This window comes from Brenneria nigrifluens DSM 30175 = ATCC 13028, assembly GCF_005484965.1.
Lineage (GTDB): Bacteria > Pseudomonadota > Gammaproteobacteria > Enterobacterales > Enterobacteriaceae > Brenneria > Brenneria nigrifluens.
In genome coordinates, this window is sequence record NZ_CP034036.1 from 1207162 (window position 1) to 1322504 (window position 115343).

Consider the following 115343-nt stretch of genomic DNA (forward strand, 5'->3'; position numbering starts at 1 on the left):
TTTCCGGCGTTGCTTCCGCAGCGACCGAGCTATTGAACGTATCTTACGATCCGACCCGCGAACTGTATCAACAATATAACGCCGCTTTTATCAAGCATTGGAAAGAGACCGCGGGTGAAGATATCACCATCAAAAATTCCCACGGCGGCTCCGGCAAGCAGGCGCGTTCGGTGATTGACGGCCTGCAGGCCGATGTTGTGACGCTGGCGCTGGCCGGGGATATCGATGCGCTTAATCTGAATCAGCAAATTATCGATCCGAAGTGGCAGGCGCGCTTGCCCGACAATAGTACGCCTTATACCTCCACCATCGTTTTTCTGGTGAGAAAAGGCAATCCGAAGCAGATTAAAGACTGGAACGACCTGGTTAAACCGGGCGTCGAAGTAATTACGCCAAATCCGAAAACCTCCGGCGGCGCCCGCTGGAACTTCCTGGCCGCCTGGGCGTATGCCAAGGCTCAGCCCGGCGGTAACGATGAAACGGCGCTGAAGTTTGTCACCGATCTGTATCGCAATGCCCCAGTGCTGGATACCGGCGCGCGCGGCTCAACGATCAGCTTTGTGCAGCGCCAACTGGGCGATGTGCTGCTGGCCTGGGAAAACGAAGCCTACCTCTCTTTGAAAGAGCAGGGCGGCGATCAGCTGGAAATCGTTACTCCGTCGCTGTCTATTCTGGCCGAACCTCCGGTGGCGGTGGTTGACAAGGTAGTGGAGCGTAAAGGAACGCGCAAGCAGGCGGAAGCCTATCTGCAATACCTCTACAGCGACGAGGCGCAACGGATTATCGGTAAAAACTTCTACCGTCCGCGCAATGAAAAGATTGCCGAAGAATTTAAAGATCAGTTCGCCTCGGTGAAGCTGGTAACGATTGACGGAGACTTCGGCGGCTGGAAAGCTGCGCAGGATACGTTCTTCAAAGATGGCGCGGTATTTGACAAAATATTCCAAGAGATCAATAAATAATCAACAGTCTTTCTGTTACTTTTTCAGGCCGCTGTCTATGCAGCGGCTTTATCTCGTCGGCAATTATTTGATTCGCCTGGATCTCTGAGCATGACTATTTAAAGGCACAGTATGTCACAACGTTCCTCCTCGGTAATTCCCGGTTTCGGATTAACTTTGGGCTTCAGCCTGAGTTATTTAGGGTTGATAGTACTCATCCCTTTGGCCGGTATGTTTCTTTACGCCAGCCAACTGACCCTGGCACAATTCTGGGAGCTCATTACCAGTCGGCAGGTACTTTTCTCGCTCCAGCTCTCTTTTGGCACGGCGCTGGCCGCTGCATTTATCAATGGTATTTTGGGAACGCTGCTGGCGTGGGTGTTGGTTCGTTACACTTTTCCCGGCCGCAAGGTCATTGACGCGATGATCGATATGCCGTTCGCGCTGCCGACGGCGGTCGCGGGGATTGCGTTGACGGCCCTATACGCGCCGAACGGCCTGATTGGCTCGCTGTTTCCGTTTAAAATCGCCTACACCGGCATCGGCATCACGCTGGCGTTGATTTTTGTCACCCTGCCTTTTGTCGTCAGGACATTGCAGCCCGTTCTTGCCGATATTCCGAAGGAAATCGAGGAAGCCGCGGCCTGTCTTGGCGCGCGTCCGCTGCAGGTATTCCGCCATGTGTTGATTCCCACCTTGCTTCCCGCCTGGCTGACCGGCTTTGCCCTGGCGTTTGCCCGCGGCGTGGGGGAGTACGGTTCAGTGGTGTTTATCGCGGGGAATATTCCTTTTAAAACCGAAATTCTGCCTCTGCTGATCGTCTCGAAGCTCGACCAGTATGACTACAAAGGCGCGACCGGGATTGGCGTGTTTATGCTGCTGGTTTCTTTCATTATGTTGCTGTTGATTAATTTATTGCAGCGCCGCATCCAACCGAAACTGTAAGGCATGTCGTGATGGATCAAGTTATTTCCGCTCAGCCCCGTGCAACGAAATCCAAAAAGCACCCGGCGACCTACTATATTTTGGTTTCGCTGGCGTGGATCGTCTTTTTCCTGATTCTGGTTTTGCCGCTGTTTATGGTGGTGACGCAGGGGTTGGATAGAGGCGTCGCCGCATTCTGGGATGCCATTACCGAACCCGATGCGGTCTCCGCGCTGAAGCTGACGCTGCTGGCCACGGTGATTTCCGTGCCGCTCAACGTCCTCTTCGGCCTTGCCACCGCCTGGAGCGTGACGAAATTCGAATTCCGCGGCAAAAGTTTTCTGCTGGCGTTAATCGATTTGCCTTTCTCCGTCTCGCCGGTGGTCGCCGGTTTGGTCTATGTCCTGCTGTTTGGGGCGCAAAGTAAGCTGTATCCGTTTCTGACCGCCCATAATCTGGAAGTCGTTTATGCGGTGCCGGGGATTGTGCTGGCGACGATTTTCGTCACGCTGCCGTACGTGGCCCGCGAACTGATCCCGTTGATGGAGCAGCAGGGGTCGCAGGAAGAAGAGGCCGCTAGGCTGCTGGGCGCCAACGGCTGGCAGATGTTCTGGCATATCACGCTGCCTAACGTGAAGTGGGCGCTGATTTATGGCGTAGTGCTGTGTACCGCCAGGGCGATGGGGGAATTCGGGGCCGTCTCGGTTATTTCCGGCCATATCCGCGGGCTGACCAACACGCTGCCGCTGCATATCGAAATTCTTTACAACGAATACAATATCGTCGCTGCTTTTAGCGTCGCCATACTGCTGTTGGTGATGTCGCTGGTCGTGCTTCTGCTGCGCCAGTGGAGTGAAAGCCGTTTGACGAAGCAACTAGAGAAACAACAGGAGTTGACCAAAAATGAGCATTGAGATCCGCAATATTAATAAACAATTTGGTCAGTTCCAGGCTCTGAATCAAATCAACCTGGCCATTCAGAGCGGCGAACTGGTGGCGCTGCTGGGGCCGTCCGGATGCGGTAAAACCACATTATTACGTATTATCGCCGGTCTGGAACAGCCGGATAGCGGCAACATTATTTTTCATGGCGAGGACGTGTCCGTTCACGACGTGCGCAAGCGCAACGTGGGGTTTGTGTTCCAGCATTACGCCTTGTTCCGCCACATGACGGTGTTCGACAACGTAGCGTTTGGGCTGCGGATGAAGCCGAAAAGCATCCGCCCGTCGAAACGCGATATTGAGAAAAAAGTCCATGAACTGCTCCGCCTGGTGCAACTGGAGTGGCTGGCGGACCGCTATCCCGAGCAATTGTCCGGCGGCCAGCGTCAGCGTATCGCCCTTGCCAGGGCGCTGATTGTCGAGCCCAGCATTCTGTTGCTGGACGAACCCTTCGGCGCGCTGGATGCCAAAGTGCGCAAGGAGCTGCGTCGCTGGCTATCCCGCCTGCATGAGGATATCAATCTGACGTCGGTGTTTGTTACGCACGATCAGGAAGAGGCGATGGAAGTCGCCGATCGTATCGTACTGATGAATAAAGGCGTCATTGAACAGATTGGTTCGCCTGATGAAGTTTATAATCACCCGGCCAGTGAATTTGTTTATCACTTCCTGGGGGACAGCAACCTGCTGAAGATTGAACAGACTGACGAAACCATCCTGTTCCGTCCCCATGAAGTGGCTTTGTCCGTTGAGGCGCAGGATGGCTATCAGCCGGTCATCGTACGTGATATCCGTCCACTGGGCGCGTTGACCCGTCTGTCATTGAAGATTGGCAATCAACAGGAGCTAATAGAAGCTGAAGTGGCGAAAGACGATCTCAGTTTGCATGGCTTGCAAAAAGGGGATGTTATCCAGTTCAAACCCAAGCGCTATAACCATGACTGGGAAATTTGAGCGTTATCGCGGATAAATCATTCGCCGTATAAAACCCATAAAAAACGCTCTTATCAGGGCGTTTTTTATTGAAACGGACAAAATCAATCATTAGGCGCGATGAGAGAATATCGGGTAACGACCGTATGCAGTATGGCCACGGGCGGCGGCGAGCTTGCTATGAATCAGCTGACGCCGTTCAGGTGTTGGTGAATATGGCATCAAAAGCCGAAAGAATTTCACCCTGGGATGAAATGGCACTACATACAAAATCTATTTTATGAATTTTTCTAGCTTCGAGAAATGTCATCGCGGGAGTAAATAGGTAATAGTCTCCACCATTAACATTCACGATAGGGGTTATTCTTTTTTGATTCAGGGTGAGGTTATGCTTTGAAACCAGGGGAACAATCAATCTTGTCGATAAATCATCGAAATAATTGTGCTGGATGACCAGATAATAGGGCCATAGCTGGTTTGATTTTGCCGATGGATTGCGGTAGATATCAAACTGTGACATTAAATGCCGCCGAAAAAGTCATCATCCGTGAGCATTCCGGCCTTTTCCATAAACATATTTATGGCCTGCATATCCTGCTTTTCTTTTTCCCGATCGTTTTTTCGGGCCTCTATTGCCTGTGCCAGAAGCTGATCCAGCGTTGCCGACAGGTTTATGTCCATGCTGCGGGCCGCTTCAACCAATGAAGCTGTCAGATATACATTGGTGCTTCTTTTGGTTCCATGGCGGGAGGCTATTGCGGTTTTCATCACGTGGTATCCTCTGCGCAAGGGTATGCGCAAAGTATGTGCCAGCGGCGTTGAAAAAGCAATCTCAGCACCTGCTGTGCAAGAGAAGAGAACGGCACGCCAGGCGCAATATACAAATCAAGATGAGGTTATTGCAGAAGATGAAGTATTGCATAAGGGGAAAACTTTGCGGATATTGGTGGGTCGTGCAGGATTCGAACCTGCGACCAATTGATTAAAAGTCAACTGCTCTACCAACTGAGCTAACGACCCGCAGAAGTGGTGGGTGATGACGGGATCGAACCGCCGACCCCCTCCTTGTAAGGGAGGTGCTCTCCCAGCTGAGCTAATCACCCACTTCCGTACTTCATTTTCAATAAGAAGATAGCTGGTATGAGATTGGTGGGTGATGACGGGATCGAACCGCCGACCCCCTCCTTGTAAGGGAGGTGCTCTCCCAGCTGAGCTAATCACCCAATCTCAATTCTTCTTACTTTACACGGCGCGTCACTCTAATAGAGTGGTGGGTGATGACGGGATCGAACCGCCGACCCCCTCCTTGTAAGGGAGGTGCTCTCCCAGCTGAGCTAATCACCCTCGCTGTGTGGAGTCGCATTATAGGGATAGTTGAAAGTGAGTCAACGCTTTTTAAAAGCAAAATGGTTGTTCGTTGTAAAATTAGTCAGGACGCCTTATTTCTGGCCGCCGATGATGTCCTGTTCTTGATTTTAACGGGGAATAAGCCCTGTAGTGATACGTTACGGCGTTGAGGAATCGGGGCAGAATGATAGAATGTTGTCCACTTTTGTTATCTGAACTCATGTCGGCATCTGCCGACTGCCGTCGCGTAAAAAGGCTGTAATCCCAAATGAAAATTAAAACCCGTTTCGCGCCCAGTCCAACTGGCTATCTTCATGTAGGCGGCGCCCGTACCGCACTCTATTCCTGGCTATTTGCCCGTCATCATGGCGGCGAGTTCGTTTTGCGTATTGAAGATACCGACCTGGAGCGTTCCACTCAGGACGCGATCGACGCCATTATGGATGGCATGAACTGGCTGAATCTTGACTGGGATGAAGGTCCGTATTACCAGACCAAGCGCTTTGACCGTTATAACGCGGTAATTGACCAGATGCTGGAAGACGGCACGGCCTATAGATGTTATTGCTCGAAAGAACGTCTGGAAGCGCTGCGCGAAAAGCAGATGGCGAACGGCGAGAAGCCGCGTTATGACGGCCACTGCCGTGATTCCCATCACCAGCACGCCGATGGCGAGCCTCACGTAGTTCGTTTTCTGAATCCGCAGCAAGGCTCGGTGATCTTTAACGACAGCATTCGCGGTCCGATTGAGTTCAGCAACCAGGAGCTTGACGATCTGATCATCCGCCGTACCGACGGTTCGCCGACCTATAACTTCTGCGTGGTGATCGACGACTGGGACATGGAAATTACCCATGTGATCCGTGGTGAAGACCATATCAACAATACGCCGCGCCAGATTAATATCTTGAAGGCGTTGGGCGCGCCGGTGCCGGAATATGCCCACGTATCGATGATTCTGGGTGATGACGGCAAGAAGCTTTCCAAACGGCATGGCGCCGTGGGGGTGATGCAGTATCGCGATGATGGCTATTTGCCGGAAGCGCTGCTGAACTATCTGGTGCGTTTAGGGTGGTCGTACGGCGATCAGGAAATTTTCTCGGTGGAAGAGATGAAAAATCTGTTTTCACTGGCCGCGGTCAGCAAATCGGCGAGCGCCTTCAATACCGAAAAATTGCAGTGGTTGAATCATCACTATATCAATCACCTGCCGCCGGAATACGTCGCCACCCATTTGTCATGGCATATCGAGCAGGCGGGCATCGACACCCGCACCGGCCCGCAGCTGAGCGAACTGGTTACCCTGCTGGGCGAGCGCTGCAAAACCCTGAAAGAGATCGCGGCTTCCTGCCGTTATTTCTATGAAGACTTTGAACAGTTTGATGCCGATGCGGCGAAGAAGCACCTGCGTCCGGTGGCCCGTCAGCCGCTGGAGCTGGTGCGCGCCAAGCTGGCGGCCATCACCGACTGGACGGCTGAAAACATTCATCAGGCGATTCAGGGAACCGCCGATGAATTGGGCCAGGGTATGGGTAAGGTCGGTATGCCGCTGCGTGTGGCCGTAACCGGCGCAGGGCAGTCTCCCGGCGTGGATGTGACGGTACAGGCTGTCGGTCAGCAGCGTTCGCTGGCGCGGATTGATAAGGCGCTGGCGTTTATCGCCGAACGTGAAGCGCAGCAGTAATCGCTGACGCTATTCGATTAATGCAAGCCCGGCAAATCTGCCGGGTTTTTTCATCCGGAAGTGGGCGTCGTTACTGACCGGCGATAATAACCGCCTGGGCTATGGCGTCCGGAATAACGTCGCCGTGGTTTTTGCCGGCAAACAGGATAAACCGCGCGTTGGCGCCCTGATGTTGTAACCGGGCGGCCAGCGTCCGCGCTTTGGTCACCATCTGCCGCCGGCCGTGACGCTCCTCCCGTCCGGCGTCGGCGGGCTGTTTTGCCGCCGCTTTTTCCGGCGCGTCCTCGCATTCGCCCACGCTCAGCGTAATGGACTGCGGCGGCGCGTCGAGCAGCGGCGTTTTTTCCGGAATAACCACGCCGTCGCCCCACCAGATAGAAGGGCTTGCCGCCACATAACGCTGAAAAGACGCGCTATGGTTAAACAGCGTGTAAAGAGTAAACAGACCGCCGAAAGAGTGGCCGGCGAGGGTCTGTTTTTGCGTGTTCACCCGATAACGCGCCTCCACCCAGGGTTTCACGCCGCTTTGCAGGAACTGGTAAAAGGCTTCGGCTTCCCCGCCTTTGTCAAAATGGGGATCGACGATGGTGGCCGGCGGGGTGTAGTCCCGCGTTCGGGCCGGCACATCGTACTCCCGATCGCTCTGGTAGCCGATGGCGACGATCAGCGGCGCCGCCCCGTTTTCCGTTTTATAGCTGTTCACCGCGAAAGGAAAATGCGCATTGCCGTCCAGCAGATAAAGTATCGGATAACCTTCTGCCGGCGCCGCCTGACGCGGAAGCGCAATAAAAAGTCGGTACCGGCGGCGTTTATTACTCTCCAAATCGAACTGGCGGATATCGAAATGATCTCTGGCCCGTTCGGTGATGGGAACGATGTCCGGCTGTGCTCTGGCAGGCAAAATACCGGCCATCATCAGGGTAAATGCAATCATCGGCAAATAGGGCATGGGACAGGTTGTCTGAATGGATGAACATAATATTATCAGATGATAATAAAACGCCTTATCGTTGGCAGCTTTTTTATGGCATTTACCTGACGCCCCGCGCTTGCGCCACTCTGAACCGCCGGTCGATGCCGATATGTTATCGATTATGAGCGCGCTTGGCGTCTTTTTCAGCGGTTGGCGCCATAAAAGGATTTAGCCGTTGACACTGCCAATCGGGTCTCATATTATGCGACCCGTTCGCACAGATACGGTCTGTAAGATACGGGGCTATAGCTCAGCTGGGAGAGCGCTTGCATGGCATGCAAGAGGTCAGCGGTTCGATCCCGCTTAGCTCCACCAAACAATCCCTCTGTTTGGTTTTATATCGCGAACTCGCCACTTAACGTGGGGCTATAGCTCAGCTGGGAGAGCGCTTGCATGGCATGCAAGAGGTCAGCGGTTCGATCCCGCTTAGCTCCACCAAATCACTCCCTTCTCCTTGTTATATCATTCCCTGGTTTATTATCGTTTTCGCCGTCATGATGTTGCTGCCTCCAGCGGCTGAAGGCAGTATTTCTTTACTGATTCTCCGGCAGGCGCGGCGTCCAGTCTATCGGGGCAAGACCTTGCTGTTCCAGGAGCCGGTTAGCCTGGGAAAAATGCTTACATCCCAGAAAGCCGCGATGGGCCGACAGAGGGGAAGGGTGCGGCGCTTTCAGAACGTGATGGCGCTGGCGGTCAATAATGCTGCCTTTTTTCTGGGCGTGCGATCCCCACAGCAAAAAGACAATGCCTTCGCGATTTTCATTCAATACCGCAATCACGCGGTCGGTAAAGGTTTCCCAGCCCAGATTGGCATGTGAGTGGGCCTGGCCGGCCTCTACGGTCAACACCGTATTCAGCAGCAGCACCCCTTGTTCGGCCCAGCTTTGCAGGAAGCCGTGCCGCGGGATTTCAAAGTCCGGTATATCATTAGCCAGTTCTTTATAAATATTCACCAGCGAAGGTGGCGCGGGCACGCCTGGGCGAACGGAAAAAGAGAGCCCATGGGCCTGGTTGGGGCCGTGGTAGGGATCCTGACCGAGGATAACCACCTTGACCTGATGAAGCTCGGTAAAGCGGAAAGCGTTAAAGACATCTTTCTGCGGCGGATAAATGATTTTTCCCGCCGCGCGTTCTTTACCGACGAATTGAAGCGTATTAATAAAGTAGGGCTGTAGCTTTTCTTGTGCCAGAACGTCATGCCAGGTTAGGGAAGTTGCCATCATGCACTCTCTGTCCGTAGGGTGAGTTTTGTTGCCGGTAGCTTACCGTTCAATTGCGCCGAGGTAAAATCGTAACAATGGTGAAAGCAGCGCGGCGTAGGGATGATTTTGAAAAAAAATTGAAAATTTACAAAATTATTTGCAGTGATGATGGCCGATAAATTTGATGTAAAACAATAAATTGCCCCAAATGGTTGATTTTGGTGGTCGTTAAAATTGATTTAAGTCAAAGAATTGCCGCTCTTGTGCTGGTATACAGGGACTCAGGTAGAATTAGTTTTATTCAAACGTTAAAAACTGACGGCAGTTTGTTACTGATACCAATTTTTAATTAAGACGATAAACACGCCGTTTTACGGAGGCAATAATGGTTACTGGTATTCAAATCACCAAAGCAAACGACAGCGCGCTGATCAATTCTTTCTGGTTGCTGGATGAAGAAAAATCTCAGGCACGCTGTGTTTGTGCAAAATCCGTTTATAGCGAAGATCAAATCGTTCCGGTAAGCGACCTGGGCCAGATTGAGTATCGTGAAGTTCCGCTGGAAATCAAACCGGAAGTGCGCGTGGAAGGCGGTCAGCATCTGAATGTCAACGTGCTGCGTCGTGAAACGCTGGAAGATGCCGTTCAGCATCCGGAAAAATACCCGCAGCTGACTATCCGCGTTTCCGGTTATGCGGTGCGTTTTAACTCGTTGACGCCGGAACAGCAGCGTGATGTGATCACCCGTACTTTTACCGAAAGTCTGTAACTCGTTTTATCCAGAGCGTGATGTAAATACAAAAGGGAGCCGAAGCTCCCTTTTTTGCATTCCGACGCTTTATTCGCCGGACTTACCCGCTTTGGGAACCGGCTGACGGCGTTTGCCGATGTTTTTGCTGTCCCGGTGACGTACCTTCACCTTGACCTTCTCTTTTTCTTTCTCTTTCTTTTCTTTCCGCTTGGTCAATACTTTTTTGGAGGGCTTGCCGGTGGTTTTGGCGCTGGGCGCTTTGGTGGCCGGGCGAAGCTCTTCGATAACCCGCGGTTTCAGCGGTTCATTCAGATAACGACTGATTTTCCCCAGCAGCAGGTGATCGTGCGCTTCGACGAAAGAGATCGCGCAGCCTTTGCGCCCTGCGCGACCGGTACGGCCGATGCGATGGAGATAGGTATCGGCGGTACGCGGAAGGTCGAAATTGAACACATGGCTGACATCATTGATGTCGATGCCGCGTGCGGCGACGTCGGTCGCCACCAACACGTTCACCCGCCCGTCGCTCAGGCGTTTTATCGCTTCGTTACGCTTGGCCTGCACCATTTCGCCTTCAAGATAACAGGCGGTAATGCCGGCTTCCCGTAACCAGGCCACCAGCTCATGCACGCGCTCGCGCTTGCGCACGAAAACGATTGAGCGGGTAACGTCCGCTTGTTTCAACTGGTGGCAGAGCAGGGCGGTTTTGTGTTTGATATCGTCGGCACGGTAGTACCATTGCAGAATTTTTTTACGCTCGCGGCGTGAGGGATCGGCTTCAACTTCGACCGGATCGTTCAGCAAACGCTCGGCAAAGTCTTTAATCGCTTCGCCTTCCAGCGTCGCGGAGAACAGCAATGTCTGTTTGCGCCAGCGGGTTTCACCGGCGATATGCTCGATATCCTGCGCGAAGCCCATATCCAGCATGCGGTCCGCTTCATCCAGAATCAGCGTTTCTACCGCTCGGCAGTCAAAATTCTCTTCTTTGATATATTGCAGCAGACGACCGGTGGTCGCCACCACCACATCCTGATTTTCACTGAACACTTCGGCGTGGTTCATGTAGGCCACGCCGCCGGTAATGGTGGCGATATCCAGGTGGGTGTGGGCGGCCATGATGCGCGCCTGATCGGCGACCTGCATGGCAAGTTCACGCGTCGGCGTTAAGATCAGAATACGAGGCGGTCCGGATTTTTTACGAGGAAAATCTAACAGATGCTGCAAGACCGGCAGCAGATAGGCGGCGGTTTTGCCGGTGCCGGTCGGCGCTGAGCCCAGCACATCGCGGCCGTCCATCGCCGGCGGAATGGCCGCCAACTGGATAGCCGTCGGGCGTTCATAACCCATATCGCGCAGGGCGTCTAACAGGCTGTCATCAAGATCTAGCTCGGAAAAAGTTGTTGCTGTCATGGTCTACCTCTATTTGGGGCGCTGATTATAGACGCATTGGCCGGGTTCTTCACCTGTTTAAAACAGACAACCGCGCTTTTACTGTATAGAGGTTTACCCTATGCTACGACGGTTTTCATCTGGAGCCCGGCATAATGAGTGAGCAACCTGACGATAAATCGACGCTGCGTCGCGATGGGTTTACCTTCAAGCGTTTTTTTGTGGCGCACGATCGCTGCGCCATGAAGGTGGGAACCGACGGCATATTGCTGGGGGCGTGGGCGCCGGTATCCGACGGCGTGCAGCGCGTATTGGACATCGGCTGCGGTTCGGGGTTGATCGCCCTGATGCTGGCGCAGCGCACTGATGATGATGTGCGCATCGATGCGGTGGAGCTGGATGCGGCGGCGGGCCGCCAGGCCGGGGAAAATATCGCCGCGTCTCCGTGGTCCGATCGTATGAGGGTTCAGGTTGCGGATATTGCCGGTTTCGCCGCCGCCAGCGCGGCACGTTATCCCTTGATTGTCAGCAACCCGCCCTATTTTGCGCCCGGTATCGCCTGCGGTACTGCGCAGCGAAGCCAGGCTCGTTACACCACCACGCTGACGCATAAGCTCCTGCTCGACTGCGTGCGGCGTCTGATAACGCCCGACGGCCTATTCTGCGTGGTGCTGCCTATATCGGTTGCCGAGATTTTTATTGCGCTGGCGGCGCAGCAGCACTGGTTTCTCCGTCAGCGCGTAGATGTCGCCGAATATCATGCGCGCCCGGCGCGCCGCGTTTTGCTGGCGTTGTCGCTGCAACCCGGAGAGTACCGAGCATGGCAGTTGGCGATACGTGATGCGGATCGGCGCTACTCCGCCGATTTCCGGGAGTTGACCAGGCATTTTTATCTATTTATGTAGCTTGGCGGGCAGGGATAAGTCCGCCATAAAAAATCGCCTGGAGCGATTTTCAACGTCGCTTGCGACGGCCTGGAAGGTGGCGGGCAGGGATAAGTCCGCCATAAAAAATCGCCTGGAGCGATTTTCAACGTCGCTTGCGACGGCCTGGAAGGTGGCGGGCAGGGATAGCCCGCCATAAAAAATCGCCGCTAAGGGGTAAGGATGGTGGGTTTAAGGGCGTCGAACTGGTCTGGATAATCAAGAGTGTAATGCAATCCGCGGCTCTCTTTTCTTTCCAGCGCGCTGCGAACAATCAACTCCGCCACCTGTACCAGATTGCGCAGCTCCAGTAGGTTATTGGAAATACGGAAATGGGCGTAATACTCATCAATTTCCTGCTGGAGCAGGGTAATGCGGTGCAACGCCCGTTCCAGCCGTTTAGTGGTGCGTACGATGCCGACATAGTCCCACATAAATAGCCTTAGCTCATGCCAGTTATGCTGGATAACTACTTGCTCGTCCGAATTGTCGACCTGACTCTCATCCCAGGCCGGCAGTTTCTTGATGGGTTTGATTTGCGGCAGGCGGCGCAGGATATCTTCCGACGCCGACCAGCCGTAGACCAGACACTCCAGCAAGGAGTTCGACGCCATGCGATTGGCGCCGTGCAGCCCGGTATAGCTCACCTCGCCGATGGCGTACAGGCCGTCGAGATCGGTGCGCCCATGCTGATCGACCATCACGCCGCCGCAGGTATAGTGTGCCGCGGGAACAATGGGAATAGCCTCTCGGGTAATATCGATGCCCAGCGCCAACAGCTTTTCATAGATGGTGGGAAAGTGCTGTTTAACAAACTCCGCGGGTTTATGGCTGATGTCCAGGTACATGCAGTCCGCGCCAAGCCGCTTCATTTCGTGGTCGATCGCTCTGGCGACGACGTCACGCGGGGCGAGTTCGCCTCGGGGATCGAAATCCGGCATAAAGCGGCTGCCGTCGGGGCGTTTCAGGTAAGCCCCTTCGCCGCGCAGGGCTTCGGTCAGCAGAAAATTACGCGCCTGCGGATGGAATAAGCAGGTGGGGTGAAACTGATTGAACTCCAGGTTGGCTACCCGGCAGCCCGCGCGCCATGCCATGGCAATGCCGTCGCCGGATGAAATATCCGGATTGGTGGTGTATTGATACACCTTGGATGCGCCGCCGGTGGCAAGAACGACGGTCTTTGCCCGGCAGGATTCGACCGTTTCCCGTTCACGATTCCAGATGTAAGCGCCGACAATCCGCCGGGTTCCCGGCAGACCCAGCTTGCTTGAGGTGAGCAAATCGACGGCGTTACAACGTTCCATAATATGGATACGGGGATGGAAGCGGGCTTTTTGTACCAGCGTATTTTCCACTTCTTTACCGGTGGCGTCGGCCGCATGCAGGATGCGGCGGTGGCTATGGCCCCCCTCACGGGTCAGATGATAACGGGCTTCGCCGCCGGCGCCGGTTTCCGTATCGAACAGTACGCCCTGATCGATCAGCCATTGCACGCAGCTTTTGGCATTGCCGGCGATGAACTCCACGGCTTCACGTTCGCACAGTCCGTCGCCCGCGACTAATGTATCTTCGATGTGTGAATCGATGCTGTCGGTTTCATCGAAAACCGCGGCAATGCCGCCCTGGGCATAGAAGGTCGAGCCCTCATTAAGCGGGCCTTTACTCAGAACGGTAACGTTTGCGTGGTCGGCCAGACGCAGCGCGAGAGACAGCCCGGCAGCACCGCTGCCAATGATTAACACATCACAGGAGTATTCAGTGGTCGGTTGCATGTTTGTATCGTCAACATAAGAAAGGGAAGGGAGAACCGATGTTAGCACTCAATGTTTTATCCATGTATTGATTTTGATCGCCCTGTAAAGATGTATAAATACCGCTCTCCTGGCAGGGCTGGTTCGTGCTAATGGCATGGATTTATCGTATGATCGACCCGGTGTGCCCGATGATAAATGAAAAAAACGACGAGTCGGCGCGACTCGTTATGGGCACGGTTAACCGCGGTAGGCGGAAGAAATTGGTTGCCCGGAACTTTATGCCATGCGTTGGCTCTAAGCTGGGGCTTGCTCTGGGTTATAACTATGTGATGGCTGGCAGTACTATTTTACGTGTGGAGAACGGTTTGAGGAGATATTACCTCGGATGAGCGAGCAGCTAGCAGATCAGGTCCTGGTAGAGCGGGTCCAGAAGGGCGATCAAAAATCGTTTAACCTACTGGTTATTCGCTATCAGCACAAGGTGGCGAGTCTGGTATCCCGTTACGTCCCTCAGGGGGACGTGCCAGATGTGGTACAGGAGTCGTTTATCAAGGCGTATCGCGCGCTGGAGTCATTTCGCGGCGATAGCGCTTTTTATACATGGTTGTATCGCATTGCGGTGAATACGGCGAAAAACTATCTGGTTGCCCAGGGTCGACGCCCGCCTTCCAGCGATATTGACGCCAATGATGCGGAGAACTATGAAAATGCCGGCGCATTGAAAGAAATATCGAACCCTGAGAATTTAATGTTGTCAGAGGAGTTAAGAAGCATCGTTTTCCGTACTATCGAGTCTTTGCCGGAGGATTTGCGCATGGCGATTACTTTGCGTGAGTTGGATGGATTAAGTTATGAAGAGATAGCCGTAATTATGGATTGTCCCGTCGGCACGGTTCGTTCCCGTATTTTCCGGGCGCGGGAAGCGATTGATAATAAAGTACAACCGCTTATTCAGCGTTAGCGAGTGGCAAACGCAGCGTATGATTAATGATGGATTTGACAGATAAGGGTGTGGGTATGCAGAAAGAGAAGCTTTCCGCTTTAATGGATGGTGAGGCAGTTGATTCCGAACTGCTGAGTGCCTTGTCGCGCGATGACAAGTTACAGCAAAGTTGGCAAAGTTATCATCTTATCCGCGACACATTGCGTGGAGATATTGGTGAAAATGTTATCCATCTGGATATCGCTTCACGGGTCGCTACCGCGATCGAGCAAGAGCCAGTGCGTCTGGTTCCCCAGGCGGTCCCCGAATCTCAGCCACATCCGCGGAGCTGGTCGCAACTGCCGTTCTGGCATAAAGTGCGACCGTGGGCCAGCCAACTGACTCAGATTGGCGTTGCGGCCTGCGTATCGCTGGCCGTGATTGTCGGGGTGCAGAATTACAGCCAAATCGGCGGCTCGGACGGCGTAACCGAGTCTGCGGCGTTCAGCACGCTACCGGCAATGGGAACGGCGTCTCCGGTCAGTCTGGGCGTGCCGTCGGAAAATGTGGCGGCTCAAGGTCAGCAGAAATCGGACGTGCAACGTAACCGCCTCAATGCTATTTTGCAGGATTATGAATTACAGCGCCGCCTGCACGCCGAACAACTCCAGCAGCATGACGATCAGCAAGCGGCGATTCAGGTTCCAGGAACTCAATCATTAGGAACTCAGCCTCGGTAATGAAGCCTGTCTGGTTTGCCGTCTGTTTACTGATTGGCAGTCTGTTTTATTCCACCATCGCCCCGGCGCAAACCGCGTCCGGGGCGTTGTTGCAACAAATGAACGGCGCCAGCCGTTCGTTAAACTATGAAATCTCTTTTATCAATATCACCCGTCAGGGGTTTGAGTCGGTGCGCTACCGTCACGCGGTGATTAACAACCGTTCATTGGCGCAGTTAATGTTTATGGACGGGCCGCGGCGCGAGATCGTGCAGCGGGGGAATGAAATCAGCTATTTCGATGCCGGTCTTGAGCCTTTTACCCTGTCGAGCGATCATATCGTCGATTCGTTGCCCTCGCTGGTCCACGCCGATTTTCAGAAAATCGCCCAATATTACGACTTTATTCCCGCCGACGGCCGCGTCCGCATCGCCGATCGCCTGGCCGTGGGGATCAGGATTATTTCACGGGATGCGACGCGCTACAGCTATGCGGTCTGGATGGATGCGGAGTCCAAATTGCCTTTGCGGGTCGATCTGCAGGATCGCAATGGCGAGCGTCTGGAACAATTCCTGGCGACCGCTTTAATCGTTGATGACGGCGTGGTAAACGCGCTGCGTCCGCTGGAAAATATTCGTCTTCCTCCCGCATTGTCGGCCCCCGCGACCGAAAACAAAGATTTTTCCTGGTCGGCGCAGTGGCTGCCGCTGGGAATGAAAGAGATTTCGCGCAGCCGCAGAGTATTGCCGGGAGCCACTCTCCCTATTGAAACGCGTTTGTACAATGACGGATTGTTCAGTTTTTCCATCAACGTCAGCCCCTCTTCCGAAGCGCGCGGTGAGCAGGCTGTCCGTACCGGAAGGCGTTCAATACATACCGAGGTTCGTGATAATAATGAGATCACCGTTGTCGGCGAGCTCCCGCCGGCCACGGCCAAGCGCGTGGCGGACAATGTTATCTTCAAGGCGCAATAATGATTAAAGAATGGGCGACGGTGGTTTCATGGCAGGACGGCATCGCGCTGCTGCGCTGTGAACAACGCTCCGGTTGCGGTAGCTGCCAGTCGCGATCCTCCTGTGGAACCTCGATATTGAACCAGTTAGGCGCGCCGGCCGAACATACGCTGTATGTGCCCTGCGCGCAGCCGCTGCAAAGCGGTCAGCGGGTTGAGCTGGGTATAGCCGAAGGGAGCCTGCTGCACTCCGCCGTCATGGTCTATTTTGTTCCTCTGCTGGGACTGTTCGCCGGTTCGGCGCTCTTCCAGGCTTTGTTCGCCAGTGAGCTTGCCGCCATTCTGGGCGCATTGATCGGCGGCGGGGCGGCTTTTTTCTCGGTGAAGCGCTGGGCGGGAAAGCTAGGGAAAAACAGCCGTTATCAGCCGGTTATTCTGCAAATTGCCCTTCCGGGCGAGTTATTGCAAATTAACACCGTAACCGAGTCATAGAATGAGGCGCGCGGGGAAAGAAAGATAACGCCGTCATTCCTCGCTTATTCCTCATTACTTTCGGCCGTTGTCATCGGTTTAACCTCTTCTTTCATCCTGTCGCGCCGTCATCCCGAATAAAACCGTCATAATCAAAGTTAATGCGCGGTACATGACTAGGTTTTCGGTCGTCCGGCATGTAGAATGCAGCGATTCAGGTGGAAGGTCATCGCTGCTGTTTTCACCCAATGCGCATGCCCATCGGCAAGAATTTCAGGAATATCAAGGTAGAAAAATTTTTATAATGAAGCATATACGAAATTTCTCCATTATTGCCCACATCGATCATGGTAAGTCGACATTATCCGACCGCATTATCCAGATTTGCGGTGGTTTAACCGAACGTGAAATGGCTGCGCAGGTTCTGGACTCAATGGATCTGGAGCGCGAGCGCGGTATAACCATTAAAGCGCAGAGTGTGACGCTGGATTACCAGGCGTCGGATGGGCAAACCTATCAGTTAAACTTCATTGATACTCCCGGACACGTCGACTTCTCTTATGAAGTTTCGCGCTCGCTGGCCGCTTGCGAAGGCGCTTTGCTGGTGGTTGATGCCGGCCAGGGAGTGGAAGCTCAGACGCTGGCGAACTGTTACACCGCGCTGGATATGGATTTGGAAGTGGTTCCGGTGCTCAACAAAATCGACCTGCCGGCCGCCGATCCGGATCGCGTCGCGCAGGAAATCGAAGATATTGTCGGCATTGATGCGACGGACGCCGTGCGCTGCTCGGCTAAAACCGGCGTCGGCGTGCCTGAAGTATTGGAGCGTCTGGTGCGGGACGTGCCGCCTCCTCAGGGGAGCGCGGAGGCGCCGTTGCAGGCGCTGATCATCGATTCCTGGTTTGATAACTATCTTGGCGTGGTTTCACTGGTGCGCATTAAAAATGGCTCGATGCGCAAAGGCGACAAGATCAAGGTCATGAGCACAGGGCAGGTTTATAACGCCGATCGGCTGGGTATTTTTACCCCGAAACGGGTCGACCGCGACGTGCTCAACTGTGGTGAGGTCGGCTGGCTGGTCTGCGCTATCAAAGATATTCTGGGCGCGCCGGTGGGCGATACGTTGACGCAGGCCCGTCAGCCGGCGGAAAAAGCGTTGCCGGGATTCAAAAAGGTCAAACCCCAGGTTTATGCCGGGCTATTCCCCATCAGCTCCGATGATTATGAAGCCTTCCGCGACGCATTGGGTAAGCTGAGCCTGAACGATGCTTCGCTGTTTTACGAACCTGAAAGCTCTACCGCGCTGGGTTTTGGTTTCCGCTGCGGCTTCCTTGGGTTGCTGCATATGGAGATCATTCAGGAGCGGCTGGAGCGCGAATACGATCTGGAACTGATTACCACCGCGCCTACGGTAGTCTATGAAGTTGAAACCACCTCCGGTGAAACGGTTTACGTCGACAGCCCGTCGAAGCTGCCGCCGTTGAATAATATTCAGGAGTTGCGTGAGCCCATCGCCGAATGCCAAATGCTGATGCCGCAGGAATATCTGGGCAACGTCATCACGCTGTGCATTGAGAAGCGTGGCGTACAGACCAATATGGTCTATCACGGTAATCAGGTGGCGCTGACGTATGACATTCCGATGGCGGAAGTGGTGCTCGACTTCTTTGACCGCCTGAAATCGACGTCGCGCGGCTACGCCTCGCTGGACTATAACTTCAAACGCTTTCAGGCGTCGGATATGGTACGGGTGGATGTACTTATCAACGCCGAGCGTGTCGATGCATTGGCGTTGATTACCCACCGCGATAACGCACAGTACCGCGGTCGCGATCTGGTGGAAAAAATGAAAGAACTGATCCCGCGTCAGCAGTTTGATATTGCGATTCAGGCGGCGATCGGCAACCACATTATCGCCCGTTCCACCGTAAAGCAGTTGCGCAAGAACGTGCTGGCGAAATGTTACGGCGGTGACGTCAGCCGTAAGAAAAAGCTGTTGCAGAAACAGAAAGACGGTAAGAAACGGATGAAGCAGGTGGGCAACGTTGAGTTACCGCAGGAAGCCTTCCTGGCTATTTTGCACGTTGGCAAAGACAACAAATAGATCCTGAGGAGTTGGCATGGCCAATATGTTTGCCGTAATTTTGGCGTTGGTAACGCTGGTCACGGGCATTGTCTGGTGCTTTGAACGCTTTATGTGGGCGCCGGCGCGCCGGAAAAAATTTGCGGCATCGAATGGGCTGGCGGATGACGATACGTTGTCAAAAGCCGCGACGCAACCCGGATGGATTGAAACGGTCGCTTCGGTATTTCCGGTGGTGGCGCTGGTATTAATTGTGCGCTCGTTTATTTATGAGCCGTTTCAGATCCCATCCGGTTCAATGATGCCCGCATTGCTGATCGGTGATTTCATACTGGTAGAGAAATATGCTTACGGTATTAAAGAACCCTTCACGCAGCAGACCTTAATCGAGACGGGCCATCCCAAGCGCGGCGACGTCGCGGTATTTAAATATCCGTCCGATCCGAAAGTGGATTTTATCAAACGGGTGGTTGGGGTGCCGGGCGATCGCGTCAGCTATAATCCCCTGAGCAAGCAGGTTACCATTCACCCAGCCTGCGATGGTCAGCAAATTTGTGATAAAGCGCTGGCGGTAACCTATAATGATATTCAGCCCAGCGACTTCGTTCAGACATTCAATCAGCCAGGATTGGAGTCCCGCAGCGGGTTTTATCAGATTCCGGCGCATGAAAATAACGCCGATGGCGTCCGCCTGGGCATACGTAAAGAGTCATTGGGCAATGTGACGCACAATATCCTGATTGTTCCCGGCGTGCAGGACCAGCTTGGCGGATATTATCAGCAGCCGCAACAACAGCTCGCCACCTGGGTTGTGCCCGCCGGGCATTATTTCATGATGGGGGATAACCGCGATAACAGCCTGGATAGCCGTTATTGGGGCTTTGTACCGGAAAGAAATCTTGTCGGGAAAGCCACCGCCATCTGGATGAGCTTTGAAAAACAGGAAGGTGAGTGGCCTACCGGAGTTCGGTTGAGCCGAATTGGCGGTATTCACTGATTGAGGTGATAAACACGCAGCATTATTACGCTGTCCGTTGTAGAATATTTCCAGATATGAGCTAAAGCTCCCGGTCGGGAGCTAATGCAAACGAAACAGCTTTGGCTGATGGTTGACAAACCAGGGCTGTTCCGTGTGCAGTTGTTTTTGACGCATTGTTGATCTCTATTGGTAACACATGAATCCCATCCTAATAAACCGTTTACAAAGAAAGCTGGGCTATACTTTTCAGCAGTACGAACTTTTGTTACAGGCCCTGACACATCGGAGTGCCAGCAGTAAGCATAACGAACGACTCGAATTTCTGGGCGATTCCATTCTGAGTTTTGTTATCGCCAACGCGCTATACCATCGCTTTCCCAAGGTGGATGAAGGGGATATGAGCCGTATGCGTGCGACTCTGGTGCGCGGTAATACCCTGGCGGAAATTGCGCGTGAATTCGAGTTGGGCGAGTGCCTGCGTTTGGGGCCGGGTGAGTTAAAGAGCGGAGGTTTTCGGCGTGAATCCATTCTGGCGGACACGGTAGAAGCGCTGATCGGCGGTATTTTTCTCGATAGTGATATTCAGACCATTGAGCGTTTGATCCTGAATTGGTATCAAAGCCGGCTGGATGAAATCAGCCCTGGCGATAAGCAAAAAGATCCAAAAACGCGGTTGCAGGAGTTTTTGCAGGGGCGTCATTTACCGCTGCCGACCTATTTGGTGGTTCAGGTGCGCGGTGAAGCGCACGATCAGGAGTTTACCATTCACTGCCAGGTCAGTGGGTTTAGTGAATCGGTCATCGGCACTGGTTCGAGCCGCCGCAAGGCTGAGCAGGCCGCGGCGGAACAAGCGTTGAAAAAACTGGAGCTTGAATGAGTGAAGAACAGACATACTGCGGTTTTGTCGCGATTGTCGGCCGGCCTAACGTTGGTAAATCCACATTATTGAATCAGCTGCTGGGGCAGAAGATTTCCATTACCTCGCGTAAACCCCAGACAACACGCCACCGTATTATGGGTATTCATACCGAAGGGCCGTATCAGGCTATCTACGTGGACACCCCGGGACTGCATATCGAGGAAAAACGGGCTATCAATCGCCTGATGAACCGTGCCGCCAGTAGCTCTATCGGGGATGTGGAACTGATTATCTTTGTCGTCGAAGGTACGCACTGGAACGACGATGATGAAATGGTGCTGAATAAGCTGCGCGACCAGAAACATCCTGTCCTGCTGGCGATCAATAAAGTGGATAACGTCACGGATAAAACCAAGCTGTTGCCGCATATTCAGTTTATCAGCCAGCAAATGAACTTCCTGGATGTGGTGCCGATATCGGCGGAGAAGGGCACCAACGTCGATACCATCGCCGGCATTGTGCGTAAGCATTTACCGCAGGCAACCCATCACTTCCCGGAAGATTACATCACCGATCGCTCGCAGCGGTTTATGGCTTCAGAAATTATTCGTGAAAAGCTGATGCGCTTTCTGGGGGAAGAACTGCCGTATTCGGTGACGGTGGAAATTGAACGCTTCGTGACCAATGAACGGGGCGGCTATGACATCAATGGCTTGATTCTGGTTGAGCGCGAAGGCCAGAAAAAAATGGTGATCGGCAATAAAGGCAGCAAGATCAAAACCATTGGCACCGAGGCGCGTCATGACATGGAAGAGATGTTTGAAGCCAAGGTTCACCTCGAATTATGGGTAAAAGTAAAATCAGGCTGGGCGGATGACGAACGCGCCCTGCGCAGCCTGGGTTACAGTGAAGACCTGTAAGGCTCATGCCGATGGAAGGCTGGCAACGCGCATTTGTCTTGCATGGGCGACCTTATAGCGAAACCAGTTTATTGCTGGATTTGTTCAGCGAAAATGACGGACGGGTTCGGGTTCTGGCTAAAGGCGCCCGGGCCCGGCGTTCCAGCCTGAAAGGCTGTTTACAGCCTTTCACCCCTCTGCTGGTACGCTGGAGCGGGCGGGGTGAAATGAAAACCTTACGCAATGCCGAGCCGGTGTCATTGGCGCTTCCTCTTAGCGGTATCATGCTGTATAGCGGTTTATACGTGAATGAGCTTCTGGTGCGCGTTCTGGAACACGAAACCAATTATTCCGCGCTTTTCTTTGATTATCTCAATTGCCTACAACAGCTTGCCTCTCAGAATGCCGCGCCTGAGCCGGCGTTGCGCCGTTTTGAACTCGCCTTGCTGGGGAACCTGGGGTATGGCGTGGATTTTTTGCACTGTGCGGGGAGCGGCGAGCCGGTAGCCGATACCATGACCTATCGCTACCGTGAAGAGAAGGGGTTTATCGCCAGTTTGATCGTCGATAACTCTAGCTTTACCGGCTACGAGCTGCGTGCGCTGGCAGCGCGGGAATTTCCTGATTCGGAAACGTTACGCGCCGCCAAACGCTTTACCCGCATGGCATTGAAACCCTATCTCGGCGGTAAGCCGCTGAAAAGTCGCGAACTGTTCCGCCAGTTCGTTCCCAGGTTCAATTTACCGAAAACCCCGTCTTCCGATAAATAATCCCGCTTCTCTTGTACCTGGAAATAGGCACATCGGTGTAAACTGCCTCGTATTACGTCTTAATTTATCGAGGATTTACCATGGCTGAGTTGCTATTGGGCGTTAATATCGATCATATCGCCACCCTGCGGAATGCCCGCGGTACGGCCTACCCGGATCCGGTGCAGGCTGCGTTTTTGTCTGAACAGGCGGGAGCCGATGGGATTACCGTCCACCTGCGTGAAGACCGGCGCCATATCACCGATCGCGATGTACGTATCCTGCGCCAGACCATTCAAACCCGGATGAATCTGGAAATGGCGGTGACCGAGGAAATGGTGAACATTGCCTGTGAGCTGAAGCCCCATTTTTGCTGCCTGGTGCCAGAAAAACGTCAGGAGGTGACGACCGAGGGCGGACTGGATGTTGCCGGCCAGCAGGAAAAAATGAACCATGCGGTGGCCGGATTAAGTCGCGCGGGGATCCTGGTTTCCCTGTTTATTGATGCCGATAAACGGCAAATCGACGCCGCGGTTGCCAGCGGCGCGCCCTATATTGAAATCCATACCGGCGCTTACGCCGATGCCGTTGATGAGCAGGCCCGGCAATATGAATTTGAGCGTATCCGCGAGGCCGCCTCCTATGCGGCAGGAAAAGGATTGAAAGTGAATGCCGGCCACGGTCTGACGTATCATAACGTGCAGGCTATTGCCGCTTTGCCGGAAATGCACGAGTTGAATATCGGCCATTCCATTATCGGACGGGCGGTGATGAGCGGATTGAGCGCCGCGGTGGCTGAAATGAAGTCGCTGATGCGGGAAGCTCGCCGCCAATGAGCATTCTTGGGCTGGGAACGGATATCGTCGAGATTGCCCGTATCGCATCGGTCATTGAACGTTCAGGCGAGCGACTGGCCCGCCGCATCCTGACCGAGAATGAGTGGTTGCAATATCAGCGGCACCAGCAGCCGGTGCGTTTTCTTGCCAAACGTTTCGCCGTTAAGGAAGCGGCTGCGAAAGCCTTTGGCACCGGAATTCGTAATGGACTGGCTTTTGCTCAGTTTGAGGTATTTAACGACGAATTGGGGAAACCTTGCCTGCGTTTTTTCGCCAGCGCTGCCGAATTGGCTGCTCATCTGGGGGTGAGGCGCGTACACGTTACCCTGGCTGATGAGCGGCATTACGCTTGCGCCACGGTGATTATCGAAGATTAAGGCTTACAGTCGGTCACCGTGGTGCATCAATACGTATTTTTCCCACAGTTGCTCATTTTCTTCCCGGTGAGCAGGATCTTTGATGATGGTGTTGTCGATCGGACACACTTTCTGACAGGTAGGGGTGTCGTAATGCCCGACACATTCGGTGCAGCGGTCGGCATCGATTTCGTAGATGTCCAGCCCCATTGAGATGGCCTGGTTAGGACATTCGGGTTCACACATATCGCAATTGATACATTTATGAGTGATGAGCAACGCCATGATGATCTTCTACCTTACAAACAGGGCGCAGATTATACCTGCTACAGGCGGTTTAAACACCTCCAACCGTCGTTCATGAACAAACAGATAGTGAAGTTACAGGGTAAAATGACCATCTGTTCATTAAATTGGTTGTGGATTTATCCTTTAGACTATGGAAATCAGCCAATATGACTGTGACTATCAGGTTCTAATTTGCTGATTTATAAGTTAAATTAAGTTGGTTATCGCCTCGCTGCCGCAATGTTCGCAGGATTGCGAACATTGCGGTTATCGGTAGCTCAGATAAAGTTTGTTTTTGGAGAGTCGATAACGGTACATACCTGTATGATATGATTTTTCTAACTAATAGTGTCAGTCTAATGGCGGATCTCATAGTGCAACAGGAAGGGAATTTTAATCAGTTTGAGCTATTGTATCCCCAGCAGGAGAACGCTGAACCAGCGGATCCCGACTACTGGCTTCATTGCCAACGGCGGTACAAATTTCAGCCAATTTACCGAACATCCGGTAAGCTGATGGCTATTGAATTGTTAACCTCGGTTTTTGCTCCTTCCTTGCCACAAAAATTTATTTCTCCTGAAAAATATTTTGCCAACATCAACGTTGAAGCGCGTCTGCAAATCATTATAGAACAACTGCAACTTTTATCGCATTGGCATCAGCGCTTTATCCGTGACGAACTGCTCGCATCGGTCAATATTGACGGTTCGACGCTGCTGGCTTTACAACAGAGCGGTGAAGCAAAAAGGCTCATCACCTCGATGCCCTGGATTCGTTTCGAGATGGTTGAAAATCAGGGGGGATTGCCGAAAGAGATCTTAACCAGGCTTCCTGAAGCTCAAACGCTATGGTTGGATGATTTTGGCTGCGGCATGGCGAATTTTTCATCATTAATGTTAGCGCAATATGACTGTATTAAAGTCGCTCGTGAACTGTTTATTCTGTTACAGCAAAGCGGAGAAGGGCGTGAGGTTTTCCCTGCGCTGATCGCCTTGCTCGCCCGTTTTTGCAACTATGTGGTTATCGAAGGCATTGAAACCAAGGAAGAGTGGGCGATTGTCAAAGCATCCCATGCGGACGCTGCCCAGGGGTACTATCTTTCACGTCCGCAATCGTTTGATAACTTCGATACGCTAAGCTCTGAATTCTAGAGGAGGATTTTAATTCTATCCTGGCGTATTTAATAATACCTTTGTAATATCTGCTATTCCAAATCACCTCCCTTCCTGTATCTCTCCCGAACTTCATTACCGCGGCTAATGTTTGCTCGCGCCAAGAAAAGTGTACGCATCGTAATTACGCTATTAATATTGGTTAATGCAACATATTGTTTCGTAAATTTAATAAATATTGTTTTTTTATTTCCATTATTTTGTTAATTTTAGGTTTTTATATTGTTAGCGAGTGAGGTGGTGTTTTTTTATGGATTTTTTAGTCGCCATGCGGTTAACCTGTCAGATAATTTTTCCTTGAATTTAATTGTTTGATTATTAAGAATAAAATAATCAATGTTTGTTACTGACGATCGAAAATCACTTTATGATAGATTTTATTGATTAAAATGGTGATATTTATTGGTATAATTGATTTGCTTACAAAAAATTGATGTTCAAAATATATCAGCATGTGATCCGTGGAATATTTCTTAATTCCATTAGCGGAACTTATAATGCAAACAATTCCTAATATAAAATTAAAACGATTTTTTGATGTTTTTATTGTTATTTACACACAATGGTAGGCGAGGATTCTATGTTGATGTTTCTATGTTTCTGAATTTTCCAGCTGTCTGGAGCATTTTTTCTTTCATCCTTTCTGCTCTCCGGAAATGTGCCAATCCTGAAAATCGACGGGATAGGGATCTGTTACCGGGATTTTTCGTCATCAGTGCTGTGATTAGTACGATCAGGACCGCTCGGGCCTGAGGAGAGTGTTATTGTGTATGAAATTATAATAACCATATTACTACTAGTTATATTTTTTTCTTCTGTAAAGAATAGAAAAATAAAACAAAAGTTTAACTCTGAGCAGAAAAAACAAGATTTTCTAAACATGATTTTCTTTGCGACGGAATATAGTCCTGCTTCTATTATGATCGCGGATGAAAATTGTGAAATTATTTACGTTAATCGGCAGTTTATTACCATGTCCGGCTATATGCTGGACGAAGTTATTGGCAAAAAAACGAATATATTAAAATCAGGTATGACTAACGCGGCTGTCTATGAGGATCTTTGGTCGACCATAAATAAAGGCGATATTTGGAGCGGCGAGTTTGTTAACCGCCGAAAAGATGGACAGCTGTATTGGGAAAAGGCCAATATCGTTAAAATATATAATAAAGCAAACAATTCAACTCAATACGTTGGCGTTAAGCTTGATATCACCGAGAGAAAAACGCAAGAGCATCATGATAACTCCTATAATCGGGCATTAGAGCTTTTATCAAGCGGGGCGCCGTTAAAAGATATTCTTGATGCGATTATCTTTAGCGTGGAAGAAAAAAATCCCGGCCGTATCGTATGTTCGGTATTGCTGGTTGATAAAGACAAGAAATGCCTGACGTTAGGGTCGGCCCCCAGTTTACCGGGTTTCTATAAAAACGCGATTCATAACGTCAAGATTGCCGATGGCGTCGCCTCCTTTGGAACGGCAGCTTATACTGGAAAACGCGTAATAGCGGATGATATCTCTACTCATCCCCACTGGTCTCTTTATAAAGGCCTGGCTTTATACGCAGGTTTGCGATCATGCTGGTCTGAACCCATTTATGGGCAGAACAAAGAAGTATTAGGCGTGCTGAGTGTTTATCACCGAAAAGTATATGTTCCTAATGATGAAGAAATTTTTTCTATCGAAAAATCTGCCCAGCTCATCTCTATCGCCATTGAACGATACCGGGCTATTGATATGCTGCGCCGCAGCGAAGAGCACTACCGCCAGTTGGCGCATTATGATTCATTGACGTCGCTGGCGAATGGTTTAACGTTTGCGGAGCAAATGGAGCAGGCGATATTGTTGTCCAAGCAAACCGGCAGAAAGATTGCGTTGATGTTCCTCGATCTGGATAAATTTAAACAGATAAATGATTCTTTCGGACATGCGGTCGGCGATTTGTTATTAAAAGAAGCGGCAGTGCGGATGCGCAGTGCGGTAAGAGATTCCGATACGGTATATCGGCGCAGCGGCGATGAGTTTATTATCTTGCTGCAAGGTATCAAGGAAGTCGACAACACGCTGTATGTTGCTGATAAGATTCATCACGCTTTAAATGAACCCTTTGATATCGAAGGGAAAAAACTTGATATATCCTGTAGCATCGGCATCGCGCTGTATCCGGAGCACGGCACCGATTCCCTGACTCTGGCAATTAATGCGGACTCCGCTATGTATCAGGCAAAAGCGATGGGGCGTAGTCAGACGCAAATTTATCATGATTCGAATAACCATCAATAACGCGATGGCGGCGTGGGTTGAATAAAATCGCTCTCAATGCGGAAGAGCGTTTCCCATTTATCTTTCCCGCAGTGATTCGGCCCGGGCGCGGATGATAGGTTTCAACAGGTAGCTGAGGATCGTTTTCTTCCCTGTCATGATATCAACCGATGCCACCATGCCGGGAATAATAAGCAGCGGTTTCTCAGCGCTTCCCAGATAGTTTTTATCCGTACGCAAACGAATAATATAAAAACTATTGCCGTCTTTATCCGTCACCGTATCCGGACTAATTTGCACCAACTGACCTTTCAGCCCGCCATAGATAGTGTAATCATAAGCGGTGAATTTAATAATGGCTTCCTGACCGGGATGGAGAAAAGCGATATCCTGAGGACGGATTCTGGTCTCGACCAGCAAGTTGTCATCCAGCGGAACAATCTCCACTAAATCACTTCCTGGCTGAATCACGCCGCCAATGGTATTAACCAGAATTTGCTGCACAATACCGCGTACCGGTGAAACGACCAGCGTACGATTAACCCGGTCTTCCAGTGCCTTGCCGGTGGCGGTGATTTTGTTCAGGTTAGTCTGGGCCTCGTTCAACTGCACTAAAGCCTCGCTTTTATAACGTCCTCTGGTCTCCTGAATCTTGTTCTCGATCTCTTTGATGGCCGATTCGGCTCGGGGAATAGACAGCGTGACGGATTCAAGCTGGCCTTTGGTTTCCACTTCGGCGCGCCGCAGGCGCAGCACTTCCACTTTGGAGATGGCGCCTTCGGCGATTAGTGGCTCAGACATCCTGATTTCTTGCTGCAGCAGATTCAGGCTGTTGCGGAACTGGGTCTGTTTGGCGGAGAAATCCCGCAACTCCTGCCGGCGTTGTATCAGTTGTTCTTCCAACCCGGATATTTCATTGTGGAATTGCTGACGTCTGCTGTTATATAACTCCCGCTCGCCGTTGGCCACTTCCGGCGACAGTTCGGCTATATTGGCTGATAACGTTAAATCACGATCGTTAATTTCGGCATTCAGGCGCTCAATCCGCAAAATCAAAGCCAGCCGGTCTGCTTCGGTTTCTCCTACGTTGGAGGCAAAACGGGTATCGTCAAGCCGCAGTAGTGGATCGCCGGCCTGAACCACCTGACCTTCATGGATAAATAGTTCGGTGACAATACCGCCTTCGAGGTTCTGAATCTTTTGTAACCGCGAGGACGGTATCGCCTTACCGTCACCGCGGGTGACTTCGTCTACGTTGGCAAATGCCGCCCATAGGATGAAAAACAGGAAAAAGGCGCCGATGCTCCATAGCGTGATGCGAATAACCCGGGGGGAGTCTTCCACCATGGCATTACTGACTGCGGTCATGGCCTGAAGGTCGTCGTCGTCACGCCCGACAAAATAACGCCTGATGCGCGTAGCATATTCAACGAGACGCATTGATCTGTCCTTTCTTTAAGGCATCCATCACGATGGCCTTCGGACCATCGGCAATAATGCGTCCTTTATCAACAATAACCAAACGATCGACCAGCGACAGCATGGACGCCCGGTGCGTCACCAATAACAGCGTTTTATTGGCGACCACGGGCGCCAACGCATTTTTCAACCGATCTTCACTGGTGTTATCCATGGAACTGGTGGGTTCGTCAAAAATTAGAATCGGCGGATCGAGCAACAGGGCTCTGGCTAGTGCGACCGCCTGGCGCTGGCCGCCGGAGAGCTGCTGACCGCGCTCACCAACCTGCAGGTTGTAACCATCCGGATGCAGGCGGGCAAATTCATTAACGCCTGCTATCTCTGCCGCCTGCAGCATGGTTTCATCTTCAACGTAGCGGGCTCCGCTGACCAGGTTATCGCGCAGCGACCCGCTGAACAGCTGAATGTCCTGCGGAACATAGCCGATATTGTGCCGGAGATCGCTGACATCCAACTGGCGTACATCCACGCCATCGATAAGAATATTACCGGCATTGGCCTGATAGAGATTGACAATCAGTTTCTGCAGCGAGCTCTTACCCGAGCCGCTGCGCCCGATAATGCCGACTTTCTCACCCGCCGCGATGGCGATATTTATCCCCTGCAGAGAGCTGTTTTTCTGCTCGGGATAATTGAACGACACATCGCGAAACTCGATGCTGCCGCGAATGCTTTCCCGCTTCAATGGGCGTTCATTATCACTGCGTTCCTGCGGCAACTGCATCATTTGTTCCGTCGTGTCCATCGTCAGACGGGCTTGCTGGTAACGGGTAACCAGCCCGGACAGTTGTCCCAGCGGTATCAGCGCCCGGCCATTCAGCATATAGCAGGCGATTAATCCCCCCATGCTGAGTTTGCCGTTAATTAACAGATATACGCCGACCACAATGATGGCGACGCCTGCAAATTGCTGGATCCACTGGGTCAGATTAACCGCCAGCGATGACAGCGTCTTGGCGTGCATTTCCAGCCGACTAAGGCTTCCTATGGTTTGTTCCCACTGATATTGTCGTTCGCTTTCCGCGTTGTTAACTTTTATCGCATCGAGACTGCTCAATGTTTCGATCAGCGTTGCCTGCCGCTCACTGGCAAGATGCATGGTTTTTTCAATGGCTGACGTTAGCGGCCTTTGTAACGCCCAACTGGCCAGTAAAGCGATAGGGTAGGCGAGTATGGAAACCCAGACCAACGGCCCGCCGATAATACCGATAACCAGCAGCAGCAATAATGTGAAGGGGAAATCAATAAGGGTTGTCAGCGTTAACGAAGAAAGAAAGTCTCTGAGCGATTGAAACTCATGGATATTTTGAGCAAAGTTACCCACCCGAGCCGGACGGGCTTTCATCGACATGCCGGTGATGCGTTCAAACAGTGTGGCTGAAATAATCAGATCGGTTTTTTTGCCGGCGATATCAAGACAAATGCCGCGCAGCGTTTTCAATATCAAATCAAAAATAAACGCCCCGGTAATGCCAATCGCCAACACCCATAAGGTTGCCGTCGCCTGATTGGGAACCACCCGGTCATAGACATTCATAATAAACAGCGGCGTCGCCAGGGCGATGATATTAATCAGCAAGCTGGCGAGCACCGCGTCCATGTAAAGAAAACGCGACAGTTTGAGCGTATCCTTGAACCAGGATTTGGTGCGGGGGATCAGGGAGTCGGACTGGATATCAAACTGATGGCGGGGTTGGGCGAACATCACCAGCCCCAGATAGTTCTGCTGCAATGTATGGCGATCGACGGTAATTTCCCCGCCTTCCGTTTCACTGGGCATGATGCGGGCGCTGCCGTCGGCATTCCAGCCCAGTAAAATTGCCGCTCCTCCCTCACGCAATAGCAACATCGCCGGAAGCGACATGGCAGCAATTTTGTCCAGCGGGCGCTTAAGCACTCTGCCTTGCAATCCTGCGCGCGCTGCGGCCCTGGAGAGTAATTTTACCGACAGGCGCTGGTTGGCAAGGGGTAATCCGGCGGTTAACGTTGCTCTACTGACTGATTTACCCTGTAAAGAACAAAGTATCAGCAAACTATCCAACAATGGATCGTCATGACGGCTACGAGGATCGCTATGTTCATGGGCAACCGATTCATCAGGGTTATTGGTATCGTGAGCAGAATGCAACTTCATTTAGCTGAATTTTTCCTTACGCAACGCATCTCTGCAGTTGATAATAGGCAAATAGGCGGTTTCCCTACCTGCGAAATGGGACATCGATATACCAAACATGGTTTATCGGTATCGAATAGTCCAATAGATTAATTCAATCCGGGTAATTCTGCGTGAGTCGTCACGTTAGTCAGACTATTACCAGCCGTCGGCGCAGGGATTGATAAACTATTTAATAAATTCCCCATACGTGATTTTATCCGATATTCGCTAAACAGGGCAGTAAATCGAACTTCCTCCAGGCGTCTCTGTGCGGTAAATAGCTCATTTTCACTGTCCAGCAAGTCCAGCAGCGTTCTTTCACCCAGGCTGAACTGTTTCTGGTAAGCGGTGCGTACTCTCCTGCTGCGCTCGGCATATTCTGCGGCGATAGGCAACTGCTGACGAGCATTATTTAAAGCAGACCATGCCAGGCGCAGCTCTTCATTAAGCAGTCTCAGGGAGTTATTTCTTATGTCCTGCGCCTCTTTGATTTGATAAGCCTTTGATTCCATATTAGCTTTACCGCTACCGCCTTCGTACAGATTGTAGCGCATTCTTAACATCGCCTGCCATTCGTTGTTGTGACCGCGAGCGCCATCGACGTTGTTATCCATACTGCGCGCCAGCTCAATATTTACCCGCGGGTAAAAGGTGGATTTTGCCGCTTCGTACTGCTGTGTAGTCGCCTCAATGTCGGATTCGGCGGATTTTAACGTCGGATTATTCGCCAGCATGATGCGGCGAGCTTCTTCCAGCGAAACGGGTAGGGTAATGGTGGCATCGTTCGGAACAGCAAGATTATCCGGCTCTTTACCGACCACGCTATAGTAATTGGTCCGGGCGTCATCGAGATTGGTTTTTTCCGTCAATACGTTATTACGGGCCTGGGCCAGACGGGCTTCCGCCTGCTCCAGATCGGCAAGGCGACCGACGCCCTGCTCACTACGCAGCTTTATCTGATCGTAGATACGTTCATGGTTGGCAAGATTGGCTTCCGCGAGACGGACAAATTCCTGGCGCTGTAACACATCAAGGTAAACCTGCACGGCATCCAATGCTGTGGTTTCGCTGGAGCTCAGCACGTTATAGGCTCGGGAATTCACCGTGGCCCGTTGCCGCCCGACCTCGCTGGAAGTGGCAAAACCGTCAAAAACCATCTGGCTGACGTTGATGCCGGATTCGCTGCGCCTCAATTCGACACGGTGATTGCCGCTGGAACGCGTCGAGGCGCTGTCCGTTTCTTCACGGCCGATACCGGCATTTAACGTTACGGAAGGAAGATATGCTCCTTTGGCCGCACGTAAATCATGATCGGCAGAGAAACGGCTATTAATTGAGGCGCTAACTTCAGGATGGGTATTGAGCGAGTGTTTAATTGCATCCTGAATAGTATCCGCGTGAGTATAATTAGTAAAAGCGGTAATGAAAAGTAATGTAGAGAATCTATATTTGTTAGAGGACATGGTGTTATTTTCCTTCACAAATGTTGATTTTGTGATTATTCCTATTTCCGTGAACGGTTGCGATATTAATAATTTTCCGGCTAATTTAATTTTAAATATATTAATATCAGTAATTTAGCTCTTGTGTAAGAAAATGAAATTTTCCTGAGATATCTTAATTACTCAAGATGAGTAAAGTTCTGGAAAGAATATTCTGAATTTTTTATTATATTGGTCATCGAGTCAAGAGATTGACGCATAAGAAAGCCGATTTACGGTGACGCCTCAATAATTTATCAGGACGATACACAGCAAGCTCCATCCGTCAGGATAACGTCCTGATTCTATTGCCAAAATTTATCAGCAACATAAAAATAATGATAAATATCAAGGGGAAAATATTTTGAATAGCGTAATCGGTATCATCAAATTCGTTATTGGTCAGGTTTTTGTCATCGCTTTGGATGGCAGCCAACGGTTATTGGTTGCGGGAGAGCGTATCTACAGCGGCGAAGAAGTGGTTACCGGCGCCAACGGCGCGGTTTCGATAGCCTTGCCTGACGGCCGTACGCTGGATTTAGGCCGCGACAGCCGCTGGAGCGATGTCGCTGAAATGACTTCTCAGAATAGGGTCGCGGCGGACGATGAAGTCGCTACCTTACAATCCGCTATTGCCCAGGGGGAAGACCCGACCCAGGTATTGGATCCCACGGCTGCCGGCAATATCGATGCGGTTGAGGCTGGCGACGGCGGCGGCGGTCATACGTCGGTGGTGTTGGACCTCACCGCGCAGATAGTAGAGGCTAACTCTGGTTTCCCGACGGAGGGACTGGGCGTTGCGTTTGATGCGGTCGATGAGCGCGAAGGCGCTGACGAATCCGTAACGAGCTTGACAACCACGGTGGGGGATAGCAGCGATCCGACCTCTGTTATCCTGAGTTCTGATGCCCGCGTGGCCGAAGGCGGAACGTTTACAGTCAGCGCCACCGTGGGCAGCCCGGTGACGGGAACCCCTTTGACTATCACCCTGACCGACGGTTCAACCATCACTCTTCCGGTCGGGCAACAAACTGGCTCGGTACAAATCGATACGCGCGCTAACGATGAATACATGCAGGGCGACGAAAGTATCACTATCGGTATCGGGTCGACGGTGGGCGGCAACTTCGACAATCTGAATACTTCCAGCACCACGACCATCACGGTGGGCGACGTCGTTGACACCGTTAACGTAACCATTGAAAGCAACGGCGATACTACTGAAGTACAGGACGCGGTCTTTACCATCAAGGTAGACCGGGTGCTGTCCGACGATCTGGTGGTAACGCTGAGCAACGGCGAGCAGGTCACCATCCGGTCGGGTGAGCGGAGTGTGGCTTATAGCGTGGCGGCGCAGGGCGACGATGTGTACGCCGATGCGGGCAGCGTCACGCTGGGCCTTACCGATGCCAGCGTGGCCGGCAAGGTGTTTGAAGATCTGCAACTGGGCGGTGACGCCACGGTAAACATTACCGATACGGTAGATACCACCACGCTGACGCTGGGCGATATCACGGTGGCGGAAGGCAGTGATAGCGCCACCGTCAGTGCAACGCTGAGTAATCCCACCGATCGTGCCTTTACGGTAACGCTAAGCAATGGGGCGACCATTACCTTTGCGGCTGGAGAAACGATCGGCACTTCGAGTGAGTTTGCAGTACAAGGGGATGATGTCTACCGGGACGGTGAAAGCTACACGATAAGCGTAACGGATGCGGGTGAGCATAATTTCGAGCAACTGGATACCAGTGACACAGCCACGGTGACGGTGACCGATACGGTCGACACCACCACGCTGACGCTGGGCGATATCACGGTGGCGGAAGGCAGTGATAGCGCCACCGTGAGCGCCACACTGAGTAACCCGACCGATCGTGCCTTTACGGTAACGTTAAGTAACGGGGCGACCATCACTTTTGCCGCAGGGACGACAACCGGAATTTCATCGGCGTTTGCAGTGCAGGGGGATGATGTTTACCGGGACGGAGAAAGCTACACGTTAAGCGTAACCGACGCGGGCGAGCACAACTTTGAACAGTTGGACACCAGCGATACCGCGACAGTGACGGTGACCGACACGGTGGATACCACTACGCTGACGTTGGGTGATGTGAGCGTGGCGGAGGGCAGCGAAAGCGCCACCGTCAGTGCAACGCTAAGTAATCCCACCGATCGTGCCTTTACCGTGACGTTAAGCAATGGCGCGACCATTACCTTTGCGGCTGGAGAAACGATCGGGACTTCGAGTGAGTTTGCAGTACAAGGGGATGATGTTTACCGGGACGGTGAAAGCTATACGCTAAGCGTAACGGATGCGGGTGAGCATAACTTTGAACAGTTGGATACCAGCGATACCGCGACAGTGACGGTGACCGATACGGTCGACACCACTACGCTGACGCTGGGCGATATCACGGTGGCGGAGGGCAGCGACAGCGCCACCGTCAGTGCAACGCTGAGTAATCCCACCGATCGTGCCTTTACGGTAACGCTAAGCAATGGGGCGACCATTACCTTTGCGGCTGGAGAAACGATCGGGACTTCGAGCGAGTTTGTAGTACAAGGGGATGATGTCTACCGGGACGCTGAAAGCTACACGATAAGCGTAGTGAATGCCGGTGAGCATAACTTTGAACAACTGACCAGTAATGAAGCTACGGTAAACATTACCGATACCGTAGATACCACCACATTGACGCTGGGCGATATCACGGTGGCGGAAGGCAGCGACAGCGCCACCGTCAGCGCTACGCTGAGTAACCCGACCGATCGTGCCTTTACGGTAACGCTAAGCAATGGCGCGACCATTACCTTTGCCGCCGGGTCAACGACCGGTACTTCGAGCGAGTTTGCAGTACAAGGGGATGATGTTTACCGGGACGGTGAAAGCTATACGCTAAGCGTAACGGATGCGGGTGAGCATAACTTTGAGCAACTGGATACCAGCGATACCGCGACAGTGACGGTGACCGATACGGTCGATACCACCACGCTAACGCTGGGTGATATCACGGTGGCGGAAGGCAGCGACAGCGCCACCGTCAGCGCCACGCTAAGTAATCCCACCGACCGTGCCTTTACCGTGACGTTAAGCAATGGGGCGACCATTACCTTTGCGGCTGGAGAAACGATCGGGACTTCGAGCGAGTTTACGGTGCAGGGCGATGATGTTTATCAGGACGGTGAAAGCTACACGCTAAGCGTAACGAACGCGGGTGAGCATAACTTCGAGCAACTGGATACCAGTGATACCGCCACGGTAACGGTGACCGATACGGTGGATACCACTACGCTGACGTTGGGTGATGTGAGCGTGGCGGAGGGCAGCGATAGCGCCACCGTCAGTGCAACGCTGAGTAATCCCACCGACCGTGCCTTTACCGTGACGTTAAGTAACGGGGCAACCATTACCTTTGCCGCCGGGGCAACGACCGGCACCTCGAGCGCCTTTGCGGTGCAGGGCGATGATGTTTATCAGGACGGTGAAAGCTACACGCTAAGCGTGACGGATGCCGGTGAGCACAACTTTGAACAGTTGGACACCAGCGATACCGCGACAGTGACGGTGACCGATACGGTCGACACCACCACGCTGACGCTGGGTGATGTGAGCGTGGCGGAAGGCAGCGACAGCGCCACCGTCAGCGCTACGCTGAGTAATCCCACCGATCGTGCCTTTACCGTGACGTTAAGCAATGGCGCGATTATTACCTTTGCCGCCGGGTCAACGACCGGCACTTCGAGTGAGTTTGCAGTACAAGGGGATGATGTTTACCGGGACGGTGAAAGCTATACGCTAAGCGTAACGGATGCGGGTGAGCATAACTTTGAGCAACTGGATACCAGCGATACCGCGACAGTGACGGTGACCGACACGGTGGATACCACTACGCTGACGTTGGGTGATGTGAGCGTGGCGGAGGGCAGCGAAAGCGCCACCGTCAGTGCAACGCTAAGTAATCCCACCGATCGTGCCTTTACCGTGACGTTAAGCAATGGGGCGACCATTACCTTTTCGGCTGGAGAAACGATCGGGACTTCGAGCGCCTTTGCGGTGCAAGGGGATGATGTTTACCGGGACGGAGAAAGCTACACGTTAAGCGTAACCGACGCGGGTGAGCATAACTTCGAGCAACTGGATACCAGCGACACGGCAACGGTGACGGTGACCGATACGGTCGACACCACCACATTGACGCTGGGCGATATCACGGTGGCGGAAGGCAGCGATAGCGCCACCGTCAGTGCCACGCTGAGTAATCCCACCGATCGTGCCTTTACCGTGACGTTAAGCAATGGGGCGACCATTACCTTTGCCGCCGGGTCAACGACCGGCACCTCGAGCGCCTTTGCGGTGCAGGGCGATGATGTTTATCAGGACGGTGAAAGCTACACGCTAAGCGTGACGGATGCGGGTGAGCACAACTTTGAACAGTTGGACACCAGCGATACCGCGACAGTGACGGTGACCGACACTGTGGATACGGTCAATGTCACCATCGAGTCCAATGGCGACGTCACCGAAGCCCAGGATGCGGTCTTTACTATCAAGGCAGACCGGGTACTGTCCGACGATCTGGTGGTGACCCTAAGCAATGGCGACACGGTGACTATCCAGGCGGGTGAGCAGAGTGTGGCTTATAGCGTGGCGGCGCAGGGCGAAGATGTGTACGCCGATGCGGGCAACGTCACGCTGGGCCTTGCCTATGCCAGCGTGGCCGGCAAGGTCTTTGAAGATCTGCAACTAGGCGGTGACGCTACGGTAAATATTACCGACACGGTAGATACCACCACGCTGACGCTGGGCGATATCACGGTGGCGGAAGGCAGCGATAGCGCCACCGTTAGCGCCACACTGAGTAACCCGACCGACCGTGCCTTTACCGTGACGCTAAGTAACGGGGCGACCATTACCTTTGCCGCCGGGTCAACGACCGGGACTTCGAGCGAGTTTGTAGTACAAGGGGATGATGTCTACCGGGACGCTGAAAGCTATACGCTAAGCGTAACGAATGCGGGTGAGCATAACTTCGAACAGTTGGATACCAGCGATACCGCGACAGTGACGGTGACCGACACGGTCGATACCACCACGTTGACGCTGGGTGATGTGAGCGTGGCGGAGGGCAGCGATAGCGCCACCGTCAGCGCTACGCTGAGTAACCCGACCGATCGTGCCTTTACGGTAACGCTAAGCAATGGCGCGACCATTACCTTTGCCGCCGGGTCAACGACCGGTACTTCGAGCGAGTTTGCAGTACAAGGGGATGATGTTTACCGGGACGGTGAAAGCTATACGCTAAGCGTAACGGATGCGGGTGAGCATAACTTTGAGCAACTGGATACCAGCGATACCGCGACAGTGACGGTGACCGATACGGTCGATACCACCACGCTAACGCTGGGTGATATCACGGTGGCGGAAGGTAGCGACAGCGCCACCGTTGGCGCCACGCTAAGCCATGCCACCGATCGTGCCTTTACCGTGACGCTAAGTAACGGGGCAACCATTACCTTTGCGGCTGGAGAAACGATCGGCACTTCGAGCGAGTTTGTAGTACAAGGGGATGATGTCTACCGGGACGGTGAAAGCTATACGCTAAGCGTAACGAATGCGGGTGAGCATAACTTCGAGCAACTGGATACCAGTGATACCGCGACAGTCACGATTACCGACACGGTAGATACCACCACGTTGACGCTGGGTGATGTGAGCGTGGCGGAGGGCAGCGACAGCGCCACCGTGAGCGCCACACTGAGTAACCCGACCGATCGTGCCTTTACGGTAACGTTAAGTAACGGGGCGACCATTACCTTTGCCGCCGGGTCAACGACCGGGACTTCGAGCGAGTTTGTAGTTCAAGGGGATGATGTCTACCGGGACGCTGAAAGCTACACGATAAGCGTAGTGAATGCCGGTGAGCATAACTTTGAACAACTGACCAGTAATGAAGCTACGGTAAACATTACCGATACCGTAGATACCACCACATTGACGCTGGGCGATATCACGGTGGCGGAGGGCAGCGACAGCGCCACCGTCAGCGCAACGCTGAGTAATCCCACCGATCGTGCCTTTACCGTGACGCTAAGTAACGGGGCAACCATTACCTTTGCGGCTGGAGAAACGATCGGCACTTCGAGCGAGTTTGTAGTACAAGGGGATGATGTCTACCGGGACGGTGAAAGCTACACGCTAAGCGTGACGGATGCCGGTGAGCACAACTTTGAACAGTTGGACACCAGCGATACCGCGACAGTGACGGTGACCGACACGGTGGATACGGTCAATGTCACCATCGAGTCCAATGGCGACGTCACCGAAGCCCAGGATGCGGTCTTTACTATCAAGGCAGACCGGGTACTGTCCGACGATCTGGTGGTGACGCTAAGCAATGGCGACACGGTGACTATCCAGGCGGGTGAGCAGAGTGTGGCTTATAGTGTGGCGGCGCAGGGCGAAGATGTGTACGCCGATGCGGGCAACGTCACGCTGGGCCTTACCGATGCCAGCGTGGCCGGCAAGGTGTTTGAAGATCTGCAACTAGGCGGTGACGCTACGGTAAATATTACCGACACGGTAGATACCACCACGCTGACGCTGGGCGATATCACGGTGGCGGAAGGCAGCGATAGCGCCACCGTTAGCGCCACACTGAGTAATCCCACCGATCGTGCCTTTACCGTGACGCTAAGTAACGGGGCGACCATTACCTTTGCCGCCGGGTCAACGACCGGGACTTCGAGCGAGTTTGTAGTACAAGGGGATGATGTCTACCGGGACGCTGAAAGCTATACGCTAAGCGTAACGGATGCGGGTGAGCATAACTTTGAACAGTTGGATACCAGCGATACCGCGACAGTGACGGTGACCGATACGGTCGACACCACTACGCTGACGCTGGGCGATATCACGGTGGCGGAGGGCAGCGACAGCGCCACCGTCAGTGCAACGCTGAGTAATCCCACCGATCGTGCCTTTACCGTGACGTTAAGCAATGGCGCGACCATTACCTTTGCGGCTGGAGAAACGATCGGGACTTCGAGTGAGTTTGCAGTACAAGGGGATGATGTTTACCGGGACGGTGAAAGCTATACGCTAAGCGTAACGGATGCGGGTGAGCATAACTTTGAACAGTTGGATACCAGCGATACCGCGACAGTGACGGTGACCGATACGGTCGACACCACTACGCTGACGCTGGGCGATATCACGGTGGCGGAGGGCAGCGACAGCGCCACCGTCAGTGCAACGCTGAGTAATCCCACCGATCGTGCCTTTACGGTAACGCTAAGCAATGGGGCGACCATTACCTTTGCGGCTGGAGAAACGATCGGGACTTCGAGCGAGTTTGTAGTACAAGGGGATGATGTCTACCGGGACGCTGAAAGCTACACGATAAGCGTAGTGAATGCCGGTGAGCATAACTTTGAACAACTGACCAGTAATGAAGCTACGGTAAACATTACCGATACCGTAGATACCACCACATTGACGCTGGGCGATATCACGGTGGCGGAAGGCAGCGACAGCGCCACCGTCAGCGCCACGCTAAGTAATCCCACCGACCGTGCCTTTACCGTGACGTTAAGCAATGGGGCGACCATTACCTTTGCCGCCGGGTCAACAACCGGCACCTCGAGCGCCTTTGCAGTGCAGGGCGATGATGTTTATCAGGACGGTGAAAGCTATACGCTAAGCGTAGCGAATGCCGGTGAGCATAACTTTGAGCAACTGGATACCAGCGATACCGCCACGGTAACGGTGACCGATACGGTCGACACCACCACATTGACGCTGGGCGATATCACGGTGGCGGAGGGCAGCGACAGCGCCACAGTCAGCGCTACGCTAAGTAATCCCAACGATCGTGCCTTTACGGTGACGTTAAGCAACGGGGCGACCATTACCTTTGCCGCAGGGGCGACAACCGGTACTTCATCGGCGTTTGCAGTGCAGGGGGATGATGTTTACCGGGACGGAGAAAGCTACACGTTAAGCGTAACCGACGCGGGCGAGCACAACTTTGAACAGTTGGACACCAGCGATACCGCGACAGTGACGGTGACCGACACGGTGGATACCACTACGCTGACGTTGGGTGATGTGAGCGTGGCGGAGGGCAGCGACAGCGCCACCGTCAGTGCAACGCTGAGTAATCCCACCGATCGTGCCTTTACCGTGACGTTAAGCAATGGTGCGACCATCACTTTTGCCGCAGGGGCGACAACCGGTACTTCATCGGCGTTTGCAGTGCAGGGGGATGATGTTTACCGGGACGGAGAAAGCTACACGTTAAGCGTAACCGACGCGGGCGAGCACAACTTTGAACAGTTGGACACCAGCGATACCGCGACAGTGACGGTGACCGACACGGTGGATACCACTACGCTGACGTTGGGTGATGTGAGCGTGGCGGAAGGCAGCGACAGCGCCACCGTCAGCGCCACACTGAGTAACCCGACCGATCGTGCCTTTACGGTAACGTTAAGTAATGGCGCCACCATTACCTTTGCCGCCGGGGCAACGACCGGCACCTCGAGCGCCTTTGCGGTGCAGGGCGAGGATGTTTATCAGGACGGTGAAAGCTACACGATAAGCGTAGTGAATGCCGGTGAGCATAACTTCGAGCAACTGGATACCAGTGATACAGCGACAGTCACGGTGACCGACACGGTCGATACCACCACATTGACGCTGGGCGATGTGAGCGTGGCGGAGGGCAGTGATAGCGCCACCGTCAGCGCCACGCTAAGTAATCCCACCGATCGTGCCTTTACGGTAACGCTAAGCAATGGCGCGACCATTACCTTTGCGGCTGGAGAAACGATCGGGACTTCGAGTGAGTTTGCAGTACAAGGGGATGATGTTTACCGGGACGGTGAAAGCTATACGCTAAGCGTAACGGATGCGGGTGAGCATAACTTTGAACAGTTGGACACCAGCGACACGGCAACGGTGATCGTTAGCGATACGGTGGATACCGTCAACGTGACGATCGATAGCAACGGCGATGTCACGGAAGCGCAAGACGCGGTCTTTACCGTCAAGGTAGACCGGGTGCTACCCGACGATCTGGTGGTCACCCTAAGCAATGGCGACACGGTGACTATCCAGGCGGGCGAGCGGAGTGTGGCTTATAGCGTGGCGGCGCAGGGCGACGATGTGTACGCCGATGCGGGCAGCGTCACGCTGGGCCTTACCGATGCCAGCGTGGCCGGCAAGGTCTTTGAAGATCTGCAACTAGGCGGTGACGCTACGGTAAATATTACCGATACGGTAGATACCACCACGCTGACGCTGGGCGATATCACGGTGGCGGAAGGCAGCGAAAGCGCCACCGTCAGCGCAACGCTAAGTAACCCGACCGACCGTGCCTTTACGGTGACGTTAAGCAATGGCGCGACCATTACCTTTGCCGCAGGGGCGACAACCGGTACTTCATCGGCGTTTGCAGTGCAGGGCGATGATGTTTATCAGGACGGTGAAAGCTATACGCTAAACGTAGCGAATGCGGGTGAGCATAACTTTGAACAACTGACCAGTAATGAAGCTACGGTAAACATTACCGACACGGTAGATACCACTACGCTAACGCTGGGTGATATCACGGTGGCGGAAGGTAGCGATAGTGCCACCGTCAGCGCAACGCTAAGTAACCCGACCGACCGTGCCTTTACGGTGACGTTAAGCAATGGCGCGACCATTACCTTTGCCGCAGGGGCGACAACCGGTACTTCATCGGCGTTTGCAGTCCAGGGGGATGATGTTTACCGGGACGGAGAAAGCTACACGTTAAGCGTAACCGACGCGGGCGAGCATAACTTTGAACAGTTGGACACCAGCGATACCGCGACAGTGACGGTGACCGACACGGTGGATACCACTACGCTGACGTTGGGTGATGTGAGCGTGGCGGAAGGCAGCGATAGCGCCACCGTCAGCGCCACACTGAGTAACCCGACCGATCGTGCCTTTACGGTAACGTTAAGTAACGGGGCGACCATCACTTTTGCAGCCGGATCGACAACCGCTACCTCATCAGCCTTTGCGGTGCAGGGCGAGGATGTTTATCAAGATGGAGAAAGCTACACGCTAAGCGTAACGAACGCCGGTGAGCATAACTTTGAGCAACTGGATACCAGCGATACCGCCACGGTAACGGTGACCGACACGGTGGATGTTACTACGCTAACGCTGGGTGATATCACGGTGGCGGAAGGCAGCGATAGTGCCACCGTCAGCGCCACGCTAAGTAACCCGACCGACCGTGCCTTTACGGTGACGTTAAGCAATGGCGCGACCATTACCTTTGCCGCAGGGGCGACAACCGGTACTTCATCGGCGTTTGCAGTGCAGGGCGAGGATGTTTATCAAGATGGAGAAAGCTACACGCTAAGCGTAACGAACGCCGGTGAGCATAACTTTGAGCAACTGGATACCAGCGATACCGCCACGGTAACGGTGACCGACACGGTGGATGTTACTACGCTAACGCTGGGTGATATCACGGTGGCGGAAGGCAGCGATAGTGCCACCGTCAGCGCAACGCTAAGTAACCCGACCGACCGTGCCTTTACGGTGACGTTAAGCAATGGCGCGACCATTACCTTTGCCGCCGGGTCAACAACCGGCACCTCGAGCGCCTTTGCAGTGCAGGGCGATGATGTTTATCAGGACGGTGAAAGCTATACGCTAAACGTAGCGAATGCGGGTGAGCATAACTTTGAACAACTGACCAGTAATGAAGCTACGGTAAACATTACCGATACGGTAGATACCACTACGCTGACGCTGGGCGATATCACGGTGGCGGAAGGCAGCGACAGCGCCACCGTCAGCGCCACGCTAAGCCATGCCACTGACCGTGCCTTTACGGTAACGTTAAGTAACGGGGCAACCATTACCTTTGCCGCCGGGGCAACGACCGGCACCTCGAGCGCCTTTGCGGTGCAGGGCGAGGATGTTTATCAGGACGGTGAAAGCTACACGATAAGCGTAGTGAATGCCGGTGAGCATAACTTCGAGCAACTGGATACCAGTGATACAGCGACAGTCACGGTGACCGACACGGTCGATACCACCACATTGACGCTGGGCGATATCACGGTGGCGGAAGGCAGTGATAGCGCCACCGTCAGCGCCACGCTAAGTAATCCTACCGACCGTGCCTTTACGGTAACGCTAAGCAATGGGGCGACTATTACCTTTGCCGCCGGGTCAACGACCGGGACTTCGAGCGAGTTTGCAGTACAAGGGGATGATGTCTACCGGGACGGAGAAAGCTATACGCTAAGCGTAGCGAATGCCGGTGAACATAATTTCGAGCAACTGGATACCCGCGACACGGCCACGGTAACGGTGACCGACTCGGTGGATACGGTCAATGTCACCATCGAGTCCAATGGTGACGTGACTGAAGCGCAGGACGCGGTCTTTACCATCAAGGCAGACCGGGTACTGTCCGACGATCTGGTGGTAACCCTAAGCAATGGCGACACGGTGACTATCCAGGCGGGTGAGCAGAGTGTGGCTTATAGCGTGGCGGCGCAGGGCGACGATGTGTACGCCGATGCGGGCAGCGTCACGCTGGGCCTTACCGACGCCAGCGTAGCCGGCAAGGTCTTTGAAGATCTGCAACTGGGCGGTGACGCTACGGTAAATATTACTGACACGGTAGATACCACCACATTGACGCTGGGCGATATCACGGTGGCGGAAGGCAGCGACAGCGCCACCGTCAGCGCCACGCTGAGTAATCCCACCGACCGTGCCTTTACCGTGACGTTAAGCAATGGGGCAACCATTACCTTTGCCGCCGGGGCAACGACCGGGACTTCGAGCGAGTTTGTAGTTCAAGGGGATGATGTCTACCGGGACGCTGAAAGCTATACGCTAAGCGTAACGAACGCCGGTGAGCATAACTTCGAGCAACTGGATACCAGTGATACAGCCACGGTAACGGTGACCGACACAGAAGATACCACTACGCTGACGCTGGGCGATATCACGGTGGCGGAAGGCAGTGATAGCGCCACCGTCAGCGCCACGCTAAGTAATCCCACCGATCGTGCCTTTACCGTGACGCTAAGCAATGGTGCGACTATTACCTTTGCCGCCGGGTCAACAACCGGCACCTCGAGCGCCTTTGCAGTGCAGGGCGATGATGTTTATCAGGACGGTGAAAGCTACACGCTAAGCGTAACGAACGCGGGTGAGCATAACTTTGAGCAACTGGATACCAGCGATACCGCGACAGTGACGGTGACCGACACGGTGGATGTTACTACGCTAACGCTGGGTGATATCACGGTGGCGGAAGGTAGCGATAGTGCCACCGTCAGCGCAACGCTAAGTAACCCGACCGACCGTGCCTTTACGGTGACGTTAAGCAATGGCGCGACCATTACCTTTGCCGCAGGGGCGACAACCGGTACTTCATCGGCGTTTGCAGTGCAGGGCGATGATGTTTATCAGGACGGTGAAAGCTATACGCTAAACGTAGCGAATGCGGGTGAGCATAACTTTGAACAACTGACCAGTAATGAAGCTACGGTAAACATTACCGATACGGTAGATACCACTACGCTGACGCTGGGCGATATCACGGTGGCGGAAGGCAGCGACAGCGCCACCGTCAGCGCCACGCTAAGCCATGCCACTGACCGTGCCTTTACGGTAACGTTAAGTAACGGGGCAACCATTACCTTTGCCGCCGGGGCAACGACCGGCACCTCGAGCGCCTTTGCGGTGCAGGGCGAGGATGTTTATCAGGACGGTGAAAGCTACACGATAAGCGTAGTGAATGCCGGTGAGCATAACTTCGAGCAACTGGATACCAGTGATACAGCGACAGTCACGGTGACCGACACGGTCGATACCACCACATTGACGCTGGGCGATATCACGGTGGCGGAAGGCAGTGATAGCGCCACCGTCAGCGCCACGCTAAGTAATCCCACCGATCGTGCCTTTACGGTAACGCTAAGCAATGGCGCGACCATTACCTTTGCGGCTGGAGAAACGATCGGGACTTCGAGCGAGTTTGCAGTACAAGGGGATGATGTTTACCGGGACGGTGAAAGCTACACGCTAAGCGTAACGGATGCGGGTGAGCATAACTTTGAGCAACTGGATACCAGTGATACCGCGACAGTGACGGTGACCGATACGGTCGACACCACCACGCTAACGCTGGGTGATATCGCGGTGGCGGAAGGTAGCGATAGTGCCACCGTTAGCGCAACGCTAAGTAACCCGACCGACCGTGCCTTTACGGTGACGTTAAGTAACGGGGCGACCATTACCTTTGCCGCCGGGTCAACAACCGGCACCTCTTCGGCTTTTGCGGTCCAGGGTGACGATGTTTATCAAGACGGAGAAAGCTATACGCTAAGCGTGACGGATGCCGGTGAGCACAACTTTGAACAGTTGGACACCAGCGATACCGCGACAGTGACGGTGACCGACACGGTGGATACGGTCAATGTCACCATCGAGTCCAATGGCGACGTCACCGAAGCCCAGGATGCGGTCTTTACTATCAAGGCAGACCGGGTACTGTCCGACGATCTGGTGGTGACCCTAAGCAATGGCGACACGGTGACTATCCAGGCGGGTGAGCAGAGTGTGGCTTATAGTGTGGCGGCGCAGGGCGAAGATGTGTACGCCGATGCGGGCAACGTCACGCTGGGCCTTACCGATGCCAGCGTGGCCGGCAAGGTGTTTGAAGATCTGCAACTAGGCGGTGACGCTACGGTAAATATTACCGACACGGTAGATACCACCACGCTGACGCTGGGCGATATCACGGTGGCGGAAGGCAGCGATAGCGCCACCGTTAGCGCCACACTGAGTAATCCCACCGATCGTGCCTTTACCGTGACGCTAAGTAACGGGGCGACCATTACCTTTGCCGCCGGGTCAACGACCGGGACTTCGAGCGAGTTTGTAGTTCAAGGGGATGATGTCTACCGGGACGCTGAAAGCTACACGATAAGCGTAGTGAATGCCGGTGAGCATAACTTTGAACAACTGACCAGTAATGAAGCTACGGTAAACATTACCGATACCGTAGATACCACCACATTGACGCTGGGCGATATCACGGTGGCGGAGGGCAGCGACAGCGCCACCGTCAGCGCAACGCTGAGTAATCCCACCGATCGTGCCTTTACCGTGACGTTAAGCAATGGAGCGACCATTACCTTTGCCGCAGGGGCGACAACCGGTACTTCAAGCGAGTTTGCAGTACAAGGGGATGATGTTTACCGGGACGGTGAAAGCTACACGCTAAGCGTGACGGATGCCGGTGAGCACAACTTTGAACAGTTGGATACCAGCGATACCGCGACAGTGACGGTGACCGATACGGTCGACACCACCACGCTGACGCTGGGTGATATCGCGGTGGCGGAAGGTAGCGACAGCGCCACCGTCAGCGCAACGCTGAGTAATTCCACCGATCGTGCCTTTACGGTAACGCTAAGCAATGGTGCGACCATCACTTTTGCCGCCGGGTCAACGACCGGAATTTCATCGGCGTTTGCAGTGCAGGGCGATGATGTTTATCAGGACGGTGAAAGCTACACGCTAAGCGTAACGGATTCCGGTGAGCACAACTTTGAACAGTTGGACACCAGCGATACCGCGACAGTGACGGTGACCGACACGGTGGATACCACTACGCTGACGTTGGGTGATGTGAGCGTGGCGGAGGGCAGCGACAGCGCCACCGTCAGCGCCACACTGAGTAACCCGACCGATCGTGCCTTTACGGTAACGTTAAGTAACGGGGCGACCATCACTTTTGCAGCCGGATCGACAACCGCTACCTCATCAGCCTTTGCGGTGCAGGGCGATGATGTTTATCAGGACGGTGAAAGCTACACGATAAGCGTAGTGAATGCCGGTGAGCATAACTTTGAACAACTGACCAGTAATGAAGCTACGGTAAACATTACCGATACCGTAGATACCACCACGCTGACGCTGGGCGATATCACGGTGGCGGAAGGCAGCGACAGCGCCACCGTCAGCGCCACGCTAAGTAATCCCACCGACCGTGCCTTTACCGTGACGTTAAGCAATGGGGCGACCATTACCTTTGCGGCTGGAGAAACGATCGGGACTTCGAGCGAGTTTGCGGTGCAGGGCGATGATGTTTATCAGGACGGTGAAAGCTATACGCTAAGCGTAGCGAATGCCGGTGAGCATAACTTTGAGCAACTGGATACCAGCGATACCGCCACGGTAACGGTGACCGATACGGTCGACACCACCACATTGACGCTGGGCGATATCACGGTGGCGGAGGGCAGCGACAGCGCCACCGTCAGCGCAACGCTGAGTAATCCCACCGATCGTGCCTTTACCGTGACGTTAAGCAATGGCGCGACCATTACCTTTGCCGCAGGGGCGACAACCGGTACTTCATCGGCGTTTGCAGTACAAGGGGATGATGTTTACCGGGACGGTGAAAGCTACACGCTAAGCGTAACGAACGCGGGTGAGCATAACTTCGAGCAACTGGATACCAGTGATACCGCGACAGTGACGGTGACCGATACGGTCGACACCACCACGCTGACGCTGGGTGATGTGAGCGTGGCGGAAGGCAGCGATAGCGCCACCGTCAGCGCCACACTGAGTAACCCGACCGATCGTGCCTTTACGGTAACGTTAAGTAACGGGGCGACCATCACTTTTGCAGCCGGATCGACAACCGCTACCTCATCAGCCTTTGCGGTGCAGGGCGAGGATGTTTATCAAGATGGAGAAAGCTACACGCTAAGCGTAACGAACGCCGGTGAGCATAACTTTGAGCAACTGGATACCAGCGATACCGCCACGGTAACGGTGACCGACACGGTGGATGTTACTACGCTAACGCTGGGTGATATCACGGTGGCGGAAGGCAGCGATAGTGCCACCGTCAGCGCCACGCTAAGTAACCCGACCGACCGTGCCTTTACGGTGACGTTAAGCAATGGCGCGACCATTACCTTTGCCGCAGGGGCGACAACCGGTACTTCATCGGCGTTTGCAGTGCAGGGCGAGGATGTTTATCAAGATGGAGAAAGCTACACGCTAAGCGTAACGAACGCCGGTGAGCATAACTTTGAGCAACTGGATACCAGCGATACCGCCACGGTAACGGTGACCGACACGGTGGATGTTACTACGCTAACGCTGGGTGATATCACGGTGGCGGAAGGTAGCGATAGTGCCACCGTCAGCGCAACGCTAAGTAACCCGACCGACCGTGCCTTTACGGTGACGTTAAGCAATGGCGCGACCATTACCTTTGCCGCAGGGGCGACAACCGGTACTTCATCGGCGTTTGCAGTGCAGGGCGATGATGTTTATCAGGACGGTGAAAGCTATACGCTAAACGTAGCGAATGCGGGTGAGCATAACTTTGAACAACTGACCAGTAATGAAGCTACGGTAAACATTACCGATACGGTAGATACCACTACGCTGACGCTGGGCGATATCACGGTGGCGGAAGGCAGCGACAGCGCCACCGTCAGCGCCACGCTAAGCCATGCCACTGACCGTGCCTTTACGGTAACGTTAAGTAACGGGGCAACCATTACCTTTGCCGCCGGGGCAACGACCGGCACCTCGAGCGCCTTTGCGGTGCAGGGCGAGGATGTTTATCAGGACGGTGAAAGCTACACGATAAGCGTAGTGAATGCCGGTGAGCATAACTTCGAGCAACTGGATACCAGTGATACAGCGACAGTCACGGTGACCGACACGGTCGATACCACCACATTGACGCTGGGCGATATCACGGTGGCGGAAGGCAGTGATAGCGCCACCGTCAGCGCCACGCTAAGTAATCCCACCGATCGTGCCTTTACGGTAACGCTAAGCAATGGCGCGACCATTACCTTTGCGGCTGGAGAAACGATCGGGACTTCGAGCGAGTTTGCAGTACAAGGGGATGATGTTTACCGGGACGGTGAAAGCTACACGCTAAGCGTAACGGATGCGGGTGAGCATAACTTTGAGCAACTGGATACCAGCGATACCGCGACAGTGACGGTGACCGACACGGTCGATACCACCACATTGACGCTGGGCGATGTGAGCGTGGCGGAGGGCAGCGACAGCGCCACCGTCAGCGCAACGCTGAGTAATCCCACCGATCGTGCCTTTACGGTAACGCTAAGCAATGGCGCGACCATTACCTTTGCCGCCGGGTCAACGACCGGTACTTCGAACGAGTTTGCAGTACAAGGGGATGATGTTTACCGGGACGGTGAAAGCTATACGCTAAGCGTAACGAATGCGGGTGAGCACAACTTTGAACAGTTGGACACCAGCGATACCGCGACAGTGACGGTGACCGACACGGTCGATACCACCACATTGACGCTGGGTGATATCACGGTGGCGGAGGGCAGCGACAGCGCCACCGTCAGCGCTACGCTAAGTAATCCCACCGATCGTGCCTTTACCGTGACGTTAAGTAATGGCGCCACCATCACCTTTGCCGCCGGGGCAACAACCGGCACCTCTTCGGCTTTTGCGGTGCAGGGCGATGATGTTTATCAAGATGGTGAAAGCTACACCCTAAGCGTAACGAACGCGGGCGAACATAACTTTGAACAGTTGGATACCAGCGACACGGCAACGGTGGCGGTGACCGATACGGTGGATACGGTCAATGTCACCATCGAGTCCAATGGTGACGTGACTGAAGCCCAGGACGCGGTCTTTACTATCAAGGCAGACCGGGTGCTATCCGACGATCTGGTGGTCACCCTAAGCAATGGCGACACGGTGACTATCCAGGCGGGTGAGCAGAGTGTGGCTTATAGCGTGCCGGCGCAGGGCGACGATGTGTACGCCGATGCGGGCAGCGTAACGCTGGGACTCGACAAGGCGGAAGTGGCCGGCAAGGTGTTTGAAGATCTGCAACTGGGCGGCGATGCGACAGTAAATATCACCGATACGATCGATACCGTCAATGTGACGATCGCCGGCAACGGCGATATGACCGAAGTGCAGGAGGCGGTATTTACCGTCAAGGTGGATCGGGTACTGGTCGACGATCTGCTCGTCACCCTAAGTAATGGCGACACGGTAACCATCCGGGCCGGCGAGCAGAGCGTGGCCTATACCGTGTCGGCGCAGAGCGGTGATGCGGGCAGCGTCACGCTGGGCCTGGTTGACGCCGGCGTGACGGGCAAAACCTTTGAAGATCTGCGACTGGGCGCTCCGGCTACGGTAGCGGATACCACGCCACCGGTTGCTAACGACAATTCCGTGACAGGTTCGGAAGATACGCCGCTGCATATTGGCTGGAGCGACCTTGGCGCCTCCGCCGACACCGCCAGTATCGTTATATCGGCTCTGCCGCCGGCCAGCGAGGGGATCTTGTATTTTAACGATGGCGGTAGCTGGAAAGCGGTGAGCGTCGGGCAGGTATTTACGGCGGAAAATGGCGATTTGAGATTTGAAGCGGTGGCTAATGCCGCCGGCGCCCCTTTCAGCGGATTTGAGTATCAGCCGGTCGATAGCGCTGGAAACGTTGGCTATAGCGCTTCATTAAGTATCAATATCACGCCGGTGGCGGATGCGCCGGAGGTCAGCCTGACCATCACCAGCGGCGAAACCACGCTGGTGCCGGGAACCATCAAAGTCAATGGCGGCAGCGAGAACGGTGGATTCGATATCCAGGACGGCAAGATCGTCGCTATCGGCGATGGCGTGCGCGTCTGGCTGACGCAGGGAGATCCGGTTCCCGAGGTGGTTGGTAACGGCGTCATTGCCTATTACAACCAGGGGAATATCAGCGGCAGCGGAAGCTATACCGATGTCTATGTGGTGCATGACGGTTCCGGCTATATCCAGGACGGCACCAAGCGCGGCCTGAATCAAGTCAGCGGCAATGGCGGTTCGGAAGCCAGGGGCACGTCGCCGGACTATATCTTCCTTCAGGACGGCGATACGTCCAAATACAGCGTCAGCAACTCGACCAACAACAATGCCGCCAGCAATGTGAATACGTTCGACGGGGTGAACGTTTACGGCAACGGTCAGCTAATCAGCAGCGGCAACCAGTTGGAAGGCGTGATCTACGGCGATGGCTCGACCTATGTGGCGGATAATGACGGCACCACCACGGTTGAAGTGATCCCGGCGCAAAGCGGCTATCAGGCGCATTCCATCACCGTTTCCGCCGCATTGACGGATACCGACGGCAGCGAAACGCTCTCCGGCATTACGCTGTCCGGTCTGCCGGCCGGCACGCAAATCGTTTCCGGCGATACGGTGCTTTATACCGTGGGCGACGAGGGAACCTATCTGATCCCCAATACCGGCAACGCGCAGTCGTTCACTGCGGATATCAGCATTCGGGTTCCGGTGTCGGCAGGTAAGTTCGATGTTATTGCCGAAGCGACATCGACCGAGTCGCTGAATCATGACTCGGTGGTGGGCTACTCATCGGAAGAGGTCGAGCAGTATGGGGTGGTCGTCGGTTCTACCGGTGATGATGATATTACCGGGACGCTTAGCAATGATATCGTCGTTTCCGACGTCGTCGGTTTACAGGTGGTGGAGGGGGAGAACTATAACATCGCCTTTATCGTCGACTCGTCCGGCAGTATGTCTGACACGGATATGGCCAATACGAAAGCCCAGTTGACAGAAGTATTTAATAGCCTGATCGAGAGCGCGGGCGGCGGCAATGCGGGAACGGTGAATGTGTTCCTGGCGGACTTCGACAGCCAGGTGCAGCAGACGGTGTCCGTCAATCTGGCGGACAGCGATGCGCTGGCGAAATTGATCGCTACGCTTGACGGCATGAGTGCCGGCGGCGGCACCAACTATGAGGATGTGTTTAAAGCGACGGCCAACTGGTTCCTAAGCGATCAGGTCACGGGCAATTCCGGTACTAATCTTACCTATTTTATTACCGACGGCCAGCCGACGTATTATCAAGACAGTGAGAACACTAACCCGGTCATCGCCACCGACTGGTGGGGAAATGCCACGCTGCGGCTGGACGATATTCTGGATGTGGATAATTATCAGGCGGGCGAAGAGGTACGGGTAACCATCAACGGCCGGGAGTTCGTGGTGGTGGATAGCCAGGGGCAGGTATACAGTTACTCCCCATACTCCTTTTGGGGCAACAGCGTCGGGCAGTTGCGCGCGCAGGGCGACGGCACCTTTGAAGTCTCCTCCCGCGCGGGATGGGGGAATGGAACCAACCCCGCCACCTTGAGCAACGCCATCTCCACGTTCGCCATCCTTGGCGCGTTGTCCGTCGTTGAGGCGATTGGTCTGGGTAAGAGTCTGAGCGCCGCCGACCTCGAGCATTTCGACAGCGACGGCCAGGTGCAGTCCGATATCGATCCCTCCGCTCTCAGTGAGGCGATTCTGGGGGGCAATACCCAGTTGCCGGCGGGGGATGACTCGGTTTCCGGCGGGATCGGGCACGACGTTCTGTTCGGCGACGTGGTCAAGTTTAATCATATTGACGGCAACGGATATAATGCATTGCAGCAATATATCGCCGACAGAACGACGGACGGCGATACCTCATCGGTAACCGCCAAGTCTATGCACGACTATATCGTCGCCCACAGCGATGAATTTAACCTGTCCTCGACAGGTGACGGCAACGATATTCTTAACGGTGGAGCAGGCGACGATATTCTGTATGGTCAGGGCGGCGATGATACGCTGATCGGCGGCGCGGGCGATGATATCCTGTATGGCGGCGACGGTAACGACACCCTGCTCGGCGGGACCGGCGACGACATTCTGATTGGCGGCGCGGGCAATGACGTGTTGACCGGTGGTGCCGGAGCTGACATCTTTAAGTGGCAGTCCGGGGATGTCGGGCATGACGTTATCAAAGACTTCAATGCCGGCGAAGGCGACAGGATCGACTTAAGCGAGCTTGTCGGCGAGCTGGAAGAGGGAACCGATATCAGCCGCTATATCCGTATTACGGAGGGTAATGGTTCGCCGACGATTGAAGTCAGTACGGAAGGCGATTTCACGGGCGATAGCGGAGGCACGGTGGCGGTATCCATCACGCTTGATCACTATAGCGGTGCTTTGCCGTCTCTGGAAAGCTTAGTCAGCAAGCCGGAACAATCCCAAGGCTGACGGGGTATCGCGTCGAGTGGAACCTCAGGTGATGAGGTTCACTCTTTATCAAGAACGCTTAACAAGGTCTCTGAGTATGTTTTATATCCAGCGTAATGGTAACGGTCACCTGATCAGGGTTGAGGAGCATCCTTTTCCTGAAATGAATGGTGAACTGGCTGAGGACTCAACAGAGGCGTTGGCGTGGTATGAAAGTCATCAAACGGCGCTGAACGGTTTGCAACAGCTGCGCCAAAGCGACCTGGAAATGGTGCGGGTACTTGAAGATTTGATTCAGGTACTCATTAATAAAGGGGTGATCAGTATTACTGATTTCCCGTCGGCGGCGCAGTTAAAGCTAATTGGCCGGGCACAGGCGCGTGAAGCGTTGAACGGCGGATTGAACAAGCTGATCGGCGATGATGAAGACGGCATGTTCTGATTATCGCAATGGTAGATGAAAAACGGCCCGCTGGGGCCGTTTTTCATCTGGCCGTCTGACCGGTCACTTGGCCGGCGCCGGTTCTCCCAGTAAACGTCCCATTGCCCCTTGCAGTCCCATTTCCTGCAGCACTGCCAATTCGCCGGCAGTTTCCACACGTTCGGCGATAAGCGGCAGCGCTATGCTATTGGTGGCGCGATACATTGCTTCAATAAACATTTTTTTATCCTCTTCACGATCGATATCGCGGATATAGCTGCCGTCTATTTTTAAGTAAGCCAGCCCCCATTGCGATAAATTGCCGATCATATTAAAGCGGCCGCCGAAGTGCTGAAGCCCCAGCGCGCAGCCATATTCGTTCAGCAGCTTGATTAACGCATCAAACTGCGTGGAATCCGGCAGTTGATTCTCATCTAATTCCAGAATCAGGCGTTCGGCCAGATGAGGCTGCTGTTTCAGCGGTTCCAGCAATCGAGCCATCAAAGGCAGATCGAGGACGGTGTTGCAGGAGAGACTTAACGCCAGCGTTCCCTTATGCCGGCGCAGATAATCCAATACCAGTTTCAACATCGCCTGATCCAGCCGGGTATTCCAGCCAAAACGCTGTATCCACGGTAGAAAGCGGCCTGCGGCAATACTGTTTCCCTGTTCATCCTCAATTCTTGCCAGCACCTTATGATGCAGCACCTTATCCGGATTGAGACACTCCACCACCGGTTGCAGGAAAAGCTGCAGCCGTTCCTGTTCCAATATAGGGTCGAGCCGGTTAAACCACATATGCCGGTCGGTTTCCACCTGCTCCAAGGATTGCAGCGGTTGGTCGACGGTGGTTTTGTCGGAATGGCTTTCGGCGCGGGTCAGCGCTTGGTCGCCGTGTATCAGCAGGGATTGCGCGCTATCTCCGTGGCGGAACGGCACCATGCAAAATCTGGCCACCGGGGAGACGTCGGTTTCACCGGTCAAATACAGGCTTTCAATGTTGCGCGTCAGCTCGCCTATCAGGGCGAAGGCTTCCTTGTCCACCAGCCCGGGGCAGAGCAGGGCGAATTCGCCGCCGCGGATACGGGCGGACAGGCTTTCCGTGGTGACATACTGCTTTTGGGTTGTGCGGATGATCTGTCCGATGGAGGCCAGCAGCGTGTCGGTGCGATGTCCCCCAAGCCGCTGGTTCATGCCCGATAGATCCTGAAGGCGGATCATAATCAGGAAGCCCGGGGACGTCTCGTCATCGGCAAGTTTGTCCTGAAACTGAATATCGAAAGCGCGGCGGTTGGCCAGACCGGTCTGCGGGTCCTGATAGGCTTCCTGACGCAGGCGTTCGCTGCGTTCGGCTTCTTCCTCAAATAGCGTTTTCAGCTTACTGACCATCAGATTCATCGCCTGCGCCACGCGGCGGAACTCGGGCGTGCTGGGCAGATCGGGCTGGCTGAGAAACTCGCGGCGGGTAATGGCCAGCGACTGCTTGACCATATAGTCCAGCGGGCGCAGCTGGCGGCGCAGCAGTATCGCCCCGAACAACACCCCTAGCGTACCACAGCTGAGCAGCCAGATAAGCGTGGCCAAACTGCTTTTCCACAACCGCGTGACGGCGAACATCGGGTGGCTGACCACTTCCACCTTGGCCGCCTGTTCCCATCCGCGCATGACTATCGCTTCGCCCGCGCCGGGTTGCAGATTAACCAGCCGCACAAACCAGGCCGGCACGTCGGGCACTTCCGGTGACGCCGCGCGTTCCAGGGTAATGTTATCCGTTTTTAAATCGCGAACGCGGATGCTGGAAAAGTAGCCGCTGTCAAAGATGGAACTGACCATCAGCTCCACCATCGCCGGATCGTCAATATTCGGCGTCAGGGACAACCCCAGCGCGGTTGCCGCATCCTGTGCATGGGAACGCAGCTGGTTATTGGAATGCTCGCGGGAGTTTTCCAGGCTGACGAAAAAACTCCCGCTGAAAATAATCAGCACGAACAGGCAGATGGCTATCAGTAATTGTTTGTATAGAGACATAGCCTCATCCTACTCCTCAATTGAAAATCCCTCGGCGCGCATTTTGGTTAATAACGCCTGCCAGCGCGAAAGTCGTTTGCTGTCGCCGACGCGCTTGTTGCCGCTGGCGCCCGGTAACCATAATCCCTCTCCATTAAAGGAGTAAACCGGCAGTAAGTCGGTGCGCTGGGTCGCAGGTTGAATTTTGCCCGTCAGGTTATCAAGCACCAGTGGGATCGCGGTCGGCGTCGGATAATAGGTAAGCACCATATGAGCCTGATTAAGACGCAACGCTTTTACGTAAGTGATGCGCAGTTTTTCACTCGCTACGCCTAACTGACGCAGGGTGAGGTATTTGGCGATCGCGTAGTCTTCGCAATCCGCCGCGCCTTTGCGCAGCGCTTCTATGGGGCTGGCCCAGTAGTCTCCTTGATTCCAGATGACCCTATCATCGCGAAACAGCAAACGGTCATTAAAAAAACGGTTCACGGCTTCCAGCTGTTGTTGTTCCCCCGCATTACGTTGGGCGGTCAGTAACGCCTGCCATTCGTTAATTCTTCGCCTGGCTTCCGGCGCGGCGGGGCCGTAAAGCTGCTCCGTGCGCTGGGTAACCAGGGGGAAGTCCCAGTCCGCGCGCAGGAAGCCCGCCAGCGGTAACAGCAGACAGCAGACGAGAAAAAGCTTGTAACAGGATGCCTTAGGCAAGAGGTATTGCACCGATGTTCTCTGTGTGCCCAACGGGTAGTCTCAACCGCGCGCAGACGAATAAATCAGATTATAGATATAGTTACAGAATATCTTACTTTTATAGCAGCAAAAAGTGATTACTATGGCAGCAGGACAACGCCGCAAGAAAAAGAGCGGCGCAATATATGAGGTAAGCAAGATGAATTCAGGTGTTTTCCATTTAGGGAAACTGGTATCGGAAACCCGTAATCCCGCCACGATGGATTTGGACAAGCTCTCTACGCTGGAAATGATGCGGGCTTTTAATCAGGAAGATCAAAAGGTGCCGGAGGCTATCCGCCAGGTATTGCCGGCGATCGCCGACGCGGTCGATTTGGCGACGGCGGCGCTGCAAGCGGGAGGACGGCTGATTTATCTCGGAGCGGGAACCAGCGGCCGTTTGGGGGTGCTGGATGCGGCGGAGTGCCCGCCGACGTTTGGGGTGCCGCACGGGCTGGTGATCGGCCTGATAGCCGGTGGTCCGGGGGCGTTGCTTAACGCGGTGGAAGGGGCGGAGGACGATCCGGCGCTGGGCGAGGCCGATCTTGTCGCGCTCAATCTCACGGCGGAGGATATGGTGATCGGTCTGGCGGCGTCCGGCAGAACGCCCTATGTTATCGGCGCCTTGCGCTATGCCCGCCGTCTGCGCTGCCGTACCGCGGCCATCTCCTGTAACCCGAACTCTCCGATAGCCCGGGAAGCCCAGGTGGCCATTTCGCCGCTTGTCGGCCCGGAGGCCTTGACGGGATCGACCCGGCTGAAATCGGGAACGGCGCAAAAGCTGGTGCTGAATATGATTTCCACCGGCGTCATGGTTAAGTTGGGCAAGGTGTACCAGAATCTGATGGTGGATGTAAAAGCCACCAACGTCAAATTGCTGGATCGCGCCTGCCGGATAGTCATCGAAGCCACGGGCGCGGATGCGGAGACGGCGCGACAGGCATTGGCGCAGACGGGGAATGAGGTGAAACCTGCTATTCTGATGATTCTGAGCGGAGTGAGCGCGCAAGACGCACGGCAGAAGCTGATACGCCATAATGGCTATCTGCGCGAGGCGCTGATTGCCTGATGCGATACAACATCGTCTTTTATTTTTGTTAACGGATTGCCAAGGAGTGACGTTTTGAGTGATAAGCCAGACCTGCGCATCGTGTTTTTTGATTTGGACGGCACGCTGCATCAACAGGATATGTTCGGTAGTTTTTTGCGCTTTTTGCTCAGGCGGTTGCCGCTCAATCTGCTGCTGGTGCTCCCGCTATTGCCGGTTATCGGCGCCGGTTTGCTGGTGCGCGGCCGCGCCGCCCGCTGGCCGATGAGCTGGCTGTTATGGGCGATTACCTTTGGCCGCCGCGAAGATAATCTGCTGCGCCTGGAACAGCTGTTCGTCAGTCACTTCCGCCGTCAGGTGACGCCTTTCCCGCAGGTGCAGCAGCGGCTGAAAGAATATTTACAGGATACCCAGACGCAGGTCTGGCTGGTAACCGGTTCGCCGCAGCGGCTGGTTGAGCAGGTCTATCATGATGCTCCTTTTTTGCCCGGCGTCCGGCTGATGGGCAGCCAGATAACCCGACGCAGCGGCGGCTGGGTATTGACGCTGCGCTGTCTGGGGCAGGAAAAAGTCATTCAGATGGAACGGCGTCTGGGCGCGCCGCTGAAGCTCTATAGCGGCTACAGCGACAGTAAACAGGATAACCCGCTGCTCTATTTTTGCGAGCATCGCTGGCGGGTGACGCCCAACGGCAGTTTGCAGCAGTTGGAGTAATTCCCCTCCGGCGTTATATTTTAAGGAAAGAATGGGTCACCTTGCGGCAGCCCATAACCTTACCCTCGCGCAATCTCTTTTCTGGCTAACTCAGAGAGGAACGCCGAGCGATTTTTATAATGCCCGTTTTGCTGAATATAGCGGTCAATTGCAGTAATGAGATTGCCGGGCATGGTGAGATTGAACTTAACGGCTTTGGTTTCGTATTTTGTCGGATCTATTTCCACCAATGCCATAAAGCCGTTATCTGCGATTAGACGTTCGTCACCGAGATAATCGGCTGGATCGCGTGGAGCGGGGACGTGCCCGCCTTGCTCTGTTAATACCTCCATGTGTTGACCGAATGCTGTCTCAGCGTCGCGTATGGCATTCTCCAGCGTGTCGCTGGCAAAGAAACACCCGTCTACATCCGGAAAGTAGCCATCAAACGTGCCGCTGTCTGTTTTGAAAATAAAAAGCGGATAAATCATTTTACCTCACAAAATTTAGATGATGTTGTTTGCAGAGAGGGAAGCTTTCGGCCGCTCCCCGTTATAGCAATTTGAGACCTGATATCTCTTGAGCCTGGCGGACAACCCCTTTTGACGAATCCTTTCTGGGGTGGGGGATGGTGATGATTTTCCTTACTCCCGGTTTACTCAGCGTTACATGGCTTCCTGTCTGTCGCTGCTTAACCCATCCGTCAGCCTCTAAGCGTTTAATTAATTCTGCACTTTGCATCGAGTCTCCATCTCGTCAATATGTGGGTATGATACCCATCAATGATAATGGCGTCAAAATTTTTATGGGTATAACACCCATCTTATTGGGACTTGCTTTCGGTTATTTTTTCTCTTGTTTGGCCGATGGCATTGGCATTAACCATGTATAATGCCCGCCGCCAAAAGTGACAGCAGAAAATAGCGTAAGAGGATATCGTGAGCCGCGTACTGGATGATGAATATTGGATGCGCTATGCGCTGACGCTGGCCCGGCGCGCTCAGGATGAAGGCGAGGTGCCGGTCGGCGCGGTGCTGGTGCTGGACAACCAGGTGGTGGGCGAAGGCTGGAATCGCCCGATCGGGCATCATGATCCCACCGCCCATGCCGAGATCATGGCGCTGCGGCAAGGCGGGGCGGCGTTACGGAACTACCGCCTGCTGCATACCACCCTGTATGTTACGCTGGAGCCTTGCATTATGTGCGCCGGGGCGATGATCCACAGCCGCATCGGCCGGCTGGTGTACGGCGCGGCGGATGAAAAAACCGGCGCCGCCGGGTCGCTGGTGGATATTCTGCGCCATCCCGGCATGAATCATCAGATTGTCGTCGATTCCGGCATCCTGGCCGCCGAATGCTCCGCCACGCTGAGCGCTTTTTTCCGCCGGCGCCGCGAACAGCACAAAGCGCGGCGGGACGCGGAAAAAAAGGCCGCGAATTAAGCGCGGCGTCGGCCTAATCCGGCACTTTATCCGGCGCAACGGCCGGATAAGCCTGCGCCGACAACAGCCGCAGTTTCGCCCTGGCCTCTTTCTCCAGCAAATACCCTTCAAGACTCACCATATAACGACGAATGTTTTCCACATAGCTGTAGGCTTGCTGTCCGCGCGCATAGCCGTAAGTCGTCTGCGTGTAGTAACGCTTCTGGCTGAGCATCGGCAGGCGTATTTTCACATCGACCCAGCTATCCGGGTCGCCTTGCTGTTTGGCGGTCAGTTTGCGGGCGTCCAGCAAATGGGCGTACCCCATATTGTAGGCCGCCAGCGCGAACCAGATCTTTTCATCGTCGGGAATGGTATCGGGCATTTTTTGCATCATATGCGACATATATTGCGCGCCGCCGCGAATGCTCTGTTCCGGGTCGAGACGGTCGGTTACATTCAGACTTTCCGCGGTGTTGCGGGTGAGCATCATCAGCCCGCGAACGCCGGTCGGCGAGGTGGCCTGCGGATTCCAGTGCGACTCCTGATAGGCGATGGCGGCCAGCAGTTTCCAGTCGATCTCCGTCGCATATTTTTCAAACAACGGCTGGAAATCGGGCAGGGTTTCATCAATGGCGCGCAGGAAAGTGGTGGTGTCGACGTAATCAAACTCGCCCACATGGCCCAGGTATTTCTCCTCCAGCCGGGCGAGGGTGCCGTCTTCAACGATGCGGCTGAAAAAATCCAGTAACGCCGCCGTCAGGCTATCGTCATTAGAGCGCCGCATATACCAGGTGACCGGCTCTTCATCGCTGAGATCGAACGCCACGGCGAGCTGCGGATGAATACGCTGCATTAAACCGATGGTGACGGAATCCCCCAGCGTATAGTCGAGTTTGCCGTCAACCACCGCTTTCAGCAACTCCTGGGTGGTAAGCTCGGAAACCGACTCCCAGTTTAACGGCGGATATTTTTCGGTTTTCAGATCGCGCAGCGTGGCGGCGTGCGCAGATCCGGCGGTTACGGCCAGGCGGCCGGTTAATTTTTCCAGCGTTTTGGGACGGGCGTTCCCCAGGCGATACACCAGCTGTTGCGAGACCGAATAATAGGTCGGTCCGGCGCGGTAACGCTCCAGGCGCTCATGATTGTAGATTAATCCGGCGGCCAGTATATCCGCATCGTCGTCATCCAGGTCGTCAAACAGATCGTCAAGATTTTTGCGCGACGAAACCACCAGCTTGACGCCGAGATAGTCGGCGAAACGTTTTGCCAGTTCATAATCGAGACCTGCCGGGGCGCCTTTACTGAGGTAGTAAGTCAGCGGCGAGTCGATGGTGCTGATCCGCAACTCGCCGCGCGAGAGGATCTGTCTGAGCTGATCGTCCTGACTGCTGCGCCAGGGGATATTGGGCCATAAGGCCAACGCCAGCAGCAGCGTGATAACCCCGATGAAAAAATAGTTTAATTTTAAACGCTTCAAATAATTGTCTCTCTGCGGCTTGCCAGCCTCTTTGTCTGTAGCCATCGTTCCCGGCGATTTTTTACTCGTCTCATCCATGAGACTCGCCCTACGGGCCGTCGCAAGCGACGTTGAAAATCGCTCCAGGCGATTTTTTATACGAAAGTCCCAGAGTCGGGGCATTTTGCTTAACAAAGCGCCGGCGTGCAACTTTTATTGATTTGGTTAATGATTAACCTATGCCGGGATGCGATGTGCAACAATAACCGCGCAAACGGTTTCGTCCGCGGAAAGGATTCACTATAATGGCGCGCGTTTCCCCCCTTGTAGCGCCCAATGACTGCACGCCGGTCAGTGCATCGAAGACGAGAGAACTTTAGATTATGGAAATACTGCGTGGTTCACCTGCTTTGTCGGCTTTTCGTGTTAATAAACTGCTTGTCCGCTGCAAAGAGCACTTTTTGCCGATCGGTGATATCTATGCCGAATACGTGCATTTCGCCGATGTCAGCGCCCCGCTGAACAATGATGAGCAGGCCAAACTGGCGCGTTTGCTGAAATATGGTCCTTCTCTCGCCGAACACGAACCGCAGGGCCGCCTGCTGCTGGTTACTCCTCGCCCCGGCACCATCTCGCCGTGGTCCTCTAAAGCCACCGACATTGCGCATAACTGCGGGCTGAATAAGGTCTTGCGGCTGGAGCGCGGCCTGGCTTTCTATATTCATGCGCCGACGCTGAACGATGAACAGTGGCGGCAACTGGGGGCGTTGCTGCACGATCGGATGATGGAAAGCGTTTTCGATGAGATGCGGCAGGCTGAAAAACTTTTCTCTCATCACCAGCCCGCGCCGTTAAAACGCGTCGAGATCCTCATACAGGGCCGTCAGGCGCTGGAGGAAGCGAATGTCCGCCTGGGACTGGCACTGGCGGAAGATGAAATAGATTACCTGTTGGATGCGTTTACCAGGCTGGACCGCAACCCGACGGATATCGAACTGTATATGTTCGCCCAGGCGAACTCCGAGCATTGCCGGCATAAAATTTTCAACGCCGACTGGGTGATCGACGGCGTGGCACAGCCGAAATCGCTGTTCAAGATGATTAAGAACACCTTTAGCCACACGCCGCAGCACGTGTTATCCGCCTATAAGGATAACGCGGCGGTGATGGAAGGCTCCGCCGTCGGGCGTTTCTACGCCGATACCCAGGGCAATTATGATTACCATCAGGAAGAGGCGCATATCCTGATGAAAGTGGAAACCCACAACCACCCGACGGCGATTTCACCCTGGCCGGGAGCGGCAACCGGCTCCGGCGGCGAAATTCGCGATGAAGGCGCAACCGGACGCGGCTCCAAACCCAAGGCGGGCCTGGTCGGATTCTCCGTATCAAACCTGCGTATCCCCGGTTTCGAACAGCCGTGGGAAGAGGACTTCGGCAAACCCGAGCGCATCGTCAGCGCGCTGGATATCATGACAGACGGCCCGCTGGGCGGCGCGGCGTTTAACAATGAATTCGGCCGTCCCGCGCTGACCGGCTATTTCCGCACCTATGAAGAGCGGGTCGACAGCCATAACGGCACCGAACTGCGCGGTTATCACAAGCCCATCATGCTGGCCGGCGGTCTTGGCAATATCCGCGCCGACCATGTGCAAAAAGGCGAAATCAGCGTCGGCGCCAAGCTGATCGTGCTGGGCGGTCCGTCGATGAATATCGGCCTGGGGGGCGGGGCGGCGTCGTCAATGGCCTCCGGCCAGTCGGACGCCGACCTGGATTTCGCCTCGGTGCAGCGCGATAACCCGGAAATGGAGCGCCGCTGCCAGGAGGTGATCGACCGTTGCTGGCAACTGGGTGAGGAGAATCCGATTCTGTTTATTCATGACGTGGGCGCGGGCGGCCTGTCCAACGCCATGCCGGAACTGGTCAGCGACGGCGGCCGCGGCGGCCGTTTTGAACTGCGCGATATTTTGAATGACGAACCGGGCATGAGTCCGCTGGAAGTGTGGTGCAACGAGTCGCAGGAGCGTTATGTGCTGGCCGTCGCGCCGGAGCAATTAGCGCGGTTTGACGAAATCTGCCGCCGCGAGCGCGCGCCTTACGCGGTGATTGGCGAGGCGACGGAAGAACTGCACCTGACGCTGAACGACCGTCACTTCAACAATCAGCCGATCGATCTGCCGCTGGACGTATTACTGGGTAAAACGCCGAAAATGCTGCGCGACGTCGAGCGCAAGCAGGCGGCGGGCACGCCGTTACAGCGGGACGGCATTTATCTGGCGGAAGCGGTGGAGCGCGTGCTGCACTTACCGGTGGTGGCGGAAAAAACCTTTCTGATTACCATTGGCGACCGCACGGTCACCGGCATGGTGGCGCGCGACCAGATGGTCGGTCCGTGGCAGGTGCCGGTGGCGGACTGTGCGGTCACCACCGCCAGCCTGGACAGCTACTACGGCGAAGCCATGTCGATTGGCGAACGCGCCCCGGTGGCGCTGCTTGATTTCGCCGCCTCCGCCCGCCTGGCGGTGGGCGAGGCGTTGACCAATATCGCCGCGACCCATATCGGCCCTCTGACTCGCGTTAAGCTCTCGGCGAACTGGATGGCGGCTGCCGGCCATCCCGGCGAAGACGCCGGGCTGTATGATGCGGTAAAAGCCATCGGCGAAGAACTTTGTCCGGCGCTGGGGTTAACGATTCCCGTCGGCAAAGACTCCATGTCGATGAAAACCCGCTGGCAGAAAGGGGAGGAAGAACGCGCCATCACCTCGCCGCTGTCGCTGGTGATTTCCGCTTTTGCCCGGGTGGAAGACGTGCGCGGCACGGTGACGCCGCAGCTGCGCGCCGAGCAGGATAACGCGCTATTGCTGATCGACCTGGGCGCCGGACATCAGGCGCTGGGCGCCACCGCGCTGGCGCAGGTTTACCGCCAGTTGGGCAGCGATAGCGCGGACGTGCGCAATGCGCATCAACTGGGCGCTTTCTTTAACGCCATACAGCAGTTGGTGGCGGAAAAAGCCCTGCTGGCCTATCACGATCGCTCCGACGGCGGACTGTTGGTGACGCTGGCGGAGATGGCGTTTGCCGGCCACTGCGGCGTGAACGTCGATATCGCCGCGCAGGGCGACGATGTGCTGGCGACGCTGTTCAACGAGGAATTGGGGGCGGTTATTCAGGTTGCCGCTTCCCGTCAGGCCGAAGTGGAAAGCGTATTCGCCCGCCATGGTCTGGCGGATTGCGTTCACTACCTTGGCCGCGCCGAAGAGGGCGGCCGCTTTATCATTACCCGCGGCGACGAGGTGGTTTACCATGAGAGCCGCACCACGCTGCGTCGCTGGTGGGCGGAAACCACCTGGCAAATGCAGCGTCTGCGCGATAACCCACAGTGCGCCGATCAGGAGCATATCGCCAAGCAGGATGACAACGATCCGGGCCTGAACGTGGCGCTGACGTTTGATCCGCAGGAAGATATCGCCGCGCCCTATATTGCCCGGCAGGTCCGTCCGAAAGTGGCGGTGTTGCGCGAGCAAGGGGTTAACTCCCATATTGAAATGGCGGCGGCTTTCCACCGCGCCGGGTTTGACGCCGTCGACATCCATATGAGCGACTTGCTGGCGGGGCGCCGGGATCTGCAGGATTTTCAGGCGCTGGTGGCCTGCGGCGGCTTCTCCTACGGCGATGTGTTGGGCGCCGGGGAGGGCTGGGCGAAATCCATTCTGTTCAACGCCCGGGTGCGCGACGAGTTTACCGCGTTCTTCCAGCGCCCGCAGACGCTGGCGTTAGGGGTGTGCAACGGCTGTCAGATGATGTCGAATCTGCGCGAGCTGATTCCGGGCGCCGATCTGTGGCCGCGTTTTGTGCGCAATAAATCGGACCGTTTTGAGGCCCGCTTTAGTCTGGTTGAAGTGGAGAAGAGCCCATCGTTGTTTATGAACGACATGGCGGGTTCGCGTATGCCCATCGCGGTTTCCCACGGCGAAGGTCAGGTTGAAGTGCGCGATGCGGCGCATCTGGCGGCGCTTGAGCAGCATAATCTGGTGGCGTTGCGCTATGTGAATCACTACGGCCAGGCGACGGAGAATTATCCGGCCAACCCCAATGGTTCGCCCAACGGCATTACCGCCGTGACCAGCGCCAGCGGCCGGGCCACGGTGATGATGCCGCATCCCGAGCGCGTATTCCGCAGCGTCAGCAACTCCTGGCATCCGGAAGAGTGGGGTGAGGACGGCCCGTGGCTGCGTATGTTCCGCAATGCGCGCCGGCAACTGGGGTAATCTCGCTGCGGGTAAAACACGCAAGGGCTTTCGGCCCCTTGCGTGGGTGATAAATGCGGCAATAACCCCGCTGTTTCCCCTGTGTCGTGTTTTTGCGACAAATATAGATTTAACCGTCTCTGATAGGAGACATTTAACCGATTGATTTATATAAGTTGAATCACATGAGCGGAAAAACGTCTGTTTTTGACGACATAAAGCGGGTTTTCGCGCCGTTATCGGCGGACAGAAGAGCGACTCGCTAAAATGTCGTTAAATAAAATTGATATAAATTAATTGCTTAAGTTGGGTGTTGAAGATTGGCATGATAAGTGCTTAATAATCACCGTTGCTCATTCAACTGGTTATGATTGCGCTGCTGATTGGCAGATAAATTCGCTCATAACATCCGGAATGACGCCAAAAGAAAGGGTGCCTATCGTCCACCAGATCGATAACCGTACGCGCAAGCCGACTTTATCAAACATCGGGCGACACGTTGAGTGAGGCACCGCCTATTCAGTTACGCGGCCGGAAGAGGTTATTTCCCGGCCGCGTAACGCCAAGTCCAGTCCGCTTTCCTCTCCCGTTGATGATCACCCTTGTTAACCTTGTCGTTGCTACGCAATGTTTAAAAACGTTTCTGACGTTTTTGGCGCATTCAGTTAGCATCAGAGCGAACCGATGGGTAATGAGATGATTTCCTTGAAACGATGGCGTTTATTTCCGCGTTCCCTGCGACAGTTAGTAATCATGGCTTTTCTGCTGGTGCTGCTGCCTTTATTGGTGCTGGCTTATCAGGCGTATCAAAGCCTGAACACCCTCAGCGAACAGGCGGCGGAGATTAACCGCACCACCTTGACCGATGCCCGGCGCAGCGAGGCGATGACCAGCGTCGCCCTGGCCATGGAGCGCAGCTATCGCCAGTACTGCGTGCTGGATGACCAGACGCTGGCGACGCTCTACCAAAATCAGCGCAATCAGTATTCCCAGATGCTGGATTCCCACGCCTCCGTTCTGCCGGAGCCGCGTTATTATCAAACCCTGCGCCAGTATTTAACCCAGCTTGCGGAGTTAAGCTGCCACAACAGCGGACCCGGCCGGGATGCCTCCGAACTGCTGGAAAACTTCTCGCGCGCCAACGGACAGATGGTCCAGATAACCAGGGAAGTGGTGTTTTCCCGCGGTCAGCAGCTGCAACAGGCGATAGCCGAGCGCGGCCGGTTTTTCGGCTGGCAGTCCCTGCTGCTGTTTCTGGTCAGCCTGTTACTGGTGGTGCTATTTACCCGGATGATCATCGGTCCGGTAAATGGGGTGGAACGGATGATCAATCGTCTGGGAGAAGGGCGATCTTTGGGCAATACCAGCACCTTTAAGGGACCGCGTGAAATTCGTTCCCTGGCGCAGCGCATTATCTGGCTGAGCGAGCGGCTTTCCTGGCTGGAATCACAGCGGCATGAGTTTCTCCGGCATATTTCCCATGAGCTGAAAACGCCGCTGGCGAGCCTGCGCGAAGGCACCGAACTGCTGGCGGACGAAGTGGCCGGCCCGCTGACGGCGGATCAGAAAGAGGTGGTATCCATTCTGGACGGCAGCAGCCGGCATCTGTTGCAACTGATAGACCAACTGCTGGACTATAATCGTAAACTGGCGGATGCGCCGACGGAGCTGGAGCGGGTCGAAATCGAGGAAATCGTCGATATTGTGGTGTCGTCCCACAGCCTGCCCGCCCGGACGAAAACAATGCATACCGCTATTGAACTGGAGGCGGAGCACTGTTGGGCGGAAACCACGCTGTTGATGCGCGTCATCGATAATCTCTATTCCAATGCGGTGCACTATGGCGAGGAATCCGGTAACATTTGGATCCGCAGCCGTCTGAGCGGCAATCGGGTGCAGATTGAGGTCGCCAATAGCGGTACGCCGATCCCGGATGCGGAGCATGGTATGATTTTCGAGCCCTTTTATCAGGGCAGCCATCAGCGCAAAGGCGCGGTAAAAGGCAGCGGGCTGGGGCTGAGTATCGCCCGGGATTGTATCCGCCGTATGCGCGGCGAGCTAAGCCTGATAACCGTTGACTATGCCGACGTCTGTTTTCGTATTGAATTGCCATTAACTTCTGAGAATGAATAGATAATGAATGAATGGTTCGCCCGTCCTTTCCCGCGGCGCATCCTGCCCGCCGTGCTGGATGTCTCCGTTAGCCGTGTGTTAAAGGCCGTGGTGATGTTATTGCCGGTAGTGGTATTGGCCGGATGCATCAGTAATGTAAGCAGCTACGTATCGTCGCAGGATACGGAAAATTCAACGCCGAAAGAGCAGGTAACCGACTATCGTATTGCGCAGTGCGGTTATCTCTGGCGGGTGGATGGCCGCGCAGCGATGAATAATGCGCTTTACTGGCTGCGGGCGATGGATTGCGCCGGACGCCTGCCCCAGAATCAGGCGCGCGAAGAAGCGCAGCGGCTGGAGGCCGACAGCTGGGAGAACGCTTTCAAGCGGGGTATTTTGCTGAATAATGCCGGCATCACGCAGGCGGAAAGACGCCAGATGCTGGAGCAAATCAATGTACATCGTCTCGCCTTTCCCGCCGCATTACGCCCGCTGATACAGACCTGGCGCGACAGGCAAACGCTGTTTCTGGCGTTATCCGATGAGCGCCTGCGCTATAAGCGTTTGCAGGAATCCAGCGATAAACAGCTGGACACCCTGCGCATCCAGCAAAACCATCTGCAATATCAGCTTGAGACCACCCGGCAAAAACTGGAAAACCTGACGGACATTGAGCGTCGGCTTTCGTCGCGTAAACAGCTCTCGGGCGAATTGCCCGAGAGCGACGCCGATCGCCGCAACCCGGCGGCAGCGGTAAAAGCGGACGACACCTACGCGCCGCCAGCCGAATCGGATGCGGATAAATCGACGACCGAGGAGCCGAAAAGCCAATGACAGCCCGGAGAGCGGCAAATTTGCTGTTGGTGGACGACGATCCCAGTCTGCTAAAGCTGCTGGGGATGCGTCTGACCAGCGAAGGTTTTAGCGTGACGACGGCGGAAAGCGGTCAGGAAGCCTTGCGTCTGCTGACCAGAGAGCACTTCGATCTGGTGATTAGCGATCTGCGCATGGATGAAATGGACGGTATGGCGCTTTTTTCGGAAATCCAGCGCCATCAGCCCGGCATGCCGGTCATTATTCTTACCGCGCACGGTTCTATTCCCGACGCGGTGGCGGCGACGCAGCAGGGGGTATTCAGCTTCCTGACCAAACCGGTCGATCGCGATGCGTTGTACAAAGCGATCGACGAGGCAATGGCCTTGTCCGCCCCGGCCGGCGATGAAAGCTGGCGTGAAGCCATCGTTACCCGCAGTCCGTTGATGCTGCGCCTGCTGGAGCAGGCCAGGATGGTCGCCCAGTCGGACGTCAGCGTGTTGATTCACGGCCAGAGCGGTACGGGGAAAGAGGTGTTGGCCCAGGCGATTCATGCCGCCAGCCCGCGGGCGAAAAAAGCCTTTATCGCCATCAACTGCGGCGCGTTGCCGGAACCTTTGCTGGAGTCCGAACTGTTCGGCCATGCGAAAGGGGCTTTTACCGGCGCGGTCAGCAGCCGGGAGGGGCTGTTTCAGGCGGCGGAAGGCGGTACGCTGTTTTTGGATGAAATCGGCGATATGCCGCTGTCGTTGCAGGTCAAGTTATTGCGGGTGTTGCAGGAGCGCAAGGTGCGTCCGTTGGGCAGCAATCGCGATCTGGATATCGATGTGCGGATCATTTCCGCCACCCATCGTGATTTACCCAAGACGATGGAAAAAGGCGAGTTCCGCGAAGATCTCTACTATCGCTTAAACGTGGTGAATATGAAGCTGCCCGCATTGCATGAGCGGGCGGAAGATATTCCGCTATTGGCGACCCATCTGCTGCGCGAGTCGGCCGCAAGACATAAGCCTTTTGTGCGCGCTTTCTCGACGGACGCCATGAAACGGTTGATGACGGCAAGCTGGCCGGGTAACGTACGGCAACTGGTTAACGTGATTGAACAGTGCGTGGCGCTGACCAGCGCGCCGGTTATCAGCGAGGCGCTGGTTGAGCAGGCGCTGGAAGGTGAAAACACCGCGCTGCCGACGTTCGTCGAGGCGCGGCATCAGTTCGAACTGAACTACCTGCGCAAACTGTTGCAGATTGCCAAAGGCAACGTCACGCAGGCCGCGCGAATGGCGGGGCGTAACCGGACCGAGTTTTATAAGCTGTTGGGGCGTCATGAGTTGGACGCCAACGATTTTAAAGAATAGGTTAATGGATTGTAAGTTTGGCTCCGGCAATCTTTTTGTTCGCTGATGCCCGGCTTTAGCCGCAACATAGGTAAAGGTTCTTTGATGAAAAAAATTGATGCGATTATCAAGCCGTTCAAACTGGACGATGTGCGTGAAGCGTTAGCTGAAGTGGGTATCACCGGGATGACGGTAACGGAAGTGAAAGGGTTCGGCCGGCAGAAAGGCCACACTGAGCTTTATCGCGGCGCCGAGTACATGGTCGATTTTTTGCCCAAGGTGAAAGTCGAGATCGTGGTGGCGGATGATATCGTCGATACCTGCGTGGAAACCATTATGCGGACCGCCCAGACAGGTAAAATCGGCGACGGTAAAATCTTTGTCTTTGACGTGGCCCGCGTGGTGCGTATCCGCACCGGCGAAGAGGACGAAGAAGCCATCTGACGCCTATATATCCGGCCCGTTATTCTGCGCCGGTCGTCCCCGCGGCGGCAAGCGGGGACCTGCTTTTGCAGGCGGCTCGCAGTACAAGCGTTCCCCGCCTGCGCGGCCGACCGATACTTTGTATTATGGCTTACGGCTGCTGGTCAGTTTATCCGCCAGCGTTTTTAATTCCGCCGTCTGGCGAATAGCATCCGCGACGATCCCCGACACGGCAATCGCCCCTTTTTTCTGAAAGTGGGTGGTATCCGGTTTGCTCAGGCTGCCGCTCTGATTGCGGTAGAAGGAATAGCGCGCGGGATCGACCGCCAGCCAGTATTGCTTCCAGTGATTTCGATTGCCCTTGTTGGCCAGCTCGATGGTGGCGGACTCGATATCCAGCAGAAACACTTTATTGGCCGCGGCCGTTTCTTTGATTGTCTGGCTGTAGTCGCCGACGAACGCGTAGCCTCCCTGCGCGTTCTGCGTGGTAAAGTGGCCGTGTACCGCGGGAGTGCCGTCTTTGCCGTCGGCGGTGCGGACTTGGGTGGTCGGCGTGAGCAATACCGGGATCAACCGATGCTGGCGGGCAAAACTCACGTAGCGCTCCAGCGATGTCTGGAACGACATGTCGGATTTACCCGGCGGGGATTGGCGTTCACCCGCGGCGTTATTGGGGTAGGTACACAGATTGGCGACGTCGGCGGCACCCCGCACCGGCCTGGCGCTATTACAGTTCTGATCGTTGTGTCCCATCTGAATGAAGAGAAAATCTCCCGCTTTCATCAACGGCTGCATCTGGCGAAACCAGCCGGCATAGAAATAGTCCCGCGAACCGCGGCCGGCGCGCGCGCCGTTAACGACTTTCACTCCGCCGTCTTTACGGAACTGCTGTTCAAAAACCTGTCCCCAGCCCATGCGCGGCAGGCGCGCCTTTTCGTAGCTGGCGGCGGTGGAGTCCCCCACCAGGAAGATCCGCATCCGGGCTTTTTGCGTCGCCTCCAGATTCTGGCGGGCAAAGCGATAGTCCAACGGCTCATATCCTCCCTGACCGCTTAGTCCGACAATCGGACGAAACGCGCTGTCGGTCAGCACCACATGCCCTGAGTAGCCGGTATCATTGTCATAGCTGCGGTTATGGTTAATCACCTGAATAATATTGTTGACGGCGTCCTGCTGCGCGGCGGGATAGGTCAGGGGATCGAAATGCGCCGGCGCGGCGATGCCCGCCTGTTTCAGCGCCGAATTAAAGCCGGCATGAAACGCGGCGTAAGCTTTTTTCCAGGCGCCGCCGTCAAGCGTGGGCGACGCGGGGTCGTCCCATAGCTGTTGCGGGCCGATATAGCCGGCGGCGACGGCGACGTCGGAAACGATACGGTCGGTCAGCGGATTAATATTGACGATATTATCGTCGCCGGATTGAAGGGCCGGGGCCAGAGCGTTGAGGCAAATGGCGCGGGGAATATTGCTGAGCTGGCAGTTGGTGCCGCCGGACTCGATGGCCAACAGGCGCAGCGGCGACGATAATCCTGCAACGTCAATATGATATTTCCCGGCGTCGTCGGTGCGGGTTTGCCGGCGCTGGCCCTGCTGATCGCGGATAATAATGGTGGCGGGCAGGTGGATTTCGCGGTGCGTCACGCTGCCCGTCAGGGTGGTGTTTTCCCCCAGTTTGACGGCGGGCATGATTTCGATGGCGCTTGGCGGCGCGGCGGCGGATGATTTGGCTTGCGCCGGAGCCCAGGGGGCGGAAAACAGCAGAGCGGAAGTCATAATAGCGAAAGTCATACCACCGGAAAAACGTTTCAACATGATTAGCCATATTCCTTGTTGCGATAATCGAAAAAATATTTCTTTGCTGCTGCCACTGCTTGCCGGATGAAGTTAGCGCTTCATTTTATGGGGCAAATTTGTTGCAAGAATAAGGGGGATTATTATGCACCTAATTTTAGCAAGCGGGATGGCTAAAATGGATGATGTCCACATGAAGAAAAAACAGCATGGAGATGAAGAAAATTCCGTTTCCCGCCAGAGGGGTTAAATCGCCGCAGCCCTTGCCCTGCCTGTAGCTAATCGTTTGCGTAAAAACCTCTGTCAAGGCCTATCTTCAAAAGGGAGAAACGGTTTACACTATAGGCCAGTACCCGACAGGGTGATTGTTTTCCAGTATATTGTAAGTTAGCTGAGTCAGGAGATGCGGATGTTAAAGCGTGAAATGAACATTGCCGATTATGATGCCGAACTGTGGCAAGCAATGGAGCAGGAAGTGGTGCGTCAGGAAGAGCATATCGAACTGATTGCGTCGGAAAACTATACCAGCCCACGCGTCATGCAGGCTCAGGGTTCGCAGCTGACCAACAAATATGCCGAAGGCTATCCGGGCAAGCGCTATTACGGCGGTTGCGAGTATGTGGACGTGGTTGAGCAACTGGCTATCGATCGCGCCAAAGCGCTGTTCGGCGCCGATTACGCCAACGTACAGCCGCACTCCGGCTCTCAGGCCAACTTTGCCGTCTACACCGCGCTGCTGCAGCCGGGCGATACCATTTTGGGCATGAACCTGGCGCACGGCGGCCACCTGACTCACGGTTCCCCGGTCAACCTGTCCGGTAAACTTTACAACGTCATTCCTTACGGCATCGATGAAAGCGGCAAGATCGATTACGACGAGATGGCGGAACTGGCGCGCACTCATAAGCCGAAAATGATCGTCGGCGGTTTCTCCGCCTATTCCGGCATTGTCGACTGGGCGAAAATGCGTGAAATCGCCGACAGCATCGGCGCGTATCTGTTCGTCGATATGGCGCACGTCGCCGGTCTGGTGGCGGCGGACGTTTATCCGACGCCGATTCCGCACGCCCACATCGTCACCACCACCACCCATAAAACGCTGGCCGGCCCCCGCGGCGGTCTGATTCTGGCGAAAGGCGGCGACGAAGACCTGTATAAGAAGCTGAACTCCGCGGTATTCCCCGGCGGTCAGGGCGGCCCGCTGATGCACGTTATCGCCGGTAAAGCTGTGGCGCTGAAAGAAGCGATGGAGCCTGAATTCAAGGTCTATCAACAGCAGGTGGCCAAAAACGCCAAAGCCATGGTCGAGGTGTTCCTGCAACGGGGCTATAACGTGGTTTCCGGCGGCACCAGCAACCACCTGCTGCTGCTGGATCTGGTCAGCAAGAATATCACCGGTAAAGATGCCGATGCCGCGCTGGGCCGCGCCAATATCACCGTGAATAAAAACAGCGTACCGAACGATCCCAAGAGTCCGTTCGTCACTTCCGGCGTGCGTATCGGTACGCCTGCGGCGACGCGCCGCGGTTTTAAGGAAGCGGAAGTGCGCGAACTGGCGGGCTGGATCTGCGACGTGCTGGACAATATCAACGACGAAGCCACCATCGAGCGCACCAAGCAGAAGGTGCTGGATATCTGCGCTCGCTTCCCGGTTTACGCCTGATAGCAACGCCATCGTCCCGGATGTCGCTTCCGGGGCTAAATCAAGACGCCAGCCTTTGCGCCGGCGTTTTTTTTATCTTTAGCTCGATCCCCGCTTAGCGCCTTTTATGGTGAATAACGCATTGCGCCGGCGCCCGCTCTCTGACAGAGTAGCCAACCAATGAGGGGGAGTTATGGTTCTGCATTCAACGCGTTGGCTGGCGCTAAGCTATTTCACTTACTTTTTTTGTTATGGCATTTTCCTGCCGTTCTGGGGCGGGTGGTTAAAAGGCGAGGGGCTTTCCGCCGAATCCATCGGCGTGCTGCTGGGGGCCGGTCTGGTCGCCCGTTGCGTCGGTAGTCTGGTGATTACGCCCTGCGTGAAAGATCCGTCGAAACTGATACTGGCATTGCGGATGCTGGGGTTGCTGACGCTGGGGCTATCCGTCGGCTTCTGGTTAGGTAATGCCTGGTTATGGCTGCTGTTGGTGATGATCGGCTTTAATCTGTTTTTTGCCCCGCTGGTGCCCTTGACGGATGCGCTGGCCGCTATCTGGCAACGGCAGATCGCCATGGATTATGGCAAGGTGCGGGTCTGGGGATCGATTGCTTTTGTCATCGGTTCCGCCGTTACCGGCGAGCTGGTGTCCGTCTGGGGGCATCCGGCGATTCTGGCGATCCTGAGCGCCGGGCTGGTGGCGATGTTTCTTGGCATGTTGTTTCGCCCCAGCGTGATGCCGGAAGCTGCCGTCTCTGCAACGCAATCGACGGTCGTCACGCCCTGGAAACCCCTGCTTCGCGAACCTGCGGTATGGCGTTTCTTGCTGTGCGTGTCCCTGTTGCAAGGGGCGCATGCGGCATACTATGGTTTCAGCGTGATTTACTGGCAGGATGCCGGTTATTCCGCATCGATTATCGGCTATCTGTGGTCGTTGGGGGTGGCGGCGGAAATTGTTATTTTCACCTTTAGCCAGCGCCTGTTTCGCCGCTGGAGCGCCAGAGATTTATTACTGCTTTCCGCGCTGTGCGGCGTGGTTCGCTGGGGGATGATGGGGTCGACGGTGGCGCTGCCGTGGCTGATTGTGATACAGATATTGCACTGCGGCACCTTTACCGTGTGCCACCTGGCGGCGATGCGCTTTATCGCCGCGCGCAGCGGCGGCGACGTATTACGGTTGCAGGCGGTCTATTCAGCGCTGGCGATGGGCGGGGGCATCGCACTGATGACCGTGGTTTCCGGCTTCCTGTTCGAGCATTCGCCGAACGGAACCTTTTGGGTGATGGCGATGCTGGCGGTTCCGGCGCTGTTTGTGCGTCCTTCAGTCAGCGGGCGGGCTGCCAGAAAGGCATAAGGAGTAGATGTTGTTGCATAACCTGTTAATGCGCTGGCGCCTAAGCCTGTTGACGGCCGTTATGGTGCTCGGCGGCCCGCCGGCGTTGGCCCATCCGCATAGCTTTATCGAGATGCAAACCACGGTTGAGAGTCAAAACGAACGAATTACCGGCCTGCGGATGCGCTGGACCATGGATCCCATTACCTCGGCGGACCTGCTTTACGATGCGGGCAATGCGGCGAAAGACTCGGAAGTGTGGAAAAAACTGGCGGCGGAGGTGATGGCCAACGTGCTGGGACAGCACTACTTCACCGAAATCTACCGCGCTAACCAGTCGGTGAAATATGCGCCGATGCCGAGCGAATACCACCTTTCCCGCCAGGGCAATCAGGCGGTGCTGGAGTTCGTCCTGCCGCTGGCGCATCCCCAGCCGCTGGCGGGGAAACCGCTGCTGATTGCCACTTACGATCCCACCTATTTCGTCGATATATCTTACCCGGATGAAAGCGCCGTCAGGCTGGCGCCCGCGCTGGCCTCCCGCTGCAAAACCACGCTGGTGACGCCGACGCCCAGCGTGGATTTACAGTCCTATGCGCTCTCTCTGGATAAAAATGACTCGCCGGGAGAAGATATGGAACTCGGTAAGCAATTTGCCCAGCAGGTGACGTTACAATGTCAGTAAATGTGAGTGAGCCGCCGCAGCGGCGTCGACCCCTGTTAAAACTGTGGCCGCTGTGGCTGTTTTTCTTGCTGCTCGCGCTGGCGCTGCGTGAGGTGATTGGCCACTGGCCGCAAATCGTGCTGCAAAGCGCGGTGTGGCAAAAATCGCTGCACCAGCAGATGTCGCAACTCTTGCAGATGGTGGCAGACCGGCCGCATCAGGCGGGGCTTGGCCTGATGGCGTTCAGCCTGGCGTACGGCGTGCTGCACGCCGTCGGGCCGGGGCACGGCAAGGTGGTCATCATGACCTATCTGGCGACCCATCCCTCCAAACTGAAAAGCAGCCTGCGCCTGACCTTCGCCGCTTCGCTGGTGCAAGGACTCATGGCGGTACTGCTGGTTTCCGTGGTGTTGGGGATATTACAGCTTTCAAGCCGCACGCTGCACAGCAGCAGTTTCTGGCTGGAGAAAGGGAGCTTTATCCTGGTGGCCGGGCTGGGCGCGCTGCTCTGCTTTCGGGCGGTCAGGCAGCTGTATTTCACGCTTTTCCTCCGACCTAAACCGGCGACCATTCTGCGCCTGACCCCGCTTAACCCGGCGGACGATCGCCGCATTCGTCCTTTGGGCGCGGTATCTGCGCTCGATCATCAACACCATGCCGATTGCGGATGCGGGCACCGGCATCTTCCCAGCGATGAGGAGCTAAGCCGGGACGGCCACTGGCGCACCCGGCTGATGATCGTACTGGCGATGGGCATGCGGCCCTGCTCCGGGGCGATACTGATATTGCTGTTTTCCAAGGTAATTGGCGTATTCCTCTGGGGGATCGCCGCGGCGCTGGTGATGGCGCTGGGAACGGCGCTGACCATTTCCGCGCTGGCGATGCTGGTATTTTATTGTCGCCGGCTGGTGGAACGTCTGAGCGGGAAGGGTACGCCGTCCGTCGGGCAGCGCGCCGCCTGGTCGCTATTGTCGTTGGCGGGCGGAGTTATTCTGCTGGGCAGCGGCGTTTTGCTCTATCTGAGCGCGCAGCCGGCAATGATGGGCGGGATCCGCCCCTTTGCCGGGTGATGTTACCTGCCGTTAACAATTATATAAAAACACATTGCCTGTTTTAACATCAGCATTATATTATCCCGCTTCGTCGATAATGATTATCATTTGTAGTTTTTGCCGGAGAAGGGAATAAATGAAAAAGTGGCTGTGCTCGCTGGTCGCCATATTGAGTTTAGGCGCCGTTTTTGCGCTTAGCGCCGCGCCGATTGTGATTGAAGACGTCAGCGGCAGAAAGGTTGAAATTAACTCCACGGTTCAACGGATTATTTTAGGCGAGGGGCGGCAAATTTACCTGCTGGCCGCCTTTGATACCGAAGCGCCGTTCCAGCGCGTAGTGGGCTGGCGCGACGATCTGCCGAAAGCGGATTATGACGGCTATCTGGCCTATGAAAATAAATACCCGGCGATTAAAAAACTGCCCACCTTCGGCGGCGCGAAAGACGGCACCTTTAACGTCGAGCAGGCGCTGACGTTAAAGCCCGATCTGGTGCTGATGAACCTGGAGTCGAAGGCCGCTACGGACGAAGGGAAGCTGATTGATAAACTCGCTTCGCTGGGCATCCCGGTGGTGTTTATCGATTTCCGCGAAAAGCCGTTTGAGAATGCCGAAAAAAGTATTCATATCATGGGGCAACTGCTGGGCAAACCGCAGCGCGCCGAGGAGATTATCCAGTTCCGCCGTCAGCAGATTGACCTCGTTACCGAGCGGCTGAAAAATTATCAGGGTCCGCGGCCGAAAGTGATGATCGATCGCGCGGGGGGCTATGAAGACGAATGCTGCATGTCGTTCGGCAACGAAAACTTTGGCCGCATGGTGGAGGTGGCCGGCGGCGAGAACATTGCCAAGAACCTGATCCCCGGCACCTTTGGGTCGCTCAATCCGGAGCAGATTATCAGCGCGCGGCCGGATGTGGTGATCGTGACCGGCGCGAACTGGAAAAACTACAATACGGCTAACGGCTGGGTAGGGGTCGGCCCCGGCGCCGATCGCCAGGCTGCGTTGCAACGTCTGCAAAAGCTGATGGAACGCGCCGCATTTAAAACGCTGCCTGTGGCGACCAACGGTAATGCGCACGCCATCTGGCATCAGTTCTACGACAGCCCGTATCAGTTCGTCGCCATCCAGGCCATCACCAAATGGCTGCATCCGGATCTGTTTAAAGATATCGATCCGGACGCCACCTTCCGCACCTTCCACGAGAAGTTTCTGCCGCTGCCGTATCAGCCCGGTTACTGGGTGACGCTGCCGGCAAAATCCTGATTGACAAAAAACGCGCTGACGGCGGTTTGCCGTCGGCGCCTGTCTGACTAACTGCTCGGTTCGCTGACCAACCCGTCGATAATCACCTGCGGAATGCCTTGCGAACAGCGTTCGATACGTCCTTTCACGCCATAGACCGCGGCCAGGCTTTCCGGGCTGATTACCTCGGCGGGGGCGCCATTGGCAATCAGGTTGCCGTTTTGCAGCATCAGCACGTGATCGCCGTGACGCAGGGCGATATTGATATCGTGCACCACCACCACGGTGATCATGCCCCGTTTGCGCGTTTCCCGGCGCACCAGATCCATCACGTGGAACTGATAGTTCAGATCCAGCGCGCTGAGGGGCTCATCCAGCAGCAGCAGCGAAGGTTGGCGAATTAACGACTGCGCCAGCCCGACCAGCTGCTTTTGCCCGCCGGAAAGCTGATCGAGGTAGCTTAACGCCAGATGCTCGATGCCCAGCTGTTTCAGCAGCGCCATCACTTCGGACTGACTGTTGGCGCCGTGCAGGCCGCCGGAGGCGCGCTGGGCGACGATAATGGATTCCAGTACGTGCAGGTGCACGCCGGCCGGCAGGGACTGCGGCAGGTAAACCACTTTTTCCGCCCGCTTGGCGAACGACAGCTGCATCAGGTTGCTCTCGTCCAGCCACAGTTCGCCCTCGCAGGCCCCCAGCCCGGCCATGGCGCGCAGCAGCGTGGATTTACCGCTGCCGTTCGGCCCGAGCAACACGGTGATTTTTCCGCGCGGCAGCAAGGGGACGGACAGATCGTCAATCACCTGGCGTTTAGGGTAGCCCGCCCGAAAATGCGCGATGCGTAATCCCGAAGATATCGGCTGGCTCATACGTTCCCCCTGTGGCGCAGAATAATGCTCAGGAAGAAAGGCACGCCGACCAGCGAGGTGACGATCCCGACGGGAATAATTACGCCGGGGATCAGATTCTTCGAGGCCACGGAAGCCAGCGAAAGCACCAGCGCGCCGATAAGCGCGCTGGCGGGGAGGTAGAAGCGGTGATCCTCGCCGAATATCATGCGGGCGATGTGCGGCGCCACCAGACCGATAAAACCGATCGGACCGACGAAGGCCACCGAGATGGCCGACAGAATGCTGATGCGCAGCAGGGTCGCCAGACGCAGACGCCGCACGTTAATCCCGAAGCTGACGGCGCGATCTTCCCCCAGCCGCAACGCGGTGAGTTTCCAGGCGCTCATCAGCGACAGCGGCATCACGGCCAGCAGCACCAGCAGCAAAATCCCCAGCTTTTCCCAGGATGCCCGCGCCAGACTGCCCATGGTCCAGAACACCAGCCCTTGCAGCGTGTCTTCGTTGGCGATGAATTGCAGCATGGAAACCAGCGCGTTAAAGGTAAACACCAGCGCAATGCCGAACAGCACCACGCCGGAGGTGGCCACCTGGGTCCAGCGCGTAATGCCGTCCAGCAGCAGCACGGCCAGCAGGGCAAAGAAAAAGGCGTTGGCGGAAATAAACCACTGCGCCGGTATGCCGGGAATCCCGATCCCCAGTACGATGGCGAGCGCCGCGCCGAACGCCGCGGCGGACGACACGCCGAGCGTAAACGGGCTGGCCAGCGGGTTATTGAGGATGGTTTGCATCTCCGCGCCCGCCAGACCGAGCGACAGCCCGACGATAATCGCCATCAGAGCATAAGGCAGACGAATCTCCCAGACGATCACCCGGGTGCCCGCGTCGGCCAGTTCGGGGTGGGTCAGCGTTTGCCATAACACCTCCAGCGTCAGCCCCGCGGGACCCATGGTGAAATCCAGCAGCAGCGAGCCGACGATCGCCGCAACCAGCAGCGCGATGGCGCTCATCCGGCGGCGCACAATATGCCGATAGCGGTGCGCGACATCATTTTCGGAACCTTGGTTTCCTAAAATGGGCTTTCCCGCTGCGTCTGACGCGCTGGTAATTTTGCGATGGGTTGTTACGCTCATAAAGGATTACTTAGCCGGTTTCCAGAAAAAGATAAACTCGCTGTCGGGCAAGCCGGTGAAATGGCGCACAACATAACGGTAGTTTGCATCCGGATCCAGCGTGGAAAACTGCTGCGGATAGATGGCTTTTGCCAGATATTCCATGCCGATGATATTGAACGGATTGTTATAAAACTGATGGTAGATGCCGTAGGTCTTTTTTTGCTGCACGGCCGGAATCTGGCTGACCCCGGTACGGTTTAACAATATGGCGGCCTGCGCATCAATGCTTTTCTCATCGGCGCCCAGGCCGAACGGCAGCGGATTCACGCTGCCGTTGGTTTTACCCCGTTTGGCGCCCGTCATGATGTAGGCGTCCGGTTTCATGCTGATAAGTTTTTCCAATGAAACGTAGCCGTTGGCGCCCGGCAGTAATTCAGAGCCGATATTACGCGCCCCGACGGCTTCCACCAGTCCGCCCCAGCCGTTGTGGGCATGGCTAAAGCAGCAGGAGTCCGAACGCCCGGCCCAGGCTTCGACAAACACGTTTGCCTTGACCGGCAACGATGCCGTCTGTTTCTGGATATCAGCCAGATGCCGGCGATAAAAGTCGGTATAGGCTTTGGCGTTCTCTTCCCTGTTCAACACTTTACCCAGCAGGTCAATGCTGGGGGCGGTATTCCGCACCGGGTTGACCTCATAGTCGACAAACACCAGCGGAATATTCAGAGCTTTCAGCTTGTTGATAATGCCGTTGTCCGCTAGCGATGGTTTGGCGCGCAGCTGCGCGATCATCAGATCCGGCCGTTTCGACAGCACGCTCTCCAGTTCAACCTCTCCCTTGTCGCCAAAGCCCATATCCAGGATTTCGGCGGCCTGCGGCCATTTTTGCGTCATCAGCGCCCAGGTGGCCGCATCCGATCTTTTCGGCAGGTTATTCCAGGCGACCAGGCGTTGAAACGGATTCTCCTTGTCGAGCAGGGCCAGTGCCATGATGTCGCGGCCATCCTGCAGCACGATGCGCTGCGGTTCCCGTTTGATTTCGATTTCCTGCCCGTCGATATCCGTAACGGTGAGCGGATATTGCGTGGCGAGGCCGGCAAAAGGAGCGGTTAGCGATGCGGTCAGCAAAAGACCAAATAGCGTTTTCTTGAGCATTGTCCTGATCCTGGTATTTTCCATTTTTGAAGAAAAATGATTTTAATAACTATTCTCATATATTTATAGAATTACTCTACGGATGGAAGCCCGCAACGGGCTGGAATAATTAAAAAAAGCATGCCAGCACTGGGCTGGCATGGCTTGTTACAGATTGTAGCGAAGGGTATCAGCGTTTTAGCGCATCGCTAAGGCTATCGCGGATCGTCGACAGAATGGATTTCACCACGCGCGGATTACCTGCAATCAGGTTGCCGGAAGCAAGATAATTATGGCCGCCGACGAAGTCGGTGACGATGCCGCCCGCTTCGCGCACCAGCAGTTCGCCGCCGGCGAAGTCCCATGGTTTCAGGCCGATCTCGAAAAAGCCGTCAACGCGGCCGGCGGCGACATAGGCCAGATCCAGCGCGGCGGAACCGGTGCGGCGGAAATCAGCGCATTGGGTAAACAGCGCTTCGAGGATGTTGATATAGCTTTTGGCGTGCTGTTTGGCTTTGAACGGGAAACCGGTCGCCAGCACCGTGCCGTCCAGATCGCGGGCATTACTGGTGCGCAGGCGGTAGCCGTTCAACTGGGCACCCTGGCCGCGGGTGGCGGTAAACAGTTCATTGCGCATGGGATCGTAAACTACGGCGACTTCAGTGCGGCCTTTGATGCGTACCGCGATGGAGACCGCGAAGTGCGGCAGACGTTTGATAAAGTTGGTGGTGCCATCCAGCGGATCGATAACCCATTGCACATCCTGATCTTCCCCCGTCAGCTCGCCGCACTCTTCACCAATAATGGTGTGTTGCGGATAAGACTTGCGGATAACTTCAACGATCAGGCGCTCGGCATCCCGGTCAACGTTGGTGACAAAATCATTATTGCCTTTTTGACTGGCTTCTACGGCGTCGGGGGTTTCGTAATTTTTAGCAATTAAATTACCGCCTTTACGCGCAGCGCGTATAGCGATGTTGAGCATCGGGTGCATGGTATCGTCCACTGGAATGTTAAAGAACAGAAAGCGGGGCGCATTATAGCAGGGGAAAATGAAAATATCTAAGATTGTGTTAGAATGCTGCGATTTCCTCCTCGCATTACAGAGTCCGCATGTTACACAATATTCGCATTGTTCTGGTTGAAACGTCCCACACCGGCAATATGGGGTCGGTCGCCAGAGCGATGAAAACCATGGGGTTGAGTCAACTCTATCTGGTTAATCCGTTGGTAAAACCCGACTCGCAGGCGATTGCCCTATCCGCCGGCGCCAGCGACGTGATTGGCAATGCCGTGCTGGTCGACACACTGGATCAGGCCCTTGAGGGGTGCGGTCTGGTGGTGGGAACCAGTGCGCGTTCTCGCACCTTGCCCTGGCCGATGCTGGAGCCGCGGGAGTGCGGGGTACGCAGCGCCCGGGAAGCGGAACACGCGCCTGTCGCGCTGGTGTTCGGCCGGGAACGCGTCGGCCTGACCAACGATGAACTGCAAAAGTGCCACTACCATGTTGCTATTCCGGCGAACCCGGAGTATAGCTCGTTGAATCTGGCGATGGCCGTGCAGATCCTGGCCTATGAAGTTCGCGTCGCCCATCTGGACCGTTTGCAGGCGGGCCAGGATGAGCACGGCGCAACGCCTTACCCGCTGGCGGACGATCTGGAACGTTTTTACCAGCACCTTGAACAGACGCTGCTGCAAACGGGCTTTATCCGGCAGGCGCATCAAGGACAGGTGATGAATAAGCTACGCCGGCTGTTTACCCGTGCCCGGCCGGAGAGCCAGGAATTGAACATTCTGCGCGGCATACTGAGTTCGGTGCAGAAAAATAAGCACGAATAATACTTGAGTGGTTTACCGGGTTAAATAGTTGACTAAAACAGTCGGGAATGTCAGACTCAGGCCATGTTTAGCCAATACATGTTCCAATAATACATGTTTTATCTACAGGTACCACTATCATGAGACTGACATCTAAAGGCCGCTATGCCGTTACCGCCATGCTCGATGTGGCTCTGCACTCCAAGGAAGGCCCGGTTCCGCTTGCCGATATCTCGGAACGTCAGGGGATTTCGCTCTCCTATCTGGAACAGCTGTTTTCACGCTTGCGTAAAAACGGTCTGGTTGCCAGCGTGCGCGGTCCGGGAGGCGGTTATCTGTTGGGTAAACACGCCAAAGAGATCGCGGTGGGTGCGGTGATCTCCGCCGTAGACGAGTCCGTGGACGCGACGCGTTGCCAGGGACGCGAAACCTGCCAGGGCGGCGAGCGTTGTCTGACGCACACGCTGTGGCGCGATCTGAGCGACCGCATCACCGACTTTTTGAACAATATTACGCTGGATGAACTGGTGAATAATAAAGAAGTGCTGGACGTTGCTGATCGTCAGGAAGCCGATACGCGCCGTGTCGCCAACGGACGCACACAGGACACCATTAACGTCAATTTGCGCGCCTGATATTTTTTATTTTTAACAACATATATTCCTAATAAAAACAAGACGCTTTGCACGTTTTGAAGTGATGTACGGAGTTTATGAGCAATGAAGTTACCGATTTATCTGGACTATTCAGCCACCACGCCGGTTGATCCGCGCGTGGCTGAAAAAATGATGCAGTTTTTAACCCTGGACGGTACTTTTGGCAACCCCGCTTCCCGCTCCCACCGTTTTGGCTGGCAGGCGGAAGAAGCCGTCGATATCGCCCGTAATCAAATTGCTGAACTGGTGGGCGCGGACCCTCGAGAGATCGTGTTTACCTCCGGCGCGACCGAAGCGGATAATCTGGCCGTTAAAGGCGCCGCCAACTTCTATCAGAAGAAAGGCAAGCACATTATTACCAGCAAAACGGAACATAAAGCGGTGCTCGACACCTGTCGCCAACTGGAGCGCGAAGGGTTTGACGTCACCTATCTGGCGCCGCAGCGCAACGGCATTATCGATCTGCAACAGCTGCAAGCCGCCATGCGTGACGACACCATTCTGGTTTCCATCATGCACGTGAATAATGAGATCGGCGTGGTGCAGGATATTGCCGCCATCGGCGAAATATGCCGCAGCCGCGGCATCGTGTTCCACGTCGACGCCACCCAGAGCGTGGGCAAACTGCCCATCGATCTGAGCCAGTTAAAAGTGGATCTGATGTCTTTCTCCGGCCATAAAATTTATGGACCGAAAGGCATCGGCGCGCTGTACGTGCGCCGTAAGCCCCGCATTCGGATCGAGGCGCAGATGCACGGCGGCGGCCATGAACGCGGTATGCGTTCCGGCACCTTGCCCGTTCATCAAATCGTCGGTATGGGCGAAGCCTACCGTATCGCCAGGGAAGAAATGGCCGACGAGGCGGCGCGTCTGCGCACGCTACGCGATCGTCTGTGGCACGGTATCAATGATATCGAGGAAGTCTATCTGAATGGCGACATTGAGCATGGCGCGCCGAATATTCTCAACGTCAGCTTCAACTATGTTGAAGGCGAATCGCTGATTATGGCGCTGAAGGATCTGGCCGTTTCGTCCGGCTCCGCCTGTACCTCGGCCAGCCTGGAACCCTCCTACGTATTACGTGCGCTGGGCATGAACGATGAGCTGGCGCACAGTTCTATCCGTTTCTCCCTGGGGCGTTTTACCACGGAAGAAGAGATCGACTACGCCATTGAGTTGGTGCGTAAATCCATTGGCCGCCTGCGCGAACTTTCCCCGCTGTGGGAAATGTACCAGCAGGGCGTGGATATCGGCAGCATCGAATGGGCGCATCACTGATTCGCAGGACGGGGGACGACGACTATGGCTTACAGCGAAAAAGTAATTGATCACTACGAAAATCCACGCAATGTAGGGTCGTTTGATAACGCCGACCCGAGCATCGGCAGCGGGATGGTGGGCGCGCCGGCCTGCGGCGATGTGATGAAGTTGCAGATCAAGGTCAACAATGACGGCATTATTGAAGATGCCCGTTTCAAGACGTACGGTTGCGGCTCCGCCATTGCATCCAGCTCACTGGTCACCGAGTGGGTGAAAGGCAAATCGCTCAACGAAGCGGAAACGATTAAGAATACCCAGATTGCCGAAGAACTTGAGCTGCCGCCGGTAAAAATCCACTGCTCCATTTTGGCGGAAGATGCCATCAAAGCCGCTATCGCCGATTATAAAAGTAAACGTGAAGCCAAATAAATTGCCGAGGTTGGTCATATGTCAATTTCTTTGAGCGATAGTGCCGCACAACGGGTAAACGCCTTTATGGCCAATCGGGGTAAGGGCCTTGGCCTGCGCCTTGGGGTGCGGACATCCGGGTGTTCCGGTATGGCGTATGTGCTGGAATTTGTCGATGACGTCAATGCCGACGATGTGGTTTTCGAGGATAAGGGCGTCAAGGTCATTATCGATGGCAAAAGCCTGGTCTATCTCGACGGCACCGAACTGGATTTCGTCAAGGAAGGGTTGAACGAAGGCTTTAAGTTCAATAACCCTAACGTCACCGGCGAATGCGGATGCGGCGAAAGTTTTAACGTCTGACCGTTAGCGGGTTAGCGAGCACTCCCTGTCTCTTGCGGTTATCGGCCGTAAAGAGACAGCGGCAAACAGCGACAATGACCCACAACCCTTAGAGCGCGCTATGGATTACTTTACCTTGTTCGGGCTGCCGATTCGCTATGATGTGGATGGCAGCCTGCTTGTTTCTCGTTTTCAGGAACTGCAACGGCAGTTTCACCCCGATCGCTTTGCGGCCAGCCCGGAAAGGGAGCGTATGCTGGCATTGCAGCAGGCGGCAACGATCAATAACGCCTATCAGGCGTTGAAACATCCGCTGAAACGCGCGGAGTATATGTTATCTTTGCACGGTTTCGATTTAAGCAACGAGCAGCATACGCTGCGCGACGCCGCTTTTCTGATGGAACAGCTCGAATTACGCGAAGAGCTGGACGCCATTGCGCGCCTTTCCGATGCCGAAGCAGCGCTGGCGGAGTTTGCCGGGCGTTTGCAGTCGATGCTGGTTGAACGCAGCGGGAAAATGCGCAATCAGCTGGATGGCGAATCCTGGGCCGATGCGGCGGATACCGTGCGCAAACTGCGTTTTTTCGACAAGCTCCGGCAACAGGTTGAACAACTCGAAGAACAGTTGCTGGATAGATAAATTTTTAATCCGGCGGGGAACGCACCGCACATAGGTTTTCCCGCCAGCCAATTGATGGAAGCTCAATATGGCCTTATTACAAATCAGTGAGCCCGGTCTCAGCGCGGCGCCGCACCAGCGTCGTCTGGCCGTCGGCATCGATTTAGGCACCACCCATTCCCTGGTCGCCACCGTGCGCAGCGGCGAAGCGCAAACCCTGGCCGACGATAAAGGCCGCGATCTGCTGCCCTCCGTAGTCCGCTATCATGCCGCGGGGCATGAGGTAGGCTGGCAAGCCCGTGAAAAGGGGGCTGACGACCCGGCCAATACCGTCAGTTCGATAAAACGGATGATGGGGCGCTCGCTGGCCGACGTGCGGCAGCGCTATCCCCATTTACCCTATCAATACGGCGTCAGCGATAACGGCCTGCCGTTGATCCGGACGCCGGCTGGAGACAAAAACCCGGTTCAGGTGTCGGCGGATATCCTCTCCGCTCTGGCGCAGCGGGCGCGGGAAGCACTGGGCGGCGCGCCGGATGGCGTGGTGATCACCGTTCCCGCCTATTTTGACGACGCCCAGCGTCAGGGCACCAAAGACGCCGCGCGTTTGGCCGGGCTGCACGTGCTGCGTCTGCTCAACGAGCCGACGGCGGCGGCCATCGCCTACGGGCTGGACTCCGCTAAAGAAGGGACGATCGCCGTTTACGATCTGGGCGGCGGCACCTTTGATATTTCTATTCTGCGCCTGAGCCGCGGCGTATTCGAAGTGCTGGCCACCGGCGGCGATTCGGCGCTGGGCGGCGATGATTTCGATAACTTGCTGGTGGAGTGGCTGCGCGAGCAGGCCGGCATCACCGCGCGCGACGATCATCATTTGCAGCATGCCCTGAGAGAGGCGGCGATCCGCGCCAAGATCGCATTAAGCAGCGCAGAGTCGACCACGATCGAGGTGGCGGGCTGGCGGGGCGAGATCGCCAGAAGCCAATTCAATACGTTGATTGCCGCGCTGCTCAAACGCACGCTGCTGTCGTGCCGCCGCACCCTGAAAGACGCCGGGATTACGCCGGATGAGGTGCGGGAAGTGGTGATGGTCGGCGGCTCCACCCGCGTGCCGCTGGTGCGCGAACAGGTAGGCGAGTTTTTTGGCCGCACTCCGCTGACCTCCATCGATCCGGATAAAGTGGTGGCGATTGGCGCGGCGATTCAGGCGGATATTCTGGTGGGCAACAAGCCGGACAGCGAAATGCTGCTGCTGGACGTTATTCCGCTGTCGCTGGGGCTGGAAACCATGGGCGGGCTGGTGGAGAAAATCATTCCGCGCAACACCACCATCCCGGTCGCCCGGGCGCAGGAGTTCACCACCTTCAAAGACGGTCAGAGCGGGATGATGATCCACGTTTTGCAGGGGGAGCGGGAACTGGTGCAGGATTGCCGCTCCCTCGGCCGCTTTACGCTGCGCGGCCTGCCGCCGCTGCCCGCGGGCGGCGCCCATATTCGCGTCACCTTTCAGGTGGATGCCGACGGCTTATTGAGCGTGACGGCGATGGAGAAATCGACGGGCGTGGAAGCCTCTATTCAGGTCAAACCTTCGTACGGTCTGAACGACACCGAAATCGCCGCCATGATTAAAGACGCCATGCTGAACGCGCAGGGCGACGTGGGCGCGCGGATGCTGGCGGAACGGCAGGTTGAGGCCGCCCGGGTGCTGGAAAGCCTGCACGGCGCGCTGGCTTCCGACGCCGACTTACTCAGCGACGATGAAAAAGCCGCCGTCGACGCCGCCGCCGAACGGCTGCGCCAGACGATGGCGGGCACGGATGCGTCGGCGATTGAATCCGCCATTAAAACAGTAGATCAACAAACCCAGGCGTTCGCCGCCCGGCGGATGGACGCCTCCATTCGTCGCGCGCTGGCGGGCTATTCTGTGGACGAGGTTTAAACATGCCCAAGATTGTTTTGCTGCCGCATCAGGATCTGTGTCCTGAAGGGGCGGTTTTGGAAGCAGAGCGTGGAGAAAGTATTCTGAACGCGGCGCTGCGCAACGGTATCGAAATTGAGCATGCCTGCGAGAAATCCTGCGCCTGCACCACCTGCCACTGTATCGTCCGGGAAGGGTTCGATTCGCTGGCGGAGAGTACGGAAGAGGAAGATGACATGCTGGACAAGGCATGGGGGCTGGAGACGGAAAGCCGGTTAGGTTGCCAGGCGCGGGTAGCGGATGAGGATCTGGTGGTTGAAATCCCGCGCTATACGATTAATCATGCACGTGAACATTGACGGGAGTGGCAATGGGATTGAAATGGACGGACAGCCGTGGGATCGGCGAAGCGCTTTACGATCGGTTTCCCGATCTCGATCCGAAAACCGTGCGGTTTACCGATATGCACCAGTGGATTTGCGAATTGGAAGAATTCGACGACGCGCCGGATGCGTCCAGCGAGAAAATTCTGGAAGCGATCCTGCTGGTCTGGTTAGATGAAGCGGAATAGTTGGACATCACGGGCTGCCTGTTACGGCGGCCCGCACTGTTTTTGTGCGCTGAGGCACAGGCAGTTTACGGAACAATCGGGAGCAGGACTATGACAAGCAAAGCTATGCTGATCTCACTCTCCACCCAACCCGCGAATGCGCGCTGGGGAGAGAAGGCGCTGTTAAGCGCTAACGACCGGGGTTTTACCATCCATCTGAACGGCAAGTCGCCGCTGGCGACTATCCAACGCGCCGCCCGTAAAATCGACGGCCAGGGGATTCGGCACGTCAAGCTGGCCGGCGAAGGCTGGAATCTGGAGAGCAGTTGGGCATTCTGGCAGGGATACCGTGGGCCGAAGGGACAACGCGCGGTTGAGTGGCCGACGCTCGACGAGGCCGACAAAAAAGAGCTGGACGACCGTCTTAACATCGTTGACTGGGTGCGCGACACCATCAACCTTCCGGCGGAGGATCTGGGGCCTGAACAACTGGCGACCCGGGCGATCGATCTGTTGCACGCCGTCGCCGGCGAGGCCATCAGCTATCGCATTACCAAAGGCGACGATCTGCGCACGCAAAACTATGCGGGCATTCATACCGTCGGCCGCGGATCGACGCGCCCTCCGGTATTGCTGGCGCTGGATTACAACCCCACCGGCAACCCGGAAGCCCCGGTGTTAGCCTGTCTGGTCGGCAAAGGCATTACCTTTGACACCGGCGGCTACAGCCTGAAGCCCAGCGGCTTTATGGACTCCATGAAGTCGGATATGGGCGGGGCGGCCACGGTGACGGGTGCCCTGGCGCTGGCCGCCGCTCGCGGGCTGAAACAGCGGGTTAAACTGTATCTGTGCTGCGCGGACAATATGGTCAGCGGCAACGCGTTCAAGCTGGGCGATATTATCCGTTATCGCAACGGCAAGAGCGTAGAGGTGATGAATACCGATGCGGAGGGGCGTCTGGTACTGGCGGATGGCCTGATCGACGCTTCTGAGCAGAATCCGCAGTGGATCATCGATTGCGCCACCCTGACCGGGGCGGCGAAAACGGCGCTGGGGAATGATTATCACGCCCTGTTCAGCTTTGATGATGAACTGGTCGCTGCGTTACAGCACAGCGCCGAGCTGGAGGGCGAACCCTTCTGGCGCCTGCCGCTGGAAGAGTTTCACCGCGGCCACTTGCCTTCCAGTTTCGCGGATTTGAACAACATAGCCGGCGCGGCGCACAGCGCGGGCGCCAGCACGGCGGCCGCGTTTCTGTCTCATTTTGTGCAGAACTATCAGCAAGGCTGGCTGCATATCGACTGCTCGGCCACGTATCGCAAAGGGGCGGTAGAGCAGTGGGCGACCGGCGCTACCGGGCTGGGGGTTAGAACATTGGCGAACCTGCTGCTGAGCAAGGCCGGGTAATCGGCATTGCCGTAAGCCGTTTTAAGCTAAAGGATGCGCCGCCGGGCGCCGTGATGAGTTGAGGATAGGTATGGATTTTTCTCCGCAAAACAAACTGGAAGAAGTGTTGATTCTTGCCGCCGGCGAGCCGGCTCATCGGCCGGAGTTTTTCAATGAGCTGATGGAGGCCACGGTGTTTGTGCTGGGCAGCGCCGACGACAACGGCGAGGCGGAGGAGAAGGTTCTGCATGCTGGCAGCAACGTGCGGCTTCAGCATTGGGAAAAGGACGATGGCTCTTCCGCCATTCCCTTTTTCTCTTCGCTGGAGGCGTTACAGCTGGCGGTGACCAAAGAAGCGTCGTTTTTGGCGCTGCCGGCGCGTTCGCTGTTTGAACTGACGCAGGGCGCCACGCTATTTCTCAACCCCAGGCTGCCTTACGGCAAAGAGTTTCTGCCGCAGGAAGTGGAGCATATGCTCTCCGGCGAGGGGCACGGATTTGTTCAGCAGCGGGTAGTGGAGGAAGAGACCGAAGTGCAGCTCAGTCAGCCCGCCGACTTGCCGGTGCAGATGATCGATTCGCTGACGCAGCTGTTTCCCAAATACCGGCAGGTCCGCCGGGCGTTTCTGGCCCAGATTCAGGAGGCCGGAGAGCAGGAGCCGCATCTGTTAATCGGCCTGGAAGTGGATGTCGATGATGTGGAGGAGGTTATCCGCGCGGCGGGCAGCGTGGCCAGCGACACCTTGCCCGACGAGCGGCCCGTCGATCTGTGTCTGGTGAAAGAGGGAGAGCCGGGCATCAGCCATTATCTGACCAAGCACACCACCCCGTTCTATGAGCGCCGGTGGGGCAGCTTTCTGCGGGATTTTAAAAACAGCGGCAAGGCCTGATATGTGGCCCGGCACAACGGCGGGTCATTTATCCGCCGTTGTCGCCTGCAACAGCAGCAGGTCGATCAGCATTAGCGGGTTCGATTCATACGAACCGATCTCGCCCGCCTCCGCCGCATAATGCACCGCATCGTCATACAGTTGAAAATGCAAATCGGCCAGCGCGCTCAGCGAATTCAGCGATGCGCGGGTAAAGGCGATGACTTTCATGCCGATATTTCCGGCGATACGCGCTTTATCCAGCACCTGCTCCGTTTCGCCGCTGCGCGAGATGGCGATAAATACCCGATATTTCGGCGCGTTGCTCAGAAAGATCCCTCTGCTGTCTCCCAGCCCGGATGAGAAAGCGTCTTTACCCAGAATCTGCATTTTTTCGCCAGATACTCGGCGAACAGGTGGGAGAACCCGGCGATGTAGAGAAAAAAGTGGCGTTCCTGACGCAGTATCCGGCTGAACGACGCCCTGTCCGCGGGGGTAATATAAGAATAGGTGCGCTGATAGTTATCGATAAAATGCTGAAAGGCGGGCGGCAGATGATTATTCGCCGGCGGCGGCGCGGGTTAAATCCTGACCGTGCTGCATCAATGATGCCAGCCGATTATCCATGCTTACGGCTCCTGAATGTTTGCAATAACGCTTCGCAACGACCGGGAAGTAAAACCATGCTCGCCGTCCGGCTTAATCCAGCGTGATTGGAACATCGTCCCGGCTGCCCCAGTCGCTCCACGAACCGTCATACAGCGCCACATGCCGCACATCCAGCAGCGTCAGCGCCAGAACCACCACCGCGGCGGTCACGCCGGAGCCGCAGCTGGCAACGATGGGCCGGCTGAAGTCCACGCCGTGCTTATGCAGGATGGTCGCCAGTTCGGCGTTGGGTTTCAGCGCGCCGTTGGCGACCAACTCGTTCCAGGGAACATTAAGGCTGCCCGGAATATGGCCGCGCCGCAGGCCGGGGCGGGGTTCATCCACTTCGCCGTTAAAACGGGCGGCGGGCCGGGCATCGACAATCTGCGCCGAGGCATCATTGATAATCGCCAGCAGGTCGTCGCGCTGGCGAATGGCCGAAGCGTCGATCCGGGCATTGAAAGTCTGGGGCGCCGGTTCGACGTCTCCCTGTTCCAGCGGCAGATGCTGTTTTTTCCAGCCCGCCAGCCCGCCGCTGAGGATTGAAATCCGCTCCGCCCCGAAGGTACGCAGCATCCACCAGGCGCGGGGGGCGGAGAAGAGATTACCTTCATCATAGATGACTAAATGCTGCCGTTCGTTGACGCCGAGTTTGCCCATCGCGCGGGCAAAGTCATCCTGGTCGGGCATCATATGAGGCAGGTTGGAATGCGGGTCGGATAAGGTTTCAATATCGAAAAATACCGCGCCGGGTAAATGTCCGGCCCGGTATTCGGCGTGGATATCGCGGGTGGTGTCGCCCGGCGGCAACATGCGGGCGTCGATAAGGGCGATATCGCTATCGTCAAGATTCCCGGCAAGCCAGGCGGCGGAAACAAACAGTTCAGAAGAAGATGCTGACATAGAACCCCCACTCAGGGGCCGACGGATTCAGCCCCGATGCGCAATGAAGGATTCATTGTCAGCGATTTTTCCTGTCGCGACAAGTGCGCGCTTACTGCGCGACGCCGTCGCTATATGCTTGTTTTAACTGCGGCCAGTATTCGCGATTCGCCGCGATCATCTCGTCGAGAATGGCTTTGGCGTGTTGCAGGGTGGGAACGGTGCGATTAAGAGTGAAAGCCTGCAAGGCTTTCTCGTAATTGCCTTCGATGGCGGCTTCCACCAGCAGCTGTTCCGAAGCCAACTGCTGCTCCAGCAGGGCGCGGTGAAACCGCGGCACGTTGCCCATACGCACCGGCTCCGGCCCCTGCGCGGTGATATAGGCCGGCACTTCCACCATGGCGTCGTATGGCAGGTTGGCGATGGCGCCCTTGTTTTCCACAATCACCAGATGGCGTTGGCGCAGATCGAAGGCCAGCGAGCAGGCCACGTCGACGATAAAGGCGCCGTGTACCCCAACGTGGAACGCATCGGGCAGAATACCGGTTTCCCGGTAGCTGGCCGCCGCGGCGAACACCAGCGCCAGATTGGCCAGAATCTCCACGGCGGATTTGGAAACCAACTGACCGAAATCCTGAATCAGCGGATGGTTGAGCAAGGGGATATAACCGGCCAGATTGCCGTTACCAAATACATTGCCAAAGGCGATAAACAGCCCGACAATCGGTAAAATCAACACTGGCCCATACAGCGATTTGCCGAAATTCTGCAATGCCTTGACCGCTCTTTTCATTATCGTCTCTCTTGGTGGTCATTATTGGGTGGGTGGGTACAGAGCAAGGCTAGCAGCGAATGAAGATGTTATTCCCATTATCTTATTGTTTTAAAACAAATAATTCATAATGTTACAGGTGGCCCTCAGAACTGTGATCGCCGATAAGCCAGGGGAGAAGATAATATTTTTTTAATAAGATGTTACGTCTCTGATAGGCAAGTGGTTCCGGCCACCCTATAATCTGCGCCACTTTACGCATCCTGAACTTTTACCCGGACGATGTGTGAGGCAGATAATTTTTACAATCCGGATGCTATCTGATAGTCAGTTAATGAGGTCAATATGACGGTAGAACGTACCTTTTCCATCGTAAAACCGAATGCTGTGGCGAAGAATGCCATTGGTGCGATTTATGCGCGTTTTGAAAGCGCGGGTTTCAACATTGTGGCGGCCAAAATGCTGCATCTGACGCGTGAGCAAGCCGAAGGCTTCTATGCCGAACATCAGGGCAAGCCGTTTTTTGACGCGCTGGTCTCCTTTATGATCTCCGGGCCGATCATGGTGCAGGTGCTGGAAAGCGAAAATGCCGTGCAGCGCAACCGCGATATCATGGGCGCCACCAACCCGGCGAACGCGCTGGCGGGCACGCTGCGCGCCGACTACGCCGACAGCTTTACCGCCAACGCGGTGCATGGCTCGGATTCCCCCGAGTCCGCGCAGCGCGAGATCGCCTATTTTTTCAGCGCCGATGAAATCTGCCCGCGGAATTAATTCCGCGCACCGCTGGCCTGGCGGTACTAAACTTTGTACAATGCTGCGCCCTGAATGAGTCCGCGCTCGTTCGGGGCATTTCTTTAACTATCCTTCTTTAATAGCGCCATAACGTGTAATAACGAGGCCAAGAGTCCTTATGTCTGAACAAATCGTGTCCGAATTTTCACCGGCGTCCGCCGGAACGCCCCAATCCGCCAAATCCGCGGCGGAAAAAATCAATCTATTGGATCTTAACCGTCAGCAAATGCGCGAGTTTTTCGCCTCACTGGGGGAGAAACCTTTCCGCGCCGATCAGGTGATGAAGTGGATCTACCACTACTGCTGCGACGATTTCGCCCAGATGACCGATATAAACAAAGCCTTTCGCGCCAAATTACAGCAGGTTGCCGAGATCCGCGCGCCGGAAGTGGTGGATGAGCAGCGCTCCTCCGACGGCACCATCAAGTGGGCGATTCTGGTCGGCGACCAGCGTGTGGAAACGGTGTATATCCCGGAAGAGGATCGCGCCACGCTGTGCGTCTCTTCGCAGGTGGGCTGCGCGCTGGAGTGCAAATTCTGCTCAACCGCGCAGCAGGGCTTCAACCGCAATCTGCGCGTTTCCGAAATCATCGGCCAGGTGTGGCGCGCGGCCAAAATCATCGGCGCGTTTAAAGTTACCGGGCAGCGTCCGATCACCAACGTGGTGATGATGGGGATGGGGGAACCGCTGCTCAACCTGACCAACGTGGTGCCGGCGATGGAAATCATGCTGGATGATTTCGGTTTCGGCCTGTCTAAACGGCGCGTCACGCTGTCGACCTCCGGCGTGGTGCCGGCGCTGGATAAGCTGGGCGATATGATCGACGTGGCCCTGGCGATTTCCCTGCACGCGCCGAACGATGAAATCCGCAATGAAATTATGCCGCTTAATAAGAAGTATAATATTGAAACTTTCCTGGGCGCGGTGCGGCGCTATCTGGAGAAATCCAACGCTAATCAGGGGCGCGTCACGGTGGAATACGTGATGCTGGACCATATCAATGACGGTACGGAGCACGCGCATCAGTTGGCCGAGTGTCTGAAAGATACGCCGTGCAAGATTAACCTGATCCCCTGGAACCCCTTTCCCGGCGCGCCTTACGGCCGCAGTTCGAACAGCCGGGTCGATCGTTTTTCCAAAGTGCTTATGGAGTATGGTTTTACCACCATCGTGCGCAAAACCCGCGGCGACGATATCGACGCCGCCTGCGGCCAGCTTGCAGGTGAAGTGGTGGACAGAACCAAGCGCACGCTGAAGAAAAAAATGGCGGGTGAACCTATCGCGGTTAAAACGGTCTGATACCTAATCGTCCCGGTTATCAATGAAAGTAGCGCTGCATTAGCGCGGTTAATCATGCTATTCCCTGGCGGGAATGGCTGTTACCATAAACGGCGTAAAGTCGCATGGTCGCTGATATGACGGGTCGGGATGCCAACGCAAGGAAGTCGTGAATGACGCAACAGTCAAGGCAGGGAAGAGGTGGGTTGCCGGTGGTCGCGGCGCTTCTGATGGCAGGATGCGCTTCTGCTCCTTATGAAGGGGCGAATCCGGCGGCGCAAACCCGTTTACAGTTAGGGCTGGAGTACCTGGCCCGTAATGACCTTGACGCGGCGCGGCGGAATCTTGAAAAGGCGTTGCAGGCGGCGCCGCAAGACTACCGCACCCAGTTGGGCATGGCGCTTTATGAACAGCGGATTGGCGCCAATCAGGCCGCTGAACGGCGCTATCAACTGGCATTAAGGCAGGCGCCGGGGAACGGCGGCGTAATGAATAATTACGGTGCGTTTCTGTGTGGTTTAGGGCAGTATGGAGCGGCGCAGCGACAGTTTGACGCGGCCGCGCAACTCCCCGATTACCGTCAGGTCGCCGATGCGTTGGAAAATGCAGGGTATTGCTTTTTCAAAGCAGGGCAGGATGATAATGCGCGTCGCGCATTAAGCCAGGCGCTGAAGCATGATCCCGCGAAAGGCGCTACGCTGTTGGCAGAGGCGGATAAACGCTTTGCCGCCGGAAAATACCAGCAGGCTCAATTGCTTCTGGGCGTTTATCAGCATATCCTTCCGGCCAGTGCCGAGAGTTTATGGTTACAGATTCGTTTCGCCGCGCTGGCGAACCGTGATGACGAGCTTGAGCATTACGGCAAATTGCTGGCGCGAAGTTTTCCACAATCTAAACAGTACCAGCAGTTCTTAGCTAATGAATACTGAAGCCACTCAAAATAATACAGAATCCACCATCCCCGGCGAACGTCTGCGCCAGGCGCGTGAGCGTCTGGGAATGAGCCAGCAGACCGTCGCCGAACGTTTATGCCTGAAGCTTTCCACCGTGCGTGAGATTGAAGACGGCAATACGCCGACCGATTTGGCGCCGACTTTTTTACGTGGTTATATCCGTTCTTATGCGAAGCTGGTTCACCTGCCGGAGAGTGAACTGTTACCCATGCTGGACAAGCATGTGGCTCCCCGGGCGTCGAATGTGGCCCCCATGCAGAGTTTTTCCTTAGGAAAAAGCCGCAAGAAGCGGGACGGCTGGTTAATGACCTTCACCTGGCTGGTGGTGATTGTCGTCCTGGGGCTGACCGGCGCATGGTGGTGGCAGAATCATCAGGCGCAGCAGCAGGAGATCAACTCCATGGTCGGCCACGCCAGCTCGCTACAGGCGCAGAGTGAAGGTCAATCGGTGCCGCTGATGGATAATGGCGATAATACCGTGCCGCAGGATGCGACGGCTTTCGATGCCGCCCCTTCCAGCCCGGTGGATGTGCCGGTGAATACCGCCGATTCGGCCCCGCAACAGGCCGAATCCACACTTTCTTCCGCCGCCCAGCCGGAACCCTCCTCCGCGACGCGGCAGCCGCCGGCGGAGGATGATGCATTACTGAGCCAGAGCGCGATGGCGCCGGCGACCGGCCCCGTTTCCGCCGACACGAGCCCGCCCGCCGACGCGGGGCAGGCGCTGGCGATGAGTTTTACCGCTGATTGCTGGTTAGAGGTGACGGACGCCAGCGGCAAAAAACTGTTCAGCGGGATGCAGCGCAACGGCGGTTCCCTGAACCTGAGCGGCCAGCCTCCCTATAGTCTGAAAATCGGCGCGCCCGCGGCGGTACAGATTCAGTTTCAAGGTAAGCCGGTCGATTTAAGCCGGTTTGTGAGAAGCAATCAGGTTGCACGTCTGACGCTGGCGGCGGAATAACGCAATTTGTCTTGGTGATGCTGCCATTTTGGAGAAGAAGTAATGCATAACGCTGCACCCATAACCCGTCGGAAATCAAAGCGGATTTACGTCGGTAAGGTGCCTGTTGGGGATGGGGCGCCGATCGCAGTGCAGTCCATGACCAACACCCGAACCACAGATGTTGAAGCGACGGTCAATCAAATCAAATCACTGGAACGCGTCGGCGTCGATATTGTGCGCGTATCCGTTCCCACGATGGATGCGGCGGAAGCGTTCAAACTTATCAAACAGCAGGTTAACGTTCCCCTGGTCGCCGATATTCATTTTGACTATCGCATTGCGTTAAAGGTGGCGGAGTATGGCGTCGATTGCCTGCGCATCAACCCCGGCAACATTGGCAACGAAGAGCGTATCCGCTCGGTGGTGGACTGCGCGCGCGATTACAACATACCAATCCGCATCGGCGTCAACGGCGGGTCGCTGGAAAAGGATTTGCAGGAAAAGTACGGCGAACCCACGCCGGAAGCCCTGCTGGAATCCGCCATGCGCCACGTCGATATCCTCGATCGTCTCAATTTCGATCGGTTTAAAGTCAGTGTGAAAGCCTCCGATGTTTTTCTGGCCGTACAGTCTTACCGGCTGCTGGCCGCCCGTATCGATCAGCCGCTGCATCTGGGGATCACCGAAGCCGGCGGCGCGCGCAGCGGGGCGGTTAAATCGGCCATCGGCCTCGGCCTGCTGCTATCCGAAGGGATCGGCGATACCCTGCGTATTTCGCTGGCGGCCGATCCGGTGGAAGAGGTCAAAGTCGGCTTCGATATCCTGAAATCGTTGCGTATCCGTTCCCGCGGCATCAACTTTATCGCCTGCCCCACCTGCTCACGGCAGGAGTTCGACGTTATCGGTACGGTGAACGCGTTGGAACAGCGGCTGGAAGATATCATCACGCCAATGGACGTATCCATTATCGGCTGCGTGGTCAACGGTCCGGGCGAGGCGTTGGTTTCCACCATCGGCGTGACGGGCGGCCACAATAAGAGCGGCTTTTATGAAGACGGCGTGCGTCAGCGCGAGCGTTTCGATAATGAACAGATGATCGACCAGCTCGAAGCCAAAATTCGCGCCAAAGCCTCGATCATGGATGAAAGCCGGCGCATCACGGTAAATCTGGTGGATAAATAATCCGTGCCGGCGCAGTCCTTGGCTGTTATCCGCACAAATACTATTCCTGAACCCGATGGGGAGACCGGTGCATTGAAGATGCGGTATCAATCCCCCTATAATCGGGTTTATTTTTTGAAAAATGCATAGAGAACAGACGTGGCAAAAAATATTCAAGCCATTCGCGGTATGAACGATTACCTGCCGGCCGAAACGGCATTGTGGCAGCGGATTGAAAACAGCCTGAAACAGGTGCTCGCCAGCTACGGCTACAGTGAAATCCGTACGCCCATCGTTGAGCAGACGTCGCTGTTTAAGCGCGCCATCGGTGAAGTTACCGACGTGGTGGAAAAAGAGATGTATACCTTTGAGGATCGCAACGGCGACAGCCTGACGTTGCGTCCCGAAAATACCGCTTCCTGCGTCCGCGCCGGTATTGAGCACGGCATCCTCTACAATCAGGAGCAGCGGCTGTGGTATATCGGGCCGATGTTTCGCCATGAGCGTCCGCAGAAAGGCCGCTATCGCCAGTTTCATCAACTGGGCTGCGAAGTCTTCGGTTTGCAGGGGCCGGACATCGACGCCGAGCTGATTCTGCTCACCGCCCGCTGGTGGCGGGTGCTGGGCATTGCGCAGCATGTCAGACTGGAGCTGAACTCGATTGGTTCGCTGGAAGCCCGCGCCCGTTACCGCGAGGCGCTGGTGGCGTTCCTGGAGCAGCATAAAGAACAGCTGGATGAAGACTGCCTGCGCCGCATGTACACCAACCCGCTGCGCGTGCTGGACTCGAAAAACCCCCAGGTGCAGACGCTGCTTAATGACGCGCCGGTGCTGACCGACTACCTGGACGACGAGTCGCGGGCGCACTTTGCAGCGTTGGGTGAACTTTTAACCCAGGCGGGTATCCCATATACCGTTAACCCGCGTCTGGTTCGCGGTCTGGATTATTACAACCGCACCGTTTTTGAATGGGTAACCACCAGTCTGGGCGCGCAGGGCACGGTCTGTGCCGGCGGGCGTTATGATGGTATGGTTGAGCAACTGGGCGGACAGGCTACTCCGGCGGTGGGTTTTGCCATGGGCCTGGAGCGTCTGGTGCTGCTGGTGCAGTCCATCAACCCCGAGTTTAAAGCGCCTCCGGGCGTCGACGTTTATCTGATCTCTTCCGGCGAAGGCACGCAGGTGGCGGCGATACAACTGGCTGAGACACTGCGCGATGCGCTGCCGCAGTTGAAACTGATGACCAACTACGGCGGCGGCAATTTTAAAAAGCAATTTGCCCGCGCCGATAAATGGGGCGCGCGCATTGCGCTGGTATTAGGCGAAAACGAAGTGACCGCGGGTCAGGTGGTGATAAAAAACCTGCGAAACGGCGAGCAGGACACATTGGCACAGGCCGACGTCGCCGCGCGACTGGCAACGTTACTGGATTGAGGAGAGAGACACCGTGGAAGTCTATACCACAGAGAATGAGCAGGTTGATGCGCTACGTCGTTTCCTCGCGGAAAACGGGAAGGCATTGGTCGTTGGCGTTGTGCTGGGCGTCGGCGCGCTGGTTGGCTGGCGTTTCTGGCTGAATCACCAGAGCAACAGCGCCATGGAGGCGTCGGTATCCTATCAGCAAATCAGCGAACAGCTGGCGGGCGGTAAAGCCGAAGGCGTAACCTCGGCGGAGAAATTCGCCGCTGAAAACAAAAATAATTATGGGGCGCTGGCATCGCTGGAGCTGGCTCGTCATTATGCGGAGCGGAAGGATTTTGCCAAAGCGGAACAACAGCTGGCGCAGGCCAGGTCGCAAACCAAAGACGCCGACCTGCTTGCCGTGGTGAATTTGCGTTTGGCGCGCATTCAGCTCCAGGAGAAAAAGACTGATGAAGCCCTGAAGACGCTGGAGGCCATCAAGTCGGACGGCTGGGTTGCCCTGGCGGCGGAAGTGCGTGGCGATGCCCTGGTAAGCAAAGGGGACAATCAGGCCGCGCGCGAAGCTTATAATAAAGGTCTGGCCGCTAATCCACCGCAGGCATTGCAAGCATTGCTGCGTATGAAACTGAATAACCTGTCCAGCTAAGAGGAATTCCATGCAACTGCGTAAAACACTTCTGGTAGGACTGGTCTCTGTCGCCCTGCTGAACGGATGTTCGCTGTTTAACAGCGAGGAAGATGTCGTTACCATGTCTCCACTGCCGACGGTGGAAAATCAGTTCACGCCGACGAAGACGTGGAGCCGCTCGGTAGGCAGCGGCATCGGTGAGTTCTATTCCAATCTGCACCCGGCCTGGCAGGGCGATCGCGTCTTTGCCGCCGATCGCCGCGGGACGGTAAAAGCGCTGGATCTCAACGACGGCAGCGAAATCTGGCGTGCCGATTTGTCTGAAAAAACCGGCTTTCTTTCCCGTAATACGCCCGCCTTACTGTCCGGCGGCGTAGCGGTATCCGGCAACCATATCTATGTCGGCAGTGAAAGAGCGCAGGTGTTTGCGCTCAACGCGGAAGACGGAACGCCGGTATGGCAAACCAAAGTCGCCGGTGAAGTGCTGTCCCGTCCGGTTATCAGCGACGGCGTGGTGCTGGTTCATACCAGCAATGGTCTGTTGCAGGCGCTGGATGAAAGCGGCGGCGCGATTAAATGGACGGTTAACCTGGATATGCCGACGCTCTCTCTGCGCGGCGAATCCGCGCCGACCACCGCCTTTGGCGCGGCCATCGTCGGCGGCGACAACGGACGCGTCAATGCGGTGCTGATTAATGAAGGGCAGTTAATCTGGCAGCAGCGTATTTCGCAGCCCAGCGGGGCGACGGAAATCGATCGCCTGAATGACGTCGATACCACGCCGGTAATTGTCGGCGAAGTGGTCTACGCGCTGGGCTATAACGGCAATCTGACCGCGCTGGATCTGCGTTCCGGCCAGATCCTGTGGAAACGGGAACTGGGTTCGGTGCACGATTTTATCGTTGATGGCGACCGTATCTATCTGGTCGATCAGTCCGACCGCGTGGTGGCGCTGAACACCAACGGCGGCGCGAGCCTGTGGCGTCAGAGCGATCTGCTGCACCGCAACCTGACGGCGCCGGTGCTGTATAATGGTTACCTGGTGGTGGGGGATACCGAAGGGTATCTGCACTGGCTGAATACGTCTGACGGCCGCTTTGTCGTACAGCAGAAAGTTGACGGTTCAGGTTTCTTGAGCAAGCCGGTGATTGCCAGCGACAAGCTGCTTATTCAGGCGAAGAACGGCGAGGTTTACGCCTTTACCCGCTAGTTAAAAACCGTAATGTTTGGATCCCTGCCGCCGGCAGATGCGATCCCCCAACGGCTCCTGACAGTATCAGGGGCCGTTTCGTCTTTTTATCGTCAGCAGGTATTCTTGCTGTAACGTATTGAAATATAAGTAATGAGGTTGTAACAATGATACCTGTCGTCGCGCTGGTCGGACGTCCGAACGTGGGGAAGTCCACGCTGTTTAACCGCTTAACGCGCACTCGTGATGCATTGGTGGCGGATTTCCCAGGGCTGACGCGTGACCGCAAGTATGGCCGTGCGGAAGTGGAGGGCTACGAATTCATCATCATCGATACCGGCGGCATCGACGGCGCGGAAGACGGCGTGGAAACGCGTATGGCCGGGCAGTCGCTGCTGGCGATTGAAGAGGCCGATATCGTGCTGTTTATGGTCGATGCCCGCGCGGGACTTATGCCCGCCGATCAGGGCATCGCCCACCATCTGCGCAGCCGCCAGAAGGCGACGTTTCTGGTGGCCAATAAAACGGACGGCATCGATCCCGACACCGTTATCGGCGATTTTTATGCGCTGGGGATGGGGGAAATCTATCCCATAGCGGCGTCTCACGGGCGCGGCGTCTCCTCCCTGCTGGAAAAAGTGCTGCTGCCGTTTGTACAGGATGACGAGGCCGAGCCCGTTGCGCTGACGGAAGAAGAAGAGAACGCCGCTTACTGGGCGGAACAGCTTGCGGACGAACAGGCGACTGAAAATGCCGAGGACGCGGAGGATGATTTCAATCCTGAAGATTTGCCGATTAAACTGGCGATTGTCGGCCGTCCGAACGTGGGCAAGTCCACGCTGACCAACCGGATTCTGGGCGAAGATCGCGTGGTGGTTTACGATATGCCCGGCACCACGCGCGACAGTATCTATATTCCGATGGTGCGCGATGAGCGTGAATATATCTTGATCGATACGGCCGGGGTGCGCAAACGCGGCAAGGTAACCGAAACGGTTGAAAAATTCTCGGTGATTAAAACCCTGCAGGCCATCGAAGACGCCAACGTGGTGCTGCTGGTTATAGACGCGCGCGAAGGGATATCCGATCAGGATCTCTCGCTGCTGGGCTTTATCCTCAATAGCGGGCGCTCGCTGGTGATTGTGGTCAACAAATGGGACGGCCTGTCGCAGGAGGTACGCGAGCAGGTTAAAGAGACGCTGGATTTGCGTCTCGGATTTATCGACTTCGCCCGTATTCATTTCATCTCCGCGCTGCATGGCAGCGGCGTGGGAAATCTGTTTGAATCCGTGACTGAAGCATACAGCTGCGCCACCCGCCGGGTCGGCACCTCCATGCTGACCCGCATTATGCAAATGGCCGCCGATGACCATCAGCCGCCGCTGGTGCGCGGCCGTCGCGTAAAACTGAAATATGCGCATGCGGGGGGCTACAATCCGCCGATTGTGGTGATCCACGGTAATCAGGTGAAAGATCTGCCCGATTCCTACAAACGCTATCTGATGAACTATTACCGCCGCTCGCTGAACGTGATGGGAACGCCAATCCGCATCCAGTTTAAAGAGGGCGAAAATCCTTTTGCGGATAAACGCAACACGCTGACGCCAAATCAGTTACGCAAGCGTAAACGTTTGATGCAGCACCTTAAAAAAAGCAAATAACGGGTAAACGGGGCGGATGGCGACATTCGCCCTGCATTGCTTTGCTGAATAGCCGGGAAAGTTTATGTCTTGGGAAAACTGGAGTTTTGCGTTTAACGTTACGGTGCCGAACCTGTTAATGCTGCTGCTGGGGATAGCGCTGCGCAAACTCAATATGCTGAATGACGCTTTTTGCGATTCAGCCATGCGATTGGTTTTTAACGTATCCTTGCCCTGCCTGCTTTTTTTCAGCTTGGCCACCAATCACCAGTCGATTATGGAGCAGCTGCCGCTGGTGATTTATGGGGTCTGCGGCACGTTGCTGTGCTATCTGCTGCTGGAGTTCGCCGCGGTTTATGTGGTTAAGGAACCGACCGAGCGCGGTATCTTCGTGCAGGGCGGGTTTCGTTCCAACACCGGCATTATGGGGCTGGCGTTTGCCATGAGCGCCTACGGCCAGGAGGGCGTCGCCGTCGGTTCTCTTTATCTGTTGGTGACGGTGATTATGTTTAACGTGCTGTCGGTTATCACCTTGACGCGCAGTTTACAGCGTAAGGCTGACGGGCGGGGGATCAGCATTCCCGCGCTGCTGAAGAGCATAGTCACCAATCCGCTGATCCTCGGACTGCTGGGCGGCCTGTGTTATTCGAAAAGCGGCTGGCCGATGCCGACGGTGATCCAGCAGACCGGCGGCTTTATTGCCGCGCTGTCGCTGCCGCTGGCGCTGTTGTGCGCCGGCGTCAGCCTCGACCTGCGGATGATTTTTCGCTCATCCAACGTGGCGGCGCTCTCCTCCTTGGCCAAGCTGCTGCTGGTGCCGGGCATGCTGACGTTGGGCGGCTGGCTGGTCGGTTTTCGCGGCGTTACGCTCGGGGTGATTTTTTTGTTTTCCGCCACGCCGACGGCGGCGGGCAGCTATGCGATGACCCGGGCAATGGGCGGCAATCCGACGCTGGCGGCCAATATTATCGGCCTGACCACCGCCGGTTCGTTCTTTGTTATCGCCCTGGGCGTCTATTTCTTGCGTTCGCTCGGGGTTATTTAGCGATACGGGAAAAAGATGGAAGTCACTTGTCCGCGCTGTCATGGCGTGATGAACTGGAAAAACGGCCACTGTTTTCACTGCCCGGCCTGTCGGCAGGACTATCTGCGCGAAGCCTATTGCCCTGAATGCAACTACCTGCTTCAGGTGCTGAAAGCCTGCGGCGCGGTGGATTATTTTTGCCAGCAGGGGCATGGTTTGATCTCAAAGAAACGCGTGGTATTCAGCTTTCTTCCCGTGGACGCCTGACGGCATCATTGCTGAATGCCATTACGCCACAGTTCCTCCAATTCGGGAGGCGCATATTCCTCCGGAACCAGCAATATCGCTTCGGCATAGTGATTTTTCTGTGGATGGCTATAGCTGATATGGATCCGATAATAAAATTGATCGCCGCGTCCGGGAGAATCAGATTTTCCGGGGTCGCGCGCCAGCGGCAATGCGTTGCGAATAGCGGCGCAAATGCGTTCCCGCTCTGACTCCGGCAGGTTGGCGAGGGCAAAACGCCGTGGTCCGGCCAGTTTGGGGATCCAGGCGATACCGCCTTCACGCGCCAGCTCTACCACGGCATCGTCATTAAGTTCAGGTAATGTCTTCATCTACAGGCTTCCCTGAGCGGATACAACCCCTACTTTTTCCCAGGATTGCTTGACGATATCGGCCACGGACCGGTCGAAACGCTGCCCGGCGTGCTTCACGGTGTAGCGTGAAAATACCTCGAAATCGGCGTTCTGCGGCAGGGATTTATCACACAGAGCGTCATACCATATCCAGCCCGCCTTTTCCCAGGAGTAGCCGCCCAGCGCGGTCGCGGCCAGATAGAATGCGCGGTTCGGTATACCGGAGTTCAGATGCACGCCGCCGTTGTCTTCACGGGTGTTAATGTATTTGTCCATATGTGAGGGCTGCGGGTCCGTGCCCAACAGCAGATCGTCATAGGCGGTTCCCGGATTCGACATTGAGCGCAGGCCGGTGCCGTGGATCCCTTCGGCCAGCAGCTCGGCGCCAATCGTCCAATCCGCCTGCTCTGCGGTTTGCCCAAGGTGGAACTGTTTCACCATTGAACCAAAAACGTCGGACAACGATTCGTTCAAGGCGCCGGACTGTCTGAAATAGATGAGATTCGCCTCGTTTTCTATCACGCCGTGCGTCAGTTCGTGCGCCACGATATCAATGGCGATGGTGAACCGGTTGAATATCTTGCCGTCACCGTCGCCAAAGACCATTTGTTGCCCGTTCCAGAACGCATTCTGATAATTCTGACCGTAATGTACCGTGCCTGACAGCGTTAGCCCCTGATTATCCAGAGAGTTGCGCTGGAAATTCCGCCAGAAGAAATCATAGGTAACGCCCAGGTAGTCATAGGCTTCATCGGCGGCGATATCGCCGTTGCTGTCTTGTCCTTCCGCGCGCACCAGTTTGCCGGGCAACTGCTGCTGGTTTTCCGCATCGTGAATTTCGCGGTGAACCAGACCGGGAGAAGCCAATGGGTGGGGTTGCGCTATGGGGTGAGTGCTTACCATCAGAGACTGGACATGCATCAAGGTCAGCTGGGCGCAGTGGCGCTGGGCTTCTGAACCATTGGCGATGATGCGGTGCAGGATGTAGGGCGGGATGACGCTGTGAATCGGTCTGGACTTCATACCTCTATCTCCTTGAGAAAGGTGGCGATCGGCAATTCAGACGTACAGCTACAGCGCTAAGTATAGTCCGGAAGCCGATGCTATGTTCGGCGTTTTTTGGCTATTGATGCGGTTCTCTTTTCCGGCACCAGCGCGGTGACCTGGCTTTCGACCCAACCATCCTGCAGGCGGGTTTTCAAGGTTTCGCCCGGCGCGGTTTGGGCCACCTTTTTCAGCATCAGTCCAGCAGAGGTGGTGGTGACGTTATAGCCCCGCGCCAGCGTCGCCAGCGGGCTGACTCCTTCCAGGTGCGAACAGGCGGCGCCCAGCCTTTGATTATACCGGCCGAGCTGACGTTCAAGGGCGTGTTGTAACTGATAATGTAACTGTTGCAGACGTTGCTGCGCGCGGTGGATTTTCGGCTGCGGCTGTTGCTGAGCCAACCGTTGCTGGAGATGCTCGCTACGGCGCGACAGCCGTTTGAGCTGCAACTGCACCCCCTCATCTAAACGCTGGCGCAGCCTGACCAATTGGGTCTGCTGGCGCGCCAGCCGCAGCTGCGGATGCTGCTGCTGCAAACGGTGGTGCAGGCGGGTAAATTCGCGGCTGCGCTGGGCGAGATAATAATCCATCGCCATTTCCAGCCGCTGGCGCTGGGACTGTATCTGACGCAGCAGTTCGAGCTGATTGCGGCTGACCAGTTCCGCCGCCGCCGATGGCGTGGGGGCGCGCAAATCGCCGACAAAATCGGCGATGGTGACATCGGTTTCATGGCCGACCGCGCTGACGATGGCAATGCGGCTGGCAAAAATGGCCCGCGCCACCCGTTCGTCGTTGAAGCTCCATAAATCTTCCAGCGAACCGCCGCCGCGGCCGACAATCAGCACGTCGCATTCGCCGCGCCGGTTGGCCAGTTCAATGGCGCGCACAATCTGTTGCGGCGCGTCGTTGCCTTGCACCGCTGTCGGGTAGACCACCACCGGCAGGGAAGGATCGCGCCGCTGCAATACCTGTAAAATATCGTGCAGGGCGGCGCCGCTGGCGGAGGTGATCACCCCGACTCGTCTGGGCGGGCTTGGCAATGCCTGTTTAAATTGCTGATCGAAAAGCCCTTCTGCGGCGAGCTTCTGTTTTAATTGTTCAAACTGCTGCTGCAAGAGACCATCACCCGCCGGCTGCATGCTTTCCGCCAGCAGCTGATAATCGCCGCGCGGTTCGTACAGCGTAATCGCCGCGCGAATCAGCACCTGCTGGCCGTTTTGCGGGCGAAAGGTAACACGGCGGTTGCTGTTGCGGAACATGGCGCAGCGTACCTGCGCACGCTCGTCTTTCAGCGTAAAGTACCAGTGGCCGGATGACGGCTGAGAAAAGTTGGAGATTTCACCGGAAAGCCAGATTTGCCCCATCTCCATTTCCAGCAGTTGTCGAACCGTCTGGTTCAGGCGGCTAACGGTAAAAATCGCGGCGGAGGGAAATTGGGACATTGTGAGCCAGATCAAATTTTAAAACAGTGGCTTAATTGATTGATACTACCTGCCTGCAACAGGTAATCAAGCATTTTATCAAAAAAATGCTGGAGGCAACCGGTTACGCTCTGTATAATGCCACGGCAATATTTTATCCGTTCTTCACATCCACCTTGGTGAGATATTGCCCATGTTACGTATCGCTAAAGAAGCACTGACGTTTGACGACGTTCTCCTTGTTCCCGCCCATTCCACCGTTCTGCCCAACACGGCTGATTTAACCACTCAACTGACGAAAACCATTCGCCTGAATATTCCTATGCTGTCCGCCGCGATGGATACCGTAACGGAATCCAGTCTGGCGATTGCGCTGGCTCAGGAGGGCGGTCTGGGATTTATCCACAAGAATATGTCTATTGAGCGTCAGGCTGAAGAAGTCAGCCGGGTCAAAAAATATGAAAGCGGCGTGGTTATCGACCCTAAGACCGTTACCCCGACGACGACGCTGCGTCAGGTAAAAGAGCTGACCGAACGTAACGGGTTTGCCGGTTACCCTGTCGTCGCCGAAGGCAATGAGCTGGTCGGTATCATCACCGGCCGTGACGTTCGCTTTGTCACCGATTTGGATCTGCCGGTCAGCGCGGTGATGACTCCCAAACCGCGCCTGGTAACGGTAAAAGACGCCGAAGCCCGCGAAGTCGTTCTGCAAAGAATGCATGAAAAACGCGTTGAGAAAGCGCTGGTGGTGGATGACCAGTTTCATCTGCTCGGCATGATCACCGTAAAAGATTTCCAGAAAGCGGAACGTAAACCCAACGCCTGTAAAGACGAACACGGCCGTCTGCGCGTAGGGGCGGCCGTCGGCGCCGGTGACGGCAACGAAGAACGTATCGACGCGCTGGTTGCGGCGGGCGTTGATGTTTTGTTGATCGACTCTTCACACGGCCATTCCGAAGGGGTGTTGCAGCGTATCCGCGATGCCCGCGCCAAATATCCGAACCTGCCGATTATCGGCGGCAACGTGGCGACGGCCGCGGGCGCAAAAGCGCTGGCGGACGCCGGCGTCAGCGCGGTTAAAGTGGGTATCGGCCCCGGCTCTATTTGTACCACCCGTATCGTCACCGGCGTGGGCGTACCGCAGATCACCGCAATCTCCGACGCGGTCGAAGCGCTGGAAGGCACTGGTATTCCTGTGATTGCCGACGGCGGTATCCGCTTCTCCGGCGATATCGCCAAAGCGATAGCCGCAGGGGCCGCCTGTGTGATGGTGGGCTCGATGCTGGCCGGTACCGAAGAGTCTCCCGGCGAGATCGAACTGTATCAGGGGCGCTCTTTCAAATCCTACCGCGGAATGGGGTCGCTGGGGGCGATGTCCAAAGGCTCTTCCGATCGCTACTTCCAGAGCGACAATGCGGCGGACAAACTGGTGCCGGAGGGTATCGAAGGGCGCGTGGCTTACAAAGGCCGTCTGAAAGAGATCGTCCATCAACAAATGGGGGGGCTGCGCTCCTGTATGGGCCTGACCGGATGCGGCACGATCGATGCGCTGCGTACCCAGGCCGAGTTTGTGCGCATCAGCGGCGCCGGTATTCAGGAAAGCCACGTCCACGACGTTACCATTACCAAGGAATCGCCGAATTACCGCATGGGTTCATAAGGTGATTTGCAGGCTGATTTAAAGCGTTAAACCCGGTACTATTCGCCGGGTTTAATCATTATTGCTTCAATTCGTATTTTGGAACACGCCTCTTATGACAGAAAACATTCATCAACACCGCATTCTTATTCTGGATTTCGGCTCGCAATACACGCAGCTGGTTGCACGACGCATTCGTGAACTGGGCGTTTATTGCGAACTGTGGGCATGGGATGTCACAGAAGCGCAGATCCGCGAATTTAACCCTAACGGGATTATCCTTTCCGGCGGTCCGGAAAGCACCACCGAATTTGATAGCCCGCGGGCGCCGGAGTATGTTTTCCAGGCCGGCGTGCCGGTGTTGGGCGTCTGCTATGGTATGCAGACGATGGCGATGCAGTTGGGCGGTCGCGTTGAAGGTTCCAATGAACGTGAGTTCGGCTATGCCCAGGTTGAAGTGAAAACCGACAGCGCGCTGGTGCGCGACATTCAGGATGCGATAAGTGCGGAAGGCGCGCCGCTGCTGGATGTATGGATGAGCCACGGGGATAAAGTGACGTCCATCCCCGCTGATTTTGTCACGATAGCCAGTACCGATACCTGCCCGTTCGCCATTATGGCCAACGAAGAGAAGCGTTTTTACGGCGTACAGTTCCACCCGGAAGTGACGCACACCCGTCAGGGGCAGCGTCTGTTGGAACGTTTTGTGCGCGATATCTGTCAGTGCGAGGCGTTGTGGACGCCCGCCAAGATTATTGACGACGCGGTGGCGCGTATTCGTCAGCAGGTGGGGGACGATCATGTCATCCTCGGCCTGTCCGGCGGGGTCGACTCCTCGGTCACGGCGATGCTGCTGCACCGCGCCATTGGTAAACGCCTCACCTGCGTATTCGTGGATAACGGATTGCTGCGTCTGAATGAAGCCGATCAGGTACTGGAGATGTTTGGCGACCATTTCGGCCTGAATATTGTGCATGTGCCGGCAGAGGCGCGTTTCCTGAGCGCGCTGGCCGGGATTGACGACCCGGAAGTGAAGCGTAAAACCATCGGCCGCGTATTTGTCGAGGTGTTTGACGAAGAAGCCTGCAAACAGGACCTGGTCAAATGGCTGGCGCAGGGCACCATCTACCCGGACGTTATCGAATCCGCCGCGTCGGCAACCGGTAAAGCGCACGTCATCAAATCGCACCACAACGTCGGCGGACTGCCGAAAGAGATGAAACTGGGCCTGGTGGAACCGCTGAAAGAGCTGTTCAAGGATGAAGTGCGCAAAATCGGCCTGGAACTGGGCTTGCCGTACAATATGCTGTTCCGCCATCCGTTCCCGGGGCCGGGGCTGGGCGTGCGCGTGCTGGGCGAAGTGAAGAAAGAGTACTGCGACCTGCTGCGCCGCGCGGACGCGATCTTTATCGAAGAACTGCACAAAGCCGAGCTGTACGACAAAGTGAGCCAGGCCTTTACCGTCTTCCTGCCGGTGCGCTCCGTCGGCGTAATGGGCGACGGCCGTAAGTACGATTGGGTCGTTTCGTTGCGCGCGGTGGAAACCATCGACTTTATGACCGCCCACTGGGCGCACCTGCCGTACGAATTCCTCGGCCGCGTATCCAACCGCATCATCAACGAAGTGGACGGCATCTCCCGCGTGGTTTACGACGTGTCTGGCAAGCCGCCGGCGACGATTGAGTGGGAGTAGGCTTGTTTATAAATAGCTGATAACTAAATTAACTAAGCTCGCCTTTGCGGGCTTTTTTGTTTTTATATCTGGTTGGTTTGAGTAACGGGAAGCTTATCGTTTCCATGCCAGAGCTTGTTACGACCATTATGTTTTTTTACTGACCGGCGAGCGGCTAGAACTTGAGACGCTGCACAGCATTGAAGACTAACTTTACGAAGCCCCTTTAAATGGGCTTCGGAGTTCCGTTGGTTCATTAGTGTCAATGCAATCACACGGCAGCTTTCGCCACGGCAAAGCTGTCTTCAAACAGGCGAAAGCGAGTGATTTCGCCGTTCTCAACAGTGAAATCGAAGCAAAATTCTGACTCAATTAGCTTATCTGTTCGCAAAACGCGAGACGCAAGCTCTCCGATTGCGACGACCCGATTGCCTTGCGACAGGATTTCTCGCACCGAGAAAGCCTCAGATGCGATCTGCTCTCTGATCTGCGCGTAGAACTCCGCGGCACCTGCCTTCCCGATTTTGCGACCGATCCAAGGCACGACGCTCGTATCGCCCGCGACAAACCAATCAACTTTCTCGCTGACTAACTCCGCGATCTTTTCAACAGGTTCGCCTGAGCCAGCACGGCGGAAGAATTCTTCGATGACTGCGCGGGGGGAAATGCTCATGGTGCGATTCCTTTTCTGTAGTGATAATTCAATAAATGCTATTGCCAATAACGGCGTGGGTCAATAGAATATTGTAGTGAAAATTACAAAAGGATAACGTCATGACACAACGCGGCCGCCCGCGCGGTTTTGACCGGAACACCGCCCTTCAGTCGATGATGGAGGTATTCTGGACGCGCGGCTATGAAGGGGCGCAACTGGTTGATCTCACGGCAGCAGCCGGAATTGCGCCTCCAAGCTTTTATGCAGCTTTTGGCTCTAAGGAGGAAGCATTTTGTGAGGCGGTGGATCACTATATTGCGACGGTCGGAGCAAGACCGATGCAGGAATTAGATAACGCCGCAACTCTACGTGAAGGACTGGAGCGGATGCTTCTTGCCAGCGTTGATGTTGCTTTATCAACGTCACCTGGTGGCTGTCTGCTGATTCTTGGCGTTGTGAACTGTCTCCCGGAGAATGAAGCGGCACGGGCGTACCTCAAAGTTGCGCGAAACAAGACGCGCGAACTCATACATACGCGCCTTGAATATGCTCGCGCTACTGGAGAACTGCCCCCTGAATGCGACATTAAGCAACGCTCTGCGTTTATCCACGGCGTCATGCAGATGATCTCATTTCAGGCAAGGGACGGCGCAAGCCGCGATGAACTTGAAGCTTTGATTGCTCCCGCGCTTGGCGTTCTGAATTAGTGACGTGAAGGATGGTCAGAATCTTAGCTTAGCGCCAACCGGGGCGGAAAGGCAAAAGCACCGTTTGGCAACGGGCTTTCTGTGGCAGCAGATGGTAATGGCCCTAGGGCAGGATACAGAGTGAGATACTGCCGATGAGGGGCGCTACTATCCCCTGGAGTTGAACATGGCATTTTTCATGGTTTCATAGATCTAAATTTATGTAATTTACTGATTTTATGATTATTTATTTTTAAATCTATAACTGAATGGAATTGAACGGCGCTCCTATCCCGGTAAAAATGTAAAGATGACCAAATTCGCCTTATTGGTGCATGAGTTTCACCAGTACCGTGCAAAAGAACGGAACGGTAAAACGAATAGGTCGGCTGAGCGGGGTGGGGTCAATCGTGCGGCACTGATTTTAAAAACTGTTCCAGCATTTCCTTCAGCATCTGCGCTTCGGCGCTGCCATAGGCATCTTCGAGCTTACCCTGATGATCGTTAACCCGGCTGTTTTGCTTATCCAATACCGCCTTACCGTTATCGGAGATAAATAAGCGCACCTTGCGTCGGTCCTGTTCATCAGGCAGGCGATACACCAGTGCTTCGCTGACCATTTTATCAATGATTTTCGTCAGGGTAGGGAAATTCTGCGTCAGATTGTCGGAAAGCTCGCGCATGGTCAGGCCATTGTTTTCCGAGATGGATTTCAACGCACGCCAGTGCTCCAGAGTGATCCCCTCCAGAGATAACTGGCGGTTAACCTGACGGTTAGCCTGCACCAGCAGATGAGCAAGATATTGGTTTATTGGTTTTTCCGACATAATGCGCGCACGAGCATGATGATATAGATATGGAGACGATGTTAGCATGTTATTTCACCCCGATCACTGGCGATTCCGGTGATTTTTCTTCGGTTGTTTTTCGTTTGTAATTAGAGTTGCATAGATCTTGCATGGTCACACTACCTGCATAGTCCTGAGATACAGCCATGATGTCACCGAACGCGTCTACCGCCATGTCTCCTGTTCCGGTGTTTCGCCACCCGTTTCCCCAAGCGGGAAAATACGGTTATCCGCACGGATTCAATGGCCGTGTTTTATTGCGGCCCGAACGCAAACAGGCTCCTCTGCGGCTGGGATTGCTGGTGCCTTTTCATGGCTCGGACGCCATCTGGGGACCATCATGTCAGTACAGCGCGGTGCTGGCGGCGACAGAACTGAATCGGGGCGATCACACGCTGGGGCGGCCGATTGAACTGTTTGCCGCCGATGCCGGCGGCGAGCCTGGAGGGGTGGTGGCGCGCAGCCGCCAACTGGTCGACGAGCATAAGGTGGATGCGTTGATTGGGGTACACCTCTCCAGCGTGCGCATCGCGCTGCGCGATGCTTTCGCCGGCCATGTGCCCTACGTTTTCGCGCCTTTGTATGAGGGCGGGGAGACGACCCCCGGCGTCTTCGCCTTTGGCGAAACCCCGGAGCAGCAGTTTCCCGCGGCGATCCGTTGGATGATGCGCCACTGCCGTGTAAAACGCTGGTTTATCGTGGGCAATGACTACATCTGGCCGCGGGCCAGCCATGCCACGGTCAGCCGATTGATCAATGCCAACCAGGGGGAAATCGTTGGTGAAGACTATGTCAGCCTGGGGCAAACGGATATTGCCACTGTCATAAAGAAGATCGCCGCCGAGAAGCCCGATATCGTATTTGAGTCGCTGGTCGGATCGGACTGCGTGATGTTCAATCGCGCGTTTTCACAGGCGGGGCTGTCGCAACATATTTTACGGCTGTCAGGTTCGATTGAAGAAAATACCCTATTTGGCATCGGCGCGGCGCATACCCATAACCTTTACTGCGCAGCCAGTTATTTCAGTTCGTTGCAGACTGGCGCCAATCAGAAATTCATGGCGCAATACCGTGCGGCCTTTGGCGCCAACGCCCCCATTCAAGGAGTGCTGAGTCAATCCTGCTACGATGCGATTCATTTCTTCTCGGCGTTGGCGAAACGGGCCGGCGACTTGAGTATGGCATCATTGAATAACGCTTTTGAGGGGTTGGTTTTCCACAGCGTGCGCGGATGCCAGACGATTCGCCGGGGAGGGATCGCGCCTTCAATCTATCTGGCAAAAGCGGAAGGGATGCATTTTAACATCATCGCGGCGTTCAATTCATCACAGCGCATATAGTTTCATAAATTATATTTGAAAAGTGAAATATTAGCTGATAAGTTTTCCCTTACCGACGGGTGGTGATACCCGGCAATGTCCGCATATGGCTTGGGGGAAACAGAACAAGATGGCTATTTCACGACGTAAGTTACTGCAAGGCAGCATAATGACACTGGCTGCCTCCACGTTTATCGGCCGATCTCAGGCCGCCGAGCCGATCAAAGTGGCGGCGATTTTCGACCAGTCCGGCGGGCTGGATATCTACGGTCAGCCGGTGATGGACTGCGTGGAGCTGGCCATTTCCGACCTGAACAGCCAGGGCGGATTACTCGGGCGCCAGATAGAACTTATCAAGTACGATCCGCAGTCCAATATTCAGTATTACACCCAGTTTGCTACTCAGGCCGCGACTCGCGATCGCGTTGTGGCGGTTTTCGGCGGCGTGACCAGCGCCTCGCGCGAGGCCATCCGCCCTTTGCTTCGCCGTTACCGCACCCTTTACTTTTATCCCTCGCTGTATGAAGGCGGAGTATGCGATCGCAACAGTTTTTCGATCGGCACCACCCCGGCGCAAACGGTTGCCAGGATCGTGCCTTATGCCGTGAACCTGTGGGGGAAAAAAATTTATGTCATCGCCGCCGACTACAACTTTGGTCACATCTCTACCGATTGGGTAAAAAAATATGCCACGGAAGCCGGCGGTTCGGTGATCGCCAGCGATTTTTTCCCGCTGGATGTCACCGAGTTCGGCGCCACGATCAAGAAAATACAGGATGCCAAGCCCGATATGGTGTTTTCACTGTTGGTCGGCGGGAATCACATCTCTTTCTTCCGGCAGTGGGCCGCCGCCGGTATGGTCGGCAAGATCCCCATCGCCTCCAGCGATTTTGGCGTCGGTAATGAACACCGTATTCTGACGCCGCAGGAAAGCGAGGGAATTCTCGCGGCCTACGCCTATTTTCAGGAACTGGACACCCCGTCCAACCAGCAGTTTCTGCAACGTCTTAAGAGCAAGTTCGGCAATCGTGCCCCTTATATCAACGAGACGGCCATTGATGGCTGGTATGCCGTGATGCACTGGGCCAACGGCGTCAGGATGGCCAACTCCACCGAACGTATGGCGGTTACCGAAGCGCTGGAAAAAGGTTCGGTCGTGGATGGACCTGGAGGCGTCTCGAAGCTGGATGCGG

General features: G+C 55.5%; 88 protein-coding genes, 6 tRNA genes and 3 pseudogenes (2 of these 97 only partly in view). 64 read left to right on the forward strand and 33 right to left on the reverse strand.

What is annotated here, in order from left to right; translation table 11 throughout:
- The 4 genes from EH206_RS05570 to EH206_RS05585 all read left to right on the forward strand — a co-directional run.
- A protein-coding gene (locus EH206_RS05570) for a sulfate ABC transporter substrate-binding protein (RefSeq protein WP_009111816.1) crosses the window boundary here: on the forward strand, positions 1-962 show its 3' portion. The gene continues 49 nt to the left of window position 1, outside the view; the window shows 962 of its 1011 coding nt (coding positions 50-1011); its start codon lies beyond the left edge, outside the window; the stop codon is at positions 960-962.
- A 111-nt stretch (positions 963-1073) separates the two neighbouring features.
- Positions 1074-1886, forward strand: a complete 813-nt coding sequence (cysT, locus tag EH206_RS05575) for a sulfate ABC transporter permease subunit CysT (protein WP_009111817.1) — start codon at positions 1074-1076, stop codon at positions 1884-1886.
- 11 nt (positions 1887-1897) lie between these two features.
- Positions 1898-2779: a sulfate ABC transporter permease subunit CysW gene (gene cysW / locus EH206_RS05580; RefSeq protein ID WP_009111818.1), complete on the forward strand. Its 882-nt coding sequence runs from the start codon at positions 1898-1900 to the stop codon at positions 2777-2779.
- Positions 2769-3761, forward strand: a complete 993-nt coding sequence (locus tag EH206_RS05585; protein ID WP_009111819.1) for a sulfate/molybdate ABC transporter ATP-binding protein — start codon at positions 2769-2771, stop codon at positions 3759-3761. The genes cysW and EH206_RS05585 overlap by 11 nt, the downstream gene beginning before the upstream one ends.
- A 178-nt stretch (positions 3762-3939) precedes the next feature.
- Here EH206_RS05585 and EH206_RS05590 read toward each other — a convergent pair whose 3' ends face one another.
- From EH206_RS05590 to EH206_RS05615, 6 genes are all read right to left on the reverse strand, one after another.
- Positions 3940-4260 (reverse strand): CcdB family protein, encoded by a 321-nt coding sequence (locus EH206_RS05590; RefSeq protein ID WP_009111820.1) that lies wholly within the window; start codon positions 4258-4260, stop codon positions 3940-3942.
- Complete coding sequence (locus EH206_RS05595) at positions 4260-4508, reverse strand: type II toxin-antitoxin system CcdA family antitoxin (protein WP_009111821.1); 249 nt, start codon at positions 4506-4508, stop codon at positions 4260-4262. The genes EH206_RS05590 and EH206_RS05595 overlap by 1 nt, the downstream gene beginning before the upstream one ends.
- Positions 4509-4684: 176 nt before the next feature.
- A tRNA-Lys gene (locus EH206_RS05600) sits at positions 4685-4760 on the reverse strand.
- Positions 4761-4767: 7 nt separating this feature from the next.
- Positions 4768-4843, reverse strand: a tRNA-Val gene (locus tag EH206_RS05605).
- A gap of 44 nt (positions 4844-4887) precedes the next feature.
- Positions 4888-4963: transfer RNA gene (locus EH206_RS05610), tRNA-Val, on the reverse strand.
- A gap of 45 nt (positions 4964-5008) precedes the next feature.
- Positions 5009-5084, reverse strand: a tRNA-Val gene (locus tag EH206_RS05615).
- A 271-nt stretch (positions 5085-5355) separates the two neighbouring features.
- Here EH206_RS05615 and gltX point away from each other — a divergent pair.
- Positions 5356-6771, forward strand: coding sequence for a glutamate--tRNA ligase (gene gltX / locus EH206_RS05620; protein WP_009111822.1), 1416 nt, complete (start codon positions 5356-5358; stop codon positions 6769-6771).
- A gap of 70 nt (positions 6772-6841) precedes the next feature.
- Here the strand turns inward: gltX and EH206_RS05625 are convergent, their stop codons facing one another.
- Positions 6842-7720, reverse strand: coding sequence for an alpha/beta hydrolase (locus EH206_RS05625; protein ID WP_009111823.1), 879 nt, complete (start codon positions 7718-7720; stop codon positions 6842-6844).
- A gap of 263 nt (positions 7721-7983) precedes the next feature.
- Here EH206_RS05625 and EH206_RS05630 point away from each other — a divergent pair.
- A tRNA-Ala gene (locus EH206_RS05630) sits at positions 7984-8059 on the forward strand.
- 47 nt (positions 8060-8106) lie between these two features.
- A tRNA-Ala gene (locus EH206_RS05635) sits at positions 8107-8182 on the forward strand.
- Between the two features lie 95 nt (positions 8183-8277).
- On the opposite strand, the gene ung is transcribed toward EH206_RS05635, so the two are convergent.
- Positions 8278-8964, reverse strand: coding sequence for a uracil-DNA glycosylase (ung, locus tag EH206_RS05640; RefSeq protein ID WP_040343689.1), 687 nt, complete (start codon positions 8962-8964; stop codon positions 8278-8280).
- A 367-nt stretch (positions 8965-9331) separates the two neighbouring features.
- Here ung and grcA point away from each other — a divergent pair, with 367 nt between their 5' ends.
- Positions 9332-9715 carry an autonomous glycyl radical cofactor GrcA gene (gene grcA, locus EH206_RS05645; protein WP_009111825.1) on the forward strand — a complete coding sequence of 128 codons (384 nt, stop codon included), beginning with the start codon at positions 9332-9334 and terminating at the stop codon, positions 9713-9715.
- Between the two features lie 69 nt (positions 9716-9784).
- Here the strand turns inward: grcA and srmB are convergent, their stop codons facing one another.
- Positions 9785-11107: an ATP-dependent RNA helicase SrmB gene (srmB, locus tag EH206_RS05650; protein WP_009111826.1), complete on the reverse strand. Its 1323-nt coding sequence runs from the start codon at positions 11105-11107 to the stop codon at positions 9785-9787.
- Positions 11108-11241: 134 nt separating this feature from the next.
- Between srmB and trmN the strand changes: the two genes are divergently transcribed.
- Entirely contained in the window at positions 11242-11991 is a 750-nt protein-coding gene (gene trmN, locus EH206_RS05655; RefSeq protein WP_009111827.1) for a tRNA(1)(Val) (adenine(37)-N(6))-methyltransferase TrmN, read from the forward strand.
- Positions 11992-12179: 188 nt separating this feature from the next.
- On the opposite strand, the gene nadB is transcribed toward trmN, so the two are convergent.
- Complete coding sequence (gene nadB, locus EH206_RS05660; protein ID WP_009111829.1) at positions 12180-13781, reverse strand: L-aspartate oxidase; 1602 nt, start codon at positions 13779-13781, stop codon at positions 12180-12182.
- A 367-nt stretch (positions 13782-14148) separates the two neighbouring features.
- Here nadB and rpoE point away from each other — a divergent pair, with 367 nt between their 5' ends.
- The 11 genes from rpoE to acpS all read left to right on the forward strand — a co-directional run bounded on the left by rpoE (position 14149) and on the right by acpS (position 23609).
- Positions 14149-14724 (forward strand): RNA polymerase sigma factor RpoE, encoded by a 576-nt coding sequence (gene rpoE, locus EH206_RS05665; protein WP_009111831.1) that lies wholly within the window; start codon positions 14149-14151, stop codon positions 14722-14724.
- 56 nt (positions 14725-14780) lie between these two features.
- Positions 14781-15425, forward strand: a complete 645-nt coding sequence (rseA, locus tag EH206_RS05670) for an anti-sigma-E factor RseA (RefSeq protein ID WP_009111832.1) — start codon at positions 14781-14783, stop codon at positions 15423-15425.
- Positions 15425-16378 (forward strand): sigma-E factor regulatory protein RseB, encoded by a 954-nt coding sequence (gene rseB, locus EH206_RS05675; protein WP_009111833.1) that lies wholly within the window; start codon positions 15425-15427, stop codon positions 16376-16378. Before rseA ends, rseB begins: the two co-directional genes overlap by 1 nt.
- Complete coding sequence (gene rseC, locus EH206_RS05680) at positions 16378-16848, forward strand: SoxR-reducing system protein RseC (protein ID WP_009111834.1); 471 nt, start codon at positions 16378-16380, stop codon at positions 16846-16848. Before rseB ends, rseC begins: the two co-directional genes overlap by 1 nt.
- 283 nt (positions 16849-17131) lie before the next feature.
- Complete coding sequence (lepA, locus tag EH206_RS05685) at positions 17132-18931, forward strand: translation elongation factor 4 (protein ID WP_009111835.1); 1800 nt, start codon at positions 17132-17134, stop codon at positions 18929-18931.
- Between the two features lie 16 nt (positions 18932-18947).
- Positions 18948-19907 carry a signal peptidase I gene (lepB, locus tag EH206_RS05690; RefSeq protein ID WP_009111836.1) on the forward strand — a complete coding sequence of 320 codons (960 nt, stop codon included), beginning with the start codon at positions 18948-18950 and terminating at the stop codon, positions 19905-19907.
- Between the two features lie 178 nt (positions 19908-20085).
- Complete coding sequence (gene rnc / locus EH206_RS05695) at positions 20086-20766, forward strand: ribonuclease III (RefSeq protein ID WP_009111837.1); 681 nt, start codon at positions 20086-20088, stop codon at positions 20764-20766.
- Positions 20763-21668, forward strand: coding sequence for a GTPase Era (era, locus tag EH206_RS05700; protein ID WP_009111838.1), 906 nt, complete (start codon positions 20763-20765; stop codon positions 21666-21668). Before rnc ends, era begins: the two co-directional genes overlap by 4 nt.
- Positions 21669-21679: 11 nt before the next feature.
- On the forward strand, positions 21680-22417 hold the full coding sequence (recO, locus tag EH206_RS05705) for a DNA repair protein RecO (RefSeq protein ID WP_009111839.1): 738 nt from the start codon (positions 21680-21682) through the stop codon (positions 22415-22417).
- An 80-nt stretch (positions 22418-22497) separates the two neighbouring features.
- Positions 22498-23232 (forward strand): pyridoxine 5'-phosphate synthase, encoded by a 735-nt coding sequence (gene pdxJ, locus EH206_RS05710; protein ID WP_009111840.1) that lies wholly within the window; start codon positions 22498-22500, stop codon positions 23230-23232.
- On the forward strand, positions 23229-23609 hold the full coding sequence (acpS, locus tag EH206_RS05715; RefSeq protein ID WP_009111841.1) for a holo-ACP synthase: 381 nt from the start codon (positions 23229-23231) through the stop codon (positions 23607-23609). The genes pdxJ and acpS overlap by 4 nt, the downstream gene beginning before the upstream one ends.
- A 3-nt stretch (positions 23610-23612) precedes the next feature.
- On the opposite strand, the gene EH206_RS05720 is transcribed toward acpS, so the two are convergent.
- Positions 23613-23873, reverse strand: coding sequence for a YfhL family 4Fe-4S dicluster ferredoxin (locus EH206_RS05720; protein WP_009111842.1), 261 nt, complete (start codon positions 23871-23873; stop codon positions 23613-23615).
- A gap of 362 nt (positions 23874-24235) precedes the next feature.
- Here EH206_RS05720 and pdeH point away from each other — a divergent pair, with 362 nt between their 5' ends.
- Positions 24236-25027, forward strand: coding sequence for a cyclic-guanylate-specific phosphodiesterase (gene pdeH / locus EH206_RS05725; protein ID WP_009111843.1), 792 nt, complete (start codon positions 24236-24238; stop codon positions 25025-25027).
- Positions 25028-25814: 787 nt separating this feature from the next.
- Entirely contained in the window at positions 25815-27332 is a 1518-nt protein-coding gene (locus EH206_RS05730; RefSeq protein ID WP_009111844.1) for a sensor domain-containing protein, read from the forward strand.
- A 57-nt stretch (positions 27333-27389) separates the two neighbouring features.
- Here the strand turns inward: EH206_RS05730 and EH206_RS05735 are convergent, their stop codons facing one another.
- From EH206_RS05735 to EH206_RS05745, 3 genes are all read right to left on the reverse strand, one after another.
- The gene (locus EH206_RS05735; protein ID WP_009111845.1) at positions 27390-28751 is read right to left on the reverse strand and encodes an HlyD family type I secretion periplasmic adaptor subunit; all 1362 of its coding nucleotides are present in this window, start codon (positions 28749-28751) and stop codon (positions 27390-27392) included.
- On the reverse strand, positions 28738-30924 hold the full coding sequence (locus tag EH206_RS05740) for a type I secretion system permease/ATPase (protein WP_009111846.1): 2187 nt from the start codon (positions 30922-30924) through the stop codon (positions 28738-28740). The genes EH206_RS05735 and EH206_RS05740 overlap by 14 nt, the downstream gene beginning before the upstream one ends.
- 128 nt (positions 30925-31052) lie before the next feature.
- Entirely contained in the window at positions 31053-32408 is a 1356-nt protein-coding gene (locus EH206_RS05745) for a TolC family outer membrane protein (protein ID WP_009111847.1), read from the reverse strand.
- A 382-nt stretch (positions 32409-32790) separates the two neighbouring features.
- Here EH206_RS05745 and EH206_RS05750 point away from each other — a divergent pair, with 382 nt between their 5' ends.
- Positions 32791-53568 (forward strand): immunoglobulin-like domain-containing protein, encoded by a 20778-nt coding sequence (locus tag EH206_RS05750; RefSeq protein WP_137739229.1) that lies wholly within the window; start codon positions 32791-32793, stop codon positions 53566-53568.
- A gap of 76 nt (positions 53569-53644) precedes the next feature.
- On the forward strand, positions 53645-53989 hold the full coding sequence (locus EH206_RS05755; RefSeq protein WP_009111854.1) for a hypothetical protein: 345 nt from the start codon (positions 53645-53647) through the stop codon (positions 53987-53989).
- Positions 53990-54052: 63 nt separating this feature from the next.
- On the opposite strand, the gene lapD is transcribed toward EH206_RS05755, so the two are convergent.
- Positions 54053-55996: a cyclic di-GMP receptor LapD gene (gene lapD, locus EH206_RS05760; RefSeq protein ID WP_009111855.1), complete on the reverse strand. Its 1944-nt coding sequence runs from the start codon at positions 55994-55996 to the stop codon at positions 54053-54055.
- Positions 55997-56005: 9 nt separating this feature from the next.
- Complete coding sequence (lapG, locus tag EH206_RS05765; RefSeq protein ID WP_009111856.1) at positions 56006-56692, reverse strand: cysteine protease LapG; 687 nt, start codon at positions 56690-56692, stop codon at positions 56006-56008.
- A gap of 169 nt (positions 56693-56861) precedes the next feature.
- On the opposite strand from lapG, the gene murQ reads away from it, so the two are divergent.
- Together murQ and yfhb are read left to right on the forward strand one after the other, a co-directional pair.
- Positions 56862-57770 (forward strand): N-acetylmuramic acid 6-phosphate etherase, encoded by a 909-nt coding sequence (gene murQ, locus EH206_RS05770; protein WP_009111857.1) that lies wholly within the window; start codon positions 56862-56864, stop codon positions 57768-57770.
- A gap of 54 nt (positions 57771-57824) precedes the next feature.
- The gene (gene yfhb / locus EH206_RS05775) at positions 57825-58463 is read left to right on the forward strand and encodes a phosphatidylglycerophosphatase C (RefSeq protein ID WP_009111858.1); all 639 of its coding nucleotides are present in this window, start codon (positions 57825-57827) and stop codon (positions 58461-58463) included.
- Between the two features lie 59 nt (positions 58464-58522).
- Here the strand turns inward: yfhb and EH206_RS05780 are convergent, their stop codons facing one another.
- Positions 58523-58933 (reverse strand): type II toxin-antitoxin system HicB family antitoxin, encoded by a 411-nt coding sequence (locus EH206_RS05780; protein WP_009111859.1) that lies wholly within the window; start codon positions 58931-58933, stop codon positions 58523-58525.
- Between the two features lie 61 nt (positions 58934-58994).
- A complete protein-coding gene (locus tag EH206_RS05785; protein ID WP_009111860.1) occupies positions 58995-59183 on the reverse strand; it encodes a type II toxin-antitoxin system HicA family toxin in 189 nt (62 codons plus the stop codon).
- 227 nt (positions 59184-59410) lie between these two features.
- Between EH206_RS05785 and tadA the strand changes: the two genes are divergently transcribed.
- On the forward strand, positions 59411-59884 hold the full coding sequence (tadA, locus tag EH206_RS05790; RefSeq protein WP_040343693.1) for a tRNA adenosine(34) deaminase TadA: 474 nt from the start codon (positions 59411-59413) through the stop codon (positions 59882-59884).
- A gap of 13 nt (positions 59885-59897) precedes the next feature.
- Here tadA and mltF read toward each other — a convergent pair whose 3' ends face one another.
- Entirely contained in the window at positions 59898-61388 is a 1491-nt protein-coding gene (mltF, locus tag EH206_RS05795; RefSeq protein ID WP_050815639.1) for a membrane-bound lytic murein transglycosylase MltF, read from the reverse strand.
- Between the two features lie 317 nt (positions 61389-61705).
- Here mltF and purL point away from each other — a divergent pair, with 317 nt between their 5' ends.
- The 5 genes from purL (at position 61706) to glnB (ending at position 70272) form a co-directional block, all read left to right on the forward strand.
- Positions 61706-65590, forward strand: coding sequence for a phosphoribosylformylglycinamidine synthase (purL, locus tag EH206_RS05800; protein WP_009111863.1), 3885 nt, complete (start codon positions 61706-61708; stop codon positions 65588-65590).
- A gap of 675 nt (positions 65591-66265) precedes the next feature.
- Entirely contained in the window at positions 66266-67702 is a 1437-nt protein-coding gene (locus tag EH206_RS05805; RefSeq protein ID WP_040342975.1) for a sensor histidine kinase, read from the forward strand.
- Positions 67703-67705: 3 nt separating this feature from the next.
- Positions 67706-68515: a two-component system QseEF-associated lipoprotein QseG gene (gene qseG, locus EH206_RS05810; protein ID WP_009111865.1), complete on the forward strand. Its 810-nt coding sequence runs from the start codon at positions 67706-67708 to the stop codon at positions 68513-68515.
- On the forward strand, positions 68512-69849 hold the full coding sequence (glrR, locus tag EH206_RS05815) for a two-component system response regulator GlrR (RefSeq protein WP_009111866.1): 1338 nt from the start codon (positions 68512-68514) through the stop codon (positions 69847-69849). Before qseG ends, glrR begins: the two co-directional genes overlap by 4 nt.
- Before the next feature lie 84 nt (positions 69850-69933).
- Positions 69934-70272, forward strand: coding sequence for a nitrogen regulatory protein P-II (glnB, locus tag EH206_RS05820; RefSeq protein WP_009111867.1), 339 nt, complete (start codon positions 69934-69936; stop codon positions 70270-70272).
- Positions 70273-70395: 123 nt separating this feature from the next.
- Here glnB and paeY read toward each other — a convergent pair whose 3' ends face one another.
- Positions 70396-72060: a pectin acetylesterase PaeY gene (gene paeY / locus EH206_RS05825; RefSeq protein WP_009111868.1), complete on the reverse strand. Its 1665-nt coding sequence runs from the start codon at positions 72058-72060 to the stop codon at positions 70396-70398.
- Positions 72061-72448: 388 nt separating this feature from the next.
- On the opposite strand from paeY, the gene glyA reads away from it, so the two are divergent.
- The 5 genes from glyA (at position 72449) to EH206_RS05850 (ending at position 77991) form a co-directional block, all read left to right on the forward strand.
- Positions 72449-73702, forward strand: a complete 1254-nt coding sequence (gene glyA, locus EH206_RS05830; RefSeq protein ID WP_009111869.1) for a serine hydroxymethyltransferase — start codon at positions 72449-72451, stop codon at positions 73700-73702.
- Between the two features lie 172 nt (positions 73703-73874).
- Positions 73875-75032, forward strand: a complete 1158-nt coding sequence (locus EH206_RS05835; protein WP_009111870.1) for a 3-phenylpropionate MFS transporter — start codon at positions 73875-73877, stop codon at positions 75030-75032.
- A 7-nt stretch (positions 75033-75039) separates the two neighbouring features.
- Positions 75040-75696, forward strand: coding sequence for a DUF1007 family protein (locus tag EH206_RS05840; protein WP_009111871.1), 657 nt, complete (start codon positions 75040-75042; stop codon positions 75694-75696).
- Complete coding sequence (locus EH206_RS05845) at positions 75687-76745, forward strand: nickel/cobalt transporter (RefSeq protein ID WP_009111872.1); 1059 nt, start codon at positions 75687-75689, stop codon at positions 76743-76745. The genes EH206_RS05840 and EH206_RS05845 overlap by 10 nt, the downstream gene beginning before the upstream one ends.
- A gap of 118 nt (positions 76746-76863) precedes the next feature.
- A complete protein-coding gene (locus EH206_RS05850) occupies positions 76864-77991 on the forward strand; it encodes an ABC transporter substrate-binding protein (protein ID WP_009111873.1) in 1128 nt (375 codons plus the stop codon).
- A gap of 47 nt (positions 77992-78038) precedes the next feature.
- Here EH206_RS05850 and EH206_RS05855 read toward each other — a convergent pair whose 3' ends face one another.
- From EH206_RS05855 to suhB, 4 genes are all read right to left on the reverse strand, one after another.
- Positions 78039-78839, reverse strand: coding sequence for an ABC transporter ATP-binding protein (locus EH206_RS05855; protein WP_009111874.1), 801 nt, complete (start codon positions 78837-78839; stop codon positions 78039-78041).
- Complete coding sequence (locus EH206_RS05860) at positions 78836-79951, reverse strand: FecCD family ABC transporter permease (RefSeq protein ID WP_009111875.1); 1116 nt, start codon at positions 79949-79951, stop codon at positions 78836-78838. The genes EH206_RS05855 and EH206_RS05860 overlap by 4 nt, the downstream gene beginning before the upstream one ends.
- 6 nt (positions 79952-79957) lie before the next feature.
- Positions 79958-81088: an ABC transporter substrate-binding protein gene (locus tag EH206_RS05865; RefSeq protein ID WP_009111876.1), complete on the reverse strand. Its 1131-nt coding sequence runs from the start codon at positions 81086-81088 to the stop codon at positions 79958-79960.
- 169 nt (positions 81089-81257) lie between these two features.
- On the reverse strand, positions 81258-82061 hold the full coding sequence (gene suhB, locus EH206_RS05870) for an inositol-1-monophosphatase (protein WP_009111877.1): 804 nt from the start codon (positions 82059-82061) through the stop codon (positions 81258-81260).
- Between the two features lie 119 nt (positions 82062-82180).
- On the opposite strand from suhB, the gene trmJ reads away from it, so the two are divergent.
- The 11 genes from trmJ (at position 82181) to sseB (ending at position 90913) form a co-directional block, all read left to right on the forward strand.
- Entirely contained in the window at positions 82181-82906 is a 726-nt protein-coding gene (gene trmJ / locus EH206_RS05875) for a tRNA (cytosine(32)/uridine(32)-2'-O)-methyltransferase TrmJ (protein WP_009111878.1), read from the forward strand.
- A gap of 119 nt (positions 82907-83025) precedes the next feature.
- Entirely contained in the window at positions 83026-83520 is a 495-nt protein-coding gene (iscR, locus tag EH206_RS05880; RefSeq protein ID WP_009111879.1) for a Fe-S cluster assembly transcriptional regulator IscR, read from the forward strand.
- A gap of 84 nt (positions 83521-83604) precedes the next feature.
- Positions 83605-84819, forward strand: coding sequence for an IscS subfamily cysteine desulfurase (locus tag EH206_RS05885; protein WP_009111880.1), 1215 nt, complete (start codon positions 83605-83607; stop codon positions 84817-84819).
- A 24-nt stretch (positions 84820-84843) separates the two neighbouring features.
- Positions 84844-85230 (forward strand): Fe-S cluster assembly scaffold IscU, encoded by a 387-nt coding sequence (gene iscU / locus EH206_RS05890; RefSeq protein WP_009111881.1) that lies wholly within the window; start codon positions 84844-84846, stop codon positions 85228-85230.
- A gap of 18 nt (positions 85231-85248) precedes the next feature.
- On the forward strand, positions 85249-85572 hold the full coding sequence (iscA, locus tag EH206_RS05895; protein ID WP_009111882.1) for an iron-sulfur cluster assembly protein IscA: 324 nt from the start codon (positions 85249-85251) through the stop codon (positions 85570-85572).
- A 100-nt stretch (positions 85573-85672) separates the two neighbouring features.
- Positions 85673-86191, forward strand: a complete 519-nt coding sequence (gene hscB, locus EH206_RS05900; protein ID WP_009111883.1) for a co-chaperone HscB — start codon at positions 85673-85675, stop codon at positions 86189-86191.
- 67 nt (positions 86192-86258) lie between these two features.
- Entirely contained in the window at positions 86259-88109 is a 1851-nt protein-coding gene (hscA, locus tag EH206_RS05905; protein ID WP_009111884.1) for a Fe-S protein assembly chaperone HscA, read from the forward strand.
- A gap of 2 nt (positions 88110-88111) precedes the next feature.
- Entirely contained in the window at positions 88112-88447 is a 336-nt protein-coding gene (gene fdx, locus EH206_RS05910) for an ISC system 2Fe-2S type ferredoxin (protein WP_009111885.1), read from the forward strand.
- An 11-nt stretch (positions 88448-88458) separates the two neighbouring features.
- Positions 88459-88659, forward strand: coding sequence for a Fe-S cluster assembly protein IscX (iscX, locus tag EH206_RS05915; protein WP_009111886.1), 201 nt, complete (start codon positions 88459-88461; stop codon positions 88657-88659).
- Between the two features lie 90 nt (positions 88660-88749).
- Entirely contained in the window at positions 88750-90045 is a 1296-nt protein-coding gene (gene pepB / locus EH206_RS05920; protein WP_009111887.1) for an aminopeptidase PepB, read from the forward strand.
- Positions 90046-90115: 70 nt separating this feature from the next.
- On the forward strand, positions 90116-90913 hold the full coding sequence (sseB, locus tag EH206_RS05925; protein ID WP_009111888.1) for an enhanced serine sensitivity protein SseB: 798 nt from the start codon (positions 90116-90118) through the stop codon (positions 90911-90913).
- A gap of 24 nt (positions 90914-90937) precedes the next feature.
- On the opposite strand, the pseudogene EH206_RS05930 reads toward sseB, so the two are convergent.
- The 4 genes and pseudogenes from EH206_RS05930 to EH206_RS23325 form a co-directional block, all read right to left on the reverse strand.
- Positions 90938-91446, reverse strand: a pseudogene (locus EH206_RS05930) (MurR/RpiR family transcriptional regulator); the annotation flags it as partial.
- A gap of 145 nt (positions 91447-91591) precedes the next feature.
- Positions 91592-92443 carry a 3-mercaptopyruvate sulfurtransferase gene (gene sseA, locus EH206_RS05935; protein ID WP_009111889.1) on the reverse strand — a complete coding sequence of 284 codons (852 nt, stop codon included), beginning with the start codon at positions 92441-92443 and terminating at the stop codon, positions 91592-91594.
- A 91-nt stretch (positions 92444-92534) separates the two neighbouring features.
- Positions 92535-92999, reverse strand: a pseudogene (locus EH206_RS05940) (family 4 glycosyl hydrolase); the annotation flags it as partial.
- Positions 92991-93215 (reverse strand): annotated as a pseudogene (locus EH206_RS23325) (PTS transporter subunit EIIC); the annotation flags it as partial. The pseudogenes EH206_RS05940 and EH206_RS23325, both read right to left, overlap by 9 nt.
- Positions 93216-93539: 324 nt before the next feature.
- On the opposite strand from EH206_RS23325, the gene ndk reads away from it, so the two are divergent.
- The 11 genes from ndk to EH206_RS05995 all read left to right on the forward strand — a co-directional run bounded on the left by ndk (position 93540) and on the right by EH206_RS05995 (position 104495).
- A complete protein-coding gene (ndk, locus tag EH206_RS05945; protein ID WP_009111890.1) occupies positions 93540-93968 on the forward strand; it encodes a nucleoside-diphosphate kinase in 429 nt (142 codons plus the stop codon).
- Between the two features lie 139 nt (positions 93969-94107).
- On the forward strand, positions 94108-95289 hold the full coding sequence (gene rlmN / locus EH206_RS05950) for a dual-specificity RNA methyltransferase RlmN (protein ID WP_009111891.1): 1182 nt from the start codon (positions 94108-94110) through the stop codon (positions 95287-95289).
- Between the two features lie 152 nt (positions 95290-95441).
- Positions 95442-96197 (forward strand): type IV pilus biogenesis/stability protein PilW, encoded by a 756-nt coding sequence (gene pilW, locus EH206_RS05955; RefSeq protein ID WP_009111892.1) that lies wholly within the window; start codon positions 95442-95444, stop codon positions 96195-96197.
- Complete coding sequence (gene rodZ, locus EH206_RS05960) at positions 96187-97182, forward strand: cytoskeleton protein RodZ (RefSeq protein WP_009111893.1); 996 nt, start codon at positions 96187-96189, stop codon at positions 97180-97182. The genes pilW and rodZ overlap by 11 nt, the downstream gene beginning before the upstream one ends.
- 42 nt (positions 97183-97224) lie before the next feature.
- A complete protein-coding gene (ispG, locus tag EH206_RS05965) occupies positions 97225-98346 on the forward strand; it encodes a flavodoxin-dependent (E)-4-hydroxy-3-methylbut-2-enyl-diphosphate synthase (protein WP_009111894.1) in 1122 nt (373 codons plus the stop codon).
- A 138-nt stretch (positions 98347-98484) separates the two neighbouring features.
- A complete protein-coding gene (gene hisS, locus EH206_RS05970; protein WP_009111895.1) occupies positions 98485-99759 on the forward strand; it encodes a histidine--tRNA ligase in 1275 nt (424 codons plus the stop codon).
- Positions 99760-99772: 13 nt separating this feature from the next.
- Entirely contained in the window at positions 99773-100393 is a 621-nt protein-coding gene (locus EH206_RS05975; RefSeq protein WP_009111896.1) for a YfgM family protein, read from the forward strand.
- 10 nt (positions 100394-100403) lie between these two features.
- Positions 100404-101585, forward strand: a complete 1182-nt coding sequence (gene bamB, locus EH206_RS05980; protein WP_009111897.1) for an outer membrane protein assembly factor BamB — start codon at positions 100404-100406, stop codon at positions 101583-101585.
- A gap of 146 nt (positions 101586-101731) precedes the next feature.
- Positions 101732-103225 carry a ribosome biogenesis GTPase Der gene (der, locus tag EH206_RS05985; RefSeq protein WP_009111898.1) on the forward strand — a complete coding sequence of 498 codons (1494 nt, stop codon included), beginning with the start codon at positions 101732-101734 and terminating at the stop codon, positions 103223-103225.
- A gap of 64 nt (positions 103226-103289) precedes the next feature.
- The gene (locus EH206_RS05990) at positions 103290-104249 is read left to right on the forward strand and encodes an AEC family transporter (RefSeq protein ID WP_009111899.1); all 960 of its coding nucleotides are present in this window, start codon (positions 103290-103292) and stop codon (positions 104247-104249) included.
- 15 nt (positions 104250-104264) lie between these two features.
- Complete coding sequence (locus EH206_RS05995) at positions 104265-104495, forward strand: zinc ribbon domain-containing protein (RefSeq protein ID WP_009111900.1); 231 nt, start codon at positions 104265-104267, stop codon at positions 104493-104495.
- 5 nt (positions 104496-104500) lie between these two features.
- Here the strand turns inward: EH206_RS05995 and EH206_RS06000 are convergent, their stop codons facing one another.
- From EH206_RS06000 to xseA, 3 genes are all read right to left on the reverse strand, one after another.
- Positions 104501-104845, reverse strand: a complete 345-nt coding sequence (locus EH206_RS06000; protein ID WP_009111901.1) for a protealysin inhibitor emfourin — start codon at positions 104843-104845, stop codon at positions 104501-104503.
- Positions 104846-105889: a M4 family metallopeptidase gene (locus EH206_RS06005; RefSeq protein ID WP_009111902.1), complete on the reverse strand. Its 1044-nt coding sequence runs from the start codon at positions 105887-105889 to the stop codon at positions 104846-104848.
- An 80-nt stretch (positions 105890-105969) separates the two neighbouring features.
- Complete coding sequence (gene xseA / locus EH206_RS06010) at positions 105970-107352, reverse strand: exodeoxyribonuclease VII large subunit (RefSeq protein WP_009111903.1); 1383 nt, start codon at positions 107350-107352, stop codon at positions 105970-105972.
- A gap of 172 nt (positions 107353-107524) precedes the next feature.
- Here xseA and guaB point away from each other — a divergent pair, with 172 nt between their 5' ends.
- Together guaB and guaA are read left to right on the forward strand one after the other, a co-directional pair.
- Positions 107525-108991, forward strand: coding sequence for an IMP dehydrogenase (guaB, locus tag EH206_RS06015; RefSeq protein WP_009111904.1), 1467 nt, complete (start codon positions 107525-107527; stop codon positions 108989-108991).
- Positions 108992-109085: 94 nt separating this feature from the next.
- Positions 109086-110663: a glutamine-hydrolyzing GMP synthase gene (guaA, locus tag EH206_RS06020; protein ID WP_009111905.1), complete on the forward strand. Its 1578-nt coding sequence runs from the start codon at positions 109086-109088 to the stop codon at positions 110661-110663.
- Between the two features lie 250 nt (positions 110664-110913).
- Here the strand turns inward: guaA and EH206_RS06025 are convergent, their stop codons facing one another.
- The gene (locus EH206_RS06025; protein ID WP_009111906.1) at positions 110914-111315 is read right to left on the reverse strand and encodes a nuclear transport factor 2 family protein; all 402 of its coding nucleotides are present in this window, start codon (positions 111313-111315) and stop codon (positions 110914-110916) included.
- Positions 111316-111416: 101 nt separating this feature from the next.
- Here EH206_RS06025 and EH206_RS06030 point away from each other — a divergent pair, with 101 nt between their 5' ends.
- Entirely contained in the window at positions 111417-112004 is a 588-nt protein-coding gene (locus EH206_RS06030; protein WP_009111907.1) for a TetR/AcrR family transcriptional regulator, read from the forward strand.
- A gap of 383 nt (positions 112005-112387) precedes the next feature.
- Here the strand turns inward: EH206_RS06030 and EH206_RS06035 are convergent, their stop codons facing one another.
- Positions 112388-112810: a MarR family winged helix-turn-helix transcriptional regulator gene (locus EH206_RS06035; RefSeq protein WP_009111908.1), complete on the reverse strand. Its 423-nt coding sequence runs from the start codon at positions 112808-112810 to the stop codon at positions 112388-112390.
- A 167-nt stretch (positions 112811-112977) separates the two neighbouring features.
- Between EH206_RS06035 and EH206_RS06040 the strand changes: the two genes are divergently transcribed.
- Complete coding sequence (locus tag EH206_RS06040) at positions 112978-114171, forward strand: substrate-binding domain-containing protein (RefSeq protein WP_009111909.1); 1194 nt, start codon at positions 112978-112980, stop codon at positions 114169-114171.
- A gap of 148 nt (positions 114172-114319) precedes the next feature.
- Positions 114320-115343: the 5' portion of an urea ABC transporter substrate-binding protein gene (locus EH206_RS06045; protein WP_009111910.1), read on the forward strand. 167 nt of this gene lie beyond the right edge of the window; only the first 1024 of its 1191 coding nucleotides appear in the window; the start codon lies at positions 114320-114322; its stop codon lies off the right edge, out of view.

Bases quoted from the DNA above. Each gene is read 5' to 3' on its own strand.
- trmJ (WP_009111878.1), top strand. From the start codon at position 82,181: ATGTTACACAATATTCGCATTGTTCTGGTTGAAACGTCCCACACCGGC.
- glyA (WP_009111869.1), top strand. From the start codon at position 72,449: ATGTTAAAGCGTGAAATGAACATTGCCGATTATGATGCCGAACTGTGG.
- acpS (WP_009111841.1), top strand. From the start codon at position 23,229: ATGAGCATTCTTGGGCTGGGAACGGATATCGTCGAGATTGCCCGTATC.
- EH206_RS05780 (WP_009111859.1), bottom strand. From the start codon at position 58,933: ATGATTTATCCGCTTTTTATTTTCAAAACAGACAGCGGCACGTTTGAT.
- EH206_RS05885 (WP_009111880.1), top strand. From the start codon at position 83,605: ATGAAGTTACCGATTTATCTGGACTATTCAGCCACCACGCCGGTTGAT.
- glrR (WP_009111866.1), top strand. From the start codon at position 68,512: ATGACAGCCCGGAGAGCGGCAAATTTGCTGTTGGTGGACGACGATCCC.
- suhB (WP_009111877.1), bottom strand. From the start codon at position 82,061: ATGCACCCGATGCTCAACATCGCTATACGCGCTGCGCGTAAAGGCGGT.
- purL (WP_009111863.1), top strand. From the start codon at position 61,706: ATGGAAATACTGCGTGGTTCACCTGCTTTGTCGGCTTTTCGTGTTAAT.
- trmN (WP_009111827.1), top strand. From the start codon at position 11,242: ATGAGTGAGCAACCTGACGATAAATCGACGCTGCGTCGCGATGGGTTT.
- lapD (WP_009111855.1), bottom strand. From the start codon at position 55,996: ATGTCTCTATACAAACAATTACTGATAGCCATCTGCCTGTTCGTGCTG.
- nadB (WP_009111829.1), bottom strand. From the start codon at position 13,781: ATGCAACCGACCACTGAATACTCCTGTGATGTGTTAATCATTGGCAGC.
- ung (WP_040343689.1), bottom strand. From the start codon at position 8,964: ATGGCAACTTCCCTAACCTGGCATGACGTTCTGGCACAAGAAAAGCTA.
- EH206_RS06000 (WP_009111901.1), bottom strand. From the start codon at position 104,845: ATGAAGACATTACCTGAACTTAATGACGATGCCGTGGTAGAGCTGGCG.
- fdx (WP_009111885.1), top strand. From the start codon at position 88,112: ATGCCCAAGATTGTTTTGCTGCCGCATCAGGATCTGTGTCCTGAAGGG.
- EH206_RS05860 (WP_009111875.1), bottom strand. From the start codon at position 79,951: ATGAGCGTAACAACCCATCGCAAAATTACCAGCGCGTCAGACGCAGCG.
- EH206_RS05625 (WP_009111823.1), bottom strand. From the start codon at position 7,720: ATGCCCTATTTGCCGATGATTGCATTTACCCTGATGATGGCCGGTATT.
- glnB (WP_009111867.1), top strand. From the start codon at position 69,934: ATGAAAAAAATTGATGCGATTATCAAGCCGTTCAAACTGGACGATGTG.
- rnc (WP_009111837.1), top strand. From the start codon at position 20,086: ATGAATCCCATCCTAATAAACCGTTTACAAAGAAAGCTGGGCTATACT.
- era (WP_009111838.1), top strand. From the start codon at position 20,763: ATGAGTGAAGAACAGACATACTGCGGTTTTGTCGCGATTGTCGGCCGG.
- EH206_RS06025 (WP_009111906.1), bottom strand. From the start codon at position 111,315: ATGAGCATTTCCCCCCGCGCAGTCATCGAAGAATTCTTCCGCCGTGCT.
- EH206_RS05835 (WP_009111870.1), top strand. From the start codon at position 73,875: ATGGTTCTGCATTCAACGCGTTGGCTGGCGCTAAGCTATTTCACTTAC.
- EH206_RS05595 (WP_009111821.1), bottom strand. From the start codon at position 4,508: ATGAAAACCGCAATAGCCTCCCGCCATGGAACCAAAAGAAGCACCAAT.
- guaB (WP_009111904.1), top strand. From the start codon at position 107,525: ATGTTACGTATCGCTAAAGAAGCACTGACGTTTGACGACGTTCTCCTT.
- xseA (WP_009111903.1), bottom strand. From the start codon at position 107,352: ATGTCCCAATTTCCCTCCGCCGCGATTTTTACCGTTAGCCGCCTGAAC.
- EH206_RS05740 (WP_009111846.1), bottom strand. From the start codon at position 30,924: ATGAAGTTGCATTCTGCTCACGATACCAATAACCCTGATGAATCGGTT.
- EH206_RS05720 (WP_009111842.1), bottom strand. From the start codon at position 23,873: ATGGCGTTGCTCATCACTCATAAATGTATCAATTGCGATATGTGTGAA.
- hscB (WP_009111883.1), top strand. From the start codon at position 85,673: ATGGATTACTTTACCTTGTTCGGGCTGCCGATTCGCTATGATGTGGAT.
- EH206_RS05590 (WP_009111820.1), bottom strand. From the start codon at position 4,260: ATGTCACAGTTTGATATCTACCGCAATCCATCGGCAAAATCAAACCAG.
- EH206_RS05995 (WP_009111900.1), top strand. From the start codon at position 104,265: ATGGAAGTCACTTGTCCGCGCTGTCATGGCGTGATGAACTGGAAAAAC.
- sseA (WP_009111889.1), bottom strand. From the start codon at position 92,443: ATGTCAGCATCTTCTTCTGAACTGTTTGTTTCCGCCGCCTGGCTTGCC.
- EH206_RS05785 (WP_009111860.1), bottom strand. From the start codon at position 59,183: ATGCAAAGTGCAGAATTAATTAAACGCTTAGAGGCTGACGGATGGGTT.
- cysW (WP_009111818.1), top strand. From the start codon at position 1,898: ATGGATCAAGTTATTTCCGCTCAGCCCCGTGCAACGAAATCCAAAAAG.
- guaA (WP_009111905.1), top strand. From the start codon at position 109,086: ATGACAGAAAACATTCATCAACACCGCATTCTTATTCTGGATTTCGGC.
- EH206_RS05990 (WP_009111899.1), top strand. From the start codon at position 103,290: ATGTCTTGGGAAAACTGGAGTTTTGCGTTTAACGTTACGGTGCCGAAC.
- cysT (WP_009111817.1), top strand. From the start codon at position 1,074: ATGTCACAACGTTCCTCCTCGGTAATTCCCGGTTTCGGATTAACTTTG.
- qseG (WP_009111865.1), top strand. From the start codon at position 67,706: ATGAATGAATGGTTCGCCCGTCCTTTCCCGCGGCGCATCCTGCCCGCC.
- EH206_RS05850 (WP_009111873.1), top strand. From the start codon at position 76,864: ATGAAAAAGTGGCTGTGCTCGCTGGTCGCCATATTGAGTTTAGGCGCC.
- rseA (WP_009111832.1), top strand. From the start codon at position 14,781: ATGCAGAAAGAGAAGCTTTCCGCTTTAATGGATGGTGAGGCAGTTGAT.
- EH206_RS06035 (WP_009111908.1), bottom strand. From the start codon at position 112,810: ATGTCGGAAAAACCAATAAACCAATATCTTGCTCATCTGCTGGTGCAG.
- der (WP_009111898.1), top strand. From the start codon at position 101,732: ATGATACCTGTCGTCGCGCTGGTCGGACGTCCGAACGTGGGGAAGTCC.
- EH206_RS06030 (WP_009111907.1), top strand. From the start codon at position 111,417: ATGACACAACGCGGCCGCCCGCGCGGTTTTGACCGGAACACCGCCCTT.
- ndk (WP_009111890.1), top strand. From the start codon at position 93,540: ATGACGGTAGAACGTACCTTTTCCATCGTAAAACCGAATGCTGTGGCG.
- rseB (WP_009111833.1), top strand. From the start codon at position 15,425: ATGAAGCCTGTCTGGTTTGCCGTCTGTTTACTGATTGGCAGTCTGTTT.
- rpoE (WP_009111831.1), top strand. From the start codon at position 14,149: ATGAGCGAGCAGCTAGCAGATCAGGTCCTGGTAGAGCGGGTCCAGAAG.
- EH206_RS05755 (WP_009111854.1), top strand. From the start codon at position 53,645: ATGTTTTATATCCAGCGTAATGGTAACGGTCACCTGATCAGGGTTGAG.
- iscA (WP_009111882.1), top strand. From the start codon at position 85,249: ATGTCAATTTCTTTGAGCGATAGTGCCGCACAACGGGTAAACGCCTTT.
- hscA (WP_009111884.1), top strand. From the start codon at position 86,259: ATGGCCTTATTACAAATCAGTGAGCCCGGTCTCAGCGCGGCGCCGCAC.
- pepB (WP_009111887.1), top strand. From the start codon at position 88,750: ATGACAAGCAAAGCTATGCTGATCTCACTCTCCACCCAACCCGCGAAT.
- murQ (WP_009111857.1), top strand. From the start codon at position 56,862: ATGAATTCAGGTGTTTTCCATTTAGGGAAACTGGTATCGGAAACCCGT.
- EH206_RS05855 (WP_009111874.1), bottom strand. From the start codon at position 78,839: ATGAGCCAGCCGATATCTTCGGGATTACGCATCGCGCATTTTCGGGCG.
- rseC (WP_009111834.1), top strand. From the start codon at position 16,378: ATGATTAAAGAATGGGCGACGGTGGTTTCATGGCAGGACGGCATCGCG.
- pilW (WP_009111892.1), top strand. From the start codon at position 95,442: ATGACGCAACAGTCAAGGCAGGGAAGAGGTGGGTTGCCGGTGGTCGCG.
- bamB (WP_009111897.1), top strand. From the start codon at position 100,404: ATGCAACTGCGTAAAACACTTCTGGTAGGACTGGTCTCTGTCGCCCTG.
- iscR (WP_009111879.1), top strand. From the start codon at position 83,026: ATGAGACTGACATCTAAAGGCCGCTATGCCGTTACCGCCATGCTCGAT.
- EH206_RS05745 (WP_009111847.1), bottom strand. From the start codon at position 32,408: ATGTCCTCTAACAAATATAGATTCTCTACATTACTTTTCATTACCGCT.
- EH206_RS05840 (WP_009111871.1), top strand. From the start codon at position 75,040: ATGTTGTTGCATAACCTGTTAATGCGCTGGCGCCTAAGCCTGTTGACG.
- lepA (WP_009111835.1), top strand. From the start codon at position 17,132: ATGAAGCATATACGAAATTTCTCCATTATTGCCCACATCGATCATGGT.
- rodZ (WP_009111893.1), top strand. From the start codon at position 96,187: ATGAATACTGAAGCCACTCAAAATAATACAGAATCCACCATCCCCGGC.
- gltX (WP_009111822.1), top strand. From the start codon at position 5,356: ATGAAAATTAAAACCCGTTTCGCGCCCAGTCCAACTGGCTATCTTCAT.
- pdeH (WP_009111843.1), top strand. From the start codon at position 24,236: ATGGCGGATCTCATAGTGCAACAGGAAGGGAATTTTAATCAGTTTGAG.
- EH206_RS05865 (WP_009111876.1), bottom strand. From the start codon at position 81,088: ATGCTCAAGAAAACGCTATTTGGTCTTTTGCTGACCGCATCGCTAACC.
- iscU (WP_009111881.1), top strand. From the start codon at position 84,844: ATGGCTTACAGCGAAAAAGTAATTGATCACTACGAAAATCCACGCAAT.
- EH206_RS06005 (WP_009111902.1), bottom strand. From the start codon at position 105,889: ATGAAGTCCAGACCGATTCACAGCGTCATCCCGCCCTACATCCTGCAC.
- sseB (WP_009111888.1), top strand. From the start codon at position 90,116: ATGGATTTTTCTCCGCAAAACAAACTGGAAGAAGTGTTGATTCTTGCC.
- ispG (WP_009111894.1), top strand. From the start codon at position 97,225: ATGCATAACGCTGCACCCATAACCCGTCGGAAATCAAAGCGGATTTAC.
- pdxJ (WP_009111840.1), top strand. From the start codon at position 22,498: ATGGCTGAGTTGCTATTGGGCGTTAATATCGATCATATCGCCACCCTG.
- lepB (WP_009111836.1), top strand. From the start codon at position 18,948: ATGGCCAATATGTTTGCCGTAATTTTGGCGTTGGTAACGCTGGTCACG.
- grcA (WP_009111825.1), top strand. From the start codon at position 9,332: ATGGTTACTGGTATTCAAATCACCAAAGCAAACGACAGCGCGCTGATC.
- rlmN (WP_009111891.1), top strand. From the start codon at position 94,108: ATGTCTGAACAAATCGTGTCCGAATTTTCACCGGCGTCCGCCGGAACG.
- srmB (WP_009111826.1), bottom strand. From the start codon at position 11,107: ATGACAGCAACAACTTTTTCCGAGCTAGATCTTGATGACAGCCTGTTA.
- EH206_RS05585 (WP_009111819.1), top strand. From the start codon at position 2,769: ATGAGCATTGAGATCCGCAATATTAATAAACAATTTGGTCAGTTCCAG.
- EH206_RS05845 (WP_009111872.1), top strand. From the start codon at position 75,687: ATGTCAGTAAATGTGAGTGAGCCGCCGCAGCGGCGTCGACCCCTGTTA.
- mltF (WP_050815639.1), bottom strand. From the start codon at position 61,388: ATGGCTACAGACAAAGAGGCTGGCAAGCCGCAGAGAGACAATTATTTG.
- EH206_RS05805 (WP_040342975.1), top strand. From the start codon at position 66,266: ATGATTTCCTTGAAACGATGGCGTTTATTTCCGCGTTCCCTGCGACAG.
- EH206_RS06040 (WP_009111909.1), top strand. From the start codon at position 112,978: ATGATGTCACCGAACGCGTCTACCGCCATGTCTCCTGTTCCGGTGTTT.
- tadA (WP_040343693.1), top strand. From the start codon at position 59,411: ATGCGCTATGCGCTGACGCTGGCCCGGCGCGCTCAGGATGAAGGCGAG.
- recO (WP_009111839.1), top strand. From the start codon at position 21,680: ATGGAAGGCTGGCAACGCGCATTTGTCTTGCATGGGCGACCTTATAGC.
- iscX (WP_009111886.1), top strand. From the start codon at position 88,459: ATGGGATTGAAATGGACGGACAGCCGTGGGATCGGCGAAGCGCTTTAC.
- paeY (WP_009111868.1), bottom strand. From the start codon at position 72,060: ATGTTGAAACGTTTTTCCGGTGGTATGACTTTCGCTATTATGACTTCC.
- EH206_RS05735 (WP_009111845.1), bottom strand. From the start codon at position 28,751: ATGCGTCTCGTTGAATATGCTACGCGCATCAGGCGTTATTTTGTCGGG.